Source organism: Methanomethylovorans sp. PtaU1.Bin093, assembly GCF_002067275.1.
Taxonomy (GTDB): Archaea; Halobacteriota; Methanosarcinia; order Methanosarcinales; family Methanosarcinaceae; genus Methanomethylovorans.
Map to the genome: position 1 here is coordinate 1 of NZ_MVQX01000035.1, position 82,634 is coordinate 82,634.

The 82,634-nt window shown below is 45.3% G+C and carries 91 protein-coding genes and 2 tRNA genes; 56 read left to right on the forward strand and 37 right to left on the reverse strand.

Features of this window, described 5'->3' with window-relative positions; translation table 11 throughout:
* Positions 1-144: 144 nt before the first annotated feature.
* Positions 145-2,079: a hydantoinase/oxoprolinase family protein gene (locus A4E24_RS03425; protein ID WP_292351681.1), complete on the reverse strand. Its 1,935-nt coding sequence runs from the start codon at positions 2,077-2,079 to the stop codon at positions 145-147.
* Positions 2,080-2,220: 141 nt separating this feature from the next.
* On the opposite strand from A4E24_RS03425, the gene A4E24_RS03430 reads away from it, so the two are divergent.
* The 6 genes from A4E24_RS03430 to A4E24_RS03455 all read left to right on the forward strand — a co-directional run bounded on the left by A4E24_RS03430 (position 2,221) and on the right by A4E24_RS03455 (position 7,511).
* Entirely contained in the window at positions 2,221-2,931 is a 711-nt protein-coding gene (locus tag A4E24_RS03430) for an MBL fold metallo-hydrolase (RefSeq protein WP_292351683.1), read from the forward strand.
* Positions 2,932-3,117: 186 nt separating this feature from the next.
* Positions 3,118-3,453, forward strand: a complete 336-nt coding sequence (locus tag A4E24_RS03435; RefSeq protein ID WP_292351685.1) for a DUF134 domain-containing protein — start codon at positions 3,118-3,120, stop codon at positions 3,451-3,453.
* 54 nt (positions 3,454-3,507) lie between these two features.
* Positions 3,508-4,347, forward strand: a complete 840-nt coding sequence (locus A4E24_RS03440) for an Mrp/NBP35 family ATP-binding protein (protein ID WP_292351687.1) — start codon at positions 3,508-3,510, stop codon at positions 4,345-4,347.
* Between the two features lie 118 nt (positions 4,348-4,465).
* The gene (nrdD, locus tag A4E24_RS03445; protein WP_292351689.1) at positions 4,466-6,268 is read left to right on the forward strand and encodes an anaerobic ribonucleoside-triphosphate reductase; all 1,803 of its coding nucleotides are present in this window, start codon (positions 4,466-4,468) and stop codon (positions 6,266-6,268) included.
* Between the two features lie 35 nt (positions 6,269-6,303).
* Positions 6,304-6,996, forward strand: a complete 693-nt coding sequence (locus tag A4E24_RS03450; RefSeq protein WP_292351691.1) for a prenyltransferase/squalene oxidase repeat-containing protein — start codon at positions 6,304-6,306, stop codon at positions 6,994-6,996.
* 83 nt (positions 6,997-7,079) lie between these two features.
* Complete coding sequence (locus A4E24_RS03455) at positions 7,080-7,511, forward strand: polymer-forming cytoskeletal protein (protein WP_292351693.1); 432 nt, start codon at positions 7,080-7,082, stop codon at positions 7,509-7,511.
* A 33-nt stretch (positions 7,512-7,544) separates the two neighbouring features.
* On the opposite strand, the gene A4E24_RS03460 is transcribed toward A4E24_RS03455, so the two are convergent.
* The 3 genes from A4E24_RS03460 to A4E24_RS03470 are packed head-to-tail and all read right to left on the reverse strand — an operon-like array spanning position 7,545 to position 10,221.
* Positions 7,545-8,312 carry an ABC transporter ATP-binding protein gene (locus tag A4E24_RS03460; RefSeq protein ID WP_292351695.1) on the reverse strand — a complete coding sequence of 256 codons (768 nt, stop codon included), beginning with the start codon at positions 8,310-8,312 and terminating at the stop codon, positions 7,545-7,547.
* Positions 8,312-9,139: an ABC transporter permease gene (locus A4E24_RS03465; RefSeq protein WP_292351697.1), complete on the reverse strand. Its 828-nt coding sequence runs from the start codon at positions 9,137-9,139 to the stop codon at positions 8,312-8,314. Before A4E24_RS03465 ends, A4E24_RS03460 begins: the two co-directional genes overlap by 1 nt.
* 50 nt (positions 9,140-9,189) lie before the next feature.
* A complete protein-coding gene (locus A4E24_RS03470) occupies positions 9,190-10,221 on the reverse strand; it encodes an ABC transporter substrate-binding protein (protein ID WP_292351699.1) in 1,032 nt (343 codons plus the stop codon).
* 146 nt (positions 10,222-10,367) lie between these two features.
* On the opposite strand from A4E24_RS03470, the gene A4E24_RS03475 reads away from it, so the two are divergent.
* Complete coding sequence (locus A4E24_RS03475; RefSeq protein WP_292351701.1) at positions 10,368-10,889, forward strand: helix-turn-helix domain-containing protein; 522 nt, start codon at positions 10,368-10,370, stop codon at positions 10,887-10,889.
* Between the two features lie 6 nt (positions 10,890-10,895).
* On the opposite strand, the gene A4E24_RS03480 is transcribed toward A4E24_RS03475, so the two are convergent.
* From A4E24_RS03480 to A4E24_RS03505, 6 genes are all read right to left on the reverse strand, one after another.
* Complete coding sequence (locus tag A4E24_RS03480; RefSeq protein ID WP_292351703.1) at positions 10,896-14,609, reverse strand: S-layer protein domain-containing protein; 3,714 nt, start codon at positions 14,607-14,609, stop codon at positions 10,896-10,898.
* A gap of 28 nt (positions 14,610-14,637) precedes the next feature.
* Positions 14,638-15,636 carry a thiamine-phosphate kinase gene (gene thiL, locus A4E24_RS03485; protein ID WP_292351705.1) on the reverse strand — a complete coding sequence of 333 codons (999 nt, stop codon included), beginning with the start codon at positions 15,634-15,636 and terminating at the stop codon, positions 14,638-14,640.
* 147 nt (positions 15,637-15,783) lie between these two features.
* Positions 15,784-16,650: a DUF4349 domain-containing protein gene (locus A4E24_RS03490; protein ID WP_292351707.1), complete on the reverse strand. Its 867-nt coding sequence runs from the start codon at positions 16,648-16,650 to the stop codon at positions 15,784-15,786.
* A gap of 59 nt (positions 16,651-16,709) precedes the next feature.
* Positions 16,710-17,495: an anaerobic ribonucleoside-triphosphate reductase activating protein gene (locus A4E24_RS03495; protein ID WP_292351709.1), complete on the reverse strand. Its 786-nt coding sequence runs from the start codon at positions 17,493-17,495 to the stop codon at positions 16,710-16,712.
* A gap of 10 nt (positions 17,496-17,505) precedes the next feature.
* On the reverse strand, positions 17,506-19,794 hold the full coding sequence (gene nrdD, locus A4E24_RS03500) for an anaerobic ribonucleoside-triphosphate reductase (RefSeq protein ID WP_292351837.1): 2,289 nt from the start codon (positions 19,792-19,794) through the stop codon (positions 17,506-17,508).
* 114 nt (positions 19,795-19,908) lie between these two features.
* The gene (locus A4E24_RS03505) at positions 19,909-20,160 is read right to left on the reverse strand and encodes a glutaredoxin domain-containing protein (RefSeq protein WP_292351840.1); all 252 of its coding nucleotides are present in this window, start codon (positions 20,158-20,160) and stop codon (positions 19,909-19,911) included.
* 310 nt (positions 20,161-20,470) lie between these two features.
* Here A4E24_RS03505 and radB point away from each other — a divergent pair, with 310 nt between their 5' ends.
* Positions 20,471-21,160: a DNA repair and recombination protein RadB gene (gene radB / locus A4E24_RS03510; RefSeq protein ID WP_292351711.1), complete on the forward strand. Its 690-nt coding sequence runs from the start codon at positions 20,471-20,473 to the stop codon at positions 21,158-21,160.
* A 17-nt stretch (positions 21,161-21,177) separates the two neighbouring features.
* Here radB and A4E24_RS03515 read toward each other — a convergent pair whose 3' ends face one another.
* The 3 genes from A4E24_RS03515 to A4E24_RS03525 all read right to left on the reverse strand — a co-directional run bounded on the left by A4E24_RS03515 (position 21,178) and on the right by A4E24_RS03525 (position 24,514).
* On the reverse strand, positions 21,178-21,930 hold the full coding sequence (locus A4E24_RS03515; RefSeq protein WP_292351713.1) for a tRNA (adenine-N1)-methyltransferase: 753 nt from the start codon (positions 21,928-21,930) through the stop codon (positions 21,178-21,180).
* A gap of 8 nt (positions 21,931-21,938) precedes the next feature.
* The gene (locus A4E24_RS03520; protein ID WP_292351715.1) at positions 21,939-23,768 is read right to left on the reverse strand and encodes an HD domain-containing protein; all 1,830 of its coding nucleotides are present in this window, start codon (positions 23,766-23,768) and stop codon (positions 21,939-21,941) included.
* A gap of 89 nt (positions 23,769-23,857) precedes the next feature.
* Positions 23,858-24,514, reverse strand: a complete 657-nt coding sequence (locus A4E24_RS03525) for a VIT1/CCC1 transporter family protein (protein WP_292351717.1) — start codon at positions 24,512-24,514, stop codon at positions 23,858-23,860.
* Positions 24,515-24,726: 212 nt separating this feature from the next.
* Here A4E24_RS03525 and A4E24_RS03530 point away from each other — a divergent pair, with 212 nt between their 5' ends.
* Positions 24,727-25,746 (forward strand): S-methyl-5-thioribose-1-phosphate isomerase, encoded by a 1,020-nt coding sequence (locus A4E24_RS03530; protein ID WP_292351719.1) that lies wholly within the window; start codon positions 24,727-24,729, stop codon positions 25,744-25,746.
* Positions 25,747-25,839: 93 nt separating this feature from the next.
* Positions 25,840-26,013, forward strand: a complete 174-nt coding sequence (locus A4E24_RS03535; protein WP_292351720.1) for a preprotein translocase subunit Sec61beta — start codon at positions 25,840-25,842, stop codon at positions 26,011-26,013.
* A 43-nt stretch (positions 26,014-26,056) separates the two neighbouring features.
* Here the strand turns inward: A4E24_RS03535 and A4E24_RS03540 are convergent, their stop codons facing one another.
* Both A4E24_RS03540 and A4E24_RS03545 read right to left on the reverse strand, forming a co-directional pair.
* On the reverse strand, positions 26,057-26,341 hold the full coding sequence (locus A4E24_RS03540; protein WP_292351842.1) for a signal recognition particle protein Srp19: 285 nt from the start codon (positions 26,339-26,341) through the stop codon (positions 26,057-26,059).
* Between the two features lie 63 nt (positions 26,342-26,404).
* Entirely contained in the window at positions 26,405-26,833 is a 429-nt protein-coding gene (locus tag A4E24_RS03545) for a hypothetical protein (protein ID WP_292351722.1), read from the reverse strand.
* A gap of 98 nt (positions 26,834-26,931) precedes the next feature.
* On the opposite strand from A4E24_RS03545, the gene A4E24_RS03550 reads away from it, so the two are divergent.
* Positions 26,932-27,210: a hypothetical protein gene (locus tag A4E24_RS03550; RefSeq protein ID WP_292351724.1), complete on the forward strand. Its 279-nt coding sequence runs from the start codon at positions 26,932-26,934 to the stop codon at positions 27,208-27,210.
* A gap of 5 nt (positions 27,211-27,215) precedes the next feature.
* On the opposite strand, the gene A4E24_RS03555 is transcribed toward A4E24_RS03550, so the two are convergent.
* On the reverse strand, positions 27,216-27,683 hold the full coding sequence (locus A4E24_RS03555; RefSeq protein ID WP_292351726.1) for a DUF5806 family protein: 468 nt from the start codon (positions 27,681-27,683) through the stop codon (positions 27,216-27,218).
* A 92-nt stretch (positions 27,684-27,775) separates the two neighbouring features.
* Between A4E24_RS03555 and A4E24_RS03560 the strand changes: the two genes are divergently transcribed.
* Positions 27,776-28,228, forward strand: a complete 453-nt coding sequence (locus A4E24_RS03560; RefSeq protein WP_292351728.1) for a universal stress protein — start codon at positions 27,776-27,778, stop codon at positions 28,226-28,228.
* On the opposite strand, the gene A4E24_RS03565 is transcribed toward A4E24_RS03560, so the two are convergent.
* Entirely contained in the window at positions 28,202-29,014 is an 813-nt protein-coding gene (locus A4E24_RS03565; RefSeq protein ID WP_292351731.1) for a sugar phosphate isomerase/epimerase, read from the reverse strand. The two genes, A4E24_RS03560 and A4E24_RS03565, sit on opposite strands and share 27 nt — an antisense overlap.
* A gap of 397 nt (positions 29,015-29,411) precedes the next feature.
* Here A4E24_RS03565 and mtrE point away from each other — a divergent pair, with 397 nt between their 5' ends.
* The 8 genes from mtrE to mtrH are packed head-to-tail and all read left to right on the forward strand — an operon-like array spanning position 29,412 to position 34,376.
* Positions 29,412-30,317, forward strand: a complete 906-nt coding sequence (gene mtrE / locus A4E24_RS03570) for a tetrahydromethanopterin S-methyltransferase subunit E (protein WP_292351733.1) — start codon at positions 29,412-29,414, stop codon at positions 30,315-30,317.
* Between the two features lie 5 nt (positions 30,318-30,322).
* Complete coding sequence (mtrD, locus tag A4E24_RS03575; protein ID WP_394334454.1) at positions 30,323-31,066, forward strand: tetrahydromethanopterin S-methyltransferase subunit D; 744 nt, start codon at positions 30,323-30,325, stop codon at positions 31,064-31,066.
* A 1-nt stretch (position 31,067) separates the two neighbouring features.
* Positions 31,068-31,895 carry a tetrahydromethanopterin S-methyltransferase subunit MtrC gene (gene mtrC / locus A4E24_RS03580; protein WP_292351737.1) on the forward strand — a complete coding sequence of 276 codons (828 nt, stop codon included), beginning with the start codon at positions 31,068-31,070 and terminating at the stop codon, positions 31,893-31,895.
* A complete protein-coding gene (locus A4E24_RS03585) occupies positions 31,892-32,215 on the forward strand; it encodes a tetrahydromethanopterin S-methyltransferase subunit B (RefSeq protein ID WP_292351739.1) in 324 nt (107 codons plus the stop codon). The genes mtrC and A4E24_RS03585 overlap by 4 nt, the downstream gene beginning before the upstream one ends.
* Position 32,216: 1 nt before the next feature.
* Entirely contained in the window at positions 32,217-32,942 is a 726-nt protein-coding gene (gene mtrA, locus A4E24_RS03590) for a tetrahydromethanopterin S-methyltransferase subunit A (protein WP_292351741.1), read from the forward strand.
* 1 nt (position 32,943) lies between these two features.
* Positions 32,944-33,177, forward strand: coding sequence for a tetrahydromethanopterin S-methyltransferase subunit F (locus A4E24_RS03595; protein ID WP_292351742.1), 234 nt, complete (start codon positions 32,944-32,946; stop codon positions 33,175-33,177).
* The gene (gene mtrG, locus A4E24_RS03600) at positions 33,177-33,407 is read left to right on the forward strand and encodes a tetrahydromethanopterin S-methyltransferase subunit MtrG (RefSeq protein ID WP_292351744.1); all 231 of its coding nucleotides are present in this window, start codon (positions 33,177-33,179) and stop codon (positions 33,405-33,407) included. Before A4E24_RS03595 ends, mtrG begins: the two co-directional genes overlap by 1 nt.
* A 12-nt stretch (positions 33,408-33,419) precedes the next feature.
* Positions 33,420-34,376 carry a tetrahydromethanopterin S-methyltransferase subunit H gene (gene mtrH, locus A4E24_RS03605; protein WP_292351746.1) on the forward strand — a complete coding sequence of 319 codons (957 nt, stop codon included), beginning with the start codon at positions 33,420-33,422 and terminating at the stop codon, positions 34,374-34,376.
* 48 nt (positions 34,377-34,424) lie between these two features.
* On the opposite strand, the gene A4E24_RS03610 is transcribed toward mtrH, so the two are convergent.
* Positions 34,425-35,468 carry a hypothetical protein gene (locus A4E24_RS03610; RefSeq protein ID WP_292351748.1) on the reverse strand — a complete coding sequence of 348 codons (1,044 nt, stop codon included), beginning with the start codon at positions 35,466-35,468 and terminating at the stop codon, positions 34,425-34,427.
* A 204-nt stretch (positions 35,469-35,672) separates the two neighbouring features.
* Between A4E24_RS03610 and A4E24_RS03615 the strand changes: the two genes are divergently transcribed.
* Positions 35,673-36,239 carry a hypothetical protein gene (locus tag A4E24_RS03615; RefSeq protein ID WP_292351750.1) on the forward strand — a complete coding sequence of 189 codons (567 nt, stop codon included), beginning with the start codon at positions 35,673-35,675 and terminating at the stop codon, positions 36,237-36,239.
* A gap of 2 nt (positions 36,240-36,241) precedes the next feature.
* On the opposite strand, the gene A4E24_RS03620 is transcribed toward A4E24_RS03615, so the two are convergent.
* The 4 genes from A4E24_RS03620 to A4E24_RS03635 form a co-directional block, all read right to left on the reverse strand.
* The gene (locus A4E24_RS03620; RefSeq protein ID WP_292351752.1) at positions 36,242-36,529 is read right to left on the reverse strand and encodes a DUF1894 domain-containing protein; all 288 of its coding nucleotides are present in this window, start codon (positions 36,527-36,529) and stop codon (positions 36,242-36,244) included.
* 13 nt (positions 36,530-36,542) lie between these two features.
* Positions 36,543-37,544, reverse strand: coding sequence for a phosphoribosylformylglycinamidine cyclo-ligase (gene purM, locus A4E24_RS03625; protein ID WP_292351754.1), 1,002 nt, complete (start codon positions 37,542-37,544; stop codon positions 36,543-36,545).
* Positions 37,541-38,941 carry an aspartate kinase gene (locus A4E24_RS03630; RefSeq protein ID WP_292351755.1) on the reverse strand — a complete coding sequence of 467 codons (1,401 nt, stop codon included), beginning with the start codon at positions 38,939-38,941 and terminating at the stop codon, positions 37,541-37,543. The genes purM and A4E24_RS03630 overlap by 4 nt, the downstream gene beginning before the upstream one ends.
* A 101-nt stretch (positions 38,942-39,042) precedes the next feature.
* Positions 39,043-40,026, reverse strand: a complete 984-nt coding sequence (locus A4E24_RS03635; RefSeq protein WP_292351757.1) for an S-layer protein domain-containing protein — start codon at positions 40,024-40,026, stop codon at positions 39,043-39,045.
* A gap of 103 nt (positions 40,027-40,129) precedes the next feature.
* On the opposite strand from A4E24_RS03635, the gene A4E24_RS03640 reads away from it, so the two are divergent.
* The 3 genes from A4E24_RS03640 to A4E24_RS03650 all read left to right on the forward strand — a co-directional run bounded on the left by A4E24_RS03640 (position 40,130) and on the right by A4E24_RS03650 (position 42,871).
* Positions 40,130-41,329, forward strand: coding sequence for a cofactor-independent phosphoglycerate mutase (locus A4E24_RS03640; RefSeq protein WP_292351759.1), 1,200 nt, complete (start codon positions 40,130-40,132; stop codon positions 41,327-41,329).
* A gap of 115 nt (positions 41,330-41,444) precedes the next feature.
* Positions 41,445-41,906, forward strand: a complete 462-nt coding sequence (locus A4E24_RS03645) for an Hsp20/alpha crystallin family protein (protein ID WP_292351761.1) — start codon at positions 41,445-41,447, stop codon at positions 41,904-41,906.
* Positions 41,907-42,106: 200 nt separating this feature from the next.
* Complete coding sequence (locus A4E24_RS03650) at positions 42,107-42,871, forward strand: coenzyme F420-0:L-glutamate ligase (RefSeq protein WP_292351762.1); 765 nt, start codon at positions 42,107-42,109, stop codon at positions 42,869-42,871.
* Here the strand turns inward: A4E24_RS03650 and A4E24_RS03655 are convergent.
* On the reverse strand, positions 42,854-43,315 hold the full coding sequence (locus A4E24_RS03655) for a cytidine/deoxycytidylate deaminase family protein (protein WP_292351764.1): 462 nt from the start codon (positions 43,313-43,315) through the stop codon (positions 42,854-42,856). The genes A4E24_RS03650 and A4E24_RS03655 overlap by 18 nt on opposite strands.
* A 104-nt stretch (positions 43,316-43,419) precedes the next feature.
* Here A4E24_RS03655 and A4E24_RS03660 point away from each other — a divergent pair, with 104 nt between their 5' ends.
* The 7 genes from A4E24_RS03660 to A4E24_RS03690 all read left to right on the forward strand — a co-directional run bounded on the left by A4E24_RS03660 (position 43,420) and on the right by A4E24_RS03690 (position 50,874).
* On the forward strand, positions 43,420-44,322 hold the full coding sequence (locus A4E24_RS03660; protein WP_292351765.1) for a protein translocase subunit SecF: 903 nt from the start codon (positions 43,420-43,422) through the stop codon (positions 44,320-44,322).
* Entirely contained in the window at positions 44,319-46,031 is a 1,713-nt protein-coding gene (locus tag A4E24_RS03665) for a preprotein translocase subunit SecD (protein ID WP_292351767.1), read from the forward strand. Before A4E24_RS03660 ends, A4E24_RS03665 begins: the two co-directional genes overlap by 4 nt.
* Positions 46,031-47,074 (forward strand): AAA family ATPase, encoded by a 1,044-nt coding sequence (locus tag A4E24_RS03670; protein ID WP_292351844.1) that lies wholly within the window; start codon positions 46,031-46,033, stop codon positions 47,072-47,074. The genes A4E24_RS03665 and A4E24_RS03670 overlap by 1 nt, the downstream gene beginning before the upstream one ends.
* A gap of 15 nt (positions 47,075-47,089) precedes the next feature.
* Positions 47,090-48,730, forward strand: a complete 1,641-nt coding sequence (locus A4E24_RS03675) for a tRNA uridine(34) 5-carboxymethylaminomethyl modification radical SAM/GNAT enzyme Elp3 (RefSeq protein WP_292351769.1) — start codon at positions 47,090-47,092, stop codon at positions 48,728-48,730.
* Positions 48,731-48,772: 42 nt separating this feature from the next.
* Positions 48,773-49,165, forward strand: coding sequence for a transcriptional regulator (locus A4E24_RS03680; RefSeq protein WP_292351770.1), 393 nt, complete (start codon positions 48,773-48,775; stop codon positions 49,163-49,165).
* A 35-nt stretch (positions 49,166-49,200) separates the two neighbouring features.
* Positions 49,201-49,959, forward strand: coding sequence for a P-loop NTPase (locus tag A4E24_RS03685; protein WP_292351772.1), 759 nt, complete (start codon positions 49,201-49,203; stop codon positions 49,957-49,959).
* Between the two features lie 516 nt (positions 49,960-50,475).
* Positions 50,476-50,874, forward strand: a complete 399-nt coding sequence (locus A4E24_RS03690; RefSeq protein ID WP_292351774.1) for a DUF1699 family protein — start codon at positions 50,476-50,478, stop codon at positions 50,872-50,874.
* Between the two features lie 167 nt (positions 50,875-51,041).
* On the opposite strand, the gene A4E24_RS03695 is transcribed toward A4E24_RS03690, so the two are convergent.
* The gene (locus tag A4E24_RS03695; RefSeq protein WP_292351775.1) at positions 51,042-51,236 is read right to left on the reverse strand and encodes a hypothetical protein; all 195 of its coding nucleotides are present in this window, start codon (positions 51,234-51,236) and stop codon (positions 51,042-51,044) included.
* A gap of 78 nt (positions 51,237-51,314) precedes the next feature.
* Here A4E24_RS03695 and A4E24_RS03700 point away from each other — a divergent pair, with 78 nt between their 5' ends.
* Together A4E24_RS03700 and A4E24_RS03705 are read left to right on the forward strand one after the other, a co-directional pair.
* Positions 51,315-51,812: a hypothetical protein gene (locus A4E24_RS03700; protein WP_292351777.1), complete on the forward strand. Its 498-nt coding sequence runs from the start codon at positions 51,315-51,317 to the stop codon at positions 51,810-51,812.
* 9 nt (positions 51,813-51,821) lie between these two features.
* The gene (locus tag A4E24_RS03705) at positions 51,822-53,222 is read left to right on the forward strand and encodes a DHH family phosphoesterase (protein ID WP_292351779.1); all 1,401 of its coding nucleotides are present in this window, start codon (positions 51,822-51,824) and stop codon (positions 53,220-53,222) included.
* Between the two features lie 4 nt (positions 53,223-53,226).
* Here the strand turns inward: A4E24_RS03705 and A4E24_RS03710 are convergent, their stop codons facing one another.
* The 7 genes from A4E24_RS03710 to A4E24_RS03740 all read right to left on the reverse strand — a co-directional run bounded on the left by A4E24_RS03710 (position 53,227) and on the right by A4E24_RS03740 (position 59,184).
* Complete coding sequence (locus A4E24_RS03710) at positions 53,227-53,982, reverse strand: DUF128 domain-containing protein (RefSeq protein ID WP_292351780.1); 756 nt, start codon at positions 53,980-53,982, stop codon at positions 53,227-53,229.
* A gap of 69 nt (positions 53,983-54,051) precedes the next feature.
* Positions 54,052-54,786, reverse strand: a complete 735-nt coding sequence (locus A4E24_RS03715) for a glucose-6-phosphate isomerase family protein (RefSeq protein WP_292351782.1) — start codon at positions 54,784-54,786, stop codon at positions 54,052-54,054.
* Positions 54,787-54,903: 117 nt separating this feature from the next.
* Entirely contained in the window at positions 54,904-56,742 is a 1,839-nt protein-coding gene (uvrC, locus tag A4E24_RS03720) for an excinuclease ABC subunit UvrC (protein WP_367121147.1), read from the reverse strand.
* 134 nt (positions 56,743-56,876) lie between these two features.
* Positions 56,877-56,954, reverse strand: a tRNA-Pro gene (locus A4E24_RS03725).
* Between the two features lie 124 nt (positions 56,955-57,078).
* Positions 57,079-57,630, reverse strand: coding sequence for a UbiX family flavin prenyltransferase (locus A4E24_RS03730; protein ID WP_292351784.1), 552 nt, complete (start codon positions 57,628-57,630; stop codon positions 57,079-57,081).
* A 4-nt stretch (positions 57,631-57,634) separates the two neighbouring features.
* Positions 57,635-57,985, reverse strand: coding sequence for a hypothetical protein (locus A4E24_RS03735; RefSeq protein ID WP_292351786.1), 351 nt, complete (start codon positions 57,983-57,985; stop codon positions 57,635-57,637).
* Positions 57,986-57,987: 2 nt separating this feature from the next.
* The gene (locus A4E24_RS03740) at positions 57,988-59,184 is read right to left on the reverse strand and encodes an HD domain-containing protein (protein ID WP_292351788.1); all 1,197 of its coding nucleotides are present in this window, start codon (positions 59,182-59,184) and stop codon (positions 57,988-57,990) included.
* An 80-nt stretch (positions 59,185-59,264) separates the two neighbouring features.
* On the opposite strand from A4E24_RS03740, the gene cofD reads away from it, so the two are divergent.
* From cofD to A4E24_RS03790, 10 genes are all read left to right on the forward strand, one after another.
* Positions 59,265-60,182, forward strand: coding sequence for a 2-phospho-L-lactate transferase (gene cofD / locus A4E24_RS03745; RefSeq protein ID WP_292351790.1), 918 nt, complete (start codon positions 59,265-59,267; stop codon positions 60,180-60,182).
* A gap of 127 nt (positions 60,183-60,309) precedes the next feature.
* Positions 60,310-60,882 carry a hypoxanthine/guanine phosphoribosyltransferase gene (gene hpt, locus A4E24_RS03750; RefSeq protein WP_292351791.1) on the forward strand — a complete coding sequence of 191 codons (573 nt, stop codon included), beginning with the start codon at positions 60,310-60,312 and terminating at the stop codon, positions 60,880-60,882.
* Positions 60,869-61,861 (forward strand): diphthamide biosynthesis enzyme Dph2, encoded by a 993-nt coding sequence (dph2, locus tag A4E24_RS03755; protein WP_292351793.1) that lies wholly within the window; start codon positions 60,869-60,871, stop codon positions 61,859-61,861. The genes hpt and dph2 overlap by 14 nt, the downstream gene beginning before the upstream one ends.
* 13 nt (positions 61,862-61,874) lie before the next feature.
* Positions 61,875-62,477, forward strand: coding sequence for an METTL5 family protein (locus tag A4E24_RS03760; protein WP_292351795.1), 603 nt, complete (start codon positions 61,875-61,877; stop codon positions 62,475-62,477).
* Positions 62,478-62,610: 133 nt separating this feature from the next.
* Positions 62,611-63,342: an exosome complex RNA-binding protein Csl4 gene (locus A4E24_RS03765; protein ID WP_292351797.1), complete on the forward strand. Its 732-nt coding sequence runs from the start codon at positions 62,611-62,613 to the stop codon at positions 63,340-63,342.
* 31 nt (positions 63,343-63,373) lie between these two features.
* Positions 63,374-63,652, forward strand: a complete 279-nt coding sequence (locus A4E24_RS03770; protein WP_292351799.1) for a DNA-directed RNA polymerase subunit L — start codon at positions 63,374-63,376, stop codon at positions 63,650-63,652.
* A gap of 114 nt (positions 63,653-63,766) precedes the next feature.
* Positions 63,767-64,342, forward strand: coding sequence for a flavodoxin family protein (locus A4E24_RS03775; protein ID WP_292351800.1), 576 nt, complete (start codon positions 63,767-63,769; stop codon positions 64,340-64,342).
* A 26-nt stretch (positions 64,343-64,368) separates the two neighbouring features.
* Positions 64,369-65,532 (forward strand): O-phospho-L-seryl-tRNA:Cys-tRNA synthase, encoded by a 1,164-nt coding sequence (gene pscS, locus A4E24_RS03780; RefSeq protein WP_292351802.1) that lies wholly within the window; start codon positions 64,369-64,371, stop codon positions 65,530-65,532.
* Between the two features lie 97 nt (positions 65,533-65,629).
* The gene (locus tag A4E24_RS03785; protein ID WP_292351803.1) at positions 65,630-66,520 is read left to right on the forward strand and encodes a mechanosensitive ion channel domain-containing protein; all 891 of its coding nucleotides are present in this window, start codon (positions 65,630-65,632) and stop codon (positions 66,518-66,520) included.
* Between the two features lie 70 nt (positions 66,521-66,590).
* A tRNA-Gly gene (locus tag A4E24_RS03790) sits at positions 66,591-66,662 on the forward strand.
* Between the two features lie 31 nt (positions 66,663-66,693).
* Here A4E24_RS03790 and A4E24_RS03795 read toward each other — a convergent pair.
* Positions 66,694-66,903 (reverse strand): hypothetical protein, encoded by a 210-nt coding sequence (locus tag A4E24_RS03795; protein WP_292351805.1) that lies wholly within the window; start codon positions 66,901-66,903, stop codon positions 66,694-66,696.
* Between the two features lie 145 nt (positions 66,904-67,048).
* Here A4E24_RS03795 and A4E24_RS03800 point away from each other — a divergent pair, with 145 nt between their 5' ends.
* A complete protein-coding gene (locus tag A4E24_RS03800) occupies positions 67,049-67,621 on the forward strand; it encodes a hypothetical protein (protein WP_292351806.1) in 573 nt (190 codons plus the stop codon).
* Between the two features lie 271 nt (positions 67,622-67,892).
* Here the strand turns inward: A4E24_RS03800 and A4E24_RS03805 are convergent, their stop codons facing one another.
* The 3 genes from A4E24_RS03805 to mer are packed head-to-tail and all read right to left on the reverse strand — an operon-like array spanning position 67,893 to position 70,453.
* The gene (locus A4E24_RS03805) at positions 67,893-68,411 is read right to left on the reverse strand and encodes a nicotinamide-nucleotide adenylyltransferase (protein WP_292351808.1); all 519 of its coding nucleotides are present in this window, start codon (positions 68,409-68,411) and stop codon (positions 67,893-67,895) included.
* Between the two features lie 12 nt (positions 68,412-68,423).
* Positions 68,424-69,455: a F420H2 dehydrogenase subunit FpoF gene (fpoF, locus tag A4E24_RS03810; protein ID WP_292351810.1), complete on the reverse strand. Its 1,032-nt coding sequence runs from the start codon at positions 69,453-69,455 to the stop codon at positions 68,424-68,426.
* A 17-nt stretch (positions 69,456-69,472) separates the two neighbouring features.
* Positions 69,473-70,453, reverse strand: a complete 981-nt coding sequence (mer, locus tag A4E24_RS03815; RefSeq protein ID WP_292351811.1) for a 5,10-methylenetetrahydromethanopterin reductase — start codon at positions 70,451-70,453, stop codon at positions 69,473-69,475.
* Between the two features lie 321 nt (positions 70,454-70,774).
* Here mer and A4E24_RS03820 point away from each other — a divergent pair, with 321 nt between their 5' ends.
* The 8 genes from A4E24_RS03820 to afpA all read left to right on the forward strand — a co-directional run bounded on the left by A4E24_RS03820 (position 70,775) and on the right by afpA (position 75,323).
* Positions 70,775-71,014 (forward strand): DUF2180 family protein, encoded by a 240-nt coding sequence (locus A4E24_RS03820; protein ID WP_292351813.1) that lies wholly within the window; start codon positions 70,775-70,777, stop codon positions 71,012-71,014.
* Between the two features lie 8 nt (positions 71,015-71,022).
* A complete protein-coding gene (locus tag A4E24_RS03825; RefSeq protein ID WP_292351848.1) occupies positions 71,023-71,241 on the forward strand; it encodes a DUF2180 family protein in 219 nt (72 codons plus the stop codon).
* A 24-nt stretch (positions 71,242-71,265) separates the two neighbouring features.
* Positions 71,266-71,631: a carboxymuconolactone decarboxylase family protein gene (locus A4E24_RS03830; protein WP_292351814.1), complete on the forward strand. Its 366-nt coding sequence runs from the start codon at positions 71,266-71,268 to the stop codon at positions 71,629-71,631.
* A gap of 140 nt (positions 71,632-71,771) precedes the next feature.
* Positions 71,772-73,148 carry a multiheme c-type cytochrome gene (locus tag A4E24_RS03835; RefSeq protein ID WP_292351816.1) on the forward strand — a complete coding sequence of 459 codons (1,377 nt, stop codon included), beginning with the start codon at positions 71,772-71,774 and terminating at the stop codon, positions 73,146-73,148.
* Positions 73,149-73,208: 60 nt separating this feature from the next.
* A complete protein-coding gene (locus A4E24_RS03840; protein WP_292351818.1) occupies positions 73,209-73,397 on the forward strand; it encodes a ferredoxin family protein in 189 nt (62 codons plus the stop codon).
* Positions 73,398-73,430: 33 nt separating this feature from the next.
* Positions 73,431-74,066 carry a flavodoxin family protein gene (locus tag A4E24_RS03845; RefSeq protein ID WP_292351819.1) on the forward strand — a complete coding sequence of 212 codons (636 nt, stop codon included), beginning with the start codon at positions 73,431-73,433 and terminating at the stop codon, positions 74,064-74,066.
* The gene (locus tag A4E24_RS03850; protein WP_292351820.1) at positions 74,063-74,761 is read left to right on the forward strand and encodes a ferredoxin--NADP reductase; all 699 of its coding nucleotides are present in this window, start codon (positions 74,063-74,065) and stop codon (positions 74,759-74,761) included. The genes A4E24_RS03845 and A4E24_RS03850 overlap by 4 nt, the downstream gene beginning before the upstream one ends.
* A gap of 16 nt (positions 74,762-74,777) precedes the next feature.
* A complete protein-coding gene (gene afpA / locus A4E24_RS03855; RefSeq protein ID WP_292351822.1) occupies positions 74,778-75,323 on the forward strand; it encodes an archaeoflavoprotein AfpA in 546 nt (181 codons plus the stop codon).
* 4 nt (positions 75,324-75,327) lie between these two features.
* On the opposite strand, the gene A4E24_RS03860 is transcribed toward afpA, so the two are convergent.
* Together A4E24_RS03860 and A4E24_RS03865 are read right to left on the reverse strand one after the other, a co-directional pair.
* Positions 75,328-76,179 (reverse strand): hypothetical protein, encoded by an 852-nt coding sequence (locus tag A4E24_RS03860; protein WP_292351824.1) that lies wholly within the window; start codon positions 76,177-76,179, stop codon positions 75,328-75,330.
* On the reverse strand, positions 76,148-77,251 hold the full coding sequence (locus A4E24_RS03865; protein WP_292351827.1) for an inositol-3-phosphate synthase: 1,104 nt from the start codon (positions 77,249-77,251) through the stop codon (positions 76,148-76,150). Before A4E24_RS03865 ends, A4E24_RS03860 begins: the two co-directional genes overlap by 32 nt.
* A 271-nt stretch (positions 77,252-77,522) precedes the next feature.
* Here A4E24_RS03865 and A4E24_RS03870 point away from each other — a divergent pair, with 271 nt between their 5' ends.
* The 4 genes from A4E24_RS03870 to A4E24_RS03885 all read left to right on the forward strand — a co-directional run bounded on the left by A4E24_RS03870 (position 77,523) and on the right by A4E24_RS03885 (position 82,422).
* On the forward strand, positions 77,523-78,017 hold the full coding sequence (locus A4E24_RS03870) for a ferritin family protein (protein ID WP_292351829.1): 495 nt from the start codon (positions 77,523-77,525) through the stop codon (positions 78,015-78,017).
* 13 nt (positions 78,018-78,030) lie between these two features.
* The gene (locus A4E24_RS03875; protein WP_292351831.1) at positions 78,031-79,233 is read left to right on the forward strand and encodes an FprA family A-type flavoprotein; all 1,203 of its coding nucleotides are present in this window, start codon (positions 78,031-78,033) and stop codon (positions 79,231-79,233) included.
* Between the two features lie 44 nt (positions 79,234-79,277).
* Complete coding sequence (locus A4E24_RS03880) at positions 79,278-79,553, forward strand: ferredoxin-thioredoxin reductase catalytic domain-containing protein (protein ID WP_292351833.1); 276 nt, start codon at positions 79,278-79,280, stop codon at positions 79,551-79,553.
* Between the two features lie 181 nt (positions 79,554-79,734).
* Positions 79,735-82,422 carry a cation-transporting P-type ATPase gene (locus A4E24_RS03885; protein ID WP_292351835.1) on the forward strand — a complete coding sequence of 896 codons (2,688 nt, stop codon included), beginning with the start codon at positions 79,735-79,737 and terminating at the stop codon, positions 82,420-82,422.
* The last annotated feature ends 212 nt before the right edge of the window (positions 82,423-82,634 follow it).

Here is an 82,634-nt window from a genome sequence, read left to right on the forward strand (position 1 = left end):
TCAAGTATGTTCTCGATTGACAATTACTCTAATATGAGACAAAATATAAATAATTAACTCAAAAAGTTAATATATCAAATTTAAGATAACTTAATTTGAGGAGAAGAAAGGAAAAAAGAGTGAGAAGTGTGGAAATTATCCATTTCACTCCTTTATGATCATCATGGGATCGCCTATGCCCACAACGGTGATCCTGGTTTCCAGAGGTGGATGAGGCCAGTTCTCAGGAGAGATGTTCTTCACTGAAATATTGATCTGGGTCTCTTCCTTGCTAACCCCGCATCTGTTTTCATAATCAAGCACCATGTCCAGTCCGATCTGTCTTGCTCTCTCAAAGGCTTCTCTGTAATCTACAACACGTTCTCTTCCACCCGGATAGAAGATAAGGAAATCCTCTGCAGGTTTTTCTATGGACACTGGCATGATCAGTACTTCAACTTTCTTGACGCCTTTTCCGGCAAGAGCCCCCACGGCATTCCCCACATCTGCATGTTCCGGGACGATAATATAAGCATCCAAGAGTGCAGACATTTCCTCTGAATATGCTTTTACGGGTCCTCCCAATAATACAACAGGCAATTTCAGGCTGAACTTTGCCGGATACAGACCACTAAGCAATTCGTCCACAAGGGGTCTGGACCTTTCAGGCAAAAGAAAAGCCATCTGGCTATAGGCCATATTCCTTGCCACATGTTCTTTCACATGGGTGCAGAATTCATATTTCTTACTGCCGTTATAGCGGGAAAGAAGCTCAGCGCCCATGTGGGATGCATCCAGATCCCAGGCAGTGTATTCTCCTCTCACATGCAAAGCGTCCGTGGGCGTGAAACCGATAGCTTGCACCAGTCTTTTCTTTATAAGTGAATCAATTATCTTTCCGGAAGGCATGGCATGCATATAAGTATAGAGTTCATGTATGCTGATAGGATCGCTTCCGATATGCTGGAGCATTTCAGCTTCTTCATTGTTCAGCCCATTGCTGGCATAACCGGTCCTTACAAAGAACTTGGTGGGCTGATAGTTCTCATCCAGTGACTTACGAGGTAGAGGTCTCATGTGACTAAGTTTCTGTAACAGTCCTGGATACTCAACTGCAGCAACACATAGAGGAATAACACGTCTGGGACCTATCTTCACTTTTCCATCAGTGATCCAGACATGGCTGTCCCCACCAGTGGCCGATGTTTCCATTTTCATGGCCCTTACTCTTGTTTTCCATCCGCCCACTACAGAACCTGAAACGCTTATTTCCGGTACCCCATGGTATATGGCAGATACATCGGTACTGGTTCCCCCCACATCTATGGCTGCACATGTGTCCAATTTTGCAAGATACGATGCTCCGAGAAGACTTGCAGCAGGGCCGGAAAAAATGGTCTCGATGGGTTTTTCCAGAGCGTCCTCCAGATTATATACGGAACCATCACATTTCAGCATCAGCATCCTTGCATTGATGCCTCTTTTCCTGATGTCTGCCATAACAGCACTAACAAAGAGATGGGTAATAGGTATCAACTGAGCATTAAGTACAGCAGTCACTGCCCTTTCATAGGCACCTAGTTCCTGGGAAAGTTCGTGACCACATACTACAGGCTTACCAGTTATCTTCTGGATAAGGGATTTTGCTCGCAGTTCATGTTCGGGATTCCTTGTACCAAAGAAGGCTGAGATTGCGTATGCTGATACTTTGTCTTTTGTCCTGCTGCCAAAACCTCTGATGGCTTCGGTATCCAAAGGCACCTCTTCTTCACCGCCTGGGCCATGACCACCAGGCACAACTATGAGATCCGGAGTAGGGAATTCCTGATCTGCAGGATGCTGCCCTATGAGCACAAGCCCCACAGGAGTTCCGGTGCCTTCAAGTAATGAATTAGTGGAAAGAGTGGTAGAAACTGACACGAGGTTGACCTGGCTGAGAAGTTCCTGGTCAAGGGCATCCAGAACCGCACTTATGCCAATCTGCAGGTCAGGATATGTGGTAAACGCTTTTTTGGAATCTACGATCATACCGTCTGACCCTCTTAAAAGGACAGCATCGGTGTACGTTCCACCGGTATCAATACCAAGACCATAGTGCAATTGTAACTCTCCTTTCTTTTTCTATTAATTCTATATGGAGAAATTATATTTAATACTTTTCAAATAGTATTATATATTTATTCTCACATGTGTTAAATAAGGTTTGAGAAGAGAGAAGTAGCGCGGTTTCGGGGTATTAGCATGAAAATTACGGTCATTTATGACAATGAGGCAAAAATAGGTTTGAATAGTGGATGGGGTTTTTCTTGCTTAATTGAAACTGTAGGTCATAATATTCTCTTTGATACCGGCTGGGATGGCCATGTTCTTCTGGCAAATATGGACATACTTGGCTTTTCACCTGAAGAGATCGACATCCTGGTATTATCTCATCAGCACTGGGACCACATTGGCGGCGTGCCAACTTTCCTTAACATGCAGCCAGATGTGGATGTCTTTATACCGGCAAGTTTTTCAACCAACCTGAAAAGAGAGATATCGACAAGGGGAAAGCAGGCAGATACTTCCACCTTTCTTAAGGAGATGAATATTTCCAGGAATCCCAGACTATTTGAGATAAAAATGTCTCAGGAGATATGCAAGGGAATCTACACAACAGGAGAGCTTGGGAAAGAAATAAAAGAACAATCTTTGATACTAGATTCCGGCAAAGGACTGTACGTTATCACTGGTTGTGCCCATCCCGGACTACCTGCAATATTGGCTGCAGCTTCTTCCTTTGGTAATGTGGTCGGTATCGTGGGTGGTCTGCACGACAGCCAGGAATATGATCTGTTCAAAGACATGCATTTGATAGGTGCCGGCCATTGTACAGCTCATAAAGAAGAGATCAGGATGAAATATCCAGATGCTTTTGTCGATATTTTTGCAGGATATTCTGTGGAGTTTTGAATAATACGGCTCTGTAGAAATACTATTAAGATCAACATCATTAGCCGGAAATACCTAACACGAAACAACATATACAAACACGTATTTCAAAAATACAACTTTGGTTAGTTCCCCAAAAAGAGAGGATTTCTACAGAGTCAACCTTGGAAAACTATATATAATTAATATCCATTGTGAAAAAATGCTATGAAAGAGAGAGGACGTCCTAAGTGCCCACGGCGTGTGGAGCTTACTCCGGAAGTGATCTATTTTAAACCCAGAGGAGTGCCTCTACGTGAACTTGAAGTAGTTTGCATTGCAATGGAAGAACTTGAGGCTCTACGTCTTGTGGACCTTGAAGGTCTTACACAGGAAGAGGCATCCCTTAAAATGGGAATATCAAGGAGAGCCTTTTGGGAAGACTTGCAAAGTGCCAGGAGAAAAGTTACTTTTGCTCTCACCACCGGCAAAGCTATTGAGATCTCAGGTGGGGATTATGTCACTGTCGGAGAGGAAAACAAAGGTTGCAGAAGATCAACATAAGCCAAATGTACGTTACGTCTTTTGAAAATTTGAATTATCATTCAGGTGAAAAATATGGACAAGAAAGTTCAGAAAACACAGGATCTGCTCCAGAAACCGCAGGAATCTAAATTAGTTGCCAATATGAGGGCGATCAAGAACAAGATAATGGTAATGAGTGGAAAAGGAGGGGTCGGCAAAAGCACCGTTGCAGCCAATCTTGCTGCCCAGCTTGCCCGGAAGGGATTCAAAGTGGGTCTCCTTGACAGTGACATTCACGGGCCAAGCATACCCAAGATGTTCGGGATAGAGGATAAAAGACCTGCAGTGGACGAGAAAGGCATTGTCCCCGTACCAGTGACAGATAACCTCAAAGTTATGTCCATTGCCTTACTTATCGAGGATAAGGATTCTCCAGTGATATGGAGAGGACCGGCCAAGATGGCGGCTATCAAGCAGTTTCTGGAAGATGTTTCATGGGGAAAGCTTGATTACCTGATCGTTGACCTGCCACCAGGAACCGGTGATGAACCCCTCAGCATTGCCCAGCTCATTGAGAAGATAGATGGTGCTGTGGTCGTTACTACACCTCAGGACATGGCACTGGTAAGTGTACGCAAGTCAATTACCTTTGCCCATATGCTAAAGGTTCCTGTTATCGGCATAGTGGAGAATATGAGTGTGATCATCTGCCCCCACTGTGATGAGAGGATCGATCTTTTCAGTAAAGGCGGTGTTGAAAAGGCGGCAAAGGACTTTGGTGTACCAGTGCTTGCAGCATTACCCATGGATCCAGAGCTCGCTGAGATAGAGGATAGCGGAAAAGTGCATACCCTGGATGCCGATTCCACTGAGTGGTCAAAGGAATTCGCAAAGATCGTGGATTCAGTCGTTGGATTTAAAAAACAGGTGTAAGTTTCGTACACTTTTTGTGCAGGGAAAGCCTATGATCCCTTCACAATACATTTTTCATATCATTGCTGCAGAGCCGAAATGAAATAACTATATAAGCCAGCATCACAGATTTTTAATCATGGCAGTGATGTCAAGTGGGGGTAATGTAGACAGGCTTGATTTCAAGGACCCTGTAGAGCTCATAGATGATGTGCTCTTGAAAAAGAACTGGTTGCTTACCGAGAACTCGAACACCAGGACCAGTCCTTCGGTGATAGACCTCCATATTGCATCCCAGGTCAAAAAAAGATATGCTCTGGAAAAACTTTACTCTAAGGATGTCACAGCAGCGCATCTGGAAGGCCTGATACATATCCATGACCTGCACAGTCCTTTCATGCCATATTGTAATGGCATTGACGGGCGTATCATTCTTATGGAAGGCCTGAAGTTCCCTGACACCCGCAGCCTGCCTGCTAAAAGACTGGATTCTGCATTGTTCCATGTAATGTCATTCATGATGCATTCCCAGCAATTCTTTGCAGGTGCTCAGGCTGTGGACATGCTCAACTGGCTGCTGGCTCCTCATCTGCATTATGAGAGAATGGATGGGTCAGCGGTTTATCAGGCAGTGCAGGGTTTCATGTTCCAGATGAACCAGTCTAACAGGATAGGTGCTCAGAGCGCTTTTACTAACATCGGCCTGAGATTGAAATGTCCTCCGGCACTGAAAGATGAAAGAGTGGTATACGGAGGTGAAACACTCGATGCTACATATTCAGAATTCGAAGATGAGGCACGGCAGATATACAGTGCTTTCATGAGAGTTTCAGCGGATGGCGATTCCACGGGTGCTCCCTTCACATTCCCTCTCATTACCACGGCCATTACCAAGGACCATGATTTCAATGATCCCCTGTGGATGGAGACCATGCAGGCCACTTCAGCTACAGGTGCACCTTATTTCCTGAACCTTGCTGCTCCTTATCTGGAAGAGGATACGGTGCATGCCATGTGCTGCAGATTGCTGAGCCGCCATGCAGGCGGTATCTGGACGGCCGGTGGCATGGGTACAGGCTCCAATAAGGTTGTGACCATTAACCTGCCCGGAGTGGCTCTGCGGTCAGCAGGTGAGGATGATTTCATTATACAGCTGGATAACGCCCTTGATATTGCCCGCAAGGCCTTATTGGAAGGACAGGATATCATCAGAAGATCGCTTTATGAGTGGAAGCTTCTGCCATGGCTGCTCAATAAAACTGATGACGGTGTGCCATATTTTAATTTTGGGGAACGCCACCTTACATTTGGTGTGGTGGGTATGAACGAATGCCTTTTGGACCTCACAGGAGAAGGTATTGACAAAAAGATCGGAACAGGCATAAAAATAATTGCTCACATACTTGGAAGGATAGAGGAGTTCTCCCATGAGGATGGCATAGCGTATACTCTTGAGCAGACTCCTGCAGAAAGCACTGCACATAGGCTTGCCATGCTTGACCGAGAGAACTTCGGGGAAAAATCTGAAGTTCAGGGTATTAAAGGAGCATGCTATTACACCAATTCCACCCACCTGCCTTATAATGCAGGTATGTCCCTCATAGACAGGATCAATATCGAGGCAGAGTTTCATCCTTTCTTTACCGGAGGTACGATCTGCCACATATGGATGGGTGAAAGTTATCCCGACCCGGCCGGCCTCAATGATTTCATCAGGAAACTTTCGGGGACAAAGCTTGCTTATCTCTGTTTCTCCCCTGATTTTTCCATATGTGATAAAGGACATACTTCCAGAGGTGTAAGTGAAATATGCCCGCTATGCTCAAGTCCGGTAACTGACCATATATCCAGGGTAACCGGCTATTACGGTCATGTGAACCAATGGAATCCCGGAAAAAAAGCAGAGTATGCTCAGAGACACAGGTATAGGATGCATTGCTAGAAAAACGCTAAATACAGACCAGCATATTATATTGTATGGACCACAGGATAGCAAAGGCGCTTGATTGGATCGAGACGCAACAGCCGGATTCCATCAAGGGGATCGCCCGGGTGGTCTGGGCTCGCGGGGCATGGAAACTGCCCAGTCAGCATACTGCTTGTCTTATATGGCTTAAAAGTGATCCCCCGTGGGGAGGAAATATAAGGGAAACTGCCAGAGCAGCCTCTTCTCTTTTCCAAATGGGTCTGGTCTTCCCGGATGTGGGGCAATGGCTTCTTTCAAAAAAGAAAGAAGGTTCCTGGAACGGTAACGTGTACGATACCGCCTATTCCCTCATTGCACTGGCAGATATGGATATCCATGATCCCGATGGCTGCCAGTGGCTATTAGACAACTATGGACCTGAATGGGAACATCCCGGAACCACTGCACTTGTGGTCATGGCATTAGTAAAACAGGGTGCTATGCCGGATGAACATCATGGTTTTATAGAAAAGAGAGCACGTTGGTTGCTTGAGAAACGTGAATTGGATGGCGGATGGAAGAACATAGCAACCAGCAACATAGTCATGCAGTCTCTTTTAATGACAGGTTTGAGGGAAGAACTTAAGGTCTCTGTGGACTGGCTCATGAAAGAGCAGAACTCTGAAGGTTTCTGGGGTAAAGGGGAAGATATCATTGTTGCTACTTCCCTGTCCCTGATCACTCTTGCATTATGGAAGCCATAACAGAATAGCCTATGAAACTAATATATATGAGAGGCCAGCGTATAATATACGTTTTATCTACATCATCTTATACCAGTGATAAAATGAAAACAGAATTTATCAAATACCACCCCGGCTCCAATACCTACATCATTCAGAAAAAAGCATACTTTGAGGATAGTGTTCTTCTTAAGGGTAATCTGATAGTCGGGGCAGGCTGTAATTTCTGGCAGGAACTGAGGGTTGAAGGAGATCTGGAACTTGGAAAGAACTCTCTGGTCAAAGGTCACGTGCAGGCACATAATGCGCTCATTGGTCCGCATTGTGAGATAAACGGTGACGTACAGGTGGACAAGGATCTTACACTAATGAATAATGTCAATATCGCAGGTTCTGCCACATGTGGCGGACAGATGCTTGTGCGGCCAGGCTGCTCCATGGGTTTTGTAAAAGCTGAAAAAGTGCTGGAACTCGTAGGGAAGGTCAACATAAAAGATGTAGAGGCCGGAACAAAAGTGATCGTACGTTCCGAATGAGTTGAACATTCTCTAATTTTTAGAAGCTGTGACTTAATCTATTCTCTCTTTTCTCTCTTCGGAGAGCAACTTCAGCACAGCTGTCCGTAGCTTGTTGACTTCCGGACTTGTTCGTATTCTTGGACGCGGAAGTTCCACATTTATGATCTCTTTTATCTTTCCGGGACGTGCGGTCATAACTACTATCCTGTCAGCCAGGAATACTGCCTCATCCACACTGTGGGTAACGAACAGGATGGTTATGTGTTTCTTATCCCATATCTCCAGAAGCTGGTGCTGTAAGGAGTTCCGGGTCTGGGCGTCCAGTGCGCCGAAGGGCTCATCCATGAGCAAGACCTCCGGTTCATTTGCAAGCGCACGGGCAATGGCAACTCTTTGCCTCATACCTCCTGAGAGTTCATACGGGAAACTATCCTTGAACTGTGTAAGGCCCACCAGCTCAAGATATTTCTCTGCATCCTGTATTGCTTTTTTCCTGGCAACTCCTTTCATTTCCGGGCCAAAGATGATGTTCTCGGTGACATTCCTCCAAGGGAAAAGCGAATACTCCTGGAATACCATGCCTCTCTTTGAATCCGGTATGGTTATTCTGGTCCCGTCCAGTATTATTTCCCCTGAATCGGGAGTATCAAGTCCGGCAATGATACGCAAAAGGGTGGTCTTACCACAGCCGGAAGGACCTAAAAAGCATACGAACTCCTTGTCATCTACATTAAGGCTCACATTATCCAATGCAAGGGTCTCAGGTGCATCTTCCTTTCTGAAAATACGGGTAATGTTCTTTATTTCAACTTTTCCCATTATCTCACAACTCCTGCCTGCCATTTGAGCAGGTGTTCATCGATAACGTATCTGAGCACTTTGTCAATTAAAAGGCCCAGAAGACCCAGAACCACCATGTATACAAGCACCATATCCATCTGATGCAGATAGTAATGATGCCATATCTTAAAACCTAATCCATACTTGCTCACTCCGAACATTTCCGCGGCTACCAGACACATCCACCCCACACCGATAGCTATTCTTATGCCTGCAGCTATGGAAGGAAGAGCAGAAGGCATTGCAATGTATCTTATAAGATCACGGTCCTTCTTGCATCCCAGTACCCTGGCTGCTTCTACATAGACCTTTGGTACGTTCTTAAGGCCTGTGAAAGTATTAATTATGATAGGGAACACAGCTCCTATAAAGATCAGAAAACCAGCCGAAACAGGCGTAAGACCCAGCCATATGATGGCAAAAGGTATCCAGGCAAGTGGAGGGATTGGCCTTAACATCTCAATAATAGGATCAAACATCCTGTTAAATGTTGTGAACCAGCCCATCATCATACCTATGGGTATTCCTATGATCAGGGCAGCCACCATACCAATGGAAAAATGTAACAAGCTGTGCAAGAGATCAATGAAGATCACTGGCATTTCTATCGCCAATGACCCTAGTTCTAAAATCGAAGGTCTCTGAAATATCGTTACAGAGGCCGAAATGACATCAAGGATACTTGGCAGGAAGAACTTGTTACGAACTATGAACTCTGCGACCAATTGCCACAGCAGAAGGGCAGATATAATGGAGATCATCTCCACTGCCCTGCCCTTGACCACGTGTATTATTTTATTCTTCATGTCCGCTTACAGAACTCCTTGCTCATTCATGTAAGTTGTTGTCAATGCACTTACTTTTGTAAGGAATCATAAAAAGACGTATCAAATATATCTTTTTCCGTAAGTGGTTTGCTTATATATCCCAGTTCATACTGTATGTTTGCATAATCCACAGTTGAGTTCACGATCAGATGTGGATCTGCCACCCATGTGCCATCCCATTCATTAATAGAATCCTGGACAATTTTTAGATCCATACCCTGATCAGCTGCATAGATCTGTGCTGCTTCATCGGGATGCGCATTGTTGTACTCTGTAGCATCCACATGTGTTGCAACAATTGTAGCAACTACTTCAGGATGGTTTCTGATGAGGTTTCCACTTACAACTACCACACAGCATGCGTGGTTAGGCATGATCTCCCCTGACTGAACCACTGTACGACCATATCCCTTTTCCTTTATTTCAGTTGGTGAGGGGTGTGGAAGGAAGACAGCATCAACCTTGCTGGCCGAGATGGCTGTCACAGCGTCTGCCGGTGTCATGGGCAGAATGGTTACATCTTTATCGGGGTCGATGTTATTTGTTTTCAGCCAGTTCCTAAGTAGGGTGTCCTGGATAGTCCCTGGCGGGAATGTAGCTATCTTCAGGCCTTTAAGGTCTTCAGGTTTTTCATAAGGCACGCCTGTACGCACTGAGAGATCAGAACCCTGTACCTGGACAGCAGCTACGATCTTGGCATCGAGATCACTGCCTAGAGCCGCTATGAATGGTGCCGCCCCAACATATGCCACATCGATGTCTCCTGTAAGCATGGAACTCATTTCCGGTGCTCCACTTGGGAAGAGATTATCTGTAGTTTTCACTATACCCAAAGGTGCCAGGTTATTGTCCCACCAGCCTTTTTCCTTTGCTGTAAGATATGCTATCTGATGAGTACTGGGCTGGTATCCAAAGTGTATCTCTGCAAGATTTCCAGTCAGATCCTCTGACAGATTTCCATTTTGTTCAGGTTCAGTGCAACCTGAAATAAATGCAATGGCCATCGTAGCGGTAATGACAAAGATGGCACCCATAATTCTGTTAATATTTTTGCTGTTCATATCGATACCTCTTTTTCTCAATAATGGAACCGTTCTTCTGAGCTATATTTAATGTTTCCTGTAGGGTATAAAGCAATTTCCTGAAAGTATAAATATAAGCTCCATCCTTACCTTTTGAGGATATTCTTTTTGATGTATGGAGGATCATGGAATCGTCAGATAAGATAGTTGATGCAATACTGGAATCGTATGAAAAGTTCCAGAATACCTTTTCAGAGGTATTAAAGGAAGACTTGAAGCTCACTGCCATCGAGTTCTCACAGGAGGCTAACATACCTGCGAGCACTTTGTACAAGATCATGTCGGGCAAAAGAGAGCCTAACATGAAAACATTAAGACAGATAATTAAAACCATAAAGAGACTGCAAAATGCTGAAAAGGGGGATTTTATAGCGGTCATTGCTGCAAGACCTGTGCTTGATAATATAAGAGAGACAAAGAAAAAGATAGGAGGAAATCTCTGTACTATAAGGGAATATTCTGCCACCTCCATAGAAGAAGCCATCATTGCAGCGGTTAAAGCAGAACGGGAAGGGGCACGTGCTTTGGTGTGCGCCCCTATTGTAAGCCCTACTGTGGAAAAAATACTGAGGATCCCTGTGGCCACGATCATGCCAAAGAACAGCCTGATAGAGGCTATAGAAAGAGTGTCAAAAAAAATAAGTTAATTGAATTTATCGGATAGAACCGATAAATTCATTTATTTTTTCCTTTGCCATTTCCACTGTCCAGCCGCCAGCAGTGAACAGATAGCCAACCCCTGCAGCAGCCAGCAGGATGATACCGCCGAGAACATACCAGATCGTACCGGATTTCTCCAATACTTCATAAGTAACGCTCAGTTGCTGAACTGAAACTATATATGTGCCTGGCTCTTCCTCCACATGAACAAAATCCAATGTAGTGGAATTTCCATTGTTGAGTGCCACTTCCTGAGAACCTACCACAGTACCATTGATCTTCAATTCAACAGTATAGTTACCAGGTGCTGTTCCAGTGTTTGTTACATTTACAGAGATAGTTGCTTCATCTCCTGCCCTTACCTCAAGTGGCGATATCTGCAGGTTCGTGAAGGTGAACTTAGCAGCAAGTTCCTTTACCTCAAAGTTAAGTTCTGTATCCAGTAATCCGGACTTGGAAGCTGTCACCTTGTGCATACCCACTTCTGTAACAGTATAGGTAACATTTCCATCTTTTGAAGTGTTGCCTATGAACTTACCATCAAAAGTGACCTCTGCACCTTCGATAGCTTCTCCGCTTATAGCTTTAAGGACGCTGAATTTAACATTAGTTCCCTCATAAACTTCTTCAGGAGCGATATCTATGGTCATCTTCCTTGATTCGTCCTGAGCAGATATTACCTCAAGCTTGGAACTTGCAGAAACATATCCTTCCTTTTCTGCGTTTAGGGTAAAGTTACCGATCTTGTCCGGCGTATACCTGAGTGTGCCTTCTTCGGAGGTGGAACCAATGGTCTTACTATCGATCTTTAATGTTGCATTGGTTACAGCCATGCCTCTGGAGGTGACCGTTATTGTCATTGCGGTGCCTTCAGTGACCACTTCACTATGACCGATCTCGAGTGCTTCAGATGCGGATGTTTGCACCTCCACGAAGGGATAGAACCTGACCGTGCTATCATCAGCTACCTTGAAGTTGATATCACCCATAACCGTGATCTCTTTACCCTTTGAAAGGGAGATGGAATCCTCATTCTTCATGGTAATGCCGTCTTCCGAGATACTGGTCACTTCCATCTCATCAAATGTTTCACCGCTTTCTACGGATATGTACTCATCAGATATCTGGAAGATACCGTCTACGAACACAGCACTGCTTTCAGTTCCCTGAAAAACATCCTGGAAGTGAACGGCTATAACAGGTACATCATCAACATCACCCACGTCCATTTTATATACGTAGGTCCCGTCTGAGGCGATGATGTCATCGTCTACCTCATCGCCATCCTTTGTAAGGCTGACATACACAGTGTCACCATTTACATCAACTTCAACAATTCTCAGAGCATAACCCTCTTCCAGTACTAACGATGTGCCTGAGGTAAGAGATGTTTTGTCACTTTCATCCAGAAGCACTTCGGACAGCTGACCTTGGGAAACAAGGCTGACCTCATCTGTAAAATCGTTTTCAGGATACCCTGCAAAATATTTTTCGGCCATGAAGCCTATTACCTCGAATTCTCCCCAGTCGTCATACTCGAAACCTACATCCTCAGGAGTAGAGGTATATACAAGGTCTCCATCGTCAATTGTTCTGTCTGACAGTTCGGTGATCTCCAGTTTCTCAGTACCTATCCCTTCATCGATGTTGTAATAGAAACCCTCAAAGTTCAGAGGAGTCCATTCAAATTCCTCCTCAGCAACAGTACCTCTTAGCTCATAGGTACCGGCCTCTGACATGTCAACAAAGGGAGCGAACCTCAAAACTGAATCATCGGCAACGATGAACTTCAATTTCCCCATAATACTGGCAACCTTGCCTTTGTTAAGGGATATTGAATCTTCATTTTCCATGGTTATTTTTTCATCGCTTACAGTGTTTATCTCCATTACACCATAGCTATCACCGGATTCAATGCTGATGTATTCATCGGAGATCTGGAATATAGCGTCAATAAATACTGCACTGGCTTCTGTACCCATGAAGATATTACCGAAATGCACAGCTATAATGGGTACATCATCACTGTCTCCCAGATCAGCTTCATACACGTATGTGCCATTATCCTTTACTATGGTCTCATCGACCTGTGAGCCTTCTTTGGAAAGGGTCACATATACGTTGTCACCATTTGTATCAACTTCTACGATGTTCAGAGCATAACCATCTTCCAACGTAAGGCTCGAACCTGCATAAAGGGATTTTTTGTCATTTTCATCAATAAGCACCTTGGAAAGCATACCATCCGACATGACACTTACCTCATCAGCGAATTCCGTAGTGTCAAGGTACCCTGCGAAGTATTTCTCAGCCATGAACCCTACGACCTGATAATCGCCCCAATCATCGTACTCGAACTCGGTGGTTATGGGCGTGGTCTCATATTCCAGGTCACCTTCATCTATGGACCTGTCGGAATCGCTTTCGAGATGTACGGTCATGGTCTCTGATCCTTCACCTGTGTCAAGGTCATAGTAGAAACCAGAGTAGCTCAGAGCGGTCCATGTGTAATCAAGGGACTGGTTGGCATCAGCATCCCATATACGATCGCCACTTAAATACGTTTTAGAAACTACCGCCCAGGTCCATTCCTTCTGGGCTTCTCCATTCACATTTGATGCTTTTGCAGTAACATTATAGGAACCCATCTCCTCGCCAGAAACATTCAATGATGCGATAGATACGGAATCGTTCTTTTGCTCCAGGTCTCCATCTATATACCATTCTATATCTGCATCCTGATTTGTCTCAACTGTGAAATTCTGGTAAGTACCCACCGCACTTGAAGGGTTATTTTCAGGACTGAAATCTGTGATCTCCAATGAATCGTTCTCTGCTGTAACTGTCCAGTCCCATATCTGTTGATCTGAGCCGTTCACATTGGAAGCTATCGCTGTTACATTATATGTGCCTGCAACAGCCGTGTTGTTCGAATAAGAACCTGCTGACCCTGTTTCAGTATCCATCTCAATCCCATCGATAAGCCATCTGATAGTGGCTTCCTGATTGAGTGTAATACCAAATTCCATTGCATTTCCTGTCGTAGAGTCGGGAGTGACGTCAGCTGGATTGAAACCTGTGATCGACAGTGATCCATTTGTTGCATTCGAGACCGTCCAGTCCCAGGTCTGCTGGTCAGTACCGTTCAGGTTAGATGCAATAACAGTTACATTATATGTGCCTGCAACAGCAGTGTTATTTGAATATGAATCAGAGGACCCTGTTACATTTTCCATTTCATTCCCATTGATAAGCCATCTGATAGTAGCTTCCTGATTGAGTATGACATCGAAATCTACTGTATCCCCGGCTGCAGATCCGGGAGTTGTATCGTCAGGATTGAAGTCTGTTATCGACAAAGGTTCATTTTCCACGGTCCATGTCCAGATATGCGGGACGGAAGTTCCATTGGCGTTTTGTGCCACAGCCGTAACATTATATTCCCCTGCAGATGCACCATCATTTGAATATTCAGAAGTGGTTACTGATGCATCTGTTTTGACAAGTGAGCCATTCAAAAACCAGGTAACATTAGCAGTTTCATTTATGTTCACACTGAAATCCGGGCTGTTACCAACTGTCGAAGTCGGATCGCTGGCTGGAGAGTGGTCAGAAATGCTTGGGATCGCAATTGCACCACCTGCCAGCAGTATCAATACTAAATATATAGCAAAACCTAAACGGGTTTTCATGATATAACCTACCATATTTCTACTTTACGTGATTTCTCGCATTTTATGTATTATCTGCTATCTTTAACTGTTCATAGCCTTTTCGTTCCACTTGTAACACAGTACCATCCGACTTCTGTATGGAGATCGATCTTTCCTGAGGTAAGACCTCTCCGATCATACTGATATTGCCCAGATTCAGCACTTCTTCAATGCCCTCCGGCCTTACAGTGAAGATCAGTTCAAAATCACCTCCAGTATAAAGAGACATAGAATTTAGAGTTACCCTGTCAAAAGACACTAGTTCTTCTACCTCTGGCTGCAGAGGCAGCGCCTTTTCCTGTAGCCTGAACCCAACTCCTGAAGCTTTGGAAAGATCATATAATGACATTGCAATGCCATCACTTGTATCCATCATGCTTGTCACATGGCCCAAGGATGCAAGTTCCATTGCTTCCCTTATGCGGGGCATGGGTTGCAACAAAGCCTTCAGGACACTATCCGGTACATCAATACCATTTTCCAGGGCATACAGTGCAACACCCGCCGAACCTGCGTATCCTGTAACACATACCTTATCTCCTACCCGGGCACCTTTTCTCGTTAACAGTTCTCCTTTTGATACAGTTCCAAGAGCAGTGCCGCAAATAGTAAGTTCATCATGGGTGTCAATATCCCCTCCTATGACCGCAGTATCGTATTCCCTGGTACAGTCCCTCATGCCTCTTGCTATCTCTTCCACAAAACTGACATCTGTATCACGTGGAAGACCTATAGCAGCCAGTAAACCCGTTGGCCGGGCACCCATAGCGGCAATATCACTAAGGTTAACTGCTGCCGACATCCACCCGATCTGCCAGGGACTCATCTGCTTGGGAAAATCTGTCATGCGGTGCAGCATATCCGTGGTAACTACGAGATATGAACTTTCATTTATATCGATAACTGCACAGTCATCAGCACCTGCACCTGAAATAACTCCATCCGGCAGTTCATGGAATATAGTAGAAAGGATTGATATAAGGGGTCTTTCCCCAAGCTGTGAAACTGGTATATAGTTCATAGGATATCATTCAGCATTTAAAAAATTTTATAAATAAACCAGACAACTTTTATTTAATTGTATGTGTCATAGGCATTCATCCAATATAATATTTGAGGCTTCCACACCTTCTACAGATAATGACTTTCAATAAAAAGGATTACAAGGCTATCGTTTCCTGTGTACCCGGCGGCCTATTACAAATACAATAGTAACTAGAACTGAAAGCACTATTGCAATTGGAAGCAGATATCCCACCAGGATCACCATGGCTCTGACAGTTGACACAAAACCTTGTACTGAACTGGAAAGAGCATCCCTCATACCCCAGGAATGTGTGATAGGTGTTGGTTCTGTTACTCTGATATTGATCGTGGCGAGATCTATCCTGTTGTCCAGATACTGCAACCTTCCAGTAAGACTATCTATTTCTCCACGCACCCTCTCAAGTTCTTTTTCTACACTGAGCACTTCTTCGACGGTATTGGACATATTAAGGATCTCGGTCAGGCGTTTTTCCTGCTTTTGCAGATTGTTGAGCCTTGCTTCCAGGTCTATGTATTCCTCTGTTACATCAGTACCTGTTATGCTTTTAGAACTAAGGTCACCCAGATTTTCAATATCTTTCACAAAAGCAGTATAATTTTCTGAGGGGATCCTTACTGTAACATAGCCTTCCTTACGAGGAGTACTATCATATGACAGATCATACACAGAAGAACTGGATACATAACCACCTGCTGCTGTTGTCATTGTTATTATATCGTCTACGGTCCTGGATGCATTGTCCACTTCTATGGACATCTCTACACTCGTAATGGTCTTCCTTTCAGAAATGTAAACTTCAGAAGTGACATCTCCCGCGAGCATTTCATCGCTCGCATATTCGTATGATACACTGTTCTTAGAAGCAGGATACACGGTGACCTGGGGAGATTGAGATGATGGATCTGTACCCATTTGAGATATACAGCCTGCAACACTTGTTCCTACTAGGAGCAGTAATACAACCAGCAGCTGAGAGGTTCTTTTCATGCGATTAACTCCAACATTATATTGTATGGAGTCTGTCGCATAAAAAAATTATGTAAGCTTCAAATGAATTCGAAGTTAATCCGTTCATTGCCCGCTTCTTTTGTCCTTATCCATACATTATGTAAAAACGGATATGCAGCTTTAGCCATCTCAATTAATTCTTTTCTTGTAAAAGGCTTTGTATCTCTTAAGTTCTCAGACATGGCATTTTCAGGCAGTCCCTGCTGTATCACATAAGGTTTATCGCTATCCTTAATGTAAGGCGATAAAAACTGACCTATAGCAGCAATGTCTTCCTTGCTGCCCACAAGGCCGGGTATAACAGTGGTCCTCACTTCCAGATGTGCATTACTCTTGGAAATAAGATCAAGGCTCTTTGCGATATCCTCTATAACCTCTTTAGGTTCAAGGGTAAGGTTATATTCATCACAGCCAATGACCTTACAGTAAGCTATAGGGTCGTTCATAGGAGCTTTTATATCGAGGAAAAAAGCGTCCACCAATGATTTCTGCAGGAGTTCTTCTATAACCTCTGGATAAAAACCATTTGTGTGGATACCGACAAGCAATCCCTTTTTCTTAGCAAAGCTTGCCAGTTCCTTCACAGCTTTTTTCTGTATAAGGGGTTCCCCGCCGGAAATTACAAGACTGCTTATAAATGGGGTGGAACTTTCAATTTTATCCTGCAAGACCCTCATTTCTACAAGGTCGGATCCTGTCAGGATCTCATAGTTCTGGCAGTAGGGGCAGCGGAAAGGGCACCCTCTTAAAAAGAGAACTACTGCCGCCTTCCCATGCCAGTCTACCGTGGAAATGGGTATATATGAGCCGTAATTGGCTTTCATTACACCACTATCATGCTATGCCAGCTACTTTATACCTCTTCCTGTCTGCCAGCTCCTGCTTCTTTGCAGCATTCCAGCCGCTGACAGATTGGATATATCCTGTGACCCTGGACATCTGTTCAACATTGGAAGAACCACAGTTCTCACAGACATCCTTGAGACCGGACATCATGTGGAAATCGTTCAGACATATCGTCATGTCCTTGGTGAAGGTGAAATATCCTACTTGTGTGTTCTTTGCAATGTTCATGGCAAATTCCTTCAGACCCTTTGGGTCCGGTGAACCTTCTCCCAGCCAGATGTGACAGATGTTGCCTCCATCCACTATGGGGAAGAACACATGTTCTATCTTTATCCTGTCAGCAAGGGATATGTCAGCACCTGGTGGCACATGAGTACCATTGGTGTAATAGATGGGAAGGTCATGGGTTTCCTTTACCTTCGCCAGGGCCTTCTCCAGATCACCCTGCACGACCTGCTTTACACCATCTGCATATTCCTCATGCAACAGGTCGGATACAGCGAACCTCTGGCCTGTGGTCTCTGCGGGAGTCCTTGCAAGTGCTATCTCGATGCCATGTTTCTGGCCCAGCTCACGTGCATACATTTCAAGTTCTGTCATAACTCTTATCGCGAACTTGAAGGCAGCCTTTGACTCGTGTATCTGATTACCTGTATGGTACTGCACCATCTCGTTTATACCTACGACACCTATGGTGTATACCAGCGAATCTATGTCTACTGCTATTGAGCCCTTCTTACCGGTCATCGGGTCCTTTGGACGCTGCGTTGCAAAGGGCATCCTGTCGTTCTCTATGATGTTCTCCATCCACTGCCTTTTGGTTGCAAATACCTTGATCGCCTGGTCCATCAGGCTCTTGAGATCTGCAAAGAGTGCCTTATCATCACCGTTTGCTCTGTATGCAGCCCTTGGGCAATTCAGTGTCACTACCTGCCATGAACCCATGGAGAAGTGCTTCCCATCCTTAAAATGAAGCTTGTCATTAAAGCTGGCATCGGCATCTGCATTAGCAGAGAACTGATATGCACAACACTGGTAACATGAGATGCCTTCTCCGGCTCCTCTGTATTCAGGAAGCTGATTATCGAAGTAAGGTGTGCCGAACTTCGCAGCCAGCTCGAATGCCAGAGTGTAGAGGCCATCGTATGTAGGAAGTTCCGGATGAGCACGGTTGAACATCTCGTCCTCCTGCATGAAATCCGGTTCAATGGAGATCTCAGGTTTAGGGAAGTTAAAAGGCTTACCCCAGTTATCGCCCTGAAGCATCACGTTCATGAGGGCTGCAAATCCCAGCCTGACCTCACGTTCGAACTCTCCGTATGTGCGCCTGACAGTGCCGTTGGTACCGTCATGCACTTTGCCCTTGTATACTACAGGGATATCTTTCCAGAGCTTGGGCACACCTGGAGACAACTGTACCGAGGAGAAGACAACCTGGCCTCCCCGGGCCACCATCATCTGTGTCATCTCGTACACGAACATCTGCATAAGCTGTTCGATATCCTTGTAGCTCTTGCCTTCGAAGTAAGGTGCAAGGAACGTTAGGAAATTATAGAACCCCTGTCCACCGGCGAAGTTGGTCTGAGCGCTGCCCAATGCTTTTACTGCGTGCAGGATGGCAACCTCTGCCTTCATAGCCGGGCCTGCAACACTGGCTTTGGCACCGGACCCATCTGGCATGAGGCCGTAGTAGAAGAAATACCTCAGGTCCCAGTCCTGACAGAAGGCACGTGTGCCCATATATTCCAGATCATGGATGTGCAGGTCGCCGTTAAGGTGCAGGTCCGCAAGTCTGGGCGGCAACAGCAACAAATACTGCTCCTTGGAGATCTTGTCCGCCTTCTTCTTGTGTGATGTTTCGGCATTCTCCTGCAGATTTGCATTATCCTTTGCTTCAAAACCTGAACCAAGATCGATCTCGCAGGCATCATATACAGGAGTACCTACTCTGGTGGAAACGTTCCTCCATTCCACATGTCCGCGCTCCAGCAGGATCATATTCACCATTTCCCTTATGAGTGGGCCTGAAAGGAACTTAAGGTCCAGCTGCCTTATGCGCCTCTCGGTATCCTTTGCGATGTCCTGGGCTTCTTCCCTGCTTATACCTGGTTTATTGTGGAACCTTGCGGCAAGCCCTGTTTCCTTCATCAGCTGATTGACCACTATATTACGGTCCCAGTCCACCATGTGCCCGTCAGTGGTACGCACTTTTGGCATTACGGATATGGAATGACCATCGAGGGTCCTTTGTACGGCCTGCTTTTGAGGAAGTGTCATGTCCTCCTGAACAATACCTATGAACTTAAGCCTTTTGTCACTCCCTTCAACTGCTTTTTCCTTCTTATCCTGTGTACCAATGATGCATGTATCCATTATCCAATCCCCTTCCGATCAAAGTAAATTTTCAAGCGCTTCTCTTTTTACTTCCATTCCATTGAACAGCTCATCATGGGTGAGGAACTCTTCATCTATCTGCAATACAGGAGCTGTAAGGGTGAACACTCCATTGACCCTTAGTTCCGTGAGAGCTTCAGGAGTGGACATATCAGTGGTCTTGAAAATCACGCCGCTCTCCTTAAGAGCCCTTTTGAGCATTTCGCATTTTGGGCAGGTTTTTGTTGTATATATAATGACTTCAGGCATTTTTCTCGCGTCCATTACTACTTTATTATTATACTTATATATAATTGAGTTATGAGTAGGCGTTACCTGTGCCCACTTAAAAAACACAAGCAGAAAGCCCTTCTCAATAACTTTGATCTCTCGTTTGAAGGTAAATTATACAAATGACATGTGGATTAATAACGGTTTTTCACAGCACATTTACATACATAAAAATTACAACTGGTAACAAACATGGTCAGTAAAAGCTCCACGAGAGGAGAGATGTTTACCAGATGTGGTCACAATGCGTTCCTACAAAAAGATGATATAAATCATCCCCGTATAGCAAGTGATCCCAAGAGGTGTTTACATAGATCCACATTTAGCATCTGGCTGCAGATCACTGGACGATCTCCTTGAAGGAGGATTGGAAGCTGGAGTTGTGACCCAGCTTTTTGGAGAAGCTGGCAGCGGCAAAACAAATCTGTGTCTTCAGCTTGCCATAAGGTGTGTAGGGCAAGACAAGAAGGTCATAATCATCGATACTGAAGGTATTTCTCCCAGCAGGTTCAGACAGATAGCAGGAGAAAGAGCAAAGGAAATAGCTCAGCAGATAATAATCTACGAACCTCATAACTTTGAAGAACAACATGCAGCAGTAAGAGAACTTGAAAAGGTCATCAAAGAGAACATCGGCCTTATTATAGTAGACTCTGCCACTGCCTTTTACAGATTTGAACTGGAGCAGGATGATGCTGCCCTAAGGGCAAGGCGTGAGCTTGGTAGCCAGATAGGTTTTCTGCACAGCCTTGCAAGAAAATATGGCATTGTGGTGGTCATAACCAACCAGGTATACACAGATATCCCTTCAGGGATGCTGCGCCCTGTTGGCGGCAATATAATCGAGCATATATCCAAGACCATTATCCAGTTAGAGCGCCTCGGTGATGGAAAACGGCGGGCAGTTCTCAGGAAACATCGTTCTCTTCCGGAAGGCATAAGCTGCGAGTTCACCATAACTTCCGAAGGCGTTGAATGACCTGTCTGGATACTTCGTCATATCCTGGCAATAGTGATATAACCTGTATGGCCTACTCCACCTGTCCCTGGCCTTGTGCCTCTCTCCGATACTGATAGCGGCCTTTCGATGCACTCTATTGTCATAACATCCCAGGGACCTGATGCATCCAATGCTTTGCGTATTGCGATGGTCTGTTCTATGAATGGGGAATAAGTTACCACAAAACCTCCAGGTACAAGCACCCTTCGCACTTTTGGGACGACTTCCGGGGAATTAATGGTGTCAAGGGTAACGACATCGAACTTTTCTTCTATTTTGTCGATCTCTTCAACTATGTTGCCACAACGTACTTCTACATTGTGCAGGCCGGCTTTCGAAATATTGTTGCGTGCAAGGTTTGCGAAATTCTCTTTTATCTCATAGGTGATGACATTCTTTGCTATGGAGCCAAGGTACATGGATAGAACACCTGACCCGGTCCCTGCATCCAGTACCACATCGTTTTTACAAAGTCCAGTATAGGCGACGACCATGCCTATATCCTTGGGCATCATGGGCGCACCGGAGCGCTGTGCATGCCTGAACATATCCGGCATACGAGGTTTCTGCACAATGAACTCCTGGCCCTTGTGAGAACATATCCTATCACCCGGGGAAAGCCGAAAAAGCTCTGAGAGCTCGATAATACCAAAATCGCTGTGGAAAGCATCCTCAGAAACGCATACTATGAACTCTCGTGGCTTCTCATTGAGGAATGTCCTCAACAGCACCATTTCTCCATTTTCCATAATAGCTCCTAGACCTGTTTTGAAGGCGCATATCTTGCCATGGACATGGTCACCATGTCCTTGGGAATAGAGTGTTTATTTATCATTACATAGCTTTCTATCTGCTTGAACTCCGAAGCATAAGACCCTGCGATCTTGCGCGCATATTCCGCACCTTCATGCGTGAGCACGTACTCGTATCTCTGTCTGTACCTGCCATTCTTTTCATAGTATCTCAGATCCTCATCTACTATGCCCATAGCAACAAGCACCTGTATGTCCTCGAAGGCTTTGTCACTATATGGGAACCCATATCTTTCATGGAAATCATACTCGAAAAGGTTCTTCAGCGAAGCATGATCGCTGAACTGAAGTATGGTACGGTACAGCCAGGTAATATGCCTGAGCCGTGGCACTGAGATGAAACCAGCTTCTTCCTTCTTAAAGATATTGTATATTGCATAGAAAAGCAGTATTATGCCTTCTATGGGAAGATACTGCTCCGCACGGATAAAGCCCAGAAGCCTGGGGGATAGTTCATCCACGATTTTATGCATCTGAGAGGAAACCACTGTTCCATCTATCCCTGCTACAGCATCGGGATGTGCAAATGTCGTAAGTGAAAGCTGTCTTGAGATAGATCTGACAAGTCCATTGGCCAGGGCTGATTCATCATAGAAGAAGCTTTCTTCATCACCTATCAATACTCTCATGCTTTTGGGAACGCCCGATGCTACATCCAGGTCTGCCAGCACATCCCCCAGTTCCCGGGCAAGACGTGATTCGAATTTCATCTTAGCCACACCGTGGCGGGCAATGGTTGCAAGTGCCATCCTTGTGGAAGGCCTGAGCATCTTCTGGCTGAACCTTGCAACAGATACATATAACCTGCCATCCCGGAGGTCATCAAGTAGCCGGAGAGATCTTTCGGCTGCATGTGACCTGATGAAAACTAGCAGATCGTTGTCATTGTATTCGGTGAAAAAGCGAATTACCTCGTCCTTTGCAGCTTCTGTGCCGGATACATTTCTGAAACGCTCAAGTGCATCCTCAAGGGCGTAGAGCAGCATCACCCTGGCGGCCTGGGTCTTTGGATTGTGTATGACAGCAGTATAATGATGAGCTCGGGATATTAACATGGATTCTGCAGCTGTGAGTGCCATTTCATTACCATAGTCCGAGCCTTCCGGACTTCCCAACACGACATTCCCGCCCTTGATGATGAGGCTGTCGATTATCTGGTCAACATCGATGAGTCCGAAGGATACGCCTGTATGGTAGGAATCCCTCAGGAGGAAATCTATTCTGTCAGCATCCACGTCACCTGCTATTATCTGGGCGAGGTAAGGCTTTGATATGGCACATGCTTCACCTGTGGCAATATTTGCGATCTCATCAAAGAAATAAAAAGGATCTGTACCAAATTCCGACTCCGTATACCTTGCAATGAAATTGTCCTGTGGCAGCATCCTTATGATGGCCCTTGAGAAGGCTTCGTGCCTTATGAACTTCCTGTCTTCGATCACTGGCTGTAATTGAGGATTGCGCTTGAGCACGCTCTCGACCGCATGGGAGAATGCCGAGTGACCCACATCATGTAAGAGTCCCGCGATCCTTATCCTGCGTATATCCTCTTCCTCAAGGGAAAGCGACTGGCCGATGACGGATGCCATATGCATGGTGCCGATGCTGTGCTCGAAACGGGTGTGATTGGCACCGGGATAGACATGGTCAACTAACCCAAGTTGTTGTATGTTCCTAAGCCTTTGGACATGACGCGTGTTCAGAAGCATCTGCTCGAACTCATCAAGGATGATGGTCTTGTGCACAGGGTCATGTATTATGAGGGGTTTTTGCATTGGATGATATTAGGAGAAGAGGATATATAAATGGGAAGGGAAATGCGATCTTAAATGCCTTATCATGTCTTATCAGCCACTTTATACCCCTAACCGCCCAATAAGATCGTTATCGCTGCTATCGACATGCCTATGACCGTAGTGCCAAAGCCTGATCTCACCTTGCCGTAAAGGTCCTTTTCGTATGTTCTGTAGTAGCCGGTGATGAACAATAGCAATATTCCCAGCAGATTGGACATTGCAAGTGCATGGATCAGCTTGTCGGACAGAAAGAACGGCAGGACAACTATGACCCCTGAGGCTGTGGATATCAGGGATGTGCCCAAGATCATATACAGTGCATCCCGGGTAGATACTGTTTCTTTTTTTCCGGTTGCTGCAAGATGCAATATAAGATCCCTGTATAGTTCAAGCCTCTTTTCTTCAGAAATGTTACTAATAATGGTATTTTCAAGCTGTTCGCTGATCAGAGGGAGTGCAGCCTTTCCTTTCCGGTCGGACTTGCATATATCTATTATATCGTTCTCTATTCCGAGATTGTGATTTCTCTCCCATATATAGAAAGAACCATCAGCTATCCCCCATGCAATGCAACACAAAAGCGCAGAATATATCATAGGGAAGTATGAACCCCCAGGTATGGCAATGTAGGTCCGCAGGACACTGGTAAAGGTCATTGCGATAATCACTGCATAGATAACCTCTGCTCCGGTCCAGTACTTGCCAATATAGCTGGAAAGATGCATATTTTCTCCTCAGGTGATTGACCATTTGTTAAGAGATTTAATATATTTATTATTTGAGATAAGATAAAAAAGGAATAAACTTCCGAGGAAGAATATTCGACTACAAGAAACAGACCCCACATGTGACTTACTGGCACGATCTTCGGACTTACCGACCAATACGCCAACCTTCACATTTTTATCCTCCTTTGCACCTTTACAAAGCAGATACCATGAGGACCATAGACTGGAACGATGAATCAAACTCAATAGTAATGATCGATCAGACCCTGCTTCCGTCAGAATACAAAGTGATAGAATGTACGACTCTCGCATCCCTGTGTGAGGCCATCATGTCACTCAGGGTGCGCGGAGCTCCGGCTCTCGGGGCTGCAGGCGGATATGGCATGGCTCTTGCAGCCAGGCTTAGTAGTGCCAAGGACATGGATGCGTTGTTAAAGGACATGCAGGTCGCGGCAAAGACCATAAAGGCTACAAGACCCACTGCCGTTAATCTTGCATGGGGGGTTGACAGGATATTGCATGCCATCAACGATGCGTATGACCTGAAAGGAATAAAGAATGTGGCGCTCTCGGAGGCAAAAAGGATGGCGGACGAAGATGTGGTCAAGAACAGAAAAATAGGGGAACATGGTGCCAGATTGCTGGAAGATGGCGATGTGGTGCTTACTCACTGCAATGCCGGCAGGATGGCCTGTGTGGACTGGGGTACAGCTCTTGGCGTGATACGTTCGGCAGTTGAAGACGGTAAGCAAATACAGGTGGTAGCATGCGAGACGCGGCCACTTAACCAGGGAAGCAGGATCACTGCCTGGGAGCTGATGCAGGATAATATCCCTGTCACCCTTATAGCGGATTCTATGTCAGGCCACTTGATGAGAAAAGGAGTCATTAACAAGGTCATAGTGGGGGCTGACAGGATAACAGGCGACGTGGTCTTTAACAAGATTGGGACATATACCCACTCCGTGCTTGCAAAGGAGCACGAGATACCCTTCTACGTAGCTGCGCCCTTGTCCACCTTTGATCTTGAAGGATGGGAAGAAACCGTACCTATCGAACTGAGGAACGAAGATGAGTTGCGTTCCTTTAATGGAAAAGCAATAGCTCCCAAAGATGCAAAGGTGTACAATCCGGCATTCGACGCAACACCTATGGAGAACATCACTGCCCTTATCACAGAGAAAGGTGTATATTATCCACCATTCCTGCTGGATGAATTGTTCATATGATCAGATGAACACCATAAGGCTTTAAATGGTTGAATACAATTCACAGCATAAAGCACTAATACAAATATAGCTTATTTACCATCAGGAGAAAATATGTCTAAGAAAAGTTCAAGTGGCAGCGGGTTGATGTCATCAGCCGGGCTGATGCGTTATTATGAAGCGGACAAGAAAGCAATTCATGTAGATCCAAAGGCTGTATTGGCTTTTGGTGCAGTGATAGGCTTTGCTGTCCTGATGCTCAATGCCATGTATGGCCTTTGGCCATGAATTCTTATTTCATTGTTTCTTTTTCAGATGGGTCTTTCCGTTATTATGAGCGTATTTCTTTAATGGCTGCAGCTATTTTTCTTGAGAGCTGGGTTTTCGGAGCGGTATTATCGATAAGAACCCTGCCACTCTTTTCCCACCATGACCGGGGATAGGACCTATCTTTTTCGACCTCAGGGTTCATACCAAGCTTCAATGCCGCTTTTTCGATCTCAGCAAGGGTAGGCTCGCCAACAGACGATTTTTTTGAAATAATACGCCCCTGACTTCTCGATCTGTTCTTATCTATATAGGCTGGCCATATGACCAGTTTGTTCCTATCGCGCATCAACATGGGCTTTAGTTAATACTTCATCTGATTTAAAATTCCCTGATGATCCGTTTTGATGGTTCACTCCTGCTTCTCAGAACTTACATCTTTCACGAAGTCAAGAGTTCCCAGGTCCTGCAGACTGCTGATGGGGGCATAACACACGATAATGGTGCCATCTGCAGAAACCGTGAGTATATCTATGCCAAGCCCTCTTAAGGTCTCAAGGTTGACGGGATCATTTTCAAGTGTACGGACCCTTAATCTCAGATTACCGTCCCTTGTGCTCAGAAGAGGGTCCGAAGTATAATACAGGAAAGCAGCTGGCTCTCCCTGAGTTTCATATATATGGGCTGTCTTATTAAGGTGCCAGCCCAGGACCGGATGGGCAAAATAAGTGTTCGGGTAACCAGGATCAGTAAATACTGGAATTTCTTCCTCTTCTTTCTCGATACAACCGCAAAGATATATGGCTGAGATCAACAGCAATGATATCATAACTCTGGTCATAATATCTACATTATAAAATTCCATGTCCGTGTATTTAAGTATGTGCTTGGACAGGTTGCAGCAAAATACATATAGTTGCTGCTTAATGCAAGCTACACATGGAAAAAACTCAAAGAAACTTGGATATTGACCCTGAGGTCAAAGCTTTCATACTGGAACATAAAGGAGACCTCAGATTATGCACCACATGCGGAGGGCCTGTGATAGTGCCAGTTGAGATGAAAGGTCCGAAGGGTTCGGATATTGTAATGCAGATCGGACCCAATAAGCTTTATATCTCAAAGGTACAGGCCCATTACCTGAGGCGCATTGAAAAGCATATGCTTGCTTATTACGAAAGGTACATGGAAAAGAAGAATTTAGAAAAGAAGAATTGAACTTTTTAATAATAATCCTCTTCCATCGATTCATTGATCCTCCTGAGCACGTCTGCCACAAGCATCTGCACTTCGGTCGCATGCTCTGCCGGGATCTCGCCACCTTCCGTTTCAATGAGCTTCTTCATATCCTGTACCATCTTATGTATCATGCCTATCATTTCTTCCTGTGTGATGAGACCTGCATAATAGGCATAAAAAAAGGTAGTTCCACTGCGCTGAACTTTTTTCTTGAACGATGCTCTTGCGTTTGAAACTTCCTGACGTGTGTACTCCTCGTCCATAAAGGGAACAAGTTCCTTAAGATTAGAGCCTATCCACGTCATCTCGGAACGGTTAGAAGCATCTTTAAAGTCTGCGCAGAGGTGAGCTATCACCCATTCCCTTGCAGTGAGATGTGTTGTCTTTTTCAGGAACCGTGTGACATCAAGGTATTTTTTGCTATCCATTTTCCTGAACTTCTGATACTTCATGGTATTTCACCTGAAAGTCCAAATATGTATTGCAGCCAGTATATTACAATACCAATTCAAAGCACTTTAATATATTTAACTCTAATGAAGGTATGATGAAGGTCTTACTACCCACTGATGGCTCGATATATTCAGAAAATGCTGCACGGATCACCAAAAAGATCGGAAATGAGGAGACGGAGTTCATAGTCCTTCATGTACTTGCAGATAAGGGTATGGGCATGAAATCATGGCAGAAAGAGGGAGCTGACATTATTTTATCAACTATCGAAAATATACTGGTCGAGATAGGGTTTGACAGTTCCAGAATAAAGAAAGTCGTGGAAGAAGGGAATGCGCCTGCACAAATAGTCAATGTGGCAAATCGCTATGAAGTTGACCTGATCGTTATGGGGAACCAGGGTAAAAATGGTTTAAAGAAAATAATGGGCTCCGTAACTGCCAAGGTACTGGAACTTTCAGAAAGGCTGGTATTGGTGGTACCACCTAACTACACGCTTTCACAGACCGAGAAAAGCTCAGTCCTTGCCCAGACACTGCATTAATGTAGCTTTACCTGAACGCACATCCGACATGGAGAACACCTCAAGGTTGTAGATACCTCTATAATTATGGATCTCTTTTAATACGGTATAGTCTATATTGCCTCTGCCCGGAGCAAGGTGCTCATCCCCGTCATAAGTACTGGTCCACTTACCCCCATTGTCATGCATGTGCATATGTACTACATGGGATGAAACGGTTCTGACAAATGTCCTCAATTTGTCTGGGTCTCCCCCGCAGGTAAGGTTTGCGTGTCCGATATCCAGCGTGATCTTCAGATCATCCGAGTTCACAGCTTCCACAGCTGCCACAAGTTCTTCTGCGAGGCAGCAAAGGTTCGTAGGATCTGTACCTTCCTTATTTTCAAGCCCAAGCATCACCCCGAGATCAGCTGCCTGTGCCGCAAGTTGCTTCAGGTTGGATACCATGTTCCTGAAGGAAGTTTCACGGTCACTATTGATCCTGCCGGGATGCAGTACAACTGCTTTTGAGCCCAGGGTGGCTGCAAGCTCGATCGATTCACCCATGAGCCTGAGATCCCCTTGCCCCATATTGGAAGTATCAACACGCAGTTCTTTTGGATATGTAGGAGAGTAAGCAGAGTAAGGAGCGTGTATGGAGGTAATGAGATCCAAAGTGGAGAGCTCATCAAGGATAGTTGCCAGCACACCACGGTCCAGACTTCGGCCGTTATAGACATGCAGCTTAGGCATATACAGTTCCACTGATCTCACTTCATGTGACAGCTCAGACAGGGAACCTGCAAAGGAAGATGCTCCAATCATCATATACTATCAGGAAACAGCTTCAAAATAAGAGATTTTTGGTCGCTATGATGCCGGACTTGAGGTTTGAGTATAATATAAGGCCAAGTGAAGTTTTTCAATTCTATATTTTTAAATATTTAAAACCCTGAAAGGTTCAGGCGAAAGCGCATAGTATTATTTAAACTCTACTGTAGGATTTAATGTTCCTACAATAGCGAAAATTATAAAAAAATAAATATGAAAATATGCCTATGCAATGCGGGTTTTTCTTCGAAAGGTTTATAACGACACAGTATATTCAATTTCAGCGAATGGTAATATACTACCATCATTAATGCCACTTTACTATGATGGACTAATATTATCCAGATAATAGAATTAATTCAAATCAGAAGACAAATATGTAGGAGGAAAATATATGGACCCGCTCATAGGTATGGGCGCGTTGGCACTTATGGGTGCTGCTGCCACAATAGCAGGTGCATCCGAGGACCTGGAATCCGATATCGGATCTCAGAGCAACCCTAACTCACAAGTGCAACTTGCCCCCCAGATGTCGTATCCACACAGGATCTATAACAAAGCCATTTCTGGAGAACCACCATCGAACGCTCTCATGTGTACCATTGGTGGAACTGTAGCTTATGTTATGTTGAACTTCAATGTTTCCGTAGTGCTTGCACTGACCATAGGATCACTGGTCGCAGCCATGGTACACGGAACATACGCAACAACTGCATACATGGGCAGATGTTCAAGTCAGAAACGATTCAAACAGATGGTGTATCTTGATGTGCTTCGGTCGCACACTCCCCCGATAATGGGATATTCGTTCATAACAACATTCACTATTCTTGTAGTATCTTATATAATGGTAACTGTTTTTGCTCATCCTTTTCCGCTTCCGCTACTGGCGTTCATATGGGGTATCACAGTTGGTGCTATCGGCTCATCCACAGGTGATGTGCATTATGGCGCAGAACGTGAGTTCCAGGATGTGGAGTTTGGTTCCGGCCTTAACACCGCAAACTCCGGTAAGATCGTAAGGAAGGCAGAGTCCGGACTTAGGAGCAGCATGGACAACTCCTGGTTCTGTGCCAAGTTCGGTGGACCTGTGACAGGTATCGCCTTTGGTATGACCGTGTTCCTTAGTGGATGGATCACTACTGTTTTCGATCCATCGAAAGGTCCAGCAGCGGGATGGGAATCTGTTATAGCAGGGGCTCTCATCATACTCGTTATGATCATATATAACAGGAAAATGGAAGTCAGCGCAAGGAAAGAATTCGGTCCGTACAAAGAAGATAAAGAGGAAGCAGCATGATCGACATAGCAGGATTAATTGCAGAGAACATAATATATGTGTTGCTTATCACCCTCGGTGGTGTCCTTGTATCTGTTAGCGTGCACTTCGTGCCTGTGGGCGGCGCGCCGGCGGCAATGGCCCAGGCCTGCGGTATAGGAACAGGTACCGTCCAATTGGCAGCCGGAGCAGGTCTTACCGGCCTGGTAACAGCAGGCGCGATGATGGGCGTTACTGACAATATTGGACTGGTGCTGGCCTCAGGAACTGTGGGCGGTATGATAATGATAGCAGTAACCATGATAGTAGGTAACTGGGTCTACTTCTATGGTGTCGGCTGTCCTGCTGCATCAGCAAAGGTAAAATACGACCCCATAACCAAGGACAGACAGGACCTCTACATATCCCAGGGTACTGAAGGCCATGCTATCCCAACCGTTTCGTTCGTAAGCGGTGTTATCGGAGCCGGGCTCGGTGGACTTGGCGGAGGTCTCGTTTATTATGCACTGCTGAAGATCGGAGAAGTTGCTTCAGGATTGACAGTTAAGGATATCATGAGCACAACTGGTCATGAACTGGTAGGACTTGCCAGTATTTTCGCAGTGGGTATATTCTTCATGAACGCAGTTATCCCATCATACAACATTGGTGGAACCATCGAAGGTTTCCATGACCCGAAGTTCAAGAGATGGCCAAGGGCTGCGATCACCTCACTTGTGGTTACCTTCCTTTGTGCTATCCTGGCAGTTGTCACATTAGGAGGTATGTAAGATGTCAGCCGGAGGAAGCGGGGAAGCTCATGCAGCTATCCCACAGAATCAGCTAATAGCCTTTGGTATAATCGGAGGCCTTATAGGAATATATGCAGCGTTTTTCCTGAGCAATGTAGCTGGAGGGGTTTTCTCTTTTATGGGTGCCCTGGGTGCTATATGTGCTACTATATGGGGTGCTGCGGCAGTAAGAAGAGTGGCAAGCTATGGTCTTGGTACCGGCGTGCCTTCCATAGGAATGCTGGCCCTGGGTATGGGTGTCGTTGCAGCCATGTTCGGACTTGCAGTGGCCGAAGGTTTTGGTCTTGCGATAGCCGGTCCTTTGATAGCGCTTGTAGTAGCATCCATTATCGGTCTGTTGATCGGTATCTTTGCCAACAAGGTGCTGAGAATGAACATCCCCGTGATGGAGCAGTCCATGACAGAGATAGCCGCATCTGGGACGATACTAATCATTGGTCTTTCTGTTGCAATGACAGGCACATTCCTGTTCGACGTAGTACTTGAAGATGTCATTACCACAGGATACATTGCAGTGATCTTCATTGCAGGCGGTATGGCTCTTCTGCACCCGTTCAACGCAAATCTCGGCCCGGATGAAAAGCAGGACCGTACTCTTTACAATGCATTGGAGAAGGGTGCTATTGCAATGATCATAGCAGGCATAGTGGCATTGTCCGTACAAAATGCATCTGTTGGTATGGTTACCGTCCTTATAGGTATATTCCTATGGTATTATGGTTTTACCGGTTTCTATGCACGGGTAAAGAGAGATGCCTTCAAAGTAGTTGGAACAGGACTGTTGCCATCTGAGGAGGAGTTAGAATGAGCATGGTACACGTTGCACCTGAAGCACACCTGGTGCTTGATCCATTGACCTCTTTACTGGCAGAGGAACGCCCTGACATTATCCAGTATTCAATGGACCCTATACTGGCAAAGCTTGATGAGCTTGATATGATAGCAGATGATCTGGTGAACTCCCTTGCACCTGACAGACAGCTTATGAACGCATTCCCCGGCCGTGAGCACACATCCTACATTGCCGGTATATACGGAAATTCGTTCTATGGAATAGTCGTAGGTCTTGGAGTGGCAGGTCTGCTGCTGATCGTAATGTATGTGCTAAGAACTATGGGAGTGATGTGAGATGGTAGATAAGAGAGAACCAGCACCACAGTGGCCCGTACTTAAAGGTGAATATGAAGTTGGAGATGTAAAGAACTGTGTTGCTGTCATCACCCTGGGTTCACACCTTCCCGGTGGTCCTCAGCTTGATGCAGGAGCCTGTATCACTGGTCCCTGTAAGACAGAGAACCTGGGTATAGAGAAGGTAGTTGTACATATAATCTCCAACCCCAACATAAGATATCTCATTGTAACTGGTTCCGAGGTCAAAGGACACGTTACCGGCGATGCAATGCTGAAGATGCACCAGAACGGTGTCAAAGATAACAGGATCGTTGGAGCTGTAGGTGCTATTCCATATATAGAGAACCTGACAGCAGAAGCGATAGAAAGGTTCCAGAAGCAGGTCGAATGTGTCAACTTCATAGGAACGGAAGATGTCAGTGCGATAGTAGCAAAGATCAAGGAATACGCTGCAAAGGACCCTGGAGCCTATGACGCTGAGCCTATGCTCCTTCAGATAGGAGAAGCAGGCGGAGAAGAGAAAGAAGAGGCAGGCGGCCTGAAGCCAATGGCTGCAGAGCTGGCTACTGTAAGGAGCCGTATACTTGCCATCAACAGAGAGATGATGGGTATCGGTAACCTCAACAAGTTCCACGCAGGTGTGCATGCCGGCAAGGTAGAAGGTATAATGATCGGTATGGGTATTACCCTGACAATACTCGGTCTGCTGCTGGGAGGTAACTAAAATGGCTGAACAGTTGGAATACGATAAAGGGGTTCCTATGGTGATCACACCTCAGATGGGACCAATAGATAATGTTGTAGCAGACATAAGGGCCCGTGCGCAGCTTATTGCAAGGAACCAAAAGCTTGATTCCGGTGTGAGCGCAGCAGGGATAGTTGGTTTTGCCGCTGGCTTTATATTTGCCATCCTTATGACAGTAGTTATTCCATTGATCATCTGGCAGGTGATTTACTAATGACAGACAGAAGCGATAGAATACCAAGCGTTGTCACAGACCCTGCGGATTTTGCTGAAGTGCTGGCGAGGCTTAACAAGATAGACGAGAAGATAGAGTTCGTCCACAGTGAAGTTGCACAGAGGATAGGAAAGAAAGTTGGAAGGGACATTGGAATACTGTATGGAGCCGTTGCTGGAATACTAATATTCCTTGTTTACCTGTCAATAAAACCGTGGTTATTTGGATAAAGAGGTGTACAAATGTTCAGATTTGATAAAAAGCAAGAGGTATACGAGGTAGGCAACGTCAAGTTCGGTGGCCAGCCAGGAGAATACCCCACAGTACTTGTAGGTACGATGTTCTATGCAAGGCACAAGATCGTGTCCGATGAAGATAAAGGCATATTTGATAAGGCAGCTGCCGAAAAACTGTGGCACAACATCCAGGAGATGGGTGCGACCACAGGTAACCCCTACGTCAACCAGATCGTGGGAGAAACCCCTGAAGCTATCAGGAAATACATCGACTGGTTCGTTGAGCTCGATGATAAGACCCCATTCCTCATCGACTCCTCAGCAGGAGATGTTCGTGCAGCGGCTGCAAAACACGTTACGGAGATAGGTGTAGCCGACAGGGCGATCTACAACTCCATCAATGCAAGTATCCACCCGGACGAGATGGAAGCAGTAAGGGAAAGTGACATCAATTGTTCCATTGTCCTTGCATTCAATGCAACCGATCCAAGCGTCAAGGGAAAGCTTGAGATTCTTGAGACAGGCGGTACAGGCCAGTCAAAAGGCATGCTTGAGATAGCAAAGGAATGTGGGATCACAAAGCCATTGATCGATGTGGCAGCAACGCCACTGGGAGCAGGTTCCGGTGCATCCATGAGAGCTGTCGTAGCTATCAAGGGACACCTCGGACTGCCTGTGGGCGGTGGATACCACAACATGGCATCTGCATGGGACTGGATGAAAAACTACAAGAAGAAGTTCGAGACAAAGGAAGAGAAGCAGGCAATCTACATGCCAGCAGATATAGGTACAAACCTTGTGCCACAGGTACTTGGATCAAACTTCCAGCTTTTCGGCCCTATCGAGAACACTGACAAAGTGTTCCCTGCAACAGCCATGGTAGACATCATGCTGGCTGAAACTGCAAAGGAACTCGGTCTTGAGGTCAAGGACCCCAACCATCCCATATTCAAACTGGTATAATTATACCAGTTTTCATCCTTTTTTTAACTTAATTCTTTGAACACCTACTCAAAGTGAATCCATTCTCTTCCAGTTACCCATAAGATGTTCATTCGGATTGTAATTGTAACTGTCAGATAGTATCCTGTCACCCAGGGCATTTGTCCAGACATCCACATGTCCACCCTCAACATCGATCTCCTTTTCTTCATAAGGGTCCCAGCGTCTTTCAAGACCAAGGATGGCTTCACGGCTGAACCTTTCAGAAGGGCTTTCCCGATCGATCTGTGCATTATATGCTGCCCTGTCAGCCTCGAATCGCTTATTTGACTCTTCCCAGCTACGCATTCTCTGCTGTCTTAAATGGTCCTGCATCTGGCTGTATTGTCTTGAAAAAACACCTATCTTCCGGATATTTGCGATCTGCTGCTGATAAGACCCGGTTATCAGGTCCGTTAACTGCCGGACCCATACCTCATTTGGCCGAAGAGAAGTCTTCATCGTTCTGAAAAGGGGCAGATTCTCGTCAAGATGCCCCTGGGGGGCACGAATAGATCCGGTCTGCATATGCCAGAGAATGAGATCTCCGGCCATCATCGGAACCTGTTCGTATAAGACCCCGGCATAGAATTCCTCTTCAATAGGATTTTTCGCAATTTCATAGGCTATCCGTACTTTTCCAAACCTCAAGCTGGCTGCTGGCATACGGGGTGCCGAAGCATCTGCAACCATCGGATCATCAGGATGTACCGGACCTCTGAGAACTAGTCTGTAAGGCTGCATCTTTTGCCTGAAAGGAGATATTATGTATTTAAGAAGCGCTTCATCCGGTTGCATGGGTGCAGCAACCTTTGTACTCTGGCTCTGCCAGAACTGCTGGTTCATCACTGCCATAGGGTTGCTCGACCACGTGAACTTCAGGATGGGAAAACCTTCAAATGCCATTAGACCATCGGGGCTGACCACTGCAAAGTTAATATATGCAGGCATATGCATGTCATTTACCCACGTGATCCCACCATAACATATCCAGTCACTGGGTATGATCATTCGGAATGCTTCGATACCAAACCCTGCCTGGTCTATACACTGGACCTGTCTGTAACCGGTCATTGCATACACTCCATCATGGTCTTTTGATGCTGCACAGATCTCAGAATCCTGACCAATGAAAACTGGGTGGACCCACTCCCCACCCGTTCACATGCAAGGAGATATTCTCCAATATCTTCCTTATAACAATGTTTCATCTGCTGCTATTTAAATGTAACCAGTTACTTAGAAAGATTAATATCAGAATGTAATAATGCTGTCTTCATGACAGATGTGATGCTTTTATGGGAAACACCCCTGTTGTTTGAAAAATTGTTTATTGAGTACGGGATTAAATGCCAGAGGGTACCAGCTGAATCCCTTGGTACTCCTTTCCTGCCCCCATGCAGATGCCTTGTTCTTCCCACAGGTTTTGCCAATCCTGCATATACTTCAACTCTCAAGGGTGTTGTGAGGAACAAGAGCAAGATCGAAAAATTCCTCAAGAATGGAGGAACAGTGCTCATATTCGGACCAATGGTGCCGGAATATGATTATGACTGGCTGCCCATTGAATTGAAATATATACAGGAACAGGGATCTGGAAGTGTGCAGAGGATGGAAGGGAACGAAGAGATCTGTGCCATCGACAGCTATACCACCGAGGTGGAATACGACGGTTACTTTATGGGTACAGATGCAAAGGTAATCCTGAGGGATTCAAGCTACCGGCCAATAATGGTCGTAAAAGACGCAGGTAAAGGCAGGGTCATAGCCTGTTCCATCCACGAGTTCCCATCAAAAGATTTTCTGCAACGCATAGTGGAAATATCTGCAAGCTGCAAGATCTGAGATCATGAGAACTCTTTTTGCAGCTTGTCGATCTCTTCCTGTGCATCTGCTATTTTAAGTACGAATAATCCAAAACAGGGTTTTATGAACTGGAATATCAGATCCTTGCCCTTTACACCTACTGGGATCTTATCTGAACCAATAAGTTTCATGCCCTTTATTTTATACCCCCCTGGTACATGGAATACCCTGTCAGAGTTCTCCTTTATGTATTTCTCACTCTGTGCAAGGGTAACCCCGCTAGTTAATATCTCATAGGGTATATCTTTTGTACATGATGATCTGGACATGTTAACACACGCTTCAAACTATTGTGAGTCCCTTCACCCTTATACCGGACCCGATCATGCTGCCTACGATCTTCCCGCCGGTAATTTCAACTGCTTTTGCAGCATCTTTTTTGGGCAGTATTATTACAAATCCCATTCCCATATTGAACGTCCTGTACATTTCAAGTTCATCCACATTACCTTCTCTCTGCAAGAACTTAAAAATATCGTTGGGTTCAATGGGGTCGGAAATGTCAAACCCGAGGTTAGTTATCCTTTGAAGCTTTAAGAGGCCGCTTCCGGTGATATGGGCCAGACCATGGACATCACATTGCTGTATCACATCAAGTACTTCCATATATATCCTGGTGGGGATCAGCAGTTCTTCACCAATGGTCCTTGAATCGTTGAAAGGGAAAGGATCATCATAAGAATATCCGGACCCTTCGACGATCTTGCGCACCAGGGAATAACCATTACTATGTACCCCACTGCTGGGTATGCCTACGATCACGTCACCAACCTGCACTTTTTCACCGGTGATGACCTTATCTTTTTTCACAGCACCAAGACAGGTGCCTGCAAGGTCAAAACCCTTTACGATGTCCGGGAGAGTAGCAGTCTCACCGCCTACTATGGACATACGGGAGAATTCAGCGCCTTTCCTTAATCCCTCTCCTATCTGAGCTGCGAATGATCCGTCATGGGATTCAAGTGCAAGGTAATCTACAAAAGCTATGGGCTCTGCACCAATGGCCAGTATATCATTGACATTCATGGCAATACAGTCTATTCCCACTGTATCCCATTTTTTTATTGCGTTTGCAATGAGGACTTTAGAGCCAACTCCATCCGTTGTCATCGCAAGGGCATATTCTCCAAAATCAAGCAGACCTGCATAATGACCGATATTTGTCAGTGGAGCACCCAAGCCCGTACGAACATAGGTCATTTTACTGGTAAGGGCTTTGATAGTATTCTCTTCCTGTTTGATATCCACGCCTGATCCTGCATATGTGAGATGCTTTTCACTCATTGATGACCCTCGGTAAATTCACGATGTAACGCTCTCACGGCATTAATAGCATCCTTTGAGCTCACAACAAAGGATATGTTGTGCTGTGATGAGCCCTGGCTTATCATTATAATGTTTACTTTTTCTTTACCCAGGATGCCAAACACCCTGCCAGCAACTCCAGGGGTGCCATCCATTCCGGCCCCGACTACCGCTACAGCACATATATCGCGGTCATAGACAACATCTCCCACTACATTTCTGTTAAACTCGGAGCGTATGGCATTGACCGCGGTTTCCAGCTGTTCCTCCATAACGACCAGTGACATATTTGCTTCAGAAGAAGCCTGACTGATCATGATTATATTGACACCCACATTTGCAAGGCTTGTAAATACCCTGGCAGCTGTGCCGATAGTACCCATCATGCCCGCGCCGCAGATATTTACCAGGGCAACATCTTTGATGAGGGTCACAGCCTTTACCACGTCCTGGCTTGGGACCTGATCAGCCACTATAAGAGTGCCTTCAAAGGCAGGTTCAAAAGTATTTTTTACCCTTACCGGTATCCTGTGTTTTATAGCCGGTTCTATTGTCCTGGGATGCAACACTTTGGCACCGAAATAGGACAGCTCCATAGCTTCGATGTATGAAATCTGGGGCAAAGACTTTGCTTCAGGCACTATTCTTGGATCAGAGGTCATTATTCCGTGCACTTCTTTCCACAACCAGATCTCATCGGCCTTAACAGCTGCTCCGAGGATCGAAGCTGAGAAATCGGATCCGCTCCTGCCAAGGGTGCTGATGATACCCGCTTCGTCCTCTGCAATGAAACCAGTGACAACGGTTACTATTGAACAGTTCAGTAAAGGAGACAATCTTTCCTTGATAAGCTCATAGCTTTTTTCAAGAGGACGTGCGTTCCCATAATTGCTATCAGTGATAATACCGGCCTCTCCCCCGGTAAGCCATTTAGAACCAATGCCTAAAGACCTGATAGAACCACTTACTATGGGTGCAGCCAGCCTCTCCCCGTAAGAAGAAATATAATCAATGGAACGCGGCGTGAGCTCTCCCAGATAACATATGCCTATCAGGGCCTTTTCCAGTTCATCTAACCGCTGATCTATTACCTCTATGGTTTCGGAGATAATATCTTCGTCTTCAATTGCAGCATGTATGGCATCATAATGCTTTTTGGTGATGTCCGCTATGAACTCCTTGACCTGAGAAACTTTGCCGCTCTTTGAAACATCTTTTGCTGTGCCCAAAAGACCATCTGTAATGCCACCAAGTGCTGATGTAACTGCAATAAGCTCGTCACCTTTTTCATGGAAGCCTTTCAGGAGTGTAGCAACATGGCGGATCTTTTCTCCATTTGCTACCGAAGTACCACCAAATTTCATTACGATTCTCATATTCATGTCCCATTTTCTGCGGTTATGGATTGCACTATAAAGAAGATGGTGCGATATAAAGATTATGAACCCATTCCAGTAAGATCGCTGTATTTTTACCCTTAGCTCAATTTAAAGATCACAATTCCTATCGCTATGATGACTATGAACAGTATTGGCATGAAACTATCAGTATTCACGTGATCGGTCATGGTACCGTTTTCGTTGTTTACGGATGAGGAGGGAAAATTTTGCACGTCTTCTGTAGCAGAACTATTCAGCCCCTCCTTATCAGAGTCAATGATATCAGGTATGGCCATCAGGGGCTGCGTCTCATTAATTTTATTATCGGACCCATTTTCTGAGATCTCTTCATCATCTTCTTCCATGTCGGGTCTCTGGGTAACATCTTTGAGGATCACAGTTGAACTGTCCGAGGATTCAAAAAATTTACTCACTCTTGCTATGAATATGGTCCTTACATTATCATCCACACTTTTAGAGTAGCTGAATATATCGTCGATCTCAAGCTCTTCTTTCTTCAGGGATCTACCATCCTTGCTCAGTTCAAGAACCACCGAGTCGTCTTCCATGTCGCTTGCGTCCAGAGTGTAACCTTCCTCCAGAGAAAGACTTTCTCCCACTTTTACAGACTTTGAAGTATCCAGCAAAAGGAAATCATCATCTTTCTGCTCAGGATCAAGGAACTGTTCGATCTCCACTTCAACATGGACCCCATCATCCTTATCATCAAAATCCACTGGCCTGATCCTGATCACAACATAATCTGTTTCCGCTTCTTCGTCCTCATCGCTTTCTTCTATGGTGATCATGTACTCGAATGGATCATCTTCGTCTCCGAAAGAATCACCGATCTCTATCTCTTCATCTTTGTAGTAGACTTGTACCAATATGTCTCCCGAGTCTTTACTGGCATCTATAAGCTTGAAAGAATAACCCTGCTCCAGGTGTACAGTATCACCTGCTGTCAGAGTCTCCTCAGAGTAATAGATCATCGCTTTCTCCTCGGTCGAGCAATACACCGGAAAGGAGAACAGAAACAGTATTATCATTGCACAGATGAACACAAAACGTATATATCCCATAGGAACCACTATCTTAGAAGTTAAAGGACGCTACATGCGATTGCATGCTTGTTTCTTCTATTAGTTGATTAGTCTGTCGGTTTTGAGATCCCAGGTGTGTATCATGAAATATGTAATACTGATCGGAGACGGTATGGCGGATGAACCCATTGCTGAACTGGGAGGAAGTACTGTGCTCCAGAAGGCAAGAACACCCAACATGGACTATATTGCTGCCCATGGAAAAGCAGGACTGGCCCAGACCGTTCCGGAAGGTATGCATCCGGGAAGTGATGTTGCGAACATGTCCATCGTAGGATATGACCCTAAAAAGTATTACTCCGGCCGGGCTCCTCTTGAAGCTGCCAGCATGGGTATCGGACTGAATGCTGATGATGTGGCCTTCAGATGCAACCTGATAACCATAGAGGACGGAATGATAGCTGACTACAGTTCCGGACACATTTCCAGTGACGAGGCCAGGGAACTCATACAAGCCTTAGATGCAGAGTTAGGTAAGGACGGGATCAGCTTCTATCCTGGTATCAGCTACAGGCACCTGATGGTAACAAAGAATAACTTTGGTGCTGAAACCACGTGCACTCCACCTCATGATGTGATCGGTGAAAAAAAGGAAAACCACATGCCAAAAGGCAAGGACAGTAAAATATTGTGTGAATTGATAGACGCTTCCATGCCTATCCTTGAGAAACATCATGTGAACCTTAAAAGGATAGCAGCAGGTAAGAAGCCGGGTAATTCCATCTGGTTATGGGGACAGGGAGGTGCGCCTGCATTCCCTTTGTTCAAAGATATGTATGGTAAGACAGGAGCTATCATCTCTGCAGTAGATCTTGTGAAGGGAATAGGGACATACGCAGGTTTCGATGTTATCGACGTGCCCGGAGCAACAGGTTATCTGGATACCAATTATAAGGGAAAGGCCGAGTATGCACTGCAAGCTCTGAAGGATCACGATTTCGTAGTCGTGCATGTGGAAGCGCCTGATGAGGCAGGACACATGGGAGATGCAAAGGCCAAGATCCAGGCCATTGAGGATTTCGATGAGCATGTCGTTGGCACTATATTACATGGTGCAAATGCTATGACCGAAGATGTGACCATCCTGGTAATGCCTGACCATCCGACCCCTGTGCACTTGAGAACACATACCTCAGAACCCATACCATTTGCGATCTACTCCACAAACGAGCAGCATCCGGATAATGCCAGGGCGTTCAATGAAGTTGATGTAAGGGCTGGGTCCTATGGAACTGTGTATGCTGCAGATCTGGTAAAGATCATGCTCAAAAGGCATATCTGAATTTACAGTGCCACTTTTTTTAACAAAAGTCATATTTATATAGCTGTTCAACAATACATTTTATTGGGGTTATGCGGGGAATAGCGGAACCCCAATGATCAAAGGAGTGGATCATATGAAACAAGGTCTTACAAGATGGACACCTTCAGGTATGTCTAAATGGGACCCTTTTGAAGAGATAAGCAGGATGCAGGAACGCCTGAGCCAGCTATTCAGTGAACTGTCGCCTTCGGGTGAAATGAAGGCCTTAGACACGCTTTCACCTATGATGGACGTGCAGGATAAGGAAAAAGAAATAGTTGTAAAGGCGGACATGCCCGGAGTAGACAAGAAAGATGTAGAGATCGATATTAAGAACAATATGCTCTACATCAATGCAAACATGCATCGCGAAAAAGAAGAAGAGAAGGAAGGATATGTGATGCGTGAACGTGCTTTTTCACGGTTTGCCCGGACCTTCAGCCTGCCTGCGAACGTTGTGGCAGAAGGGGCAAAAGCCAAACTGGAGGATGGCGTTCTGACCATAAACATACCCAAGGCTGAGATAGAGGAAAAGCAGAAGATACTCATCGAATAAGTTGTGAATAAGTTCCAGGGTACGTCCATATATATAATGGACATCCTGGATCTCTTTTACGGTTAGTATTATAATTACGGCATCAGGGAAATAACCTCGTCATATTTTGCTCAGTCGGGGTAACTATCATCATCGCCGCATCTGTTTATATGTAGATAGGCTTATTTATGCCTAATGACCTGTTAGCATCAGGTGTAATTTTGAGATTCGAGGCTTTTGCAGTGGAAAATATCCCTTTGATCAAAAAAGGGGATGATCTTGCACAGATCATTTGTGAAAGAACGGATGTCCTTGACGGAGATGTTATAATTATAGCTTCCACTATTGTTGGGAAAGCTGAAGGAAGGACCTTTTCCCTGGAAGGTATAGTTCCTGGCGCGGAGGCTGTAGAATTCTCCAAAAATACCCGGTTCACTCCCGGGTTTATACAGACAGTTCTGGAAAGGAGCAGGGAATGCCTGATCTCTTCACCGGTATTGCTTGTGGAAATGAAGAACGGTCATATATGTATCAATGCAGGTATCGATGAATCCAATGTTGAAGGGGAAATGCTTCTGGAGCTTCCGGCAGACCCGGATGCAAGCGCTGAATACATTGGAAAGAGGATCGAGAGTTACACTGGTGCGCAGATCAGTGTGATAATTACCGATACAAACGGCAGAGCTTTCAAGAGGGGCCAAACAGGAGTTGCTGTAGGCGTCTATCGCATCCATCCTCTTAAAGACTGGAGAGGACAAAAAGATCTTTTCGGGAAAGAACTTAAGATCACAGAAGAAGCTGTCGCTGATGAGATCGCAGGGGCTGCTAACCTGCTTATGGGCGAAGGTAATGGCGGATATCCTGTAGTGATCATACGTGGTCTTAGATCAAGGTCAAAAGATAATGCATCTGTAACGGAAATGTACAGGTCTGATGAAGAAGATCTGATCAAAAAAAGTCTCAGATATCTAAGGGACAGAGGATAGAGGCATATTCACCAATTCCACCCCGGCCTCAGCAAAGAACTCAATTGAATCCTTGTCAGGATAGGATTGCAGGAACACAACTCTTTTGATATTTGAGTTGATGATCATCTTGGCACACAGGATGCATGGCTGATGTGTGCAGTAAAGAGTTGCCGAATCTATACTCACGCCGTACAGTGCTGCCTGGATGATAGCATTCTGTTCTGCATGCACTGCCCTGCATTTCTCATGGCGTGTGCCTGATTCTATATTATTCTGCTGTCTGATACAGCCAATGTCGAGACAATGTGCCATGTTCCTGGGAGCACCATTATATCCCGTTGAAAGTATCCTTTTATCTTTGACGATCACGGCACCGACCTGATTTCTCAGGCAGGTTGACCTTTTTGCCACAACGGTAGCTATCTCAAGAAAGTATTCGTCTAATCCGGGCCTCACTTTCATCGGCTTATAAAAATAGCAAGTAGTATATATAAGTTGTAGTGTATGTTGGAAACGAAATATAAATCTCGATTTCCATCATCCTTACACTCTTGGAGCATCAGAAGATGAGTCTATCTCTTACAGAACAACTGGATTCGTTCGTAAGGAAGCACAACGACCGGCAATTGCTGATCTTGCCTGTTGCTACTTTCCTTATAGCCGTATTAATCATTGCCTTCACCTTAGCTACGACAGGAGCACCGGTGAAACTGGGCATGGAATTCAAAGGCGGCACGATGGTTTCCCTGACCACCGAAACGCCAGCAGATTCACTTAAAGAAAAATATTCCACTTATCCTCTAACAGATGTACGACAGACAGGCTCAAGGACGGTCATGCAATTCGGTCCGATGTCGGGTGAAGAGCAGCTTAGCCTCACTGAAGATGTTACAAATACTTATGAAAATGTGGAGATCCGGCAGATAGGCCCTGTCTATGGAAAAGACCTGCAGAAACAGGCAATTAAAGCAGTCATTTTCTCGTTTTTGGGAATGGCTATCGTTGTTTTCATAATCTTCAGGACCTTTGTCCCCTCTGCTGCTGTTGTGTTGTCGGCCTTCTGTGATATTATGATCGCAGCGGCTTTTATGAACGTGGCAGGTATAGAGCTCTCCTTGGGCACTGTAGCGGCACTGCTTATGCTTATAGGTTACTCGGTGGACAGCGATATATTGCTTACTACCAGGGTGCTTAAGAGAAGAGGAGAGGTCGAGGAAAATATAACAAATGCCATGGGTACGGGTATAACAATGACCACCACTACTCTTGCAGCCCTGATAGTAATGTATTTCGTTACCACATATTCTTATTTGATCATACCTTCCTTTTCTCAGATCAATCTGCTTTCAAATATCTCTATTGTACTCATATTCGGACTCTTGGCTGATATTATGAATACCTGGCTGACGAATGTTTCCATTCTGCGCTGGTATGTTCAAAAAGAAGGGGCAAGGAGGAGAAGAGCATGAGAGAAGATGAAGAACCTAAGAGCATATTCAGGGATCTACGGGTAATGATCTTCATAATTGCTCTTCTGGGATCGATAGCTTTCATTCATCCCGGATATAGCTCTGCAGATGGATTTACGACGAACCTCAAATATGGACTGGACCTGGAGGGTGGTTCATGGTTACAGGTCAAGCTTCAGGGGGCACTTGTACAGGTCGATGCGGACACAAATATGCTTCTGAAAAAGCTCGTAGAACCGGTAATAAGTAACACGATCGAAATCACAGGTACAACAGCCGCTGTCAATGGCCAAGGGCAAACCCATACCCAGGCTATCACTTTCACGACTCCGGGCAACATTACAAATGCTCAGATGGACCTTTTGGGACTGGGTGAATACACCATCAGTAAACAAAACGAACTTACACAGGTAAAAATAACCACATCTAAAGAAACACTTATAGAAGCCTACCTCGCCAACTCTTTGAAGGCTGAGATCGTTCCGATGGTCATGACGGATGGAGTGGAATATGAGATAAGGACTGCTGTCACAGAGCAGCAGATCGAAGCTCTTATGGATGCGGTGGGCGGTTCCATCCTGAAAAATGCTGATGGCAGCTCGCGATACAAAGACGGGGTGAGAACAGAAACCCGTGATCTTACCAAAACCATCCTTAGTGAAAAGATGAATTCTCTTGGACTTAAGGACATACCTGTGAAGACAGTAGGTGATGAGTACATCCTCATCGACTTTGCGGGCATTGACCTGTCAACTGCAAGGGAGATCGCAGAAAAACCCGGCAAGTTCGAGATACGTATCCAGACCATAGGCAATGAGACAAAGCATGTGATATATGGTGAAGACATAGAAAGTGTCGGGATAGTTGGTTACAATGAGGAGGACGGAATGTGGTCTACGCCCTTCACCCTCAACGAAGCGGGAGCTCTCGCCCTGCAAAAAGCAGCTATCGAGGCAGGGGCTACCACCAATCCAATGGAGCACAATCTGGTAATGTTACTCGACGGCAATGAAGTGTACAGTGCGCCTCTGAGTAACTCTGCAGCTCAGCAATTGGTAATAGGTCCGATCTATTCCTGGCAATCCTCCACAGGTACCGGAGATGAGGGTAAGGCACAGGCACAGCAACTTCAGATCCATCTGAGGGCCGGAGCCCTTCCTGTCAACGTAGAGATCATGGGTGCAGGTCATGTAGACGCAGCATTAGGAACGCAATTTAAGAAAGAATCTGTGATCGCAGGGTTGATAGCTCTGATGGCAGTGGCCTTAGTGGTGTACAGGAAGTACCACCAAAAGGAAATACTTATACCTATGGTAGGTACTTCTTTAAGTGAAGTGATAATGATATTGGGTGTCGCCTCTGCGATAGGCTGGCAACTTGATCTACCAAGTATTGCAGGTATCATCGCTGCAATCGGTACAGGCATCGATCACCTTGTGATCATCACTGACGAGGTATTGTATGAAGGCAAATTACCTCCTACAAAGGTGTACCTTTCCAGGATAACCAAGGCATTTAGCATAATACTGGCAGCAGCAGCAACGACCGTTATTGCCATGGGGCCATTGGTATTGATGGGTTTCGGGTCCCTGAAAGGGTTTGCCATTACCACCATAATAGGTGTGTTCATAGGCGTGGTAATAGCAAGGCCGGTCTATGGGAAGCTGATAAACGAAGTATTGAAAGGTAAAAGCGAGGGTCAGGCCTGATAACGCAAGCAAGTACAAAGGACCTCTGGACCGTGAAATATAGACCTTCAAGGCTTGAGGAGATCATAGGTAATGAAGAGTCTGTGAATACGCTTCACAGACTTGCATTGTCCCGTAATGTTCCACACTTGTTATTGTATGGACCGGCAAATTCCGGAAAAGCCACTGCTGCCTTTGCTCTGGCGCACGAACTGTATGGGGAAGGTTTCGAAAGGAATTTCACCTACTTCAATGCATCCGATTTCTTTGACAAAGGTAAAAGTTATCTGATACGGGACAAGAGATTCACACGTATACTGGGTACCGATGACCCCAGGAAGATCCAGAAAAGTGTGATATCCATCTTCAAGGAAATAATCAATGAATATGCAAGTGTGGCACCAATAGATTCGGACTATAAGGTCATATTCATAGATAGTTCCGAAACTCTTGATGTGAATGCACAGCATGCATTAAGACGCATGATGGAAAAATACACGGCAACGTGCAGGTTCATTCTTTCCACCACTCAGCCATCAAGATTGATAGCGCCTCTGCGTTCAAGGGGCTTACAGCTTTTTTTCAGGCATGTATCAGATGAAAAACTGGGCAATTTCATAAAACGTATATCTGAAAACGAAGGCTTTCCTGTCACTGAGGATGGTATACAGGCATTGTTGTATCACTCACGAGGCAACGTGGCAGTTTCACTTGATACATTACAGGTAGCAGTAATTCTCTCCCATGGTGAACCAATAGGAACTCAGGCTATATATGATGCTGCTGTCAGGGAAGAAGTAGGTGAGATCAGATCGCTCTTTGAGGCCGCCACGGTCGGCAATATGATGGAGGCCAGGAAGATCATAGACCGCATGTTGATAGATAATGGTTTTACTGGTTATGAGATACTTGAACGTCTTCACAGGACCGTGGTGGGGTCTGGAGAACCTGAACACAGGATCGCAAGGTGGACCATTAAGATAGCCGATGCTAACTTTAAAATGATGCAGGCTGCTAATGACAGAATACAACTTGAAGCTCTGGTGGCAGATCTCTGCAACTGATACAGAATAGTGATTATGGATAAGAACAGTGAATTCACTCTGGCCTGCCGCGAACTCCTGGAAAAAGTACTCAGCGGGGAAATACGGGACCCTGATCAGCTGGTTAAGGCAAAGAAACTGGTAAGCAAACATCATAAACTCTCTTCTCTGCCTACAAATGCAGATATTATCATCTCCGGGAACGAAGAGGAGCAGCTTTTAGTAAGAGAGTTCCTGCGGAAAAAGCCTGTACGCACCATCTCAGGTGTTGCGGTAATAGCAGCGATGACTTCCCCTGCTCCATGCCCACATGGAACATGTGTTCCCTGTCCCGGAGGTCCGGCCTCTTCTTTTGCTTCGCCGCAAAGCTATATGGGACAGGAACCCTCTACAATGCGCGCTATCCAATGTGAGTACGATCCCTACAGGATAACAACTGCCCGCCTTGAACAATTAAAACAGATCGGACATGACATAGATAAAGCCGAATTGATCATAATGGGCGGGACGTACTCAGCTCGCACTTTGGACTATCAGGAATGGTACGTAAAAAAGTGTCTTGAAGCCATGAATGACTTTTTTGGTACGGAATGGCGGGAACATGCCCATGTCATTGGCAAGGAGTGCCCTTACATCCCTCTTGAGGAGGTGCAGAAGGCCAATGAAACCTCAAGGGTCCGCAATGTGGGTATGACATTTGAGACACGGCCAGATTGGGCCAAAGAAGGGCATATAGATATATTGTTGAAATTAGGGGCCACCAAAGTTGAGATAGGAGTGCAAAGCACTTACGATTTCGTACTTTCCAGGATCAATCGCGGGCATACCGTTGCCGATACGACAGAAGCTAACAGGGTCCTGAGAGACAGTGCACTTAAAGTGGGTTTTCACATGATGCCACATCTTCCGGGCATGGACATTGAAGGAGATGTACGTAATTTCAAAAGACTGTTCAGAGATAGCAGGTTCAGGCCAGATTACCTGAAAATATATCCTACACTGGTCACAGAGGGAACGGAACTTCAGAGAATGTGGCAGAATGGAGAATATGAAGCCCTTACAGATGAAAATGCTGTTGAATTGCTCTCCCGGATAAAGGCATTTCTGCCGAAGTGGGTAAGATTGCAGAGGATACAGAGGGATATTCCTGCTCATCAGATACTTGCAGGTACCCGCAAAAGTAATATCAGACAGCTTGCTAAAAGCATGCTGGAAGAACATGGCGGCTCATGCCGGTGTATCCGCTGCCGGGAGGTAGGTCACAATATTCTTAAAGGGATCATGCCTGATCCTGAGAACATTACACTCACAGTAGAAAAATACGATTGTTGCAGTGGAGTGGAACATTTCATATCTTTCGAAGATGTACGATCGGACATCCTGATAGGTTTTCTGAGATTAAGGTTCCCTCATGATCCTCACAGGCTTGAGCTGCAGAATTCAGCTCTGGTCAGAGAATTGCATGTATATGGGTCCATGGTCCCGGTAGGTGAAAATGCAAAAAAGTGTGATTGGCAGCACAGAGGATACGGAGCAGAATTGCTGAACTGTGCAGAAGAAGTGACAAAGGATGCGGGCTTTAAGAAAATATCGGTTATAAGTGGTATTGGGGCAAGGGAATATTATCGCAGACAGGGTTATATGTTGGATGGCGTATATATGTCTAAGTGGTTTTAGATACGTTTTTTACCAATGCTTGCTAATGGGGCATGGACAATAATGAGAAGTGATCAGATAGAGAACATGTCGGAAAAAGAGATTCTGTGGCAGATCCTTGAAATACTGGTCAGTATAGATCGGAAAATAGACCGGATGGTTCCAAAAGGTATCCCGATGACCAAAGCACATTCAATGGGAGATGAGAAAGCAGATCACTCGGGTGGTCTGGATGTAATGACATTGCTTTCCCTGCCGGAACATTTGAGGATCACTGCAACGGTATTATTTGAGAGGGGAGCGGCTACTGCTGAAGATATATCAAAGGTCACGCATAAGGAAAGAGCTGTTGAAAGTGGCTACCTCAATCAGCTTGTAAGGATGAGACACGTGAAAAAATACCGCACAGGCAGAAAGGTATATTTTTGCATCAGCGAGGATAAGAAAACTGACTGATCGATAACATAGGCTTTTTTCAGATGGGTGATGATGTGGGGGTAACTGTAGCTGTACATTCGGCTAAAGGGGGAACAGGAAAAACTTGTATATCGACGAACCTTGCAGCTTTATTAGCTTGTGAAGGTTATAATGTTTGTCTTCTGGATATGGACCTAAAAGCACCGTGTCTGTGCACTTTCTTTAATAAATATCCAAAGTGGTGGCTTAATGAATATCTTGATGGTAACTGCAACATCGATAGTATACTGAATGAGATCGGTCCCCAATTGGGTACGAAGGGCCATTTTATCATAGGTTGTTCCAATCCCGATATTACAGCAATTAGAAAAGTGTCCAATGTTGACCGAAAGTGGCAGGCAAATGCATTGAAATTACTTCTGGCTGCAAAAAGATCTCTATTTGAGAAAGGTATCGATGTATTGATCTTAGATACTGGACCGGGCATAGAGTTCGAATCTGTGAACGCTATTGCTGTAGCGGATCTCGTATTGTCTGTCATGAAACCCGACAAGATAAGTTATGTGTGCACCGAGCAACTTGTGAAAGGTGTTTATATGACACTGGAAAAGAAATGTTATCTGGTGGAGAACATGAGTCCCAGGTTACCCATTAAGCTGGCCGAAAAAGAGCAAGTTTTTGGGATCCCTGTCATTGCATCAATACCCTGTATCTGCGACATTCCCCAGAAAAATGATACATGCATAATAAGTTTAACTTATCCCGACCACATATTCACAGCTTCAGTGAAAAGAATACGCCGGGCTATAGAAGAGCACATAGCTAAAATATGATCTATATTTTTTCTTGCTTATGCAGGATCTTCTTTGCTTCTATCTGTATATATTCTTCGATCGCTCCTTCTTTTATTTCCTGGGCCCGGTTCTCAAATGTATTTCAATGTAAAAAGTGGATGTTGTGTATATGTGTATTACACTTGGGAGAAAACACATTCTTCTTAAATTTCAAAATACGAAAAGAATACGCATACATATACATAATTACGTTTAACAAAGTTTATATAATAAAAACAGATTAAACCTTTCATAAAGATTTATGAGATCTGGCACTATTCACCTTTCTATTTGATGTTGGCAACAGCTGTGTATTTAAATTTTTTAATAGATACAATTGTTCACTATGATGCTTTAATAATAAGAATTCAAGTTAATAATTTTTATTTTGTATACCATTCGTATAAAAGTAATTTAATAAACTTTAAATAGAAAGTTGTAGATACAAGTAAATGGGATTACAAAGTATTTTACTTGTAAAAAAACAATATTTTACAATCCACAGAGGTATAAGATATGAAAATAAGAGTTGTCAGTTCCAAAGAAGAAATTAATACATTAAGCCCAAATGAAGAGATAGTGCACCTTGCATTCAGACCATCTAACACGGACATCTTCTCACTTATAATGAAGTGCCCCCAGGTTAAGGCACTCCACATACCAAGTTCCTACAAGAGAACTATTTCCAACTCTGCTAAGATGTACCTCAAAATGCAGGGTATAGAACTGCTCGAAGGAGACGTATGGGGACACCGCAAGGATATAAACGAATATTCTGAAGTTTCCCCGAGCGTTTACGAGCGCATAAAGCAGTACCGTCTGGACGGAATGCAGGAAGATGACATCGCCGACAAGATGGTCAGAGAAACCAGGCTGAGCCCGGATTTCATCTCATTCCTTATCAAGAGCAACTGATTTTAAAAATATAATGCCGGTCTTGCTGACCCGCATTCTCTTCCCTTTTTGATCTGTCCATAGGATTTTAAACCCTGTAAATAGCCCTCATTCTCCGGAAGTTTTATTTTACTGTTCCCAGATCGAATCACAAAACATGCAAGAAAGTAAAAAAGACCTGAATACTTTCACTCCACATCCATCAATTTAATACCTATTCCGGAAATAAGGAGTATAAATATCACCAAAGAAACAATGAATCCATAGCTTTCCATCGATGAATTAGGATCGGCGGAAAAGACAGAATGAGTGATAATAATAAGGGCTATCAGGACCAGCACTGAGCCAGTGGAAGATAATATTTCAAGGGTCTTTTTGTTCATGTGGTCCAATAAGCGGGTAACCTACATCAATTTAACGCATTGGGAAATCAGTTAGGCATGTATATCAATAGGTGATCCATGACAGAATTCGAGAGAGTACTTGTACAATCGTTTAATTCCTTTTTCACTGAGAATGAGATAAAAGGAATAGCACACAGAGTAAAACAGCATCGTTTTACTCCTCAGTTCCTGGACGTACTTGTGGATTCACTTGACCCGGACTATTATATGGGCATAGAATGCAAAAGTATTTCTGTAGACAAAGGAGCAAAAGCTCTGTATTATTCTCAGCACTTCACAGTGGACAAAAAAGGCACTCATCAGATAGCACGCATCTCTGATTTTCTCAGACTTTCAGGGCGTGCCGGTTTTCTGGCAGTGGAACTGAGGATGGGAACAGGTTATTCCCGTGAAGCATATATCGTACCCTGGACCGAACTGGATACCCTTTTTAATACCGAAGGAGAAAAGAAGTTATCTATATCTGATCTGAAAGAGTATGCCATGATAGAGAGAGAGGGAAACAGATATCGTATCGATCCTGCAAAATGGAAAGCAGGAAGAGTACTCGGATAAGTGGTTGGAATGTCAGACTGTCTGGAGCAAATGAGAACACGCGCAAGGAAATGTGCTGATACGATACATGAGAACAGTGAAGTGAAGGTCGTGTCGCATATAGATGCAGATGGAATAACATCCGCAGCTATTATTTGCAAGGCGCTTGAACGTGCAGGCATTGAAAATTCTGTCAGTTTTGTAAAACAACTTGACGAAAACACGATCTTTAAGCTGGCAGATCAGGATCCTGAACTTGTCATATTCACTGACCTGGGGAGCGGGATGCTTGAACCTATCATAAGTTCCGGCTTAAATGTTGTGATATCTGATCACCATCGTCCACGGGGAGACACGGAAAACCTGATAAAGCATCACCTCAACCCCCATCTTTTCGGGGCTAATGGCTCTACAGATATAAGTGGTTCCGGAACAACATATTTGCTGGCTAATGAACTTGGAGATAACCATGACCTTGCAGGTCTCGCAATAGTTGGTGCGATCGGAGATATGCAGAACAGACGTAATGGTCATCTCATAAGTCTCAATAGGGAGATCCTTGAAGAGGGTGTTTCTAAAGGGGTATTGTCGTTTGAAAAAGATATCATGCTCTTTGGCAAACAAACAAGACCTGTTTTTAAACTGCTGCAGTTTGCATCAGATCCATACCTTCCCGGTCTGACCGCGGATGAGGATGCGTGTATAGAGTTCCTTCACCGTATAGGGCTTCGTTTTGGAGATGACGATCGCTGCCGAAGGTGGATAGACCTGGAACAGAAAGAGAAACAAAAAATAGTCTCTGCTCTTCTGCAACATGGCCTTTCTTCAGGACAGGAATCCTGCAAACTTGAGAGGCTTATAGGGGAAGTATATATATTGTTGAACGAAAGGGAAGGCACTGAAATGCGGGATGCCACCGAGTATTCGACATTGCTGAACGCAACAGGAAGATACGATAATGCCGAAATAGGGATGGCCGTATGCATGGGAGATCGGGGGGAGGCGTATGAGAAGGCACGTAAATTGCTTGCTGATCATCGATCTAACCTTGTGAATGGCCTTTCCTTTGTAAGGGAAAAAGGGATCACAAAGCTTAATAACCTCCAATATTTCGATGCTGGCTCAAATATAAAAGAAACAATAATAGGCATTGTTGCAGGCATGAGCACATCGGTTATCGCTGACAGGAACTATCCAATAGTCGCATTTGCAGATGCCGAAGGAGGCGTGAAAGTCTCAGCTAGAGGCACACAGGACCTTGTAAGAAAAGGGCTAAACCTATCAGAAGCATTAGCCTTTGTATCTGCAGAGGTAGGAGGGGCCGGAGGCGGGCATGATATTGCAGCCGGGGCAACTATTCCTCAAAATTCCAAAGATGAGTTCATACGCAGGCTTGATTCGATCATTGGTGCCCAGATCTCGAAGCAATGAGCGATCATCTGTACTCACTGATATGACGCAGCTCCCTGAAATCAACTGTTGTAGACATAGCATTTGTTCTTATGCCTATACCGTGTTCCTGAACAATAGCCATGGGATTGGTGCCACCTATCACAACGATGCCAAGATGGTCCCTTTCCACAGGCACGTCCAGAATGCGTGTATTTGGCTCTCCAACTTCGAGGATACCTGTGATACCAGCATCCATCATATCTGAAAGAATTCGGTCGATATCATCCCTTGCAACCATGGGGGCTTCCCTAAGGTTCGCCAGTATTTTTCCGGAGCCCGTTTTAAGCATTTCGGTGACCGATGTGATCTCCTGGGACATGAGCACTTCCAGAGGATCGATGGTAGTACTGTGATAGGTTAGCACATTGGTGAACCTAAGAGGTGTTCCGTCCTTGATCTCCACCAATCCGCCAAATCTGGGGTTCACGAACACGCCTTTCTTGAGCAGGATACCATCTATGGTGATGCTGCACATCGTGACAAAACCAACTTCATCCGGACCCACGGAGATCCCTTCAACATTATCCCCTTCATGGAGCACCCTTATATAGGGACTTACTGACAGGCCACTATTGATAGCCATTTCGAATATTCCCATCACATCATCGAAATCTTTTTTATCGATAATGGATAGGTTGACCACTACCTTACCTTCCCGTGTGACCGGATCAAAAGTTGTTCTGAACATCAGATCTTCTATCTTTGCTGATGTGAACTGGATACAGTAGTTTTTCTGCACCGATAGACCTCAAGGAACCTATTTGTCTTTCTTATATTATACACTATCGATGCAGATATGCAAACTCTTTCATTCATTTGCGAGTAGCTTTGAGAACATTGCACTGTATAAATGCGGATTTTTCAGGAAATCCAGCTTACTGAGATCGCTAACAAGATCATACATATCCTCGCCCTTAGCAAGTCCCAGCATAGAAGGATCTGTGGGTTTGAGATAGCGTATAGGTGGTATGTTAGTATATTGCGGGTTGCCCACATAACCTGTTCCAAGAAGATAATATGCGGCTCCTGAATGCTCTTTGATGGGGTCGTACATGGACGAGAACTCGCTGCATACCCAGTTTGCCATCTTAAGGGTCTTATGGGAAGAATTAATGGTAATGTGACCATAACCCGGAGGAACCATTACTATATCTCCGGCTTTTGCCTCAACGACCACTACATCCTCAACATTTTCTTCTGACATCCTCTGCAATAAGTAATTAGCTTCGCCCTCAAGAACCTGATAGAGCTCTGCGTAAGAAACAGAAGCTCCAGGCACATCAGGATGATAATGTCCGGCTGTTTTAACATACTCCTTCCCAAGCATTTGGGGCGGAATAACAGTGATGTCATATCTCAGTTGCTGTGATCTGATAGCTTCATGTTCCTTTTCATTTCTGTACAGATCCCTGTACATGTAATAGAGTTCAGTGTTCTTTGCTGTCCGGCTCCACTCCGTGTCATAGAGGACATCATCCATATCATGCAGCATTCTGATGTCTGGCTTCTTAATGTGTCCAAAAAAATTAAGTTCTTTCCCCATTTTTATATTCCTCACTATCTTTAATACCTCACCGAATAGCCACTGTCCGAAATTGCGTTCTTAGTGAACATATTATTATTTTTATTATTGATTTGTATATATATAACCTTGTAGGTTTCACATTTTGTCAGCTCCATTCCATGGACCATGTTCCCGGAATTTTTCCAATATGCGTAGCCCAAGTTTTTTGTTTATACCTTCTATCTGGCATAGTTCTTCCATTGTGGCCTGGCCGATCTTTTCCACAGAACCAAAATGATTGATAAGCGCTTTTTTCTTTGCTTCTCCTATGCCGCTTATGCCGTCAAGTATGGAATGTGTGAGCCTGGCCGATCTTCTGCGTCTGTGGGAGGACACTGCGAACCTGTGCGCCTCATCCCTTACATGCATAAGGAGTTTCAGGGCAGGAGAGCTATGAGGCAGAACTATCACTTCACCTGGACCTTTTTTAGTAGTGATTATGTGTTCGAACCTTTTGGCAAGACCAATGACAGGAATATCCAGCCCCAGCTTGTCAAGTGAATCTTTTGCTGCAGATAACTGTCCTGGTCCCCCGTCTATAAGGATCAGATCAGGAAAAGGCATCTTTTCTTCCTTGAGGCGGGAATAACGGCGTCCGACAACTTCTCCCATCATTGCAAAATCATCAATGCCTTTAACTGTTCGGATATTGTGCTGCCTGTATTTATTATTAGATGGCTTGCCATTCTCGAACACCACCATTGAGCCGACAGCATCTGTTCCGGAGATATTGGATATATCAAATCCTTCTATGTATAAGGGTACTGAGGGTAGGGAAAGCAATGATTGCAGGTCTTTGAGCGATTCCATCGACTCGCTGGCTACCACAGCTTTTAGCCTGTTTGCCCGCATGGTCATTTCTGCATTCATCAAAGCCATGTCGAGCATCTTTTTTTTGTCACCCTTCTGAGGCACATTTATGTGAACTTCCCTTCCTGATCTCTGTTTGAGCCACGAGGTGATGAGATCATGATCAGGTATATCGTATTGTGTCAATATTTCAGTAGGGATGGGCGAATCCAGATAATACTGCTTTATGAATTGAGAGACAACATCCGGAAGTGCAGTACCTTCTGCGGAGCTCATGGCAAGGTCAGCTCTCCCCACCATATTACCGTGCCTCACGTAGAATATCTGGATGTAGACTGTGTCACCATCCTTGAAGGCTGCTATTACATCCCTGTCATCTGTTCCAGAAGTGGCTATCTGTTGTTGCGAGAGCACTTTGACAGCTTCAAGCTGGTCCCGTACCTGGGCAGCAGCTTCGTACTCCTGTTTTGATGCAAGGTCTTGCATCCTTTCTTCCAGTTCTTTCACCAACCCGGAAGTCTCTCCTTTAAGGAACTTTATAGCCTCCTGGACATTTTCCATGTATTCCTTTTCACTGATCTTCCCGGCACATGGCGCATAGCATCTTTTAATATGGTAGTCCAGACAGGGTCGTGCCTTCTTTTCATTAAGAGGCTGCCTGCACCTGCGTATCCTGAATACCTGGGATATGATATCCAGTGTTTTTCTTATAGCACCTGCATTTGTATAGGGCCCGAAATACAGGGACCCATCCATGAGCCTCCGGCGTGTCAGGAAGATCCGGGGATATCTGGAGTTCACTGTGACCTTGACATAAGGATACCTTTTATCGTCCTTCAGGCGGACATTATACCGTGGCCTATATTTTTTGATAAGGTTCGCTTCAAGAACAAGAGCATCGACTTCCGTATCTGTGATTATATATTCCAGATCCTCTATGCGGCTGACAAGCGTTTTAGTCTTTGGTGTCAGGTTCTTTGATGACTGGAAGTACTGGCGGACCCTTTTCCGCAAAGATAGGGCCTTCCCCACGTAGATCACTTCTCCGGAGTCATCTTTCATGAGGTACACTCCCGGAAGATCTGGAAGAGAAGAGAGGGCAACGGTCATCAGGTATTTCTCCAAATATCATTATGTGCAGCAGGAAAATATAAATGTGCTATCCTTGACCAAATGTCGGCAGGATATTTAAAAACAGGTCGGCAGAGGAAAACGCTAGAGAAGATGAGCCGGAATTGACATTGGCTTTAAAAGAAGTTTGGTGGGATAGCGCGGATTTGAACCGCAGTCCAAGCGTCCCAAACGCTCGAGGATGGACCAGGCTACCCTACTATCCCAAGAGGGTAAGCACTGCAATAGACGTTATAGATTAAAAACCTTCCGTAAGGGATCGTCAAAGAATATAAACTGGGGAGAAAAAGAATAAAAAAATAAAGAAATGAAGGGCAAAGACAGCAAAGATCATTTCCATCTTTTATATACATCGTTATCTATTCCTGCGAGGTCCAAAGCTCTCCCGACAATGGAATTTACAAGATCTTCAATGTGCTTCGGCTTAGAGTAGAACCCGGGGCATGCAGGCATTACAATAGCTCCTGCCCTGGTGAGCTTTAACATGTTCTCAAGGTGGATCTCGTTCAAAGGAGTTTCCCGCGGCACAACGACAAGCCTGCGTCTTTCCTTGAGGCAGACATCAGCAGTTCTTTCCAGGAGGTTGTCAGACATGCCATTTGCAATGGAGCCAACTGTCTTCATGCTGCATGGGGCTACGATCATGCCATGGAACCTGTGCGATCCGCTGGCTATGGGAGCAGTGAACTCTCTTTCCTCATAGACATAGCTTGCCATGTCTTCCACCTCCACAACAGAATAGTCAGTTTCGATCTCAATGATCTGCCTTGCCGACCTGGTTATAACAAGGTGTGTGACCAGACCCATTTTAGAAAGTATCTCAAGCAGCCTTATGCCATAAATAGACCCTGATGCTCCACTTATACCAATTACGATCTCCATTTTTTCACCTTATGGTCCCAATAAGCTCGTCTATCATCGCTTCAGAAGCCTGCACAATGGACCGGATCTCATCTACAGTTATATCATCTATATGTATACCGACCATTAATACTGTTGTGTTCTGCGTGATAGCACTGATCTTCCGTGCTCCGCGCAGAGCGATCTCATCCTCCCTGTGTCCCGGGGAGCTTATCACGGAAGCGGAGGCACGGCGACTTTCTTCATCATAGATACCCATGGCAACAGCACCTATGTGCTCTCTGCCGCCTGACAGTACAAAGAACATATCCTTGCCTATAGATTCCCCTTTTAATAGGAGCTGTATCCTTCCAACATCTTTTTTGATCTCGATCATGATCACAGCTCCGTGAGCCTGAACTGTTTTGTGGTCTTTTTAACTTCAAAGAACTCTCTTGCAGCCTTTCCCACATCATCACGGAATTCCTTTGGAGTATAGACACCCATTTTCCAGTTATCCCAGTGAGCCTTCTCAAGGGTCGCAACCACATAAGAAGCCTCATCAAGTCTTACCATCTTGCCGTTGAGCTTCACAAGTGCTTTTAGCTCGGGTATCTCCGGAGAACGGGGCATGTCGATGAGCACATCAGTGGGTTCAATGCCCACCATACCTGCGATCTCAGCCTCTATTCTGCGTATGTTGCCCCTGTGCTTCAAAACGCTCTCTGTGACCTCGTCAAAGCCTACATATAAAGCTCGTTTATAAAGCCTGCGTTCTTCAAGGCGCTGTGCCAGGCGGCCGCCGTATCCAGCATCCGAACGCATGATATGCAGCAAATGTGCATCATCCATCTGTCTGAGCTCCATAGGATCGATAGCATTGTCTTTTATAAGTTCCTCAATAGCACGGACGCACATTGTTTCTGCGATACGCGATACATGGTGATAATAAACAGACGGGTGCATGAGAAATCTGGATACAAGCAAGGACTCTGCGGCCTTGACACCTCCTGCACCCACTACCAGCTTGTCTTCATAGAACTGCATCTCATGGATGAGCCTCACATGGTCCACCAGCCCAAATGCAACACCCGTATAATGCGAGTCCCGCACCAGATAGTCCATACGGTCCACATCGATCTCACTGCTGAGGATCTTACCGAGATCTGTTTCCCCTTTGATGTGTTTCTGGATGGTTGTAGGGCTCAGACCGTGTTCATCCAATATTTCCGCGATCTCGCCCTTGCGCAGCAGATGAAGCACATCTTCATGTTTCTGGCGTGTATATTGAGTGATGAAGCTCTCCGTTACATGGGAAAGAGGGCCATGACCTATATCGTGGAGCAAAGCTGCGACCCTCAGTTCATCCTTTTCCTGCTGGGACACTGAATCGATCTGCCTTGCCAATGTGGCTGCAAGATGCATAACACCCAGGGAATGCTCAAAACGTGTATGATTGGCACCCGGATAAACAAGATTTGAAAGCCCAAGCTGCCTTATCCTGCGCAGGCGCTGCATGGGAGGAGTATCTATAAGGGAAAGCGTGAGCTCATCGAGTTCGATATAACCGTGAATAGGATCACGAACGACCTTCATATGCTTTAAATATCCCTTCATCCTATAATGCTGTTCCTCTATCACAACTAATTTCTGTTAAGAACTGATCGGAGACATACATGCTAGTACTTTCCGGAGGGACCGGAACCCCCAAGCTGCTTGAAGGACTTAGAAATATACTTCCTGAAGAGAATATTACTGTTGTCGTCAATACTGCAGAGGACATGTGGGTATCAGGAAATCTGGTAACGCCTGATATTGATACAGTTCTGTACCTGTTTTCCGGAAAACTTGATACTTCTAAATGGTGGGGAATAAAAAATGACACTTTCATGACCTACGAAGCCCTCAGGTCTTTGGGACACGATGAGATAATGAGGCTGGGCGACCAGGACCGTGCCACAAATATCATGCGTTCCGACCTTTTAAGAGCAGGGCGTTCTCTTACGGAAGCAACGCAGGAACTTGCAAGAGCTTTAGGCATCCGGGCAAAGATACTGCCCATGTCCGACGATCCGGTAAGGACGATGGTGACAACACCCTCTGGAAAAATACATTTTCAGGAATTCTGGGTAAAAGAGCATGGAAAACCCGATGTGCTGGAAGTTGTGCAGGAAGGCATCGAAAAGGCTTCCATTGCACCGGCTGTTCTGGAAGCGCTGGAAAAGGAGGAACATGTGCTGATCGGGCCCAGTAACCCTATCACAAGCATCGGACCCATACTGGCCTTGCAGGGGATGAAAGAACTGCTGAAAAAGAAAAAAGTTGTTGTAGTAAGCCCCATGATAGGGAAGGAACCTGTCAGCGGACCAGCCGGAAAGCTGATGGCTGCAAGGGGTTTGGAAGTATCTTCTGCCGGTGTTGTCGATTGCTACGGAGATATCCTGGACATAATGATACTGGATGAAAGGGATGCATATGGTATCTCTGCTCTGAAGAATGCGACATGCAAGATACTCATTGCCGATACGTTGATGAAGAATGTGGATAAAAGTACGGCTCTGGCCAGAGCTGTGGTGGATGCTTTTAAATGCTAAGAACGATAAGATAAGATTTTCACGTGTTAAAACAATAACATTTCTAGCAATGCTTAAATTTTTTCATGTAGACTCTCTTTTATATGTGTATGCATATATGTGGCAATCTAAGTAAGGAGTATTTCAGATGCTGGAGATATTACGCGAGTCCTTTAATGAGATCCCTATTGTGAAACGGGGAGATTACTATTATTTCATTCATCCTATGTCTGATGGCGTTCCTGCACTGGAGCCGGAGCTTCTGGAAGAGGTCGCAGAGTACATTGTGGAAAGGGCGGACCTCGATGTGGACAGGATAATCACCATTGAGGCCATGGGCATACCCCTGGCCACCACAGTTTCTTTGATGACCGATATACCTCTTGCCATTGTGCGCAAAAGGAAATATGAACTGGAAGGTGAAGTAATCCTTTCCCAGAGCACAGGCTATTCTAAAGGCGAGTTGTATATCAATGGCATAAAAAAAGGAGACAGGGTGCTCATAATCGACGACGTGATCAGCACCGGAGGCACCTTGTTGGCGCTGGCGAGGGCGCTCAAGAACATTGGAGCCATAATTGCAGGCATCTTTGTTGTCATTGAACGTGGTGAAGGAGTTGCAAGCCTTAGAAAAGAAGGCATAGAAGTGACAACTCTTGTACGTATAGATGTCGATGAGCATGGTGTGCATATACTGGAGGATCAGGTTGGCAGACAGTGAAGCATTCGATTTCCAGATAGCAAGGATCATTGGCATAATAAAAGATACAGGTGCAAAGACTGTAGGCTTACAGTTCCCTGAGGGCTTTAAGCGCAGGGCTGCGAGCATAGTCCATGAGATCGAAAAAGCTACAGCTGCACAGATATTGATATCCGGGAACCCATGTTTTGGGGCATGTGACATAGATGTCTACCTGGCACGCAGGGTGGACATACTGTTCCATTTCGGGCATGCTGTGCTTGATGACAGCAACTATGTCAAGAATGTGTATTTCATTGAGGTAAGGTCCAATGCTGCAGTAGAGGAAGTGGTGAACAAGTCTCTGGAAATGCTTAAGGGAAAGAGGATAGGGCTCATCACCACGGTTCAGCATGTGCACAAGCTTCAGGAAGCAAGTGAGATATTACAAGCCCATGACAAAGTTTGCGTGATAGGAAAGGGAGATGCAAAAATAGCATATCCCGGACAGGTTCTTGGGTGCAATTTTTCCTCGGCAAGGGCCGAGATATGCGATGAATATCTCTATATAGGGAGTGGCTATTTCCACCCCATGGGTGTGGCATTATCTACAGGAAGAAGAGTGCTCATAGCCGACCCATTTGTAAATGAGGTCAGAGAACTGGACATTTCAAAGGTGCTCAAACAACGCAGTGCCGTTATCGGAAGATCACTGGATGCAGATCTTTTCGGAATGATCGTATGTTCCAAGCCTGGACAGGAACGTATGGCACTTGCCCTGAAGTTGCAGGACCTTATACGCAGGCATGGTAAAGATGCCCGGATCATTATGATGGATCTCGTGACCCCTGACCAGCTACTCCAGTTCAAAGTGGATGCTTTTGTAAATACTGCATGTCCGAGACTTGCCATTGACGAGGTTGGCCGCTTCAATGCGCCAATGCTCACTCCACCGGAACTTGAGATAGTACTGGGCGAGAAGGCATGGGAAGATCTGGTATTCGATGAGATAACTGCCTGAAGCGGGTCATTAAATGAAGCAGAGAAAACTTGAGATCATGCTGGAAAAGGTGAAAGGGTTCGAAAGACCTGATGTGAACCTGGAACAATATGCTACGCCTGCTCCCATCGCTGCTGAGGTATTGCATTTTGCATTTATGCATGGGAATCTGCAGGGTACGGTATACGACCTTGGATGCGGCACCGGCATCCTTGCCATTGGTGCAAAGCTCCTGGGTGCTGAAAAAGTAGTAGGTTTCGACCTTGATCCCTGTGCCCTTGAGATCGCAAGAGAGAACGCATCTATGATGGGAGTTGACGTGGAGTTCGTACAATGTGACATCTCAGGTGTGCCTGAACATGCAGATACTGTAGTAATGAACCCGCCTTTTGGAGCACAGTGCAAGGGCAATGACAGACCTTTCCTTTCAACTGCCCTGAGAGTTGCAGATGTGGCATATTCCGTCCACAATTGCGGGAGTCACAGGTTCATTAAGAGTTTCATAAAGCCTGCGATCATTAGTGACTGGTATGAAACTGGTTTTCCGATAAAACGAACATTTAAATTTCATAAAAAGGATGTAGAACTGGTTAAGGTTGAGATCTACCGGATAGTCCGGTGTGATGGCAGCATATAATCTGCCGATGTTTGCAACTGCTTTATATAGCGGGAAACATATGTCTTGCAAACTGGCGCTCGATCATATCTATCTAATTTCATCATGAGGGATTCTTATTCGTATAAGGAACAGGAAAAAGGTTTCACGCAGGATGATCAAAGGCTCAGGCGAGGGATCAGAAAGTGTACGGTCATCGGAAGAAACAGAACAAATGGTGACCAAGGGAAGGAAAGTGGAGGTAGCTGCTAAAATGACGAAAGTTCCAAAAAGCGGCATTGTTAAGCCTTCAAAGAAAGTGATACAGGAGGAGAACATGGATGAAGAGGAAACGGTCTTTGTGATGCCTGGAGACATTATTGGTACTACTGAAGAATTTAGTCCCGGGATCGGGACTTTCCTGCATGTTGCAGATATCCATGCTGCCTCTACTGGTGTCGTGAAGATAGACAGGAAAGCACGTATCATATCCGTTGTTCCCAATACCAAGTATCCACCATCAATTGCCGTAGGAGATATCGTAGTTGGCAGTATAACCGGCCTTAGAGAGAGCGTCGCTCTTGTTGAGATAGCTGCTATAAAAGGTGAAGGTGAACGTGAATTCCGGAAAGTTGGGACAGCTGCGGTGCATGTATCCAATGTTAAAGATTCATACTGCAAGAGACTGGACGAGGAATTCGCTGTGGGAGACATAATTAAAGCAAAGGTTTTGAACACTGAGAACATGCGGCTTAGTACCGCAGGGAAGGAACTTGGTGTAATGAAAGCCCAGTGCTCCAACTGCCGCGCTGTTATGGTCAAGGAAGATAACAAACTGAAATGCCCGGAATGCGGAAGAGTAGAGAGACGTAAACTCTCCTCAGATTATGGAACAGGCATAGTATAATATAAAAATCTGACTTATATGGGTGAAGTCCATGGAACTGAAGATCATAGACAAGACCGAAGATGAAATGCACCTTGAGATAAAAGGTGAAACACACACTCTTCTTAATATGCTGAAATCTGTGTTACTTGAAGATACAAGAGTACACACCGCTTCGTATGATATGAAGCACGTGTCTATAAGCGAACCGGTCCTGTACATAAAGACAGACGGTACAGACCCTATCATAGTAGTTAGAGAGGCTGCTGAAACTCTTGTTGTACAGTGTGAAGAGTTCGTCAGCGTATTTGGCAAAGCTGTGGAAGTCTAATAATTTCCACTGCATTTTTTCTTTTTTAATGTTAGATACTGACATCTATTATTAATTGTACAAAGTGAATACTTTGTGGCCTGGAAGGAATTAATCAACTGGAGATGTAATATCGTGAAAGTAGTGGCATTTAATGGCAGTCCCAGAAAAGAAGGCAATACTGCAACGCTCATAAAGTATGTCTTTGAAGAACTGGAAAAAGAGGGAATAGAAACCGAGCTTGTACACATTGGGGGTAAAAAGACAATTGGATGCACAGCATGCATGAAATGTTATCAGAATAAAGATAGGAGATGTGTTTTCAATGATGATTTTGTGAATGAATGCATTGTGAAAATGATAGATGCAGATGGAATTATCCTGGCTTCCCCCACATACTTCACAGATATAACGACGGAAATGAAGGCTCTTATAGACAGAGCTGGTTTTGTATCAAAAGCCAATGGGGACCTGTTCAGACGCAAGGTAGGTGCAGCTGTCGTAGCAGTGCGCAGGGCTGGTTCACTCCACGCTTTCACCACCATGAACAATTTCTTTACCATCAGTCAGATGATCATACCAGGTTCCATGTACTGGAACATAGGTGTGGGCGGCGCCCCGGGAGATGTGCAAAAAGACGAGGAAGGTATCCGTACAATGCAAACCCTGGGACAGAACATGGCATGGCTGATGAAAAAACTCTATAGTTGAACTATAGTAAGAATAGAGGAGATATAATGGCACTTGATGAGGCAGCACTGAAGAAGTTCGGGTTCATCCCGCGTGAACCAAAGGATGCGATCAATATTGATCCCCTGCAGACCGCAGGTAAGCTAACTGAAGAAGCCAGGCGTGCTCTGCTGGAATGGGGCGATGGTTATTCTGTGTGCGACTTCTGCGGAGGTGTGCTGGACCTGATCAAGAAGCCACCTATAGAGGAATTTGTGCATGGGGCACTTCCAGAATTCCTGAATATAGATGCCGTGAGGATCACACATGGTGCAAGGGAAGCAAAGTTTGCGGTAATGCACTCCATTGCACAGGAAGGGGACCATGTGGTGATGGACGAGGTTGCACATTATTCCTCTGTTGTTGCCGCCCAGCGGGCCCGGCTCAACATAAAAAAAGTGCCTCATAGCGGCAGCCCGGAATATATGACAGATGTGGAAGGGTATGCTACAGCTATTGAAGAAGTGATAAAGGAAACAGGTAAAGCACCGGCATTGGCTCTGGTCACTTATCCGGATGGTAATTATGGGAACATCACCGATGTGCAGCATGTATCAAAGATCTGTCACGACTACGATGTGCCACTGCTGCTGAATGGCGCATACGCTGTGGGCAGGATGCCTGTGGACGCAAAAAAGCTGGGTGCTGACTTTGTGGCAGGCAGTGGCCATAAATCTATGGCTGCATCGGGCCCCATAGGACTGCTGGGTGTCAGTGAGGAATATTCCGACATCGTGTTCAGGAAATCACCTACCAACAAGAACAAGGAAATAGAGCTATTGGGATGCACGGCCAGAGGTGCTACCATTATGACAATGATCGCCTCATTCCCTCATGTAGTAGAGCGGGTGAACAACTGGGACCAGGAAGTGCAGAATGCACGTTGGTTCTCCGGTAAACTTGAAGAAATGGGGATCATCCAGAAAGGACAAAAGCCACACAACCATGATCTCATGTTCTTCGAAGCGCCTGTGTTCTATGAGATATCACAGAAGGCAAAGAAGGGAAGGTATTTCCTGTACAGGGAACTCAAAGAACGTAATATACATGGCATCAAATCCGGGCTTACTAAATACTTCAAACTGAGCACGTTCCAGGTAGGCAGGAAGAACCTGCAATATGTTCTGGATTCTTTCCAGAATATCATTGAGAAGTATGAAAACGAGCAATAAGAGAAAATCATGACCTTTACTTCTTATATTGGTCAATATAATTTAGATAATATTATAAACATATAAGTATAATGTTATATGTGCCAAGTGCATACCAATGGTTAGAGATTCAATTATCCGGCCTTCCAGAGAGAAGTTCAATAAAGTAAAAAAGAGATTCGCTCACGAGCAGCTTAACAGAACCATATTGCTCTTTCTTATAGTGATGCTTCCGATCATAGCTATTGATCTGGCAGGACGTCAGGAGATAATCCCAATACCTGATGCAATAGTAAAGATACTGGAATGGATAATTGTAATTTTGGTTTCCTTCGGAGGGGCCACACTGTTCATACGACTGACCATTAACTTAATTGCGGGTAAGTTCGAAGGTATCGGACAACCTGAAGAGAGGATCCTGTTTAGCAAGCTATATATCTTACTGGTGTATGTGCTGGCTACAGTGATCGTTTTCTTGCACATAGGCATTGGTATACAGAACGTAGCCCTATTTTTAGGTCTGACAGCCACCGGTTTTGCCTTTGCTATCCGGGACGTCGTGCTTTCCTATATAATATGGTTTATACTGCTGACAAAGAAACCTTTCAAGATCGGTGATTACATAAATGTGGCCGGCGAGGAGGGACAGGTCAAGCACATCGGCATGTTCTATGTTTTAATAGATCCATCGCCTGATACGTATGCAGACTATACAAAGGTACCTAACAAGGTCTTCCTCGAAAAGCCTATCCATAACTATGGGAGTTACAAATTCTTATCAACATTCGACCTATACCTGAAAAGTGTGCCAACAGATATGATCGACAGGCTTGAGAGGATACGTGATAAGGGTAGTACTCTTAAAGGTGCAGATGCAACCTTTTATCTCAACAGTGACAGCGATGGGGTTAAGATCACTGTGGAGTTCAAAACAGCCTATGAGGACAGGAATATCTTGAGAGACCGCCTGATGACCATGATGCTGCAGGAATTGGGCGAAAATGCATGAAACAATGTCAGCTGCCTCACCAAAAACTCTATAATCAAAGAAGTAATATGAATTATGCTATTTTCATAATGCGGCTGTGGTTTAGTGGCTATGACCTGGGCTTCCCAAGCCTAGAACCCGGGTTCGAATCCCGGCAGCCGCATAATATCAAAAGAAAAATGTGAGATATAGTTTCATTTTTTCTTAGATCTTTCCGGTATTTTCTGGTCAGGGGTGACCCCGTAGAATTTAGTCCTCGCTTTACCCCAGATACACCCATTATTACCAAAGATCTTCAGTTCCAGGTTCTGTATAGATCTGCATATGCCGTTACCTGCTCTTGCTCCTTTGCACACGATGCAGTACTTTTCACAGAACACTGGTGGTTTTCCCTTCTCTGCCATTTGTTACCTCCTATAAATGAAAATGAACATCTATAGAGAATAGGAGAAATCTGTTTATAATAGATGCGTCTGTCATGACTGAACCAAACTATGGTATTTTATCAGATGTGAAGATTATTAGATCAAGTAATACATATAATTACACATGAAAATACTTAGCTATGTACTAATGTACTCCCTACTTCTTCTTTCAATATTCAATACCGGGTGTACAGATATTATTGATGGAGAGAGTTCAAACCAGAATCTTGAGAATACTCCTGAGTTGAATCTTACGATCGTACCCGAAAAGACCGATTTAGAGGAAGGAGAAACATCCTATATTCACCTTACATTAACAAATATCGGAAACTATAGTTTGAATGTATGGAAAATGGAGCCACAGATAAGTTACGATATTTCTTTCAGATCCTTAGCAGATAATAGTTCTGCCAATTATATATGCCCGGTTATATCAAGACCTGCACTGACAAATGAATTTGTTGCAGAACTCAAAACAGGAGAATCACTAAACTCAACATTCAATTCCAACTGCTGGGTTCTGAATCCTGGTGAATACATGCTCAGTGCCGTTTATCACACTGCTGGAGGTGAAAGAATCTCAAAACCTTACTGGAGAGGAGAAGTCAGATCAAATGAAGTATTGATTGAAGTGCAGGATACCAAAAACAATATAACAACACCTTCATTGATAGATCCACCACAGATGAGAAGTTAGAAGCTTTTTGATCTCTTGTTTAGTAGTGGCATCTTTTAATTTAGATGTAATAATGAATAGAAGTAGGTCGATGAATGATGAAACACGATAAATACCAAGATGAAGACAAAAAGAGAACAAATAAATCTGTGATAAAGTCCATTATAAAGCCGATGCTCATATTCATTGCAGTTCATACTATAGTACTACTGCTGCTGATATGGTTATCTCAAAAATATTATGTACCCGCAGAAATGTGATTTCATTACAGATAAGAAAACAGATATAATTTTCATTCCATATCCCTCATGGAAACATTACGAAGTCTGGTGACACCGCCGATCTCGTCTATAACCTCCGCCACAGCAGTAGGGACAAGCTGGCGCCAGTCATCGCCTTCGATCATCTTTTTGCGGATCTCTGTCCCAGAGTAGCCTTTTCTGTTAAACATCGGAGGCTGCCTTACATTCATATCCGCTTCCCTGAAAAGCTGGATAACAAGAGGATTGTTGGAGTAAACTACGCCAAAAGGAGGAGACATGGAAATGATGTGAGACACCCATACTGCGTTGCGCTGCAGGTCTTCAATGGGTATTGCATAATGTTTCACATCCGCATCTTCCAGAGCATGCCGTATCATCATAACCCTTTCACCTGCAGTAAAGGGGTTCTCAGGGTCATGACTTTTCTGGGCACTGCCTATGCCTATTACCAGCTCATCTACTTCCTTTGCAATGGTACAGATGGTGGAATAATGCCCAAGATGGAATGGTTGGAAGCGTCCTATATAGAACGCTCTTCTCATGTGCATAAATGACAACCGTTAACGTATGCCACATTCGTCGAATGAGAATTTCTCACAGACTTCAAGATAATGGCCAGAGTTGTTATCATGTTTCATTTTTGCAAGCTTCTTCACAAGATCCAATCCTGGAGGTGCGGGATTCTCCATGATCTCCAGCGTATCCTTTACCTTGTCGAAGTACTTCCGCCCTGCTTCTGTGCGTATGAACACACAGTTCCAGCCGTCCGGAGTGCCTACCGATCCTACGGATATATCTGCGAACACAGATGTGTAATCACAGCAATGATGACAGGGGTTCCTTGCATAAGGTGCAACTTCAGCTATCTTGACACTGTGCTCCTGACCATCCTTAGTATAGTTCCAGAACTTACCTTTTCCGAAATCCATCTTCACAACGTCTTCGACGTTAAGCTTCATGATCTCAGGAACGATCTTCTCCCTCATAGTTTCGTGGTAGAAACTTTCCATGCACAATAGACCCACTATAAGGACGATCTTATCATTGACGTTCTCAGAGATCAGACGGGCTCCATGAACCTGGCAGGGAACACCTACAACGGCTATGCGATCATATTTCTCAAAAGGCTCCTTAAGTGCTGCCAAGACAGAATCATAAGTATACTTGGTACCTGTGGTCTTATCCACGTCCTCGGGTTTTGTCATGAGGACAAGTTCTGTTTCCCACACTCCATTTCTGGAAATACCAACAACACAGTCGATCTCTCCTTTCCTGAGCAGCTCTTTAAGTATGTGGGAAGTCACACCTCCATCCTGACCGACAATCGCGCTCTTTGCACCAAAGAAGGACTTCACATTGGCAAATTCGTCGTCGTAATATCCATCTATCACAGGACAGACCCTTCCACATGTGAAACAGCCTTCGCACACATTAAGGGTTGCACCTTTCTCATACAACTCAAGGTTGTCGGGATCACGTACTTCTGCCCGCTTGTTTACAACAATAGCACCGGCAGGGCATGCAGATGCGCATGCCCCACAAGCAGTGCAGACGTCATATTCAATGACCTCTAAGATCTTTGGATGAACCATCCTCCAGATCCTCCCAATTATCCAATTATTTCCTTACCAATGAGCTTTATTGCCTTCTCCTTGTCAGGACCTATCGGAGAGCCTGCAACGATCTGTGTAACGCCTATGTCCAGGAGTTCATTGATCCTTGCCTTGCAGTCTTCAGGTGTACCGCTTATGGAGAACGCATCCATCATCTCTTTGGTGACCATGCCGCCCATCAGGGCACCGAAGTCGCCTTTTGCAATAGCTCCGCCGATAGCTGCCTTTGAAGCTACGTCAATACCATGACGCTGCAGGACCATGTCAGGGGAACCAGCAACAATAAAAGCAACTACGACCTTTGCAGCGTTCACTGCTTTTGCTGCATCCTTGTCAATGGAGAAACATGCATAAGCTGCAACATCAACATCCTTGGGGTTGCGGCCAGCCTTCTTTGCGCCTGCTGCTATCTGCTTAACTGCCTCTTCGAAGTCTCTTGGGTGAGAAGCATTGATCAGTACCCCGTCAGCAACCTCACCGGCAAGTTCCAGCATCTTGGGACCCTGTGCACCCATGTAGATAGGTATGTTACCGGCCTTGAATGCCATCTTTGCACCGCCGAACTTAACAACTTCACCGCTCATGGTCACTTTCTTGCCTTCAAAGAAAGAACGCAGTGCCTGAATGCTTTCTTTTGTTGTTGTCAGAGGTTTCTCCCACTCGATACCCATTGCATCGAACGTTGCTTTGTCTCCTGGACCTAGGCCGATGATAGCACGTCCGCCTGAGATCTCATTGATAGAGGCTATGCTTGATGCAGTTACTGCTATGTTCCTTGTGTAGGGGTTGGTGACACCCGTACCGAGCTTTATACGGTTGGTGTTCATTGCCAGCACGGTAAGAGTGGAGTATACATCACGGTTGTTGTAGTGATCTGTGATCCATACATTATCAAATCCCTGCTCTTCAGCGAGCTTAGCATAGTGTGCGATCTTAAGGACCGGGTCGCTTGGTACGAATTCTATTCCGAATGTCATTTCAATCCTCCTCTGATAGAGTGTTGCTAATCAGGTAACTGTACCTATTTATATGTTTGTTGGTTTAATCATTCGCTTTGTACCTGCAGCTATGCATTCACCGAAGATACATATCATCTGGCATCATCAGTTACAATTGAACAGATGTTTTCCCGAATATTAACCAACACAGATATATCAATTGACATAAAGAATATTGTTCAATTCACCAGGGGGTGAGATGGGGAGAACCATTTTTCTGGGGAAACAATGTGATGATCCCAACAACCGGATGGATTAGTATGCTTTTGTCTTGAACGAGAAAAGAAAAGAGTGATACTCATGAAATGCTACGAATGTGCCAAAACTGGAAAAGAAGCAGACACAGTTGCTGCTTGTATAATATGTGGAAGAGGGATTTGCAAGGACCATCTCGTCAGGGAAGAGACACCTATATGGGAAGGAGAATACAGCATCAAGTTGAGATGTGGTATGGGAGTGGAATGTAAACTTGATGACATAAACCGCTGGAAAAAAGTGCTCTGTATACCCTGCCACAAAGCTCTGAAGGAGAACTACTAGGTGATATGATGATGAAATGCTATGATTGCATGGAGAACGGGAAGGATTCCAACGCAGTATGCGTCTGTATCACTTGCGGCAAGGGCCTGTGTATGGACCATACAAAGGAACTGGAACTACCGGTTACCGTAGGAACACCTCCTGACCTTAAGAGGTTGCCAAATAGCCTGCCAAGACTTGTATGCAACTATTGCATCAACCAGATAATAGAAGACGGATTTGATTGATCGGACTATGCAGGAGGATAGAAAATGACCAGACACAACGATATGTTAGAGGATAAAGAACTTATAAGATCGATGTCCGAAAAACTCGGATTTACCCCGCAGATACTGGAAACTCTCGGCGAGCTGGAACCTGAGTTCCTGACGAAGTACAACAGGTGTAATCGCAGATTATTGCAAGATGGTGCGCTACCTGCTAAAGTCAAGATACTTATGGCACTTGCCGTAGTAGCGTCCAAACAATGCGAAAAGTGTGTGATCTCCCAGATGAAGAGTGCACTGGAGAATGGTGCTACCAAGGAAGAAATAATGGAAACAATGGATGTGATATCCATCACTTCCGGTGCACCTGCCGTTGCAGCATGCAGGGATGCGTTGAAATTGCTCAAATGAACCTTCCCGGAAGGTCATCTCGCAGATGACCTTCCATCGGGATACACTGACAGATCACGCTTATTATACCACATTGTTCATATATTGTTGAGGGGGTACGCCACATTAGAGCCTTGAGAGCCATATATCTTACAATATTAGTGATCACCTCACTATTCACAATAACGTGCAATGTGTTTGCAGCCACACCCACTGCACATGGTGAATTGTCCTCTGATATGTTCACTGATAGTAAGAAATGTGCACAGTGTCATGCCATTACCCATGATCAGTGGGAAGGCACCATGCATTACAACGCTTATGAGGATCCTTTCTATCAGAAGGAGGTTCTGGCTGCAAGCAATGATACACAGGGTATAGTGGATGAATTCTGCTCCCGGTGTCATACTCCCATAGGGGTCGTATCAGGTGAGATACCGCCAATAGACGGGTCAGATCTCAGTGCCATTGCAAGAGAGGGAGTACAGTGTGATCTCTGCCATGTAATATCCGGCAGCAACGGCACAGGCAATGCGCCTTTTGTTGTCAGTCCGGGGAATATCAAATGGGGACCCTTTGATGATTCAAGGGCTGCATACCATGAATCAGAATATCTGGAATTGTACACGAGATCAGAGTACTGCGGCATGTGTCATGATGTGACACATCCCCTTAACGGTCTTGTCGTCGATGATACGTACACTGTGTGGAAGGAAGGACCCTATGCCGAAGAAGGGGTTGTGTGTCAGGACTGCCACATGACCTCGGGCATAACCAAATTTGAGGCTAATCCCGGAAGAGCAGGGTCCGGTGCCCAAAAAAGAGAACATATCTCCACCCATGCAATAGTAGGTGGCAATGCATTTATAACCGAAATCCTTGGAGAAGAGAGATATGGAGAAATGGCTGTGGAGCGGCTTGAAAAGACCGCAACCCTTTCCATTGATGCCCCGCAGATAGGCCAGAGAGGAGATAACGTCAGCCTGAACATATCCATCACCAATTCAGGAGCCGGGCACAAGATACCCACAGGAGTTTCTGAGATCAGGCAGATATGGCTGGCCGTAAGCGTTAAGGACGGCAGCGGTAAACAGGTATACAATACCGGAGAAGTTTATGATAATGGAACTATCAGGTACACAAAGATGTATAATACTGTTCTTGGTGATGCGCAGGGACAGCCGACCCTCAGTTTCTGGCTTGCCCAGTCCATACTTGAAGACAACAGAATACCTCCCAGAGGAACAGTTTCAGAGAAGTACACGTTCAGAATACCTGATGATGTGACATATCCGCTTGCAGTGGAAGCAACACTTAAGTACCGCTCCGCACCACAGGACCTTATTGACCATCTCTTCGGAGAAGATGTGTATGAGGTACCTGTCATCAGTATGACAGAAATATCTACGAACATCTACGAAACTGAGGAAGCTGCAGCGGATGCAGCAACACCTGCAACCCCGGGAGTAGGGGCCCTGGGCTCTGTAACTATCCTGCTGTGCGCAGCATACTATTACATGGAAAGACGGGAAACATGATCGGGATTCATACCAGGCTGTGATCAAAGCCTCAAAATATATAAACAGGAGATAAGAAAAATGCCAGCAAAAGTAGATCCGAACGTATGTGAAGGAATAGGAGCATGTAAGGAATCTTGCCCAGAGGATGTCTTTGAAATGAAAGACGACGGACAGGGACTAAAATCTGTGGTCGTCCATCCGGACAACTGTATAGAATGCGGATTATGCGTAGATGCATGCCCTATGGGTGCAATAACCCTCGAGTAAACCCAAATGGGAAGATAACAATGGAGTGTCTTGATGACGGGTGATATGACTATCAGATTGCTTGGCATCTCAGGAAGCCCCAGGAAGAAAGCCACGGACCATATCGTGAACGAGGCCCTGAGATATGCACAGGAGAAATTTGATGTTGAAACTGATTATTTCTCTGCCAGTGGAAAAGACCTTAAGTTCTGCATCCACTGCGACTATTGTGTGCGCAAGCAACAGGGATGTATCCACAAGGACGATATAGTGCCACTATATGAAAAAATGCTGTGGGCTGATGCCTGGATCATTGGCACTCCCGTGTATCAGGGTACATTAAGTGCACAGACGAAGACTATAATGGACAGATGCCGGGCAGTTGTGGCACGTGACCCAAAAGCCTTCAAGAACAAAGTGGGTGCTGCTACTGCAGTGGGAGGCGACAGGATAGGCGGACAGGAACCTGCAATCCAGAGCATATTGAACTTTTATGTGATCAGCGAGATGCTGCCCATTGCCGGAGGTTCCTTTGGTTCAAATCTCGGAGGAACTTTCTGGTCCCAGGACAGGGGAGCGGAGGGGGTCGCTGAGGATACCGAGGGTATAAGAAGCCTGCATCGCACGGTAAATAAACTGATCAGGGCCGCCCAATTGATCAAAAAGGCTCAGCAGGAAGGGATGCCTTGAAGTTTGAAGAAAGAACAATAGACATCATAAAAAGGACACATGATGTAAAAAGCTTCAGGTTCAAACGGCCTGAAGGCTTTGATTATAAACCCGGCCAATACATACTTGTAAGTCTGGAAGTGGAAGGGAAATCGATCACAAAGGCATTCAGCCTTTCCAGCAGCCCCACCGAGAAAGACCATATAGAGTTCACTAAAAAACTTACCGGTCATCCGTTCTCAAACGTGCTTGACAATATGAAGACAGGGGATAGCGCTGTCATTAGCGGGCCTTTCGGTAAGATGACCTTCGAAGGAGAGTATGCAAAAGTGGCATTGCTGAGCGGGGGGATAGGTATCACTCCCATGATCAGTATTTGCAGATACTGTACTGACCTGCACCTTGATGCCGACATTATGCTCATATATAGTAATAAGACCGAGAACGACCTTGCCTTCAGGGAAGAACTTGACGAGATGATGCACAACAATAGCAATTTAAAAGTAGTGTACACCCTGACCCGTGCATCAGAAAGCTGGACAGGTTGCCGGGAACGTATATGTGAGAACATGGTGGTCCGGGAGATACCAGATTACAGAGAAAGACATTTTCTGATATGCGGCCCACCTGAAATGGTCAGGTCCATGGAAGAAATGCTGACAGCAATGAAGATCCAAAAGGACATGGTCAAGAAGGAAGCATTGGCAGGATACTGAGACGTGGAGAGATCATATGAAAAGGATAGCATGGGGGATAACAGGTTCAGGAGACCTTATAAGAGAAACGTGTGACATAATGCTGGACATCAAAAAAAGAGCAGATATAGAGCTAATGACCTTCCTGTCCAAAGAGGGAGAGGTTGTCCTGAAATGGTATAAGATGTGGGATGACTTTAAGACAAACTTCCCGGACCTGAAGACCGAAGGAGGGCCTAATTCACCATTCATTGCGGGACCTTTGCAACTAGGACATTATGATATGCTGATAATAGCACCCACAACTGCCAACACTGTGGCAAAGATAGTGTATGGTATTGCAGACACGCTTGTAACAAATGCCGTATCCCAGACTGCAAAAGGTGATACTCCGATCTATATCCTGCCGGTGGACAGAAAGAAGGGAACTGTAACCACTTACTCGCCCAAGGGTAAGGAGATAAAGCTCAAAATGAGAAACATAGACATAGAGAACACTGAAAAGCTGTCCCGCATGGAGAATATCACAATACTTGACAGTCCTGAGGACATATATAGAATAATTGGTATTTCCAAAGAATAAGGTTTCACATAAAAGTGAACCCTTCATTTATATAGGGTTCACATATTGCGTTTTTCGGAACCAGCGTGTGCAGAACGCAGAATACAGAATATGCTGCTATGATGCTGTCCAGAGCATCACCATCAGCGTTCTGCAGAGCCTTGTCCCGTATATCTTCGGGCAGATCCAATGCCTTTCTTTCAAGGTGTTCCAGAATGTGTTCTCTGGAAACTTTTTCCTTTGTTCCTTTCCCTTTATAGGGAATATACAATCCTTCTTTTTTCAGTGCAGAGGCGGGACATATTTCCATAACCCAAGGAACATCTGCCCGCAGAGACTGCATGGGCAATATGCTGGCAGCATCTGAGATCACAAGTGGTCTTATAATGTCCCTTATACCAAAATATGTCTGTCTGTACAATCTTAGGTTATAAACACAAAAGGGGGCTTTTACCTCTTTGTACGTTGCTCTTTTGAGCTCCACGTTCCCTGAAAGTCCACGGTTTCTATCTCTGAACTCATCTTCACTGGTATAGAGTTCCGGGAAATGCCGGACGAACTCGTTCCAACCGAGCCCCTGCATGAGCGGTAGAGGAATTCCAAAGGGAAAATCCATGCCAAAAATAGAACTTTTACTGGAGCATATAAGGCCAAGCAAAAAACGAAGACAATGTTCCCTGCCCAGTTCAGCCGAACTGATCTCGCTGAGAGGATAACATTCCACAATACCTAATCTGTTCCCGGACACTTTAGCGTGGCTGATCCAGATCTTATAACAGGCGGACTTGGCACCGCTGAAATCCACACCAAAGATATCTCGCTGGCCGGATGCCAGGGACATGTGTTCAGTTGTCCCTGGTGCCTGCAATGAACTCAAGGGTCATGTTGTAGGCCTCATCGTCGGTGAACTGTCTGGGAGGATGTTTCATGAAATAAGCAGATGGGGAATAAAGTATACCACCAATGCCTCTGTCCAGCGCAAGCCTGCAGCACCTTATGGCATCAATGACAACACCTGCAGAGTTGGGAGAGTCTTCCACTGACAGGCGCAACTCGATGTTCATAGGCACATCACCGAAAAGCTTGCCTTCCATCCTGAGGAAACATACTTTGTTGTCGTTCTGCCATGGTACATAATCACTTGGACCCACATGGATATTATCATCGTCCAAACGCTTGCCTACAACGGACTGCACGGCTTCGGTCTTGGACTCTTTCTTAGAGGCAAGCCTGCTGCGATTGAGCATGTTAAGGAAGTCAGTGTTACCCCCGGTGTTCAACTGATATGTCCTTTCAAGTTTTACGCCCCTCTTGCGGAAAAGGTCAACAAGGGTGCGATGGGTGATGGTAGCACCAAGCTGGGCTTTGATATCATCCCCTATTATGGGAATACCCTTCTCAGCGAAACGTGCAGCCCAATCAGGGTTGCTTGCGATGAAAACAGGCATGTTGTTAACAAAGGCCACACCTGCCTCAAGAGCACATTCAGCATAGAACTGGGTGGCCTGTTCGGATCCCACTGGCATGTAATTTAAAAGTATCTCAGCCCCGGAGTCTTTCAATTCCTTAATTACCTGCTCTTTTTCAGATTCAGGCGCTTTTGAAACAATGAACTTACGAGAATCATCATAATCTGCCATGTGCTCTGAAACCCCGTCCAGCACCTTCCCCATCTTAACGATGACACCTGTTCTTGGAACACTACAACAGAACACAGTAGTACAGTTGGGCAGGGCAAAGATCGCTTCTGATATGTCCTTTCCAACTTTCCTCACATCTACGTCAAAGGCAGCTACCACTTCTATATCAAAGGGCTTATAACCACCCAGATCCCAGTGCATCAGCCCTATGGCATCCTTTGGAGATCTATCTTTATAGTACTCAACACCCTGAATGAGCGAACTGGCACAGTTACCAATTCCGGCAATAGCTATCTTTATTTTGCCCATTAGATTACCTCATGATCAAAAGAATTGAAGAATATGAAACCACATGATAAATTTAAACTTCATAATGGAGACGGGGTAATAAAAAGGTTTCTAAATACAAATATTCACTGACCTGCCTTTTCAGCAATGGAACTGGCATATATGAAATGTTGCATATATGTTCGAAAGTTATATAATTTTACAGGTTGTAGTCAGAAAGTGTGGGGATTTGCAAATTGGTCTTCAGCCATACATACACATCCATATAGACAATAGCAGATGGAGATGACTAATGATGAAAGACGTATTACAGGAAATTTCTGAGCAACTTGACCAATTGGATACATTGGAAGAGGCCATTGATGTAGCCATCAAGCTTGAAGAAGACGGTAAGGCATACTACCTTAAAAGATCAGAATCAATGCCTAACCCGGCTGCCCGCGAGATGTATGCATTCCTTGCCGGGGAAGAGGAAAAGCACGCTGAGATGCTGAGAAAGTTCAAGAACGGAGACAAGAAAGCTGCGCATGTAGAACACCATTTCCCGGACTTTACTCCTTCTCTTACACAGGAGTTCTCTGACAAGAAGCTCGAAGAGATAGGCATCCTGCTTGCCGCCCTGCGCTTTGAGTACAAGAGCGAGTATTTTTATACGGAACTTGGAAGAAGGGCAACAGAGCCTGAACAAAAAGAGTTCTTTGACAGGATAGCTGCAGCGGAAAGAGGACATTACAGGCTTATAGATGAAATGCTGCAGGCTGCTACAGAGTTCAGGATGCAGACATAAAGGAGAGATGTAAGTGGGAAATGATATGCAAACTGTGCAGATATCCGAAGGTGTTTACTGGGTAGGTGTTGTGGACTGGAACCTGCGGGATTTCCATGGATACGAGACACCAAAGGGTGGAACCTACAACGCGTACCTGATAATAGACGAGAAGATCACACTTATCGACACTGTAAAAGCACCTTTCTTCGAAGAGATGCTGGGCAGGATATCCCAGATAGTGGATCCTTCGAAGATAGACTATATCGTGTCCAACCATGTAGAGATGGACCATTCCAGCTCCCTGCCTGCAATGATGGAAGCAGCTCCAAAGGCAAAGCTATTTTGTTCTGCTAAAGGCAAAAAAGGGCTTTTCGAACATTACCGTGAGATGGGATTCGAGAAATGGGACATACAGACAGTTAAGACCGGGGATGAGATCAGCATCGGAAAAAGGACCATGCAGTTCATTGAGGTCGTGATGCTGCACTGGCCTGACAGCATGCACACATATCTCAAGGAAGACAGGATACTCTTCTCTAACGATGCATTCGGACAGCACGTAGCGACCTCGGAAAGGTTCGAGGACCAGGTAGAAGGCGTTATGGAGGACGCCGAGATATATTACGCCAACATCCTCATGCCTTTTGGCAAACAGGTGCTTGGTTATGCTGAGAAGGTAAAGCAGATGGGGCTCAAGTTCGATATGATAGCCCCTGCGCATGGAGTGATATGGAGAAAGGAACCTGAAAGGATAATCGAATCCTATGTCAAATGGGCCAATGCTGAGGCAAAACCACAGGTGCTCATAGTGTACGACACTATGTGGAACAGCACTGAGATAATGGCAAAGGAGATCCTGGAAGGTGTACAATCCGCCGGAGTGGATGTGAAACTCAGGAACCTGCGTAAGAACGACTGGAGCAGGATAATAAAGGAACTTATGGATGCATCGGTAGTTGCTATAGGCTCCCCTACGCTGAACAATGGTATGTTCTTCACCGTTGCAGGGTTCCTGAGCTACATGAAAGGGCTCCGGCCAAAGGGCAAGAAGTTCTTCGTCTTCGGCTCTTATGGCTGGGGTGGCGGCGCAGTGAAAGGAGTTGAAAAAGAGCTCACAGAATCAGGTTTTGAGATCGTGGAACCTGGATTCCAGGTTAACTTCAAGCCTTTTGAAGAAGACCGCGCCAAATGCAGGGAGATCGGGAGCCGGCTTGCTTCCCTTGCAAAGGAATAAATCATAGTACATAAGAATAGTCTTGGAACAAAGGAGTGTTAATCGTGCAATTCAATACCCCGCTTGAAGAGGAGTTTTTTGAAAAGTCTAAGAAAAATGCGATCCAATCCGGATACAGGCTGAACCCCGACTATGATGTGGTAGTTACGGCGGTGAAGGGCATATCCAACAATAAGAAGCAATATGGAGAATGGTACTGCTTCTGTCAGAAAAGGACGGGGGATAAAGATGCTGACAAGAAGATCATCTGCCCCTGTGCAGCCAGGAACCGTGATATAGAGATGCGTGGGTCCTGCAAATGTGGCCTGTATATTAAATAAGTACACTTTAAAGTACGCTTTATGATATCCCTTTCAAAGGGATACATGATCTTTTTTTGATCGATCTTTTTGGCAAGAGTTTTGTATCTGATCTAGGGATACATGCTGTGACCGGGAATTAACAACAGTCAGCAAATAAATAAATTAAGGATCTGTCATATTCATTTAACAGGAGAATGGCATGAGAACCGAGGAAGCCCTTTTGGAACTGGAAAGCTCCCCGCAGGGGCTATCGAACGAAGAAGCCAAGAAAAGGCTTGTAAGGTACGGGCCTAACCAGCTTGAGGAAAAGAACAAGGTCACCCCATGGAAGGTTTTGGTGCGGCAGCTAGCAAATGTAATAGTGTGGGTGCTGGCTGCTGCTGCCGTAATATCGCTGATGGCCCACGAGGTAATCAATTTCTGGGCTATAATCGGTATCATCCTGTTTGTAATACTTATGGGATTCCTGCAGGAATACAGGGCAGAAAAGGCCATGGAGGCCTTAAAGAAATTCGTGCAGCCGGTAACACGAGTGCACAGGGAAGGAACACTGAAGGAGATACCTTCCAGTGAGGTTGTTCCCGGGGATATACTGGTGCTTGAAAGCGGGGATATGATACCAGCAGATGCTCTCGTGATGGAGATGGTAGGGCTTCGGATAGAAGAGGCGGCACTGACAGGGGAGAGCGTGCCTGTGAACAAAGAAAAGGATGAGATGATCTTTGCAGGCACCCAGATAGTACACGGTAAATGCAGCGCCCTTGTGGTCGCCACGGGCATGGGAACCAAGCTTGGGGAAATTGCCGGACTGGTACAGCAGGAGGAGGAAACAACCCCACTGCAGCAGAAGATAGCGAAGCTTGCCCGTACACTGGCCATCATAGCCCTGATAGCTTCTCTGGTCACTTTGGTCACGGGCGTATCAAAGGGAGCTCCCGTGGCAGAGATGCTCTTGATCGCCATTGCGCTGGCTGTGGCGGCAGTGCCTGAAGGTTTACCGCTTACCATGACCATAACCCTTGCCAACGGCATGCGCCACATGGCTAAGCATAATGCCATTATAAGGAAGATGCTGGGTGTGGAAACACTGGGTTCTACCACTGTGATCTGCACTGATAAGACCGGTACCCTTACCCGCAACGAGATGATCGTGAGGAGGATCATCCTTCCAGGCAGGGAACTGGATGTTACCGGAACGGGATATGAGCCTATAGGCGAACTGCTTGATGATAAGACCCCGGTTGACGTTGAGCAAGACAAAGGACTGGAACTGTTGCTCACAGCCGGTGCCCTGTGCAACAATGCGTCACTGGAAGAATTGGACAACGAATGGAAAGGTGTAGGAGACCCTACGGAGATCGCCCTCTTGGTAGCTGCAGCTAAAGCAGGGATATGGAAGGGAGAACTGGACGATGAACTTCCAAGGTTGCAGGAGGTCATCTTCACATCTGAAAGGAAGATGATGAGCACACTGCACGATACGCAGGAGCAGGAGATGGCCTTTACAAAAGGTGCTCCGGAAATGGTGCTTGACAGGTGTACGCGCATATATGGTCCTTACGGAGTACGGGACCTTACGGAGCAGGATAGAGAGGAGATGCTGGAGAAGAACCGTGAGCTTGCGCAGAGAACATATCGTGTGCTTGCCCTGGCGTACAGACCGCTTGACATTAGGAGCGAGGAGCTTGAGAGAGATATGACCTTCCTCGGACTGGTGGCTATGCTGGACCCACCGCGGGAGGAGGCAAAGAGTGCCATTGAGACCTGTCATGCAGCAGGGATCAAGGTTGTCATGATCACAGGAGATAATCAGGAGACTGCAAAGGCCATTGCCAGGGACATCGGGCTATCCGATGGCACTGTGTGCCTGGACAATATCACTGATGAGAAAATAAGGGACATTGTGGCTGACGGAGCTATCACCGGCACTGAACTGGACGAGCTGGACGATGAAGAGTTCAGGAGCGTGGTGGAAGGGATAAATATCTATGCAAGGGCAAGGCCGGAACAGAAGCTCAGGATCATCAGAGCGCTGCAGGACAAGGGACATGTGGTGGCTATGACAGGCGATGGGGTCAATGATGCGCCTGCCCTGCGTAAAGCCGATATCGGCATTTCCATGGGTGTCAAGGGCACGGATGTGGCGCGTGAGGCCAGTGTGATGGTGCTGCAGGACGATAATTTCGCCACTATCGTGGAAGCTGTGAAGATGGGCAGGGGTATCTATGCCAATATAGAGAAGTTCACCACGTACCTGGTATCCCGCAATTTTACGGAGATGATGCTCATCCTCATTGCAATAACCCTCCTGGGTTTCAACTACATACCCTTGCTGGCCCTGCAGATCCTGTTCATCAACATGTTCAATGAGGTCGTGCCTGCTATATCTCTGGGTATGGACCCGGTGAGAGATAGCATCATGCACAAGAAACCCCGTGACCCGAAGGAAGAGATCCTAAGCAGGCGGAACCTGACCCTGGTGATCAGTATAGCACTTACCATGAGCATCGTATCCTTCCTGGTGTTCCTGGCAGCTGACCCTTTCACTGATGTGCAGAAGGCAAGGACGCTCACTTTCGTGACCATAGTCAGCATGGCACTGTTCGTACCCAACGCCTTCAGATCCCTTGATGAGCCTGCCATAAGGATGGGACTGTTCTCCAACAGACTGATGCTGACAGGAATGCTCATTACCTTGCTGCTGATCCTGTCCGTGGTGTACATACCGCTGTTCCAGCTGGTATTCGAACTGACACCCTTAAGCCCTGAGGAATGGGTGATGCCTATAGGAGCTGCTTTCCTCACACTGCTCATAGCTGAGGGCATAAAGCTAGTTTCAAGGGGCCGTAAAGAGGATGCAGGCATAATGGACCGGTGCGGACCTTAAGAAATAGCAAATAAAAGAATGCACGGGGTCCGTGAGGACCTGTGCATCGGCATGTTCATGCCACTTAGCAAGGAACTTTGACATCCAGGTGGATACCGTAGAAGTTAAACTTATCAACAATGACCGTAGTGCTGCTACCGGAGATCGTGCCCTTGTATGTGGTGAACTTACCTGGGGCAGGGTTCTGTGCAGGTGGTACAGCTGTGTAGCCC

Excerpts from the sequence above, each read along its gene's own strand:
- A4E24_RS03430 (WP_292351683.1), top strand. The coding sequence starts at position 2,221 with ATGAAAATTACGGTCATTTATGACAATGAGGCAAAAATAGGTTTGAAT.
- A4E24_RS03435 (WP_292351685.1), top strand. The coding sequence starts at position 3,118 with ATGAAAGAGAGAGGACGTCCTAAGTGCCCACGGCGTGTGGAGCTTACT.
- A4E24_RS03440 (WP_292351687.1), top strand. The coding sequence starts at position 3,508 with ATGGACAAGAAAGTTCAGAAAACACAGGATCTGCTCCAGAAACCGCAG.
- nrdD (WP_292351689.1), top strand. The coding sequence starts at position 4,466 with ATGGCAGTGATGTCAAGTGGGGGTAATGTAGACAGGCTTGATTTCAAG.
- A4E24_RS03450 (WP_292351691.1), top strand. The coding sequence starts at position 6,304 with ATGGACCACAGGATAGCAAAGGCGCTTGATTGGATCGAGACGCAACAG.
- A4E24_RS03455 (WP_292351693.1), top strand. The coding sequence starts at position 7,080 with ATGAAAACAGAATTTATCAAATACCACCCCGGCTCCAATACCTACATC.
- A4E24_RS03460 (WP_292351695.1), bottom strand. The coding sequence starts at position 8,312 with ATGGGAAAAGTTGAAATAAAGAACATTACCCGTATTTTCAGAAAGGAA.
- A4E24_RS03465 (WP_292351697.1), bottom strand. The coding sequence starts at position 9,139 with ATGAAGAATAAAATAATACACGTGGTCAAGGGCAGGGCAGTGGAGATG.
- A4E24_RS03470 (WP_292351699.1), bottom strand. The coding sequence starts at position 10,221 with ATGAACAGCAAAAATATTAACAGAATTATGGGTGCCATCTTTGTCATT.
- A4E24_RS03475 (WP_292351701.1), top strand. The coding sequence starts at position 10,368 with ATGGAATCGTCAGATAAGATAGTTGATGCAATACTGGAATCGTATGAA.
- A4E24_RS03480 (WP_292351703.1), bottom strand. The coding sequence starts at position 14,609 with ATGGTAGGTTATATCATGAAAACCCGTTTAGGTTTTGCTATATATTTA.
- thiL (WP_292351705.1), bottom strand. The coding sequence starts at position 15,636 with ATGAACTATATACCAGTTTCACAGCTTGGGGAAAGACCCCTTATATCA.
- A4E24_RS03490 (WP_292351707.1), bottom strand. The coding sequence starts at position 16,650 with ATGAAAAGAACCTCTCAGCTGCTGGTTGTATTACTGCTCCTAGTAGGA.
- A4E24_RS03495 (WP_292351709.1), bottom strand. The coding sequence starts at position 17,495 with ATGAAAGCCAATTACGGCTCATATATACCCATTTCCACGGTAGACTGG.
- nrdD (WP_292351837.1), bottom strand. The coding sequence starts at position 19,794 with ATGACACTTCCTCAAAAGCAGGCCGTACAAAGGACCCTCGATGGTCAT.
- A4E24_RS03505 (WP_292351840.1), bottom strand. The coding sequence starts at position 20,160 with ATGCCTGAAGTCATTATATATACAACAAAAACCTGCCCAAAATGCGAA.
- A4E24_RS03515 (WP_292351713.1), bottom strand. The coding sequence starts at position 21,930 with ATGGAAAATGGAGAAATGGTGCTGTTGAGGACATTCCTCAATGAGAAG.
- A4E24_RS03520 (WP_292351715.1), bottom strand. The coding sequence starts at position 23,768 with ATGCAAAAACCCCTCATAATACATGACCCTGTGCACAAGACCATCATC.
- A4E24_RS03525 (WP_292351717.1), bottom strand. The coding sequence starts at position 24,514 with ATGCATCTTTCCAGCTATATTGGCAAGTACTGGACCGGAGCAGAGGTT.
- A4E24_RS03530 (WP_292351719.1), top strand. The coding sequence starts at position 24,727 with ATGAGGACCATAGACTGGAACGATGAATCAAACTCAATAGTAATGATC.
- A4E24_RS03535 (WP_292351720.1), top strand. The coding sequence starts at position 25,840 with ATGTCTAAGAAAAGTTCAAGTGGCAGCGGGTTGATGTCATCAGCCGGG.
- A4E24_RS03540 (WP_292351842.1), bottom strand. The coding sequence starts at position 26,341 with ATGCGCGATAGGAACAAACTGGTCATATGGCCAGCCTATATAGATAAG.
- A4E24_RS03545 (WP_292351722.1), bottom strand. The coding sequence starts at position 26,833 with ATGACCAGAGTTATGATATCATTGCTGTTGATCTCAGCCATATATCTT.
- A4E24_RS03550 (WP_292351724.1), top strand. The coding sequence starts at position 26,932 with ATGGAAAAAACTCAAAGAAACTTGGATATTGACCCTGAGGTCAAAGCT.
- A4E24_RS03555 (WP_292351726.1), bottom strand. The coding sequence starts at position 27,683 with ATGAAGTATCAGAAGTTCAGGAAAATGGATAGCAAAAAATACCTTGAT.
- A4E24_RS03560 (WP_292351728.1), top strand. The coding sequence starts at position 27,776 with ATGATGAAGGTCTTACTACCCACTGATGGCTCGATATATTCAGAAAAT.
- A4E24_RS03565 (WP_292351731.1), bottom strand. The coding sequence starts at position 29,014 with ATGATGATTGGAGCATCTTCCTTTGCAGGTTCCCTGTCTGAGCTGTCA.
- mtrE (WP_292351733.1), top strand. The coding sequence starts at position 29,412 with ATGGACCCGCTCATAGGTATGGGCGCGTTGGCACTTATGGGTGCTGCT.
- mtrC (WP_292351737.1), top strand. The coding sequence starts at position 31,068 with ATGTCAGCCGGAGGAAGCGGGGAAGCTCATGCAGCTATCCCACAGAAT.
- A4E24_RS03585 (WP_292351739.1), top strand. The coding sequence starts at position 31,892 with ATGAGCATGGTACACGTTGCACCTGAAGCACACCTGGTGCTTGATCCA.
- mtrA (WP_292351741.1), top strand. The coding sequence starts at position 32,217 with ATGGTAGATAAGAGAGAACCAGCACCACAGTGGCCCGTACTTAAAGGT.
- A4E24_RS03595 (WP_292351742.1), top strand. The coding sequence starts at position 32,944 with ATGGCTGAACAGTTGGAATACGATAAAGGGGTTCCTATGGTGATCACA.
- mtrG (WP_292351744.1), top strand. The coding sequence starts at position 33,177 with ATGACAGACAGAAGCGATAGAATACCAAGCGTTGTCACAGACCCTGCG.
- mtrH (WP_292351746.1), top strand. The coding sequence starts at position 33,420 with ATGTTCAGATTTGATAAAAAGCAAGAGGTATACGAGGTAGGCAACGTC.
- A4E24_RS03610 (WP_292351748.1), bottom strand. The coding sequence starts at position 35,468 with ATGACCGGTTACAGACAGGTCCAGTGTATAGACCAGGCAGGGTTTGGT.
- A4E24_RS03615 (WP_292351750.1), top strand. The coding sequence starts at position 35,673 with ATGACAGATGTGATGCTTTTATGGGAAACACCCCTGTTGTTTGAAAAA.
- A4E24_RS03620 (WP_292351752.1), bottom strand. The coding sequence starts at position 36,529 with ATGTCCAGATCATCATGTACAAAAGATATACCCTATGAGATATTAACT.
- purM (WP_292351754.1), bottom strand. The coding sequence starts at position 37,544 with ATGAGTGAAAAGCATCTCACATATGCAGGATCAGGCGTGGATATCAAA.
- A4E24_RS03630 (WP_292351755.1), bottom strand. The coding sequence starts at position 38,941 with ATGAGAATCGTAATGAAATTTGGTGGTACTTCGGTAGCAAATGGAGAA.
- A4E24_RS03635 (WP_292351757.1), bottom strand. The coding sequence starts at position 40,026 with ATGGGATATATACGTTTTGTGTTCATCTGTGCAATGATAATACTGTTT.
- A4E24_RS03640 (WP_292351759.1), top strand. The coding sequence starts at position 40,130 with ATGAAATATGTAATACTGATCGGAGACGGTATGGCGGATGAACCCATT.
- A4E24_RS03645 (WP_292351761.1), top strand. The coding sequence starts at position 41,445 with ATGAAACAAGGTCTTACAAGATGGACACCTTCAGGTATGTCTAAATGG.
- A4E24_RS03655 (WP_292351764.1), bottom strand. The coding sequence starts at position 43,315 with ATGAAAGTGAGGCCCGGATTAGACGAATACTTTCTTGAGATAGCTACC.
- A4E24_RS03660 (WP_292351765.1), top strand. The coding sequence starts at position 43,420 with ATGAGTCTATCTCTTACAGAACAACTGGATTCGTTCGTAAGGAAGCAC.
- A4E24_RS03665 (WP_292351767.1), top strand. The coding sequence starts at position 44,319 with ATGAGAGAAGATGAAGAACCTAAGAGCATATTCAGGGATCTACGGGTA.
- A4E24_RS03675 (WP_292351769.1), top strand. The coding sequence starts at position 47,090 with ATGGATAAGAACAGTGAATTCACTCTGGCCTGCCGCGAACTCCTGGAA.
- A4E24_RS03680 (WP_292351770.1), top strand. The coding sequence starts at position 48,773 with ATGAGAAGTGATCAGATAGAGAACATGTCGGAAAAAGAGATTCTGTGG.
- A4E24_RS03690 (WP_292351774.1), top strand. The coding sequence starts at position 50,476 with ATGAAAATAAGAGTTGTCAGTTCCAAAGAAGAAATTAATACATTAAGC.
- A4E24_RS03695 (WP_292351775.1), bottom strand. The coding sequence starts at position 51,236 with ATGAACAAAAAGACCCTTGAAATATTATCTTCCACTGGCTCAGTGCTG.
- A4E24_RS03700 (WP_292351777.1), top strand. The coding sequence starts at position 51,315 with ATGACAGAATTCGAGAGAGTACTTGTACAATCGTTTAATTCCTTTTTC.
- A4E24_RS03705 (WP_292351779.1), top strand. The coding sequence starts at position 51,822 with ATGTCAGACTGTCTGGAGCAAATGAGAACACGCGCAAGGAAATGTGCT.
- A4E24_RS03715 (WP_292351782.1), bottom strand. The coding sequence starts at position 54,786 with ATGGGGAAAGAACTTAATTTTTTTGGACACATTAAGAAGCCAGACATC.
- A4E24_RS03730 (WP_292351784.1), bottom strand. The coding sequence starts at position 57,630 with ATGGAGATCGTAATTGGTATAAGTGGAGCATCAGGGTCTATTTATGGC.
- A4E24_RS03735 (WP_292351786.1), bottom strand. The coding sequence starts at position 57,985 with ATGATCGAGATCAAAAAAGATGTTGGAAGGATACAGCTCCTATTAAAA.
- A4E24_RS03740 (WP_292351788.1), bottom strand. The coding sequence starts at position 59,184 with ATGAAGGTCGTTCGTGATCCTATTCACGGTTATATCGAACTCGATGAG.
- cofD (WP_292351790.1), top strand. The coding sequence starts at position 59,265 with ATGCTAGTACTTTCCGGAGGGACCGGAACCCCCAAGCTGCTTGAAGGA.
- hpt (WP_292351791.1), top strand. The coding sequence starts at position 60,310 with ATGCTGGAGATATTACGCGAGTCCTTTAATGAGATCCCTATTGTGAAA.
- A4E24_RS03760 (WP_292351795.1), top strand. The coding sequence starts at position 61,875 with ATGAAGCAGAGAAAACTTGAGATCATGCTGGAAAAGGTGAAAGGGTTC.
- A4E24_RS03765 (WP_292351797.1), top strand. The coding sequence starts at position 62,611 with ATGATCAAAGGCTCAGGCGAGGGATCAGAAAGTGTACGGTCATCGGAA.
- A4E24_RS03770 (WP_292351799.1), top strand. The coding sequence starts at position 63,374 with ATGGAACTGAAGATCATAGACAAGACCGAAGATGAAATGCACCTTGAG.
- pscS (WP_292351802.1), top strand. The coding sequence starts at position 64,369 with ATGGCACTTGATGAGGCAGCACTGAAGAAGTTCGGGTTCATCCCGCGT.
- A4E24_RS03785 (WP_292351803.1), top strand. The coding sequence starts at position 65,630 with ATGGTTAGAGATTCAATTATCCGGCCTTCCAGAGAGAAGTTCAATAAA.
- A4E24_RS03795 (WP_292351805.1), bottom strand. The coding sequence starts at position 66,903 with ATGGCAGAGAAGGGAAAACCACCAGTGTTCTGTGAAAAGTACTGCATC.
- A4E24_RS03800 (WP_292351806.1), top strand. The coding sequence starts at position 67,049 with ATGAAAATACTTAGCTATGTACTAATGTACTCCCTACTTCTTCTTTCA.
- A4E24_RS03805 (WP_292351808.1), bottom strand. The coding sequence starts at position 68,411 with ATGCACATGAGAAGAGCGTTCTATATAGGACGCTTCCAACCATTCCAT.
- fpoF (WP_292351810.1), bottom strand. The coding sequence starts at position 69,455 with ATGGTTCATCCAAAGATCTTAGAGGTCATTGAATATGACGTCTGCACT.
- mer (WP_292351811.1), bottom strand. The coding sequence starts at position 70,453 with ATGACATTCGGAATAGAATTCGTACCAAGCGACCCGGTCCTTAAGATC.
- A4E24_RS03820 (WP_292351813.1), top strand. The coding sequence starts at position 70,775 with ATGAAATGCTACGAATGTGCCAAAACTGGAAAAGAAGCAGACACAGTT.
- A4E24_RS03825 (WP_292351848.1), top strand. The coding sequence starts at position 71,023 with ATGATGAAATGCTATGATTGCATGGAGAACGGGAAGGATTCCAACGCA.
- A4E24_RS03830 (WP_292351814.1), top strand. The coding sequence starts at position 71,266 with ATGACCAGACACAACGATATGTTAGAGGATAAAGAACTTATAAGATCG.
- A4E24_RS03840 (WP_292351818.1), top strand. The coding sequence starts at position 73,209 with ATGCCAGCAAAAGTAGATCCGAACGTATGTGAAGGAATAGGAGCATGT.
- A4E24_RS03845 (WP_292351819.1), top strand. The coding sequence starts at position 73,431 with ATGACGGGTGATATGACTATCAGATTGCTTGGCATCTCAGGAAGCCCC.
- afpA (WP_292351822.1), top strand. The coding sequence starts at position 74,778 with ATGAAAAGGATAGCATGGGGGATAACAGGTTCAGGAGACCTTATAAGA.
- A4E24_RS03865 (WP_292351827.1), bottom strand. The coding sequence starts at position 77,251 with ATGGGCAAAATAAAGATAGCTATTGCCGGAATTGGTAACTGTGCCAGT.
- A4E24_RS03870 (WP_292351829.1), top strand. The coding sequence starts at position 77,523 with ATGATGAAAGACGTATTACAGGAAATTTCTGAGCAACTTGACCAATTG.
- A4E24_RS03885 (WP_292351835.1), top strand. The coding sequence starts at position 79,735 with ATGAGAACCGAGGAAGCCCTTTTGGAACTGGAAAGCTCCCCGCAGGGG.